Origin of the sequence: Brevundimonas abyssalis TAR-001, assembly GCF_000466985.1 — a bacterium.
Taxonomy (GTDB): Bacteria; Pseudomonadota; Alphaproteobacteria; order Caulobacterales; family Caulobacteraceae; genus Brevundimonas; species Brevundimonas abyssalis.
Map to the genome: position 1 here is coordinate 1 of NZ_BATC01000005.1, position 96202 is coordinate 96202.

Sequence of the window (96202 nt, forward strand, 5' to 3'; positions counted from 1 at the left end):
GGCGCCGTGAAGATTTCATCCAGCCGCCGCTGCGTCGCCGCCGTCACGCCTCGGGCAGGGCGTCGGGCGCGAACCACTCGGCGTTCGAGATCTCCCCATGGGAGGTCCGCGCGCCGACCGCGAAGGCGTCCACCGCGAACACCAGCACATGGTCATTGGGAAAGAACCGGTGGTTGGAATGCACCGACAGCAGGCGCGGCGGTCCTGACGCGATCAGCCCGGTCTCCTCGCGCAGTTCGCGCACCGCCGCGTCCTGCACCGTCTCGCCCCGGTCCACCCCGCCGCCCGGCAGCCACCAGCCCTCCAGATAGGTGTGCCGCACCAGCATGATCCGCCCCGCCTGATCCCGCGCCACCACCCGCACGCCCAGCGTCATCCCGCGCGTCAGCCGCGAGACGGCGAAGAACAGCGGCCGGGTGAAGGGCTCGATGTGAACTCGCCAGTTCATGGATCCGTGTCTGCCTTCAAACGCGCTGCTGAACCGATTGCTCAGCTTCGTGGCGTGAGGAATGCCGCCTCGGCAGCCCCTCGCGCAAGAGCGGACGGTTTTGATGGCGGGTCAGGGCTCAACGTGGCTGTTCGGGCGCCGTTCACGGCATGGGGCGGGATAGTGCGATATTCTCTCGCTGCTGTTCCAGTTCACCTCTGGTCAGAGGCCAGGATTCCCCGTCAGACCGAGGTGTCGGTCGTCGCTTCGGCTCCCTCGACGGCGCCCTGGCGACGCGCCGCCTTGACCTGACGGGTCAACTCGGACAGCAGCCGCGCGCGCACCTCGTCGTCGCTGATCTCCTGCAGCACCTCGTTGAGAAGACCCAGGAAGCCTGCACGCCTGTTGTGCCAGTCCTGACGACCGGCGGCCCCCGGCGGCAAACGGGGTCGGGACGCAGCCTCGGCCTGAATCTCGCGGGCGCCGAGATCATAGGTCTGGTCAAGGATGGGCGTGATGATGCGGTCCGGCGGTATGGACGCCGCCTCGAGCCGACGCGCCAGACCTGCAAGACCATCGGGCTCGCCATGGTTGAGGAAAATCGCGCCCGTGGGCGTCCTGTCCAGAAGCCACTGGACCAGACCGGTCGCGTCCGCGTGACCCGAGTAGGTGTCGATGGAGCGAATATTCGCCCGCACCCGAACATCCTGCCCCTGAATTCGAACCAGGTTCTGACCCTCTACAAGCACTCGGCCCAGGGTGCCGACAGCCTGATATCCGGTCATCAGGACCGTGGTCTCCTTGCGCCAGAGAAGGCGTTTCAGGTGACGCCGGACCCGGCCGCCGTCGCACATCCCGCTGCCGGCGAGGATGACATGCCATCCACGCAGCCGGTCCAGGGTGTCGCTCTCATTGGGACGCAGAAGCTCATGGATCCGTTCGGCGTGCTGTAGCGGCAGATAAGGGTTGGACTGGCTGTCGGAGTTCCACCCGCGCTTCAGGAAAACATCGGTGGCCTCGATGGCCAACGGGGAGTCGAGGAATATCTCACCCGCCAGATCGGGATGAGCGTCCATGATCGTGAGGAGATCCAGGAGCAGTTCCTGCGATCTGCCGATGGCGAAGACGGGCAGCAGGAGCGGACCGCCCGCCGCGCGGGCCCGCCGCAGCTCCTCGGTGAGGATATCGCGCCGCCGTCCTGGCTCCAGCACAGGTCGTTCTCGATCCCCATAGGTGGACTCCAGCACCACATGCTGCGCGCCGGATGGACCGTCTGGCGTCGGCAGCAGGTACTGGCCCAGTGCGCCCACGTCTCCTGAGAACAGGACCCTGACCGGCGAGCCTCCGGATTTGAGACTGAGCTCCACGGAAGCCGCGCCGAGCAGGTGGCCCGCCGGCCAGAAGCCGGCCTCGACACCCGGCGCTGCGACCACGGTCTGGCGCATCTTCACCGTCTGGAACAGCCGCATGGTCGGAGCCACATCGGCGGGGCCATAGATCGGCGTGACCAGGGGCAGGCCGCGGCGCTCGTTGCGCCGGTTGAGATTGTCCACGTCCATGGCCTGCAGCTCCGCCGCGTCGGCGAGCATCACGGCGCAAAGGTCCCGCGTCGCGGCCGTGGCGAAAATCGGTCCGCGGAAGCCTCCGCGGACCAGTTTGGGCAGCAGTCCGGAATGGTCGATGTGGGCGTGGGTCAGAACGACGGCGTCAATCTTCGCCGGATCGAAGGGAAACGGTTCGTAGTTGAGGGCCTTGAGCGTCTTGGGACCCTGGAACATGCCGCAGTCCACCAGCACCTGGGTCGGTCCGCAGGTGACTCGCGTACAGGAACCGGTGACACACTCGGCCGCGCCGAAGAACTGGAGAGCGGGGCCGCTCGATCCCTTCGACGGGGAAGGGGCGGGCGCGGTCAATGCATCAACAGCAGCGACGGGCCGTCCTTCGCCTTCATGAAGCTGCGGGTCGCCCCGCCGAACAGATACTCGGCCAGCTGCGGCCGCCCGAAGGCGCCGGCGATCAGCAGGTCCACGTCATTGGCCCTGGCCGTCCTGATCAGCGCTTCGCCTTCTGGCGATCCTTCGGCAGAGACGCATCGGCCCTCGCCTAGATCATGGGCGCGCAGATAGGCGTTCAGCGTTTCCGGGTTTGCATCTGTGTCCAGCCGCCGGCCCTCCGGCGCCTGAAGAATAAGCAGCGCCTTCGACGCGCCGATCAGGGGCAGGGCCTGACGCACGGCCCGTCCTGCGTGAGCACTCCCATCCCAGGCGATGGCCGCGACGCCGGACAGGCTCTCGGGATCGCCGCGCGCGATCAGCAGCGGAGCGCGCTCGGCGAACAGGATCTGCCCGATGAGATGGCGGTCCGACCCTGTCAGCAGCCCTTGCGCCACCACCACCAGATCAGCCAGGGCCAGATGGCGGGCCACAGCGAAGGTGGGCGGCCGGTCATAGTCGGCCAGGACCAGACGTGGCTCCCCGCCGCCGGGCCCGAAGGTGAGACCGGTCTCCTCGCACACGTCCCGGCAGACCTGTTCGATCTCGGCCTGGGTCGTTTTCATGGCTTCTGACAGCGCTTCAAAGACTTCTTGCGGATAGGCGCCCCCGGCGGAGATCCCGAAGGCCGCCACACTCGCGGCGGCATCCGGATAGGCGGGAACCACCGTGACCCTGGCTCCATGCTCCAGCGCCAGCCAGGCGGAGAACGCCAGCGTTTGGCGGTCGAAGGGCTCCCCTACGGCCAGGGCGACAATGTGCTTGTAGCTCATGGGCTGATCCTCAAGGCCGGCTCGCCCCGCGTCCGTTCAGGCGACCGCGATGCGGTCCGATGGCGGGACCGGGCAAAGGATGCCATGTCGGCGTGGCGCGGACATTGATCCAGATCACGGCGGGGCGGGGGCCGCAGGAGCATGGATGCGGCCCCGAACAGGAGGCTGACATGCCGAAGACCTCTATCCAGAAGCTGAACAAGACCATCCAGGACCTGGTCGCTGAGGTTGCCGACAATCTCAGAGACGCGACCGACAAGACCGGTGAAGAAGCGCAGGAAGCCCTGCAAAACGCCTCGGCCGCCCTCAGCCGGGCGGCGCACCATCTGGCCGAGCAGGCTCGTGAGACCGGCGCCGGCTTGGCGCAACGCACCAGGGAGGAAGTTCAGGAGCATCCTTGGGCGACCGCCGCCCTGATCGCTTCGGCGGCGGCGCTGATCGGCCTGGTCGCCGCCCGGCGTCTGGGAATTCCGCCCGCCGCCGGCGAGTAGGATCTCCACCTTCATCGCCCACGCGATATCCGTCCATGAAAACCGTCGGCGCCGGCTGGCGGCGCTGGAACGACCTTCGACATCAGTCTGAATGTGAGGCGCTGGGCGGCCGGGTGAAGGCTTGATGTGACGGCGCCAGGTGGTCATGGTCGCCTCACAGGCCATCGGCGGCGCTTGAACCATCGCCCGCCGCCCTATATGCGGTGCGCAAGTTTTCAGGAGCTTTTCCATGGTCGTCGTCGCCGCCATTCTGGGTCTCGCCATCGTCCTCGCCGCCTTCAACTGGTTCGAGTTCGGCCGGATTGACTGACACGGGCGCCCCACGCGGCGCGGCGCTGGTCACCGGCGCTGCACGCCGCATCGGCCGGGCCATCGCGCTTGAGCTGGCGCGGGCCGGGTTCGACGTCGCGGTCCACCACAACAACTCCGAGGCGGACGCCGCCGACACGGTGCGCGAGATCGAATCGCTGGGCCGTCGCGCGGTCGCGCTTCAGGCCGATCTGACCGACGAGGCCGCCGCGCGCCGCCTGATCCCCGACGCCGCCGCCGCGCTCGGGCCCCTGACCGTGCTGGTCAACAACGCCTCGGTGTTCGAGGACGACCGGGTGGGCGGGCTGAGCCGCGACAGCTGGGACCGGCACATCGAGACCAATCTGCGCGCGCCCATCGTGCTGGCGGAGGAATTCGCCGCCCAGGCGCCGGACGGGGCGTGCATCGTCAACCTGCTGGACCAGCGGGTGCGAAAGCCGGACCCGCGCTTCTTCTCCTACAGCCTGTCGCGCGCCGGCCTGTGGTGGGCGACCCGCACCCTGGCCCAGGCCCTGGCCCCGCGCATTCGCGTCAACGGCGTCGGTCCCGGCCCGACCCTGCCGTCCATCCACCAGACGCCCGGGGAATTCGCGGCGGAGGCGGAGAACACCTTGCTTCAGCGCGCCGGCGACCCGGCCGAGGTGGCGCGGGCGGTGCTCTATCTCGTTGACGCGTCCCTGGTCACGGGCCAGATGATCGCCGTGGACGGCGGCCAGCACCTGGCCTGGCTGACCCCCGACATCGTGGAGTAGCCGACTTGTCCCTGGCCCCCAGCCCTTTGCCCTTCCAGGCGCCCGAACCGCGGCGCGAGGCCCTGACCGTGTTCGTGCGCGGGCTCGAGGTTCAGGCCGGCATCGGCGTCCACGACCACGAGCAGGGCCGCCTGCAGACCCTGATGATCGATGTGTCGCTCGAACTGGGCGCCGGCGACGTGGACGGTCTGTCGGATACGGTGAACTACGAAACCGTGGCCGAGGCCGCGCGCGCGATCGTCGCGTCGGGCCATGTGGGTCTGGTCGAGACCTTCGCGGACCGGCTGGCGCTGGCCTGCCTGGACAATCCCCGGGTTCTGGCCGCGCGGGTGCGGGTTGAAAAGCCCGGCGCCTGGCCGGGACCATCGCCCCGGGATGCGAAGTGGTCTGGCGGCGTTAGGCCCGGCCGAACCGGCTCAAGCCGGTTGTCATGGGCGGCCGACGCCGCCATTGTCTGGACAAGCGCGCAAAGGCGCATCGAGGAGCGACATGGCCGAACCGGGCGAGCCCAGGACCCCTGAGGACGATTTCGACGATCAGGTCGGCTTCTGCTCGCCCCAATCCGTGGCCGGGCGCCCGGTGGAGCCCGAGCCCGCTCCCGAGCCCGTCGCCCATCCCGCGCCGGAGCCGGAGCCGGAGCCCCGGATGGAGGACGCCGTGCGCGAACCCGAACCGCCGACACCCGAGCCTGAACCTGAGCCCGCGCCGGTGTTCGTCTCGCGCGCCGAGCGTCGCCGGGCGCTGGACGAGGAGCCGAAGGACCGGCTCACCTGGGCCCTGACCATCTACGCCCTGATCCTTTTCGCGGTGCCGACCCTGGGCTTTTCCGCCGTCCTGGGCCTGCTGGCGGTGACGGGGCGCACGGTGAACGCCTCACCGTTCCTGCTCAGCCACTATGTCTATCAGCAGCGCACCCTGTGGACCGCCGCCATCGCCGCGCTGGTGGGGCTGATCCTGATCGTGGTGAACCTGGGCATCTTCGTCCTGTTCCTGCTGGCGGTGTGGACCATCGCGCGCGGCGCGGCGGGCATCTGGCGCCTGAAGAACGCCCAGCCCATATCCAATCCCCGGACATGGTTTTTCTAGGAGACATCTGATGGCCGACGCCGCCCCCGAGCCCCGCTACGGCTCATCCGATCCCGAGGAAGGCCGCGCCGCCGCAGGCGTCGTGTGGCTGCTGTATCTGCTGGCCATTCCCAGCGCCAATCTGCTGGCGGTGGTCGGGGTCGTGGTGGCCTACGCCATGCGCGGCAACGCCACGGGCTGGGTCCGCGCCCATTTTGACGATCAGATCCGCCTGTTCTGGTCGGTCATCGTCTGGTTCATCCTGCTGGGCATCGTGATGTTCGTGTCGGCGGTGCTGTCGGTGATCCTGATCGGGATACCGTTCCTGATCGCTGCGGGCATCGCGATGCTGGTGCTGTTCATCTGGTTCACGGTGAAGAGCGTCCTGGGCCTGATCGGCGTGGTCCAGGGCCGCACGCCTTAAGGCTACGGAGCCCCGGCGCGGCCGGCCATCTCGGCCATCTCCAGCATGTTGAAGCGAATGCCGCCGGGGGCCTCAAGGTCTCCCGGCGCCATGCCCTCTGGACAGGCGCCTGGTGCTCACCCTCGACCACCTGGGCCACGGTGCGGTTCATGTGCGGCACGGCCGCGCCCGTGGTGGTGGAGGTCATCTCGGTGCGATAGGCGCTGTTCAGGTCGCCGGTGGTGACGCCCTCGCTGACCACGCGCCCGCCCGATCCCATGTCGCAGACCGATCGGACGGTCCAGCCCCCGCCGGCCGCGGCGTCACCGTGGATTCCTCGCAGGCGCCGCCCGACATCTGGCTGCCCAGCACGCCCATGCGCGCCTGCACCTCGGCGTCCACGCACATGCGCATGGCCGACCGCATGCCGTCGGTCTCGCTGGCCACAACCCAGAGTCCGTCCCGCAGAACCGGCTGCGCCTGGGGCGCGGCTTCGGCTGTTTCGGGCGCATCGGCGGGCTCGCCGCCCGCGGGTTCGGATACGGCAGGATCCTCGCGTCCGCAGGCCGACAGCCCCAGAACGGCGACGCCCACAACGACGCCCAGCTTCACCTTCATGCCCATGACCGGCCCCTCCACACATGATCGTCAGATGTGGTGGGGAACGTCATCGCCCCGCCACGATTGATCCACTATAGCCTGACCGAGGAGCCGCCCATGACTGATTTTCGAGATGTGCCCGCCGAGAACCGCTTCGAGCAGGGGTTCACGGACGCCGAGGGCGAACTGCGCCGCGTCTGGGCCGACTACGCCAGACAGGGTGACCGGCGGGTCATTTTGCACGTGGAGGCCGAGCCGGAATTGCGCGGCTCCGGGGCGGCGGGAGACTTCATGACGCGCCTGGCCGATCACGCCCGCACCCATGACCTCAAGCTGATCCCGCGCTGCGCCTACGCCGTCGCCTGGTTCCGCCGCCATCCGGACGCGGCGGACGTGGTCAGCGATCTCTGAGCCTTGACCCCGACCCGCTCCCGGCGCTCTGCTGAGCGCAGGGAGGATGGGGCATGATCGAACAGGTGATAGACGCGCTGGGCGGCATGACGACGGCCGTCCAGGGATGGGGGGAGCCTTTCGCCGTCTGGATCGTGCCCGCCTTGCTGGGGCTGGGCCTCGCCGCGTCGACGGGCCTGCGCACTTTCCTGCCGTTGCTGATGCTGGCGCTTGCGGCGCGGTTCGGTTGGTTCGGAATCCAGCTGAACGAGCAGATGCAGTGGTTGCATTCCGACGCCGCCGTGGCGGCGCTGGGGGTGGCGGCGGTGGCGGAGTTCACGGCCGACAAGGTTCCGGTCGTGGACAACGCGCTCAGCGGCGTCGGACTCATTGTGCGGCCCCTCGCGGCGGCGCTGGCCGCCGGGTCGCTGTTCGTCGGCGTGGATCCGCTGCTGGCGGCGGTGGCGGGAATCATCGTCGGGGCGCCGACGGCCCTGGCCTTCAACGCGGCGCAGGGCGGCCTGAGGTTGGCGTCGACCGCCACCACGGGCGGTCTGGGCAATCCGGTGCTGTCGTTGTTCGAGGACGTGCTGGCTTTCTTCACAGCCCTGCTGGCCCTGCTGGCGCCGGTGCTGGTCCCGGTGTTCCTCGTCGTCCTCGCCCTGATCGTGGGACGCGTGGCGCGTCGCGCGCGCCGGAGGCTTGAGCGTCAGTCCGTCTGAACCCAGCCGCCGGCCGATGCCTCGCGCGCCTGTTCATTGACGGGGCGGGCGATCAGGCCCGACTGGGTGATCCAGACCTCGTACTGGGCCCCGTCGGCCATGGGCATGTAGGCGGCTGAGCCATACAGCGTGTCCACGGCGTCCACATAGTCCCGGTAACGCCGCGACACGTCCCAGACATCCAGGGTCCAGCGCCGCTCGGACGCCACGTCGCCGCCGCGCAGGTCGTGCACGCTGCGCACGGCCGTCAGTTCCTGCTGGGTGTCCTGATAGCGGCCAGACAGACGGTCCAGCCGGTATTGCGCGTCCAGGCCCAGAATGTTGGCCCAGGGCTTCCAGCGCAGGACATGGGCCTCGATGCGCCATTCGTCGCCGTGAACCGGATAGACCGCCGTCGAGGCCGGGGTCGCATCCGTTTCAGGCTGGGTCAGGGTCGCTTCGAAGAACTGCGTCTCGATCTGGCTGAGTGTAATGGTGGCGACCGGTCGTTCGTGGGTCAGGCGTGCGTAGCTCTGGACATTGAGGCCCAGAAGGATGGCGGCGACCCCGGCGGCGAGGATCCCGCCGCCGAAAAGCACGCCGCTGAACGCCCCCAGGAACCGGCCCCGAAACAGGGCCCCCAGCCCCGAAAGCAACAACAGCGCGCCGGCCAAGGCAGCCGCGCCGGGAAGAATCCACCACCACCAGACCATTGCACACGCTCCCCCAAAGCTTTGCCACGTTAACCAAGGAAAGGACGCGCGTCACCCTCTGGTTCCGAGGCGGGGTGGACAGGGAGCGCGGGGCCGCTAAACCATGCGTCCCATGGCGCCAGATTTCCGTTCGACAATTCAGGGCCTTCGGCTGTTCCTGAGGACCCCGACCATCAGCCGGACCATCGTGGGCCTGCTGAGCCTGGCGATCCTGCTGCTGCTGGTCATCAACATCGCCACCTTCGTGATGGTGCAGCGCATCTCCGACCATACCGAGGCGTCGGAGCGCAGCCAGCAGATGCAACTGGCCGCCCGGGAATTCATGCTGCTGATGGTGGACGCCGAAACGGGGCAACGCGGCTTTCTGCTGACGGGGCGCGCCGACTATCTGGCCATTCACGACGCGGCGCAGCACCAGCTCCCCGCGGCCGGAGATCGCCTGTCCCGGCTGGCCGAGACGCCCGACGAGACCCTTCGCATCGACACCCTGCGGGAGCTCAAGCGCCAGAGGCTCGAGGTCATGCAGCAGACCATCGTCCTGGCCAGGCAGGGCCGGATCGGCGAGGCGGTTCAGATTCTGCGTGGCGGCGAGGGCAAGGCCCTCATGGACGAGATGCGGGAGCAGGTGGCCGCTCTTGATGCGATCGAGGAAGCGCGTGTCGCCCAACGCGTCCGCGCCGCCCGCAACGCCACCTGGGCGGCGATCGGCGTGAACGGCGTGTCGGCCGTCCTCATCATCGCCCTGGCCATCATCAGCCTGATGTTGATCCGCCGCTATGTGGCCGAGGTCCAGTCCGCCCGCGACAGCCTGGATGCGCTCAACAGGGGGCTGGAGGCCACGGTGGCCGACCGCACCGCTGATCTGACCCGCGCCAACGAGGAGATCCAGCGCTTCGCCTATATCGTCAGCCACGACCTGCGCGCGCCGCTCGTCAACGTCATGGGCTACACCTCCGAGCTGGAGCAGGCGGGCAAGGCCCTGTCCGCCCACATGGAGCGCACACGCTCGGATGATCCCGATCCCATCGAGCAGGACGCGGTTCAGGCCGTGACCGAGGATGTGCCCGAGGCCATCGGCTTCATCCGCGCCTCCACCGCCAAAATGGACCGCCTGATCAACGCCATCCTCAAACTGTCCCGGGAAGGACGCCGCGGGCTTGTCTCCGAGCCCTTGGACATGACCGCCATGGCCCGGCAGATCGCCGACAGCGTGCGCCACCAGACCGAGGAGGCGGACGCCGAAATCGTCGTCCACGACCTGCCAGTGGTGGAGAGCGACCGCCTGTCCATGGAGCAGATCTTCGGCAACCTGATCGACAACGCGGTCAAGTATCTGGACACCGGACGCCCGGGCCGCATTGAGATCCGCGGGCGGGACCTGCTGGGCGGATGGGTCGAATACGAGATCGTGGACAACGGGCGGGGCATCTCTGACCGGGACCACGAACGCATCTTCGAACTGTTCCGTCGATCCGGCCGTCAGGACCGGACGGGCGAAGGGCTGGGGCTGGCCTTTGTGCGCAACAGCGCGCGGCGCCTGGGCGGAACCATCGACATTGAGTCAGAGCTTGGAAAAGGCTCGACATTCCGTTTGAAATTTCCGAAACGTCTGATCGCAGGGGCGGGAGACACAGTATGAGTACAGCCGTAACCATCGTCATGGTCGAGGACGACCATGGCCACGCCAAGTTGATCGAAAAGAACATCCGCCGCGCCAACATCTCTAACGAGATCAAGCATTTCGACGACGGGTCTTCAGCCCTCGATTATCTGTTCAGCGAAGAGGTGAAGGCCAATGGCCCCATGCTGGTGCTGCTGGACCTCAACCTGCCCGATATGCAGGGCACGGACATTCTGGCGAAGATCAAGGCGGACGAACGCCTGAAGCGCGCGCCTGTGGTGGTTCTGACCACCACCGACGACAAGGTCGAGATCCAGCGTTGCTACGACCTGGGCTGCAATGTCTACATCACCAAGCCGGTGGACTATGAAGCCTTTGCCGGAGCGATCCGCCAACTGGGCCTGTTCCTGTCGGTGATGCAGGCGCCGGACATCTGATGAGCGCGGCCGGGAACGGAGTTCGGCTGCTCTATATCGACGACGACCGGGGGCTGTCCCGGCTGGTCGAGAAGGAATTGACCCGACACGGCTATGTCGTCACCTGCGCGCTCGACGGGGACGCGGGGCTGGAGCAACTGCGCGAAGGCGCCTTCGACGTCATCGCCCTGGATCACTACATGCCCACGCGCGACGGGCTGGACGTTCTCCCGGACATCCTGGCGGTGCCCGCTGCGCCGCCTGTTGTCTATGTGACCGGGGCCCAGGACGGACGCATCGCCGTGGCGGCCCTGCGCACCGGCGCGGCCGATTACGTCATCAAGGACGTGTCCGAGGACTTCACCGCGCTGCTGCGCGCCGCCCTTGAGGACGCTCTCGAGCGCCGCCGCCTCAGCCGGGCCAACGAGGAGGCCCAGGAAGAGGTTCGTCTGGCCCGCGACCGGGCCGAGGCCATGCTTCGTGAGGTCAATCACCGCGTCGGCAACAGCCTGCAACTGGTCTCCAGCTTCATCTCCCTGCAACTGCGCCAGATGAAGAACGACGCGGGGCGTCTGGCCCTGCAGGACGCCCAGGTGCGCATCGAGGCGGTGGCCCAGGTCCACCGGCGGCTCTACACCTCGGCCGACATGGCCAGCGTGGCGCTGGATGAATACCTGGAAGGGCTGGTGGACGAACTGGTCCAGTCCCTGTGCCCGGAAGAGGGCGCGCCATGCATCACCCTGAAAGCCGAGCCCCTGCGGGTGGACACGGACCAGGCCGTGTCGCTTGGCGTGGTGGTGACGGAACTGGTCACCAACGCGGTCAAATACGCCTACCTGCCCGGAAATGGCGGCGACATCCGCGTCCTGCTGGAACGCCAGGATGAGACGCGCGCCGTGCTGACGGTGGAGGACGACGGCCCCGGCATGGGCGACGGCAAGCCCAAAGGCACGGGCCTCGGCGGCAAGATCATCTCGGCCATGGCCCATGGCCTGAAGTCTCAGCTCGAGATCGATCCGGAACACACCGGCGTGCGGGCGCGTATGGTCTTTGACCTGTAAGGCGCGCGATGAACCTGCAATTCGGCCAGCCGGAACCCGGCCATAACTATGAAGACCGTCCGACGGCCTTCGGCCTCGTCCTTCGCGACGGCTTGATCGCCTGCGTGCGCGTCGATCGCGGGGAGGGGAGCTATTACGACCTGCCCGGCGGCGCCATCGACGGGGATGAAACCGAAGAAGACGCCCTGGTCCGCGAGTTCGTGGAGGAGACCGGCCTGACCGTGCGGGCGGGTGATCGTCTGGGCGAGGCGGGTCAGTATTTCCTGAAATCGGATGGCCGGGCCGTGAACAATCTGGCCGGCTTCTGGACCGCCGAGGTTGAGCGGGAGGATCCCGACGCGAAGGTCGAGGATGATCACGAATTGCATTGGCTGGACCCGCACCGGGCGCTGGCCGAGCTCCGCCACGACGCCCACGCCTGGGCCGTCGCCATATGGTTGCGTCGGCGCTGATCCCAAAAGCGTGACGGAACAATCGGATGGCCCGCCTGTTTCCTTATTGAAGCGCCGCCGCAAACGGCTGGCGTCAACCGAAGGGATACACCATGGCTGATCATGATCGTGTTGAAGGCTCCGCCAAGCAGGCTGAAGGCAAGATGAAAGAGGGCGTCGGCAAAATGACCGGCGACCAGAAGCTGGAAGCCGAGGGCAAGGCCAAGCATGCCGAGGGCAAGGTTCAGAACGCCGTCGGCGGCATGAAGGACAGCCTGAAGGACTGAGTGTTCTCCAGGAACGTGGATGGGCCCGCCGAAAGGCGGGCCTTTTCAATTTCAGTCGCCATTGAGAAGGCGGTTCAGAGCCTCGGCGCAGGGCCGTCCTGCTCGCCGCAGCGGATGGACCAGGAGGCGGTGTCCCCGTCCTGGCTGCGCTGGGAGGACTGCCGGCAGTTTCGCAGGCGGTCGGCCGGGTTCGTGGCGGGCGCCTGAACCCACTCGCGTTCCTCCGCTTCCGTCCAGTCGGTGGTGCGGTTCATGGCGCCGCCCCGGGCCAGCGATTCCTGAATGACGGCTTCGGTGACCCGCTCCCGGCATGCGGCCTCGGATTCATCCGGACCCCGGGCGTCTTCGGCGCAGGCGATCTCGAAACGCTGGGCGAGGGAAAGCCGGGGGCGCTCCGCATCCAGGTCAAAACCCCGGTCATCAATCTCGTCTGCGGCCGCGGACCGCCGCTCCCTTTCCGCCTCCACCGCCGCACGCAGATGGCCGTATCGCGCGCCGACCTCCGGCCGGCCGGGCGGCTCCTGGCCCGCCAGCGCCGCCGCGATCATCAAAGCCCCCGATATCCACATGGCCGCCTCCGGGATTTCCGGCAGACTGTCCCGAAATCCGCCGTCGGGCGACTGACAGCCCCTGACGTCAGCGCGCCAAGGTCCGCATGGCCCGCTCCAGCCCATCCAGGGTCAGCGGGAACATGCGCTCCTCCATGACCTCGCGGATCAGGCCGACCGACGGCGTATAGCCCCAGAACCGCTCGGGCACGGGGTTCAGCCAGACCGACTTCTCCCACTGCTCTCGCGCCCGCTTCAGCCAGACCGCGCCGGCTTCCTCATTCCAGTGCTCCACCGACCCGCCGGGGACGGTGACCTCATAGGGGCTCATGGTGGCGTCGCCCACGAACACCGCGCGCCAGTCGCCCGGATACTTGTTCAGCAGGTCCCAGGTGGCCGTCTGTTCCGACTGCCGCCGCCGGTTGTCCTTCCAGACACCTTCGTAAAGGCAGTTGTGGAAGTAGAAGAACTCCAGGTTCCGGAACTCGGTCTTCGCGGCCGAGAACAGCTCCTCGCACAGCTTCACGTGCGCATCCATCGAGCCGCCCACGTCCAGGAACAGCAGCACCTTGATGGTGTTGCGCCGCTCGGGCCGCATGTGGATGTCCAGCCACCCCTGGCGCGCCGTGCCATCGATGGTGGCGTCCATGTCCAGCTCGTCCGGCGCGCCCTCGCGGGCGAAGCGGCGCAGGCGGCGCAGGGCGACCTTGATGTTGCGGGTGCCCAGCTCGACCGTGTCGTCCAGGTTTTTGTACTCGCGTTTCTCCCAGACCTTCACCGCCCGCCCCTGGCGGCCCTCGCCGCCGATGCGCACGCCTTCGGGATTGTAGCCGCCGTGGCCGAAGGGGCTGGTCCCGCCCGTGCCGATCCAGCGGTTGCCGCCCTCATGCCTTTCGGTCTGCTCCTCAAGCCGCTGCTTCAGCGTCTCCATCAGCTTGTCGAAGCCGCCGAGAGCCTCGATCTGCGCCTTCTCCTCGTCGGTCAGGTATTTCTCGTTCAGCAGCTTGAGCCAGTCCGCCGGGACATCGGCGGTGATCGCTTCGCCCGCGCCGACGGTCTCCACGCCCTTGAACACCTTGCCGAACACCTGGTCGAAGCGGTCGTAGTGCTTCTCGTCCTTCACCAGCACCGCCCGCGACAGGTGGTAGAAGTCCTCCACCTTCCCGTCGGCCACGCCCGCGTCCATGGCCTGCATCAGATGCAGCCATTCCTTCAGGGACACGGGCACCCGCGCCTCGCGCAGGGCGGTGAAGAAGGGCAGCAGCATCAGGCCGCCTTCGCCGCGTAGGCGTCCACCTCGGCGATGTGGCGGGCCTTGTCCTCATCGGGCAGGAACGAGCCCTCGAAGCTGTTCTTCGCGATCTGCACCAACTGCTCGCGGGTGACGCCCGCATGCTCGGCCATGGCTCATAGTTCCTGTTCACATAGCCGCCGAAATAGGCGGATCGTCCGAGTTCAGGGTCACGTGCAGACCCTGTTTCAGCATCTCGGGCACGGGGTGCTTGGTCAGGTCGTCGATGACGCACAGCTTGTGGTTCGACAGGGGGCAGACCGTCAGGGTCATGCCTTCGGCCGCCAAGCGACGGATCAGGGTCGGGTCCTCCAGCGACCGGTTGCCGTGGTCCATGCGATCGATCTTGAGCAGGTCCAGCGCTTCCCAGACGTATTCCGGCGGGCCTTCCTCGCCCGCGTGGGCGACGCGCTTGAGGCCCAGCGCCCCGGCGGCGGTGAACACCCGCTCGAACTTGGACGGTGGATGGCCCACCTCGGACGAATCGAGCCCCACGCCCTCGATCCGGTCCAGCCAGGGCTCGGCCGCTTTCAGGGTGGCGAAGGCCGCGTTCTCGTCCAGATGGCGCAAGAAGCACAGGATCAGCTTCGAGGTGACGCCCAGCTCCCGCTCCGCCTCATCCATGCCCGCCAGCAGCCCGTCGGCGACGACCTGGAAGGGGATGCCGCGGTCGGTGTGGGTCTGGGGGTCGAAGAAGATCTCCGCGTGCCGCACGCTGTCGGCCGCCGCGCGCCGGAAATAGGCCAGCGCCATCTCGCGGAAGTCATCCTCGGTCCGCAGGACGTCGGCCCCGGCGTAGTAGATGTCGAGGAAGTCCTGCAGGTTCGAGAAATCGTAGGCCGCCTTGATCTCCTCCACCGAGGCGAACGGCAGCGCCACCCGGTTGCGCCGGGCGAATTCGAACATCTGCTCCGGCTCCAGACTTCCCTCGATGTGCAGGTGCAGTTCGGCCTTGGGCAGGCCGGCGATGAAGGGCGTCAGCGACATGATCGATCCTCTGATGACGTCGCGGGGATTGTGCCTACATCCGCTCCGGCGTCGCAATGCCCAGCAGGTCCAGCGCGATCTCCAGCTGTCGCAGGGCGGCCGCCGCCAGGGCCAGGCGCGAGGCGCGGGTCGTCTCGTCCGGCGCGGCCAGCACGGGGCAGGCGGCGTAGAATTTCGAGAACGACTGCGCCAGACGATAGGCGTGCTCGGCGATCAGGTGCGGGCTGCGCTTGTCGTAGGCGTCGGCGGCGGCCTGGTCGAAGGCGTCCAGCGTCAGGACCAGATCCCGCTCGGCCGGCTCGGCTACCGCGATGGCCCCTGCGCTGGCGCCTTGGTCGGCGGCCTTGCGCAGCAGGGATTTGATGCGCACCGCCTGATACAGCAGGTACGGCCCTGTCTTGCCCTCGAAGCTCATGAAGCGGTCGAGGTCGAAGACGTAGCTGGTGGTGCGGTTGTTGGACAGGTCGGCGAATTTCAACGCCGCGACGGCCACCTTGCGGGCGATGTCCTCGAACTCGGCCTCGGGCAGATCAGCGCCCAGTTCGGCCTCCTTCAGGCGCTCGCGCGCCTTGTCGGTGGCCATGGTGATCAGGTCGTGCAGCTTCAGCACCCCGCCCGCCCGGGTCTTGAACGGCTTGCCGTCCGGCCCGTTCATGGTGCCGAAGCCCAGATGCTCCAGCGCGCCCTCGTCGGCGTATCCGGCCAGATAGGCCGCCCGGAACACCTGCTCGAAATGGTCGGCCTGACGCTGGTCCACCACATAGAGGATCAGGTCGAAGCCGGGGTCCTCGCGCCGTCCCACGATGGTCGCCAGGTCGGTGGTGCCGTACATGGCCGAGCCTTCGGACGACACGACCAGCAGCGGCGGCAGGTCGCGCTTGTCGCCCTCCTTCGCCACCCGAACGATGCGCGCGCCCTGATCCGCGATCAGCAGGCCCTGCTTTTCGAGGTCCGCCACCATGCCGGGCACGAAGGCGTCGGCGTCGGACTCGCCCTTCCACAGGTCGAAATCCACGCCCAGGGCCGAGAACTCGCGCTCCAGCGCCGAGCGGCTGACGGTGACAAAGTGGGCCCACAGAGCGCGGTATCCGGCACGGCCGGACTGCAGTTCGGCGGTCGCTTTCCGGGCGCGGTCGCGGAACGCCTCGTCCTCCTTGGCCTTGGCGGCGGCCAGCGGATACAGGCGCTCCAAATCCGCCAGCGACACCGGGCTTTCGGCGGGGAAGGGGCCGTCGCCGTCGGCCATGAAGGCGTCGGCCCCCGGAAGTTTCTGGCCTTCGTCGGCGCAGGCCACGATGAGCAGGCCCATCTGGAAGCCCCAGTCGCCGAAATGGGCGTCGCCCCACACGGTGTCGCCCCGGAAGCGGAACAGCCGCTTCAGGCTCTCGCCGATGATGGACGAGCGCAGGTGCCCCACGTGCATGGGCTTGGCCACGTTGGGCCCGGCGTAGTCGATGATGACCTTGCGGGCCGCCTCCACGCCGCTGGCTCCGGCCCGATCGCTGTCGCCCGCCACCGCCTCGGCCCGCTCGGCCAGGGTGGCGCCCGCCACCTTCAGATTGATGAAGCCCGGCCCGGCCACCTCGACGGACTCTAGCCGGGGGTCGGCGGCCAGCCGTTCGGCCACGCGGCTCGCCAGCTCACGCGGGTTGGCTTTGAGCGCCTTGGCGGCGGCCAGGGCGCCGTTGGACTGGAAGTCGGCCAGGTCGGGCCGGTCCGAGGCCGTCACGCGCGCCAGCGCCGCGTCCACGCCTTCGGCGGCGAAGGCGGCCCCGACCGCTTCGCCCAGAACAGACTTGAGGTCGGTCATTGTTGCGTTTGGGCCGTGCCGGCGTTGATGCGGAAGCGGCTGCCCGTGCGGTTGAATTCGGCCATTTCAGGCGTCACTTCAAAACCGACGAGGATCTCGAAGTTCGACCCGCTGGTGGTCTCTTCAGCGCGGGGAATCACGATGCCGCGAATCTCTTCCTCGACGCTGGTCTCCGACTGCCCCCGGAAATTCACCGGCAGGTCGAAATATTCCTTGGCCAGCACTGCGGTGTTTCGGTCCGTCACCGCGATCCAGTACCGATAGGTCCGGCTGTCGTTGGTCGCCTGCGGACCTCGTCCCAGTTCGAACAGGATGTTCATATTGACGGTGATGGGGTCGTCGCCGCGATACGAGCAGTTCGCCGTCACGCCCTGGATCTCGCCGGTGTAGCCCACATTGGCGGTGCTGGGCTGGTCGAACGGCATCTCCACATAGCGCGCGGCGTCATAGAGGATTTTCACGAAGGGGCAGGGCCCCGCGTTGACCTGCTCGTTCAGGCGCAGCCGAGGCATGTTCCAGGCGTCATTCTGCGGGCGGGTTTCTTCCTGACCGCTGGTCTCGCCCGGACGGGTCTGTCCCGGACGGGTCTGGGCTTCGCCGACGACGGGGGTGACGGCCAGGGCGGTCGTGGCGAGGAGGGGCAGGGCGATACGGCGCATGAAGAAATCCCGGCGAGCAGGTGAAGCCCCGCGCCGGTCGTGGCGCGAACTGAGGCTAAGGCTCATCGCTGATAGCGGCTAAAGCGAGGCGCCGCAACGCGCGCACCCCCCGCTGGCGTCCGACGCCGTGAGCGCCTAGTTAGGCTGCATGACCGCCGCCGCCGTGACCCTTCCCCATCGCCGCTCCCTGACCGTGCGCCTGGCCACGCCGCGGGGTTTCTGCGCGGGCGTTGACCGCGCCATCCAGATCGTGGAGCGGGCCCTCGAGAAATACGGCGCCCCCGTCTATGTGCGGCACGAGATCGTTCACAACCGCCATGTGGTTGAGCGCCTGCGCGACCTGGGCGCCGTGTTCGTCAAGGATCTGGATGAGTGTCCGGACGACCGGCCCGTGGTCTTTTCAGCCCACGGCGTGCCCAAGGCGGTGCCCGAGGCGGCGCGCTCCCGACAGATGTTCTTCCTGGACGCCACCTGTCCGCTGGTCTCCAAGGTGCATGTGGAAGCCGAGCGGCATTACGCGGCCGGCCGCCACATCATCCTGATCGGTCATGAGGGCCACCCCGAGGTGGTCGGCACCATGGGACAGCTGCCCCCGGGCGCCATCACCCTGGTGGAGACCGTCGAGGATGCGCGGGTCTTCTCTCCGCCGGGTGACGCGCCCCTCGCCTATGTGACCCAGACCACCCTGTCGCTGGATGACACGGCCGAGATCGTGCGCACCCTGAAGGAGCGCTTTTCCGGCCTGCCGGATCCGCACAAGGAAGACATCTGCTACGCCACCACCAACCGGCAGGAGGCGGTCAAGCGTCTGGCCGAGGGGTCGGATCTGGTTCTGGTGGTGGGGTCGGCCAATTCCTCCAACTCGGTGCGGCTGGTGGAGGTGGCGTTGCGCGCCGGCGCCCGTGACGCCAGGCTGGTGGACGACGCCTCGCGCATCGACTGGGCCTGGCTCGAGGGTGTCGAAACCGTGGGCGTGACGGCCGGAGCCTCGGCGCCCGAGGAATTGATCCAGGGCCTGATCTCGGCGCTTTCCGCCAACTTCGATGTGACCCTTCGCGAGGATGACGGAGCCCGCGAGACCGTCACCTTCAAGCTGCCCCGGGCCCTGACCGCCTAGAGCGTGTCCAGATAGGGGTTGTTGACCCGCACCCGCTGACCGGGCTGCAGCCCCAGCTCCTCGAAGGTCCAGATCAGCTCGAGGCCGTCTTCCGCATAGGCCTGGCAATAGTCATTGTGCATCCGCCGCAAGGTCACCACCGCCTCGTCGTCGACCAGGGTGATGATCGGCTGAATGTCGTCCCGTTCGGTGCAGCCGCCCGAAGTGACGCGGAAAACGGCATGGTCCGCGATGATCGCCGCGGCGTGGATCGGCTCCAGCACGCCGGGCATGTCTTCGGTGTTCACCACGATCTCACGGTGCGCGGCCGCGTCGGCGCGATCGGGCAGGATCCGGTCCAGCATCGCGCAACCGCCCATGAGGACGCAGAGGGTCAGGGTGGCTGCGATGGTGCGGAGCAAGACGCTCTCCCCCGTAGACATGGCCCATAATCGCCTGATTGGGCCAAATGCGAAAGGCCCCGGATTGCTCCGGGGCCTTGTTGTTCACAACCGGGCGCTCGAAAGCGGCCGATAAAGCCTTAGGACGAGTAGAACTCGACCACCAGGTTCGGCTCCATCTTCACGGCGTAGGGCACGTCGGCCAGCTCGGGGATCCGCACGTAGCGGGCCGAGAAGCCGCGGTCGCCCAGCTCCAGATAGTCCGGCACGTCGCGCTCGGACGACTGCTGGGCTTCCAGCACCAGCGCCATGGAGCGGGACTTTTCCTTGACCTCGACCACATCGCCGGCCTTCACGCGGTAGGAGGCGATGTCGACCTTCTTGCCGTTGACGGTCACGTGGCCGTGGCTGACGAACTGACGGGCGGCCCAGACGGTGGGCACGAACTTGGCGCGGTAGACGATGGCGTCCAGACGCGACTCCAGCAGGCCGATCAGGTTTTCCGAGGTGTTGCCCTTGCGGCGGGCGGCCTCGTCATAGGTCTTGGCGAACTGCTTCTCGGTGATGTTGCCGTAGTAGCCCTTCAGCTTCTGCTTGGCCTTCAGCTGGATGCCGAAGTCAGAAACCTTGTTCTTGCGGCGCTGGCCGTGCTGGCCGGGACCGTAGGAGCGCTTGTTGACCGGAGACTTGGCGCGACCCCACAGGTTTTCACCCATGGCGCGGTCGATCTTGTACTTGGCGCTGTGGCGCTTGGACATATGTCACTCTCTATGCTGATGCGGCCCGGCATCCCCCCGAATGGGAATGCGATCTCAACGGCGGTCCACGCATCGTCCGTCATGGAACACACCCCGGCCTTGCGGGCGGGGCGTGAAGGCGGGGCTTATGACCGCACCGGGCTCAAACGTCAAGGCGCAGAGGACTCCAGAGTGATCACCACCAGCGAATGGGCGGGCAGATCGAGCGCCAGCCGCCCGTTCGAAAGGCGCGCGCCCTCGAACGGGCGAGGCGCGACCCGGTCGGGATCCGCGACGGTGTTGTGGGCGTCCATGGTCCCGGCGGTCAGGATGAGGGCCTGCACGATGCGGGCGGCGCCCTCCATCTCCAGCCCTATGGCCGCCCCGGCGGCGGGGTCCAGATTGATCAGCGCCAGGTGCACGCGTCCGTCCGCGCCGCGCGCCGCCGTCGCGTCCACCATGGGCCTGTCGCCCGCGTCGCCGTCGTCCAGCGTCAGCGGCAGCACGCCGGCGTTCTGGAACGGCTTGTAGAGCATGAAGGCGTGATAGGTGGGCGTCAGCACCATGTCCGGACCGTCGGTCAGGATCAGCGCCTGCAGCACATTCACCATCTGGGCGATATTGCTCATGCGCACCCGCCCGGCGTGACGATGGAAGATGTTGAAATGGGCGGCGGCCACCAGGGCGTCGCGCACGCTGTTCTGCTGCTGCAGGTGTCCATCGGGCGAGCCGGGGGTGGGGTCGTACCAGGCGCCCCATTCGTCCACCGCGATGCCGAGCGCGCCTTCCGCATCGTACTCGTCCATGACCGCCGAATGCCCCGCGATGATGGTCTCGATGCGGTAGGCGTTGTCGAAGGTGGAGACCCATTCCTCGACCGGAAAGCCGATCGCGGCGCCCTTGGCCGACCAGTCTCCCGTGGGCAGGGTGTAGTTGTGCACCGACAGCTGGTCGAAATTGGTCCTGCCGTCCCGCATCAGGGTGCGGGTCCAGTCATAGTCGTCCCCGCTGGGGCCCGCCGCGATGATGACGGACTCCTGTCCGAAGGGGGCGATGAAGCCCGCATAGTGCCTCAGAAGATCCGTGTAGTAGGCGGCGCGCATGCGGCCTCCGCAGCCCCAGGGCTCGTTGCCGACGCCGATGTAATCCAGACGCCAGGGCTGCTCCCGTCCGTTGGCGCGCCGTTCGCGGGCCAGCGAGGACTGGCTGTCCGAGGTGACGTATTCGATCCAGTCCGCCGCCTGCTGCGGCGTGCCCGTGCCCACATTGATGCTGAGATAGGTCTTCGCCCCGATCAGTTCGGCGAAGTCGAAGAATTCGTGGGTTCCGAAGGCGTTGTCCTCCTCCGTGCCGCCCCACCAGCGGTTCAGGGTGACGGGTCGCTCGCCGCGCGGTCCGATCCCGCTACGCCAGTCATAGATGTCGGCGTAGCAGCCGCCCGGCCAGCGCACGACCGGAACCTCCAGCGCCCGCAGGGCCGCGACCACATCATTGCGGAAGCCGCGCGTGTTCGGAATGTCGGAGTCCGGTCCCACCCAGATCCCGCCGGTGATGCCGCTGCCCAGTTGCTCCATGAAGTGGCCGTACACCTCCGGTTGGATCACCGCGCCGGGGCTGTTCAGATCGACCGTTCCGGAGACCGTTCGGGGCTGCGCGAACGCCGCTCCGGCGAACGCGGTCAGGGCGACGGCCAGTGTGGCCAGGGTGCGGCGGGTCATCGTGCGGTCTCCAGTTCCACCAGGATCACGTCATGCACGGCCATGGGCAGGGTCAGGACGGCGCGGCCGCTCGCGTCGGCGCGCACCGTCATCTGTTCGGGCTCATCACGGGTTTCGGCGTGCAGTTCGGACAGCCGGCTTTCGTCCAGGATCTCGGGCGAGCCCATCTCCAGCCAGGCGGTGTAGGCGTCGTTGTGGCGGAAGCCGACCCGGCGGACCGATGCGGCATGGTCGCCGGGCGCCAGACCCTCGAACCTCAACACCAGCGGCGCGGCGGGCGGGGAAGGCCGCACCTGGCGGAAATAGGGCCGGTTGCTGACGTCCTGGTCCCGGGGCGGCTCATAGGCCCAGGCCAGCACCTGAACGCCCGTCGCGCCGCGGGTGATGATGGTCTGGTCATCGCCGCCCTCAAGTTCCTGCTCGCCCAGGGCGTTGAGGTATTTGTAGGCGAACCAGGCGGGCTTGCGCACGCCCTGGGGGTTCATCAGGCCGAACCCGCCCTGGAACGGCAGGGTCTGCGGTCCTGGCTCCTCGAACAGGTCGGAGAAGGCCCAGTAGCTCATGTTCTGGGCCAGGCCCTCGGCCTGACGCGTCTTGGTCAGGATGAAGGACGCGCTGATGTGGCTGTCGTGGACCGGGTCGCGCGGATTGTAGCTGGCGCTCCATTCCGTGAAGTACAGCGGCAGGCCGGGCTGGTGCGACGCCTCGATCTGGGCCCTCACGTTGCGGATGTCGCCGATGACGGAGTCCGGCGACCGGGACAGCATGTTGTCGTCCTGGCCGAACTCATCGAGGAAGCCGCCCTCCACCCCGTAGGTGTGGGTGGTGATGAAATCGACCGGCACCTCGTTGGCCTCGGCGTGGGCGAGGAATTCCGGAACCCAGGCCGCCCCCGCCGTGGACGGCCCGCCGACCCGCAGCGCCGGATCAATGGCCTTTATGGTGCGGGCCGTGCGGGCGTAGTGGTCGAAATAGGCCGCCTGGTCGGCATTCTCCCAGAAGCCGTCCAGATTGGGCTCGTTCCAGAACTCGAAATACCAGGTCCTGACCTCCTCGGCGCCGTAACGGTCGATCAGGTGGCGCACGAAGGCGTCGATGAGCCCTTCCCATTTCCCGGGATCGGGATGGGAGGTGTTGCCCTGCCAGTAGAAGATGGTCTGGTCCGAGGTCCGCATGTCGTGCGGCGTGAAGCCCAGCTCGATGAAGGGCCGGATGCCCATCTCCAGAAACTGGTCGTACAGCCGGTCGATGCGGCTGAAGTCATAGACCGGCCGACCGTCCACCTCGCGATAGACGCCCATGTCGTCGTGGAAGATGGCGTGGAAGCGGATGTAGTCGAAGCCGAGCTCGTCGCGCACGATCCAAAGCTGGCCCAGGGCGTCGTCCCGTCCCGTCACGCCGGGATAGTCCGCCCCGACGGAGTGCAGCGCCATGCGGTCGCGGGGGCGGGCAGGGGCGTTCAGATCAACGGTGACTTCGCGGACGCTTGCGAGGCCCGTATCCTGACCTGCGGCTGCACACGGGGTCTGCGCCAGCATCAAGCCGGCGACGGCCAAAATAGCCAGCGCACCACACCACTTCACGGCATCCTCCCTCGGTCCTTCGGACTCTCAGGAAGACGGTAGCGTTACCATTCCAGATGTGCAAACCAGTTTCACCAGCGCGATGGCGGTCGTGTCAGGGCTCGGGCGTCCAGACGAAACCGCCGTCCCGTTGCTCGATGCGGCCCAGACCCGGATAGGGGAAGTGCACGCCGTAATAACGTTGTCCCTCGCCGGCGCCGCGCTCAAGCAGGCTCCGCCGGGTGGCGATGGCGGTGTCGCTGTCGTTGTCCCAGGCGTTCACGAGCTCCGGACGCCGCACCGATATCACCGCGCTGTGCAGGGCGTCGCCGATGTAGAGCAGGCGCTCGTCGCCCGAGGTGATCGCGAAGCCGGAATGGCCCGGGGTATGGCCGTCCAGCGGCACGGCGGTGAGGAACGGCGTGATGGCGGCGCCGGGTTCGAACGTCTGGACCTGCGGGGTGATGGCGGCCACGAACCCGGCGAGGCCCTGCGCTTCGGCGCCGGCCTGCATGGCGCGCCATTCCGGGGCGCTCATGCGGATCAGGGCGTTGGGGAAGGCCAGGGCGCCCTCGGCGTTCAGCAGGCCGCCGATGTGGTCGCCGTGGGCGTGGGAAATCAGGATGTCGGTCACTTCGGCCGCCTCGACGCCCGCGGCGGAGAGCGCGCCGGGCAGGCCGTTCTGGGTGCCCATCTGGCCGCCGGCGCCGGTGTCGATCAGCACCACCCGGTCGCCCTGGCGCACCAGCAGCGGCTGGACCGACAGGTGCACGGCGTCGCCCTCTTCACCGGCTTCGGCGAGAACGGCGGCCACAACAGCGGGATCGCCCCAGGGGCTCTGGTCCACCGGCAGGCTGATGGTCCCGTCCCTCAGCGCCGCCAGTTGCAGCGCTCCGAGAGTGAAGGGATGCACGTCCGTGCTGGCGGGAATGGCGTCGGCGGCGGCCTCGCTCTCTGCGGGCGCTTCGCCCGGCTGGCTGCAGGCGGCGGCGCCCAGAAGGGCGGCGAGGGTCAGCGCGGCCGAAGCCAGCTTGATGGAAGGTGTCATGGATCGTGTCCCCGAAATGAAAAACGCCCCGCCGATCCGGCGGGGCGCTTTGGTCATCAGCCCTTGGCGGCCGCGAACAGGTCGTTGACCTTGTTCCAGTTCACCACGGTCCAGAAAGCCTTGAGGTAATCGGGACGGCGATTCTGGTACTTCAGGTAGTAGGCGTGCTCCCAGACGTCGGCGCCCAGGACGACCGCGCCGCGCTCGTCGGCCACGTCCATCAGGGGATTGTCCTGGTTGGGGGTGGAGGTGACCTTCAGCTTGCCGTCCTGCCAGATCAGCCAGGCCCAGCCCGAACCGAACTGGCCGGCGCCGGCGGCGTTGAAGGCTTCCTGGAACTTGTCCATGCCGCCCAGGTCCTTGTCGATCTGGGCCTTCAGTTCGGCCGAGGGCTCCCCGGTCTCACCCTGCGGGGCCATCAGCTCCCAGAACAGGCTGTGGTTCCAGTGGCCGCCGCCATTGTTGCGCACGGCCTTGGGGGCCTTGGAGATGCCGGCGAACAGCGCTTCGAGCGACTTGCCCTGCAGGCTGGAGTCCGCGTCCACCGCCTCGTTCAGCTTGTCCACATAGGTCTTGTGGTGCTTGTCGTGGTGGAAGGTCATCGTCTCCTTGTCGACCGCCGGCTCCAGCGCGTCATAGGCGTAGGGCAGGTCGGGGAGGGTGAAGGCCATGGTGTGACTCCTTTTCGTCGGCGATCGTTCTGTCTCAACGCTTCATGTAGGTGAAGCGATGCCGGACCCAAGCCATGCGGGCCGGATTTCTGGGGATTACGGCTCAGCTTCGACGGTGCAGGACGTGGTCGACGCTGGCCTTCAGCATCTCGGCGTCATGGCCGAAGGGCGCCAGGTGGTCCCGCGCCTGCTGGGCCAGGTGGGACACCCGCTCGCGCGCGGCGTCGACGCCCAGCAGGGTGACGAAATTGGTCTTGCCCCTGGCCGCGTCCTTGCCGCCCGCCGCCTTGCCCAACAGATCCTCGTCCCCCTCGGCGTCCAGCAGGTCGTCCACGATCTGATAGGCCAGCCCCAGGTCGTGGGCGAAGGCGAGCAGGGCGTTGCGGTGCTCCTCGCGGGCATGGGCGATGATCAGGGGAATCTCGAAGGCGTAGGTGATCAGGGCCCCGGTCTTGAGCCGCTGCATGCGCGCCACCCCGCCCAGGTCATCGCGCACCCCCATCAGATCGATCATCTGGCCGCCCGCCATGCCCCGCGCACCCGACGCGAAGGACAGGCGCATGGCCAGCTCGCAGCGCACGCCGGGGTCGTCGTGGGTGTCCTCGTCGAGGATGATGTCGAACGCCGCGGTCTGCAGCGCGTCCCCGGCCAGCACGGCTGTGGCCTCATCATAGGCCCGGTGCAGGGTAGGCCGGCCCCGGCGCATGTCGTCGTCATCCATGCACGGCAGGTCATCGTGGATCAGGGAATAGGCGTGCACGCACTCCAGCGCGCATGCCGCGCGCAGCACCGGCCGCTCCTCGATGTCGAACAGCCGGGCCGCCTCCAGGGCGAAGAACGGCCGCAGCCGCTTGCCGGGCCCCAGGGCCGCGTAGCGCATGGCCTCGGTGAGGCGCGCCTCGGGGCCGTCAGCGCGCGGCAGCAGTTCGTCCAGCGCCACTGTGACCAGATCGGCCACCTCCGCCACGCGGTCGGCCATGGCCTGTTCCGGCGAATTGGCGGCGGGGTAGGGATCGGATTGGTTCAAAACAGACGCCCCCCCACCGGAACCTCGCGGTCCACGCACACCAACACCACCTCGCCGTCGGCGTCGGGAAAGCCCAGGGTCAGCACCTCGGACATCATCGGTCCGATCTGGCGGGGCGGGAAGTTGACGACGGCGGCGACCTTGCGGCCGTGCAGCTCGTCCAAAGCATAGTGTTTCGTGATCTGGGCCGAGGAGCGCTTCACCCCGATGTCGGGGCCGAAATCGATGGTCAGGCGATAGGCGGGCTTGCGCGCTTCGGGAAAGGGCTCGGCCTTGAGGACCTGGCCGACGCGAACGTCCACCTTCATGAAGTCGTCGAAGGTGATCTGATCGGCCGCCGGGCCGCTCATCACGAGAACTCGGCGGGCTCGACGCCCCTGGCCTGGCCGTCGGCGCCGACCACGATCTTCTCCACCCGCAGCTGGGCGGCCTTCAGCCTGGCCTCGCAGTGAGCCTTGAGCGCGGCTCCCCGCTCATAGATGGCGATGGACCGCTCCAGCGGGGCCTGGCCCGACTCGAGCTCGGAGACGATCTGCTCAAGTTGAGCCAGGGCGTCCTCGAAGCTGAGATCGGCGGGAATGGTCTTGGGGTCGTCGGCCATGGTGTTTTCGCGCATCCGGAGAGTCGGGCGACCCTAGACCATATCCGCCCCATGCCGGAACGGCCTGAATCCAAAAAATGGTCAGGCGGCCGGCGGCGGTGTCAGGGCGTCGTCCTTCTCGGTGGCGCGGCGCCATGCGTCGCGGTCCATCACCCGGTGGGCGTAGTCGGCGAACTCGGGACGTTTCTCGATGGTGCCGAACTGCAGACCCCAGCCGACCTGGGCCCCCACATAGACGTCCGCCGCGCTGAACCGGTCGCCGGCGATGTAGGGTCCGGCCTTCACCGCCCCCGACAGGGCGTCAAGCACCGCCGCCATGGAGCCGTAGCCCACGAAGCCCTGCTTGTCGGCCGGCACCTGCACCTGCAGCGCCTGATTGGTGACCGCGGCCTCCAGCGGACCGGCGGCGAAGAACATCCAGCGGTAATAGGCCCCGCGCCTGTCCAGCGCGGGCGCCAGGCCCGCCTCGGGAAAGGCGTCGGCCAGATAGGCGCAGATGGCCGCGCACTCGGTGATCACCTGATCGCCGTGGCGAATGGCCGGCACCTTGCCCATGGGATTGATCGCCAGATAGTCGGCGCCCTTCATGGTCGTGCCGTAATCGAGCACCGTCTCGGCGTAGTCGGCGCCCGTCTCCTCCAGCATCCAGCGGACGATGCGGCCCCGCGACATGGGGTTGGTGTAGAACATCAGATTCTGAGCCATCTGCGGTCTCCCTTTACGGTCACGCTCGAACATAAGCAGAACATCAACGCCGCGTCATGTGAAACCTCGGCGACAGAGGCTCGTCGTCAGCGCTTCTCGAAGCGGCGGCTGGACCAGTATTTGAACCCCTGATCCAGGGTGCAGCGCCAGCCCAGCGACTTGAGCCGATGGCCGATCATGGCGTTGAAGAAGCCGTGGGCCAGGACCAGCACCTCCTCGCCCTGTTCGGCGCGGGTGATCAGGATGTTGGCGGCCTTCACCGCCCGGGCGCGGGCCAGGTCGCGGCTTTCCTCGCCCTCGTCATGCAGGTCGAAGGCCCACCACCAGATGCGCGAGACCACGCCCCACCAGCGGGGCGACAGCTTCACCCAGGCTGGAAAGGCGGGCGGGGGCAGGGGGGCTTCGATGAAAACCGGGTCTATGGACAGTTCGCGCTCGCCCGCCACATGGCCCGCCGTCTCGATGGCGCGGGGCCGCGTCGAGACGAAGATGGCGTCGGCGCGGGCGGCGGTTTGCAAAAGGCCCGGCGGCGGCGTCTGCTTCTTGCAAAGGCCGCCCACCTCATAGGTCGCCCACCAGTCGCGGTAGCCCTGGGACGTCAGCAGCACCTTGCGGGACAGGGCCGGTCGGCCGTGGCGAGCAAGCGTGATGGCGCCCGGTGCGCGCACGGCGGCGGGCGCCGCCGGGGGGCGGACGGGAATCGACTCAGCGGGGAGATTCTGGATCGTCATGGCCGGACACGGACGCCTTTGGCATCAAAGGTTTCGCGCGTCTATCCCTCCCCTAGCGCCCGCAGATGGGCGACGGCCGACAGGCCCAGTCCGTTCAGGTCGTAGCCGCCCTCCAGCGACGAGACAACCTTGCCGCCGCAGCGGGCGCGGGCGACTTCGATCACCGCCCGGGTGGCCCAGGCGAAATCCTCGGCCTCCAGAGACTGGTGCGCCAACGGATCGCGGCGGTGGGCGTCGAAGCCCGCCGAGATGATCACAAGGTCGGGATCAAAGGCGTCCAGCGCCGGCATCAGACCGCCGGAGAAGGTGGCCCGCCACGCCTCGCGCGCCGCGTGGGGCGGGACCGGGGCGTTGACGATGTTGCCCACGCCGGTCTCGTCCGCCGCGCCCGTGCCAGGATAGAGCGGCATCTGGTGGATGGAGCCGAGGAACAGGCTGGCGTCGTTCTCGAACGCCGCCTGGGTGCCATTGCCGTGGTGCACGTCGAAGTCGATCACCGCGACCCTCGCCATGCCCAGCGTCTGGGCTTCGCGCGCGGCGACGGCCACATTGGAGAACAGGCAGAACCCCATGGCCTTGTCCGGCTCCGCGTGGTGGCCCGGGGGACGCACGGCGGCGAAGGCGCGATCAGCCTCGCCGCGCGCCACGGCCCGCACCGCCTGGACCGCCGCCCCCGCCGCCAGTCGCCCGGCCCGCACGCTTCCCGGCGACAGCACCGTGTCAGCGTCCAGCGCTACGACGCCGGCGGCGGGCGAGGCGTCCAGAATCCTCTGAACGTGGGCCTCGGGGTGGACGCGGATCAGGGCCTGAATCTCGGCCTCCGTCGCCTCGCGACGGTCCAGCGACAGGCCCGCGTCGTCCACGGCGTCCAGCACGGCCGCCAGCCGGGCCGAGCGCTCGGGGTGCCCCTGGCCGGTGTCGTGGGCGAGCATGTCGGGGTGGGTGATGAACAGGGTCATGAGTCGCAGTCTAGCGAGGCGGCGGGGTTTGCGTCACGCGCCGGGAAAGCTATGCCGCCATCATGACCGCTTTCGCCATCCGCCCCGCCACGCCCGACGACGCCCCCGCCCTGGCGGTGCTCGGCCGCGCCACCTTCATCGAGACCTTCGTCACAGGCTTTGAGATTCCCTATCCGCCGGAGGACCTGGAGCCGTTTCTGGACGAGACCTTCAGCGAGGCGACCACGCGGGCGCGGCTGAGCGATCCGGACCACCATTACTGGGTGGCCGAGCAGGATGGGGAGGTTCTGGCTTCGCCAACACCGGCCGCTGCGGCCTGCCGCATCCTGACGCGCGGGCGAGCCATGCGGAACTGCACCGGCTTTATGTGTCGAAGGCGGCGCAGGGGCTGGGTGTCGGCACGGCCCTGCTGAAAGTGGCGCTGGACTGGATGGAGGCGAATTCGGACGGGCCGCTGTGGATCGGGGTCTGGAGCGGCAATGTGAAGGCGCAGAAGCTTTACGCCGCCTATGGCTTCGACAAGGCGGGGGAGTATCAGTATCCGGTCGGGGCCTGGCGCGACGACGAGTTCATCCTGCGCCGGGGCTGACGTCAGGGATCGTGGATGGACCTTGCGCCGGTCCTCTGCTGATGTTTGGGGCGAAACGGGAGACCGGCCATGATCTGGATGATGCTGCTTGCCGGGCTGGCGGCCCAGGACGACCCGGCGGCCGCGGCGCATGCCGAAGCGGACGCCCTCATCGCCGCCGCCGGCGCCGAGGGCGTATTCGAGAACATCACAACCGACACCGTCCCGACCCTGCGTCACGTGCAGAGCGGCCTGACTTGTCACTTCACCTCCGGCGAGGCGACCAATTCCATATCCGTCTTTCCCGACGCCGGCGGCCTGAGCCGGGGCGACAACGTGGGCTGCAATACCCGCGGCCAGGACATGGACGTGACGGTTTATGCGACGCGCTACGCCCGGGATTTTTCTGCGGCCGCCGTGCTGGATGACGCCGCCGCCGCGATTCGCCATCGCTGGCCTGAAGCGCAGGCTTACGAAGGCGGCTTTCCCCTGTTCACGCCCCCGGACCGGGAAGAGCCCCCGTTGCACGCGGTCTTCAATGTCACCGTCCGGGATGCGCCCCACGTGACCTTCGTGCTCGTTCAGCACCAGGAGGAATGGAGCTACAAGCTTAGGGGAACACGGGAGGGCGACGACGTCATGATCGCCGGCATGACCGGCAGCATGATGTTCATGAACGCCCTCGGCGATATTGGCGGCGAGCCCTAGATCGGAACCTCGCCTTCGGTCCCCGCCGGGTTCTCCCGGGTGGGCATGTCGCGGATCTCGGGAACCACCTTCTCCCGGAACACCTCGTGCAGGCGGCGCAGCTCGGTGAGGGGCTCGAGGTGGTGGTCCACGCGGATATCCCATAGCGGGTAAGCCTCGGTGTCCATCACATAGACGGTGGCCGAGACCTCGCCCTTCACGTCGCCGCCCGCCGCCACGCCCTCGGCCAGGGCCTCCAGCAAACGGTCGGCTAGGGGCTCGTCCGGCATGGCCTCGAACCGGTCGGCGGCGCGCGTCAGCACATGGGGTCCCGCCAGCCGGTTGCCCTGAACGCTGAAGCCGTCCCGCTGCAGCGATCCGCACCAGTCCAGACACGCCTCGCCGGTGAAGACCGCCGTGTGGCCCTCCCGGTCGATCACCGCGAATTGGCGAAAGTGGATGGCAGGGTCCGTGGTCAGCAGCGCCTCATGCACCGCCCCGGCCGACAGGCCCTGCCGCAGCAGGTCCAGCCCGTCGATGCCCAGATAGGGATTCACCCGGGCCTGGGTGGCCACCGCGCCCACGCCCGCCGCGGCGTGGGTCAGCAGCTTGCCCACAGCCGGAACCGCCGTCACCGCGGCGATGCCGAACTGTCCGGTGCGGGCGCAGCGCGCCACCAGGGAGAAGGTCATGGGGCAGGAGGCTCCGGTTGCAAGGGGGTCCGGGCCAAACGACCGACGAGCGTGGCGGTTGCGCGGCGGCGCTTTGCGTATGGCGACGCTGGAACCTTCCGCACCCGGACCGGGTTGGCGTCTGGCGAAAACGGAGACGGACCATGCTGGCAGGGGATTGGGAAAGTGCAGATAACAAATCAGGCGCCGGCGCGATGACGCGCGCAGCCTTTTCCTCGACTCTGCGAAGCCAGGGCGGGGTGGTTCTGCACAAGGTGGCGGAAATCGACCTGGGCGGACGCGAGGTGACGGCCTACTACCGTCTGACCGGCCCGCGCGGCCCCCGCATCCTTCATGATCTGGCCGAGGCGGAGGACGCCTTTGATCGGGAAGCGGAGCGCCTGATTCCGCCGGCCCGCTGGAAACCGGCGGCGCAGGTCGCTTGATTTCGGCTCGTGAGCTTCACACCTAGGCTGTTCCATTCCGCCTCATCCAGGATGACGACCATGCTGAAGCTCTATTACTCCCCCGGCGCCTGCGCCCTGGCTTCGCACATCGCCTTTGAAGAGGCGGGCGCGGACTATGAGTCCGTGAAGATCGACCTGAAGGCGGGCGAGCAGAAGGCTCCGGACTACCTGGCGATCAATCCAGCGGGCGTGACCCCGGCGCTGGTGACGGATGAGGGCGTCCTGACCGAGAACGCCGTCATCATGTCCTGGATCGCGGACCTGCATCCCGACAGGAACCTCGTGCCGGCCGACGCCTTCCAGCGCGCCCGCATGGACGCCTTCAACGGCTGGGCCGCCGCGTCCCTGCACCCGGCCCTGAGCCGCCTGATGTTTTCGCGCCCGCCGCTGGAAGGCGACGCCAGGGACGCCGCCCTGAAAGCCGTGAAAGACAAGCTGGCCCTGGCCGAACAGCACCTGCTGAAAGGCCCGTTCGTCATGGGCGATCAGCACACCGTCGCCGACGGCTACCTGTCCGTCTTCACCCGCTGGTGCCGCCTGGCGGGCATCCTGGACGGGGACGCCTATCCGAAGCTGAACACGCACCTGGATGCGGTCCAGGCCCGCCCCGCCGTGCAGCGCGCGCTGAAGGCCCAGGGAATAGAGCCGGTCGGCGGGTGACCGCCGGTCATCCACCGCAGGCTTGCCACAAGCCCTCGCATGAGGGCTTGTAATCCCTCCCGTTGAGGGGCAAACGGGCCATCAGGTCGGCCGAAGACGATCAGGGTGCGGTGCGTGAAGGGATGCGCGCTCCGCCAGGGCTTCGCTGAAGCGGACCGACCGCAGACACGCCCTTTTCAAGCCGCACAGCCACGGTACCCTAACGCCCATGAGCTTTTCCCTTTTCGGCGCCATCTCCAACGACATCGCCATCGATCTCGGCACTGCCAACACCCTCATCTACCAGAAGGGCAAGGGCATTGTGCTCAACGAGCCCTCGGTGGTGGCGCTGAGAAACGTCGGCGGGCGCAAGATCGTCCACGCCGTGGGCATCGAGGCCAAGCAGATGCTGGGCCGCACCCCCGGCCACATGGAGGCCATCCGCCCCATGCGCGACGGGGTCATCGCCGACTTCGAAGTGGCCGAGGAGATGATCAAGCACTTCATCCGCAAGGTTCACAACCGCAAGGGCTTCGTGAACCCCAAGGTGATCGTGTGCGTGCCGTCGGGCGCCACCGCGGTCGAGCGCCGCGCCATCAATGATTCCTGCCTGAACGCCGGCGCCCGCCGCGTCGGCCTGATCGACGAGCCCATGGCCGCCGCCATCGGCGCCGGCCTGCCCATCCACGAGCCCACCGGCTCCATGGTCGTCGACATCGGCGGCGGCACCACCGAGGTGGCCGTGCTGTCCCTGTCGGGCATCGTCTATTCGCGCTCCGTGCGCGTGGGCGGCGACAAGATGGACGAGGCGCTGATCAGCTACATGCGCCGCAACCACAATCTGCTGATCGGCGAGACCACCGCCGAGCGCATCAAGAAGGACATCGGCACCGCCCGCATCCCGCCGGACGGCGAGGGTCTGGGCATCGAGGTCAAGGGCCGCGATCTGATGCAGGGCGTGCCGCGCGAGGTGCGCATCTCGGAACGCCAGGCCGCCGAGGCCTTGGCCGAGCCGGTCAGCCAGATCATCGAGGCGGTCAAGGTGGCGCTGGAAGCCACCCCGCCGGAACTGGCCGCCGACATCGCCGACAAGGGCATCATGCTGACCGGCGGCGGCGCCCTGCTGCGCGGCCTGGACGCCGAGATCCGCGACCAGACGGGCCTGCCCGTCTCGGTGGCCGATGATCCGCTGTCTTGCGTGGCGGTCGGCTGCGGCCGCGTGCTGGAGCATCCGCGCTGGATGAAGGGCGTGCTGGAAGCCACCCTTTAAGGCGACCGGTGCGGCGCGGGGTCATTCCCGCGTGATCTCTGTTTTCAATCCGAGCGGTTTTTGCCATAGGCTGGCCCATCGGCGCGGGCGTCCCGCCGATTCCATCCCGATGAAGGGCCCGAAAGCCCAGGAAGGCGCGCCGTGGCGTTTCGCGACGGACCGTTTGATAATCTGAAGGCTCCGCTGACCTGGGTGTCAGCAGGGGTTGTCGTCGTCGCCATGATCGTGGCGGTGGTGCTTCTCATCGCCAACGGCCGTGATGTGGAGTCCGGCGAGTACGGCGCCGCGCGCGCCGGCGCCGACGCCGTGGCCGCGCCTGTGGGCGGCGTCCTCGCCGCCCCGGTGCGGTGGGCGGGGCAGGCCAGCGACTATGTGCGCGGCTATTTCTTCGCGGTGTCCGAGAACCGTCGTCTGCGCGCCGAGCTGGCTGAGCTGGAGCCCTGGCGTGACCAGGCCATCGCGCTCAAGAACGTCAACGCTCGCTACGAAGCCATGCTGGGTCTGCGGGTCGAGCCGCCAGTGGAGATGGTCACCGCCCGTTCGGTGTCGGAGTCCCGCGGCCCCTTCGTCAACGCCCGTCTGATCGACGTGGGCCAGGCCGCCGGCGTGCGCGTCGGCAATCCGGTCATCAACGAGCATGGTCTGGTGGGGCGTGTCGTGGGCGCCACCGGCGGGGTCAGCCGGGTCCTGCTCATCACCGACGTGTCCAGCCGGGTGCCGATCCTGGTGGACCGCACCGACGCCCGCGCCATGTTGTCGGGCGACGGCAGCGGCAATCCCCGGCTTGAATATGTGCGCGGCGAGGATTCCCTGCGTGAGGGCGACCGCATCCTGACCTCGGGCGACGGCGGCGGCATTCCGCGCGGTCTGCCCGTGGGCGTGGCCGCGCGCGGCATTGACGGCACCTGGCGGGTCAAGCTGTTCACCGATCGCGGCGCGGTCGACTATGTGCGGGTGCTGCTGTTCCAGGACTTCGCCCAGTTGGCCGATCCCGAGGCGCTCAACGCGCCGCCCCTGGCCGCGGCGGACACGGCGCCGCCGCCCGACGCCCAGACCGCCGCCCGCATCGCTGATCAGGAGGCCCGCCGCCGCGCCCGCGACGAGGAGGAAGTGCGGCGCGTGGCCGAGGCCGAGGCTCAACGCCGCCGCGAAGCCGCCGAGCAGGCGGCCGCCCGGACCGCCGCCGCCGCTCAGCCGGCGCCAGAGGAGGTTCAGGAGTGAGACGGGCGATGGCCGTGCGGGTCGTGGGGCCGATGCAATGGATGGTCTGGCCGGCGCTGATCGCGGTGGCCGGCACGGTGATCCTGGCCACGCCGGCGCATCTGTTCGGCCTCAGCCTGCCCGAGCCGATCCTGCCGCTGGCCCTGGCTTTCGCCTGGCCCCTGATCCGGCCGTCGGTCCTGGCGCCGCTGATGCTGCTGGCTCTGGGCCTGTTCCTCGACGTCTTCTGGTTCGCGCCCCTGGGGCTGTGGCCCCTGTCGCTGCTGGCCGTCTATGGCGTGGTTCTGGCCGGGCGCAGTCTTCTGGCGGGGCAGGACACCCGGATGCTGTTCGCCTGGTACGCGGGGTGCACCATTCTGGCCTTCATTCTGGCCTACATGATCGTCAGCCTGATGGCGGGCAATGCGCCCAGCCTTCTCGCCCTGTTCTGGCAAGTGCTGCCGACCCTGGCCCTGTTCCCCGTCGCGGGCTGGATGATCGAGCGTTTTGACGACGGGGATGTGCGTTTCCGATGAGCAGCGAACCGTCGATCTTCTTTTCCGACGTCAATGAGCGGCAGGGCTCGTTCCTGCGGCGCACCTTCCTGCTGGGCGGAGCCACGGCCCTTGGTCTTCTGGCGCTGGGCGGGCGGCTGGGTCAGCTCCAGGTGGTCCAGGCGGGCGAATACGCGACGCTGGCGGTCAACAACCAGTTCAACTTCCGTCTCATTCCTCCGCCGCGCGGACGCATCCTGGACCGGGACGGCCTGGTCATCGCGGGCAACCGGCCCAGCTTCCGCGTGATGGTGGTGCGGGACGAGACGCGTGATCTGGACCAGACCCTGGATCTTCTGGGCCGGCTGCTGCCGGACACGCTGGAGCGGCGCCGCGCCATCGTGCGCGACGTCAACGCCGCGCCCCGTTTCGTTCCCGTGCCGGTCAAGAGCGACCTGACGTGGGACGAGTTCGCCCGGGTCAACCTCTACGCCAACGAACTTCCGGGCGTCATGGCCGATATGAACGAGGCCCGCTACTACCCGCACGGCGGCGTCTTCTCCCACACGGTCGGCTATGTGGCCAAGGTGTCGGATCGGGACGTGGCCGCGGTCCGCGAGCGGGGCGAGGCGGTCTCGACCCTGATGTATCACCCCGGCTTCCGCATCGGCCGCCAGGGCATCGAACGGACCCTGGACCCGGATCTGCGTGGGACCGAGGGCGGCCAGAGGGTCGAGGTGGACGCTCGTGGCCGCATCGTCGGCGAAGACGTGGAGGGCTCCGTCGCGCCGACGCCCGGCAAGGACGTCGTGCTGACGCTCGACACCGACGTTCAGTCCCGGGCGCTGGAGGTGTTCGGCGAGGAATCCGGCGGCTGCGTCGTCATGGACATCAGGAACGGCGACGTCCTGTGCATGATGTCGGCCCCGGCCTTTGACCCCAACCTGTTCGTCTCTGGCGTGCCCGGCAGCGTCTACCGGGCCTGGGCCGACTATGAGCGCCGGCCTCTGCTGGACAAGACCATCTACGGCACCTTCCCGCCGGGCTCGACCTTCAAGATGACGACCGCCCTGGCGCTTCTGGACGCGGGCGTGGACCCCACCGAGCGGGTGACGTGCACCGGCGGGTATCGGTTCGGCAACCGCACGTTCCGCTGTCACAAGGCCAGCGGCCACGGCCCCCAGACCATGCACGACGCCATCAAGAACTCGTGCAACGTCTATTTCTACAGCATGTGCAATCGCGCCGGCATCGACCGCATCGCGCGCACCGCCGAGGCCCTGGGCTTCCACCGCACCTACGATTTCGGACTGACGGGCCAGCGCGAGGGCACCATGCCCTCCACGGAATGGAAACGGCACGCCTTCCGCAACAATCCCAACCCCGACGCGCGCACCTGGTATCCCGGCGAAACCCTGTCGGTGGCGATCGGGCAGGGCGCGACCGAGGTCAGCGCCCTTCAGCTGGCCGTCATGACGGCCCGCATCGCCAACGGCCGCAAGGCGATCGAGCCTCGTCTCATCAAGTCGGTGGGCGGGGTGGACCGTCCGTCCGGCGCCGCCGTTCCCGACCTGCCGTTCTCGGTTCAGCATCTGGACATCGTCCGCGCCGGCATGGCCGCCGTGGCCAATGACGTGACCGGCACGGCCTACCGGGTCAGCCAGCTGGGCCTCGGCGACATCCAGATGGCGGGCAAGACCGGCACCGCCCAGGCGCGCTCCGGCCTGCGTCGCGGCACCACCGTCGAGTGGGCCAGCCGCGACCACGGCCTGTTCGTCGCCTTCGCGCCTCATGATGCGCCCCGTTACGCCATCGCGGTCGTGGTCCAGCATGGCGGCGGCTCCCGCGTGGCCGCGGAAAAAGCGCGTGAGGTCATGCGCGTGACCCTGCTCAAGGACCCGGACATGCGCACGCGCATCGAACGACCCCCGCCGCCCGAACCGGTCGGGCCGGTGGAGGAGGAGGATCCCGCCGCCATCGCGCCCCCGGCGCCGGCGCCCCCGCAGCCTCGACCAACGTCGGTTCCCACGGGACCCCAGCCCTATCTGCCTGAAGGCGGCGCCCAATGACCGGCACAGCCCTGACGCGTCCCGGCCAGCGCGAACGCCTGCCCGTCAAGCTGGCCGAGATCGACTGGCGCCTTGTGGGCCTGCTGTGCCTCGTCGCCGGGGTCGGGGCCATGATGCTTTATTCCCTGGGCGGAACCTCGTGGGAGCCGTGGGCGGCCAACCACGTGCTCCGCGTCGGGGTTTGTGTCGTGATCATGCTGGTGCTGTCCCTGGTGAACCTCAGGATATGGTTCGCCACAGCCTATCCCATCTATTTTGCGGCTCTGGTGCTGCTCGTGGCCGTGGAGCTGTTCGGCTACACCGTGAACAACGCCAAGAGCTGGCTGGACCTGGGCGTGACCCGCATCCAGCCCTCGGAGCTCATGAAGATCGGCGTCGTCCTGGCCCTGGCGCGCTGGTACCACGGCGCCTCCGCCCAGGACGCGCGTCTGTCGTGGAAGCTGATCATCCCCGCCGCCATCATCGGCGTGCCCGTGCTGCTGGTGGCGGACCAGCCGGACCTCGGCACCGCCATGCTGATCGCCATGACGGGCGGCGCCATGATGTTCATGGCGGGACTCAGCTGGAGACTGGTCGCCGCAGCGGCCGCGGCGGCGGCGGTCGCCATTCCGCTCTTCGTCCAGTTCGTGCTGCACGAGTACCAACGCCAGCGGGTGCTGACCTTCCTGACGCCGGAGGCCGATCCTCCGGGTCGGGCTATCACATCATGCAGTCCAAGATCGCCATGGGCTCGGGCGGTTTTCTGGGCAAGGGGTTCGGCCTGGGCAGCCAGAGCCAGCTGGAGTTCCTGCCCGAAAAGCAGACCGACTTCATCTTCGCCGCCCTGGCCGAGGAGTTCGGCTTCGTCGGGTCGTTCAGCGTGCTGCTGATCTACGCCGCCATCATCGTCATCGCCCTGCGCATCGCCACCCTGTCGCACAGCCATTTCGGGCGAATGGCGGCGGCCGGGGTGACGGCGACCTTCGCCGTGTACATCCTGATCAACGGGGCCATGGTCATGGGGCTGGCGCCGGTGGTGGGGGTGCCCATGCCGCTGCTGTCCTACGGCGGCACGGTGCTGCTGACCGTGATGGTGGGCTTCGGCCTGATCCAGGCCGTACGGGTGCACCGCTATCTGGAGCTGCCCAAGGGTCGCGGACTGTTCTAGAGCCTGATCGGTTGAGGTGGAATCGTTTCGCGATTCCGCCGATGCCGTGAATCAGGCTCCAGATGAAAGCGAGAACATGATTCACGCTTCAGCCGGAACCGCGCTGCGGTTCCGCCCGAAACGATCATGTTCTAGGTTGGGCGAATGTCAAAGCCCGTAAAGGCCGATCCGGCCATGTTCGCCCCGTGCCCGCAGCCGGTCTCGTCTGAAAAGACCCCCGAGGAATCCGCCGCCCTGGCCGAGGGCCTGCACAAGACCGACAATCCCGCCGAATGGGCCTTCGTGCGCCTGTCGCGCCTGATCAAGGAGTTCGAGTCGCGCCTGGACCCTGATGACGAGGTCGGGGTGCGCGGCGTCGGCATGCCCGGCGACGGGGTGCTGATGATCCACGACCTGGGCTTCTGGGGCCCGGACCTGCTGATGTTCTTCGGACGTGACCCCGACGGCCAGCCGGTGACCCTGCTCCAGCACGTCAGCCGCCTGAACGTGGTCCTGTCCGCCAAGCCAAAGCCCGAACCGCAAAAGCCTGCCCGCCGCATCGGCTTCCGCCTCGACGAGATGGTGCGCGAGAAGGAAGGCTGAACGGACCGAAATCCGGGCCCGGTTGGACGGCGTCCAACTGAACCGATTTCAGCCTAGGCCACCTCGACGCGGTAGCTCTCGATCACGGTGTTGGCGAGCAGTGTCTCGCACATGCGCTTCACCTCCGCCTCGGGGTCGGCGACGTCGTCGGCCAGATCGAACTCGATCATCTTGCCGACGCGGGCGTTGGCGACGCCGGGCCAGCCCAGGCTGTGCAGGGCGCCTTCGACGGCCTTGCCCTGAACGTCCAGGACGCCGGGCTTGAGATAGACGTGAACCTTAACCTTGCGGGCCATCAGTGCAGGCCTCCCTGAATCACGGTGGGCATGTCCTTCATGATGCCGAGACGGCGGGCGACCTCGGCATAGCTTTCGATCACATCGCCCAAATCGCGGCGGAAGCGGTCCTTGTCCAGCTTCTCGCCGCTGGTGGTGTCCCACAGGCGGCACGAATCCGGGCTGATCTCGTCGGCCAGGATGACGCGGGCGAAGTCGTTCTCCCACACCCGGCCGAACTCGATCTTGAAGTCCACCAGGGTGATGCCGACGGCGGCGAACATGCCCGACAGATAGTCGTTGATGCGCACGGTCATGGCCAGGATGTCGTCGATCTCCTGGGTTGAGGCCCAGTTGAAGGCGGTGATGTGCTCTTCGGTCACCATCGGATCGCCCAGCTCATCCTTCTTGTAATAGAATTCGATGATCGAGCGGGGCAGGGCGGTGCCTTCCTCCTGACCAAGGCGCTGGGCCAGCGAGCCGGCCACCACATTGCGGCAGACCACCTCGAGCGGAATGATCTCGACCTCGCGGATCAGCTGCTCGCGCAGGTTCAGGCGCTTGATGAAGTGATTGGCGATGCCCATGCCGCCCAGGCGGGTCATGATGAACTCGCTGATCTTGTTGTTCAGCACGCCCTTGCCTTCAAGGATGGCCTTCTTCTGGGCGTTGAAGGCGGTGGCGTCGTCCTTGAAGTACTGGATCAGGGTGCCGGGCTCGGGTCCTTCGTAGAGGATCTTGGCCTTGCCTTCGTAAATCTTCTTGCGGTTCTTCATCACGGTTCCCGTAGGGGGAGGCGGCGGCGCGAGGGCCGAAAAAACGAAAACCGCGCCGCCTCGGACCGATGAGACGGGCCAAAGGGCTGCGCGGGCGGAATCAGGCTGGCGCCACTATAGCGCCCGGCGGTAGACTGCGCGGCGCCTATATCGCATGGGCGTGAAACGCACAAACGCCGCAGCCCGGATGCGTCGGATTCGCAAGTGCGCCGCCTGTCCCCGGTTCCTGTTGCGTTCGCGCCGGGGCGGGCTATAGACGGCGCCGCGACCCGCCCGGGGGCGCGTCAGGAGTTGATGCTGCGAATGACCACCTTTGACGAACGTGAAAAGGGCTTCGAGAACAAGTACGCCCTGGACCAGGAACAGGAATTCAAGGCCGTCGCCCGCCGCAACAAGCTGCTGGGCCTGTGGGCGGCCGAGAAGATGGGCCTGTCGGCTGAAAGCGCCGAAACCTATGCCGCCGCCGTTGTACGCGCCGATTTCGAGCAGCCGGGCGACGACGATGTGGTGCGCAAGGTCGCCGGCGACCTGAAGGGCTCGGGCCTGACGGTCTCGGAAGGCGAACTGCGCTCCAAGATGGATGAGTTGATGTCTCACGCCCGTGAGCAGATCCGGGCCGCTAAGGCCTTCTCCGGAAAGGATAAGGGCCGCACCCGGGGGAAAGTGCGGCCCTTGGAGTTCGAGGCGCCTGGGGGGATAAGGGCGACTCGATCCTTCTTCGCGCTGTCAAAACTGTCCGCGCGAATTCAGTAACGCGGCTATGTCAGTTTGGTTCTGACGAAAATCAGTTCGGCATCACCACAGTGTCGATGGCGTGGATCACGCCGTTGGACGCGGCCACATCGGCCATGGCGATGGTCGAGGTGCCGCCGTTCTCGTCGGTGATGACCCACTGGCCGTTGCTTTCGCGCAGGGTCAGGGTTCCGCCTTCGACGGTTTCCAGTTCGACCGAGCCGTTGTTGGCTTCGGCGCGGCTGGCGATGTCGGCGGCCGTCAGACGGCCCGGCACCACGTGATAGGTCAGGACGCCTTGCAAGGCTTCGCGCTGCTCGGGCTGCAGCAGGGCCTGCAGGTCGGCCTCGGGGATCTTGTCGAAGGCGCATTGGTCGGGGCGAAGACCGTGAAGGGCCCGGCGCCGTTCAGGGTGCCGGCCAGGTCGGCGGCGGTGACGGCTTCGACCAGGGTGCTGAACTCGGGGTTGCCCTGGGCGACCTCGACCACGGTGCCTTCCGCGGCGGGCGTGGCAGGCTGCTCGGCGGTGGTTTCGCCGGTCATCGTGGTGTCAGCGGGTTCTTCGCTGTTGCAGGCGGACAGGGCCAGCAGGGCGGCGGCGGACACGCCGGCGATCATGAAGGTACGCATCAGGTTTCTCTCCCAGCATCACCGCGTCGAATGGCGGCTCACAGGAGTTACTGATCGGGACCCCGAAAGGATGCGCTCGCGATCAAATAAATGTGCGCGGCGCGTGATCAGCGTCCGTCGATGAGGCTGAAAATTTCTTTCGGCCGAGCGCCGGTTTCAGGCGCTTTCACCACGTGCCCTGGACCCGCAAGGTGGTTCGCACGGTCCGTCCTTCGGCAGATGTGCCATCCGCGTGGATCCAGCGAAGATGGGACGCCATGCACTGAAAGACGGCCTCGTGGCGCTGGGCCGCGGGCGTGGGGTTCAGCACCTCGCAGCGCTCTGGCGACCCATCTGCGCCCACGACGCATTCCAGCAGGACCGTCGCGCCATAGAGGCGCAGACTGGCGTCCGCCGTCTGGCCGCTCCGGGAGCAGCGCTGAACCTCACGCTGGTTCATGGTCTGTTGAATAGCCGGCAGCTCCACCTCGGGACCCGCACGGCCGATTGCCCCAGCGCCACGGCGAACATCCACAGCATCAAGGGCATTCAAGGCTCCCTGCTCAGTCGCCGAACACGCGCTGAAACACCGTGTCCACGTGCTTGGTGTGGTAGCCCAGATCAAACAGGGCCTCCAGATCAGCGTCGGCCAGGGTCACGCGCTCGTCGGCCTTGAGGAATTCCAGGAACCGGCCCTCGCCGCGCCAGACCTTCATGGCGTTCTCCTGCACCGCCGCATAGGCGTCCTCGCGGCTGATGCCCGCCTGGGTCAGGGCCAGCATGACGCGCTGCGAGAACACCAGCCCGCCCAGACGGTCCAGGTTCTTCTGCATGTTCTCGGGATAGACGTTCAGCCGCTCGATCACGCCCGCCATCCGGTGCAGGGCGAAGTCCAGATGCACGGTGGCGTCCGGGCCGATGCCCCGCTCCACCGAGGAGTGGCTGATGTCCCGTTCGTGCCACAGCGCAACATTTTCCATTGCGGGGGTCACGGCGGAGCGGACCAGACGGGCCAGGCCGGTCAGGTTCTCGGTCAGGATCGGGTTGCGTTTGTGCGGCATGGCCGACGAGCCCTTCTGGCCCTTGTCGAAGAATTCCTCGGCCTCCAGCACCTCGGTGCGCTGCAGGTGGCGGATTTCGGTGGCCAGACGCTCGATGGACGAGGCCACCACGCCCAGGGCCGCGAAATAGGCGGCGTGGCGGTCGCGCGGGATGACCTGGGTCGAGACCGGCTCCACCGACAGACCCATCTGTTCGGCCACATAGACCTCAACCGCCGGGTCCACATTGGCGAAGGTGCCCACGGCGCCCGAGATGGCGCAGGTGGCGATCTCCTCGCGCGCCGTCACCAGACGGCGGCGCGCCCGCTGGAACTCGGCGTGATAGCCGGCCAGCTTCAGACCGAAGGTCACCGGCTCGGCGTGGATGCCGTGCGACCGACCCACGGTGACGGTGTATTTGTGCTCCTTGGCACGGGTCTCCAGCGCCGCCAGGACCCGGTCCACGCCCGCCAGCAGCAGGTCGGAGGCGCGGGCCAGCTGGACCGCGAAACAGGTGTCCAGCACGTCCGAGGAGGTCATGCCCTGGTGCAGGAAGCGGGCTTCCTCGCCCACCGTCTCCGACACATGGGTCAGGAAGGCGATCACGTCGTGCTTGGTGGTGCGCTCGATCTCGTCGATGCGGTCGGCGTCCCAGACCACGTCCTTGCCCTTGGCCCACAGGGCCTCGGCGGCCGCCTTCGGGATGACGCCCAGCTCGGCCATCTTGGTGGCGGCATGGGCCTCGATCTCGAACCAGATCGAATATTTGGTCTCCTGGGACCAGATGGCGACGGCTTCGGGGCGGGAATAGCGGATGATCATGGGCGCCGTTTCGGTCGCCGGGGCCGGGGAGTCAAGGTTGCGGCGAATCCGGGCCGGGTCCATTCAGGCGCGGACAGCAAGGGAGCCCGTCATGAAGCTGATCCTGGGAGACAAGGCCTATTCCACCTGGTCGCTGCGGCCGTGGCTGGTGCTGAGGCGGTGCGGGGCGGATTTCAACGAGGTCATGGTGCCCCTGAACCGCCCCGACACGGCCGAGGCCATCGCCCGCCACGCCCCGGCGGGCAAGGTGCCCGCGCTTCAGGTGGACGGCGTCACCATCTGGGATTCCTTGGCCATCACCCTGTGGGCCGAGGAGCGGTTTCCCGACGTGGCCCTGTGGCCCGCCGATGCAAAAGCCCGCTGGGTGGCGCGGTCCACGGTGTGCGAGATGCACTCGGCCTTCGGGACCCTGCGGGGCGAGCTGGGCATGGCGCCGGACCATCCCATGTGCGTGGTGCAGGACCAGCCCCACGTCCCGTCCGAGGCCCTGTCCGCCGACATCCGCCGCATGATCGCCATGTGGAAGGACGCGAAGGCCCGCTTCGGCCAGAACGGGCCGTTCCTGTTCGGCGACTGGTCCGTGGCCGACGCCTTCTTCACCCCCGTGGCCGCGCGCTTCCGCCATTTCCGCATCGACCTGAACGCCCACGGCGATGACGGCACGGCGAAGGCCTATATAGACGCCCTGCTGAGCCAGCCGGACTTTCTGGACTGGGAAGCGGCGGGCCGGGCGGAACTGGCCGCCTGATCAACCACCCCCGCGCGGCCGCTCCAGCAGGATCACCTCGGACCCCTTGTACTGGGTCGCGGCGTAAGGGGCGTAGCCGAAGCGGTCGGCCAGCCGCAGGGACGGCTGGTTGTCCGGCGCGATCATGCAGACGGTGCGGGGCGGATCCAGCACCGCCTCCACCCAGTCCAGCGCTGCGCCCACGGCCTCGGACGCCAGACCCTGCCGCTGGGTCCAGGGCGCCATGACCCAGCCGCCCTCGGGCGCGTCCCCGAACGACGGGCTCATCTCGCGCCGGAAATCAGCGAACCCCGCCACGCCCGCATAGGTGCCCGTGGCCTTCATGCGCACGGTCCACAGGCCATAGCCCAGTGTGACCCAGTGGCCGACATCGCGCAGCAGCCGGTTCCAGCAGTCCTCCTCGCTGAACGGCCGCCCGCCGATGTGGCGATAGACGTCCGGCTCGCGCCAGAGAGCCGCCACATCGGGCAGGTCGGTCAGGGAGACCGGCGTCATGACCAGCCGCGCCGTCTCCAGGGTGGTCGAGCGCACCGGCGGTCCCATGGATTCGATCATCACATCAACCCCAGTTGCCGGAAGCTGGAGACGCCTTCGCGGCCCACGATCAGATGATCGTGCACCTCGACGCCGAGGGAGCGGGCGGCTTCGACGATCTGTTTCGTCATCTGAATGTCGGCGCGGCTGGGCGTCGGGTCGCCGGACGGATGGTTGTGCACAAGTAATTCACAATCAACCTTCCCTCTATTTTTGAACGATAAAAGCAAGTTCGACAGCCTGGCGAGGCATGTGTTAAGGTCATGTCCGCAAAGAATGGCCGTGAACCTCATGATTATTCACCGTCTATCATCATAATTCATAGCAAACTGCGACGGGCGGCGAAAGTGGGTTTCAAACATTTTTCTCTGTCTTAATTTTTGCCAACGTGCATCAGAAATGCCGATTAACACGCTTCTGGTATGATGGAGCCGGCGCGAGCCTTCCTTAGCTTCGATCGCACGCCGTCGGGCAGGGGAGGGCGCCCGGAGTTAGGTTTCGCGCTCGGGGGTTCAGGGCTCATCGGACGCGAGGTCGCTAGGCTTTGCGGACGCATATCGACCTTTGCGCTTCCTTCCGAGTGCCGCGATGGCGGTTTGGATATCCCAGCTTCGCAATCTTGGATTTGACCGGCACCTTAGGCGTGAAGCGGCGTGAGACCACCCGCGCCTGCGCGGGTTTTACCTTCCGGGGCTGGGAGGGATAAGGCGTGGCGGGGGGCTACGCCCCGGGACGTCGATGGGAAAAGCGAATGATTGGTCATATCGATTTTGCCGTGCGCGGCCTGGTGAGGCGCAGGTGCACCATCGTAATGATATACTATAAATGACTCGAGGATGATGGAAGTTCTCCCCGGTCTGATGACAGTAATTCTGCGGCGATGAACCCGTAACTTATAACACATTGCACAATGAGGCAGACCGGCCTATCTGACCGCCATGGCCGCGAAGAGATCGTCCTGGTTGTCGCTCTACGCCGTGATCGCACTGTTGGTCGCGGTGTTTGTCGCGCCGACCGTGGATGCGGCCGCCTGCGCGCCGGAAGCGTCCTTCGCCGCAGCGCATATGGTCGATGATCACTCAAGCGACGGCGCCAGCGAGGATGACGCTGGGGAGCGGGGCGGCGACCATGGCCTGTGCTCGCACGGCCATTGCCACCACGGCGGCGCGGCGCGTGTCGATACCGCTTCCGAGGCCGTCAGGATGACGCTGAGCGAGGAACGGCCGCCGTTCGTCGACGATTCCGCGCCGTCCGGCGCTATCGAAGGACTGAAGCGCCCTCCAAGGGCCTGACCGCGAGACCGCGCCGTCGCGGGCGCACTTGCTGTCAGACCTTTGGATAATGACCCATGCCTGCATTCCATCGCCGGCGGCCGCCCATCGCGGCCAGCTGCGCCCTCGTCGCCCTTGTGACGGCGATCTCCAGCCCTGCCTGGGCTGATCCCGCTCCGTCCTACGCCCAGCTCCTGGCTCGGCTCGATCAAACCCCGGCCGCCACAGAGGCCTTGGCCCTGGAAGACGCCGCCGAGGCGCGTGTCCGTCAGGCGCGGGTGCGGCCCAATCCCACTGTCTCGCTCGAAGCGGAGAATGTCCTCGGCTCGGGCCCCTTCTCGGGGTTCGGCGGCGCCGACACCACCCTGTCGGTCAGCCAGGACCTCGAACTGTTCGGCCGGCGCGGCGCACGCATCGACGCCGCCCGCGCCGACGCGAGGACCGCTACCCTGCGGCGCGACCTTGCCGTGGTGGATGCGGCAGGCCGTCTGGCCTTGGCCTATGCCGAGGCCGAAGCGGCGGAACGCCGCGCCGCGCTCGCCGACGAGACCCTGACCCTCACCTTGGCCGATGCGCGTGCCGCGCTGGTTTTGGTCGAGGAAGGCCGTGAGCCGCTGTTGCGGGGCATCCAGGGCGAAAGCGAAGCCGCCGCCGCCCGCGCGACCGCCGACGAGGCCGCCGCCGAGCGCGACGCCGCCTTCGCCCGGCTCACCGCCGTCGCCCAGCTTGCCGCGCCGGTGACCTCCATCCCAGCCACGCTGCTGGATCAGACGCCCGCCTCGGCCGCTGCGGCGGCGGAAGGCCCGCCGACCGTGCGGGTCGCCGAAGCCGAGCGGCAAGCAGCCGAGCGGCGGATCGCGGTCGAACGCACCCGGGCCCGCCCCGACATCTCCGCCAGCGTCGGGGTCCGCCGCTTCGAGGCCGAGGACGCCAACGCCTTCGTCTTCGGCCTCAGCGTGCCGTTGCCGCTGTTCGACCGCAATCGGGGCAATATCGACGCGGCCAGGGCGGAGTTTCGCGCCGCCGACGCCCGGCTCGCAAGCGCCCGGCAAGACGCCCAGGCCGACCGGGCGGCGGCCGAGGCCCGCCTCGCCGCATCGGTCAGCCGGGTGCGCGCGGCCGACGCCGGGGTGACCTCGGCCGAGGAGGCCTATCGGCTATCGCGCATCGGCTTTGAGGCCGGGCGCATCTCCCAGCTCGAGCTGCGCGCCACCCGAACCGCGCTCGTCAGCGCCAGAACCGCCGCCGTCGACGCTCGCCTCGCGCGCGTCAGGGCGGAGATTGACCTCGCGCGCCAGGACGGCCGCGCTCCCTTCGAAGGACCTCAATGATGCGCAAGCGCATGACCGACAAACCCGTACTGATCGGCGGCGCAGCCGCTCTCGCCCTCGTCGTCGCCGTCGGCGGCTATTTCGTCTTGACCCCGGACGATCGTGAGACCGCCCAGGTCGAGGCCGCCCACAGCGAAGGGGACGGCGATACCCACGAAGGCGAAGCCGGACATGAAGGCGAAGAGGCCCGCGAGGGGTTCGTCGCCCTCGACGCCGAACAGATCCAGGCCTCCAACATAACCGTCGTCGCCCTGGGACGCGGCGGTGGCACGGAGACCCAGCTCTCCGGCCGCGTCGAGCCCATGGTCGATTCCCGCGCGGCGGTCGCCGCCGCGGTCGGCGGGCGCGTCGAACGGGTTCTTGTCGCGCCGGGCCAGTCAGTCCGTGCCGGCCAGGCCCTGGCCAGCCTGGTCAGCGGCGACGCCGCGACTTTCCGCGCGGACGCCGATTCAGCCGCAGCCGGTGCCGAAGCCGCGCGCCTCGCCTATCAGCGCAATCGCAATCTCGCCGACCAGGGTATCGTCGCGCGTCAGGAGGTAGAGGCGTCCCGGGCGCAGATGTTGAGCGCCGAGGCCGCGACCCGCGCCGCGCGCGCCCGATCCGCCGCCGCCGGCTCGCCCAACGCCTCCGGGCGGCTCAGCGTCTCCAGCCCGATCTCCGGAGTGGTGACTTCGGTCCAGGTGGGTCCCGGCGGCTTCGTCCCCCAGGGCGGCGTCGTTGCCGAGGTGACCAACCCGGCGCGAGTCGAGTTGGTGTTCAATGCGCCGCCTGCCCTTGCAGCCCAGGCGCGCGTCGGCTCGCCGCTCCGGGTCACCGGACCGACCGGCGAGTTCGACGCCGTCGTCAGCGGCGTCGCCGCCGGCGCGGGTGGAGATAGCGGAGCCACGCTCATCCGCGCGCGTCCGACCGGCGGGGGCCTGCCCCCAACGGGCTCCGCCGTCACCGGCGCCATCGTCACCGGCGACGCCGCAGGCGCGCTGACCGTGCCGAGCGACGCCGTGCAGACGGTCGAGGGGCAGACCGTGGTGTTCGTGCACGTCGCGGGCGGCTTCCAGGCCACGCCGGTCCTCGCCGGACGGCAGGCGGGCGGGCGCACCGAAATCCTGCGTGGTCTCGACGGCGACGAGCGTATCGCCGGAACCGGCGCCTTCTTGCTCAAGGCCGAACTGGCCAAGGGCGAAGCCGAGCACGGTCACTGAGGGAGGGCGGGATCATGTTCAAACTTATCATCGAGACGTCCGTTCGCTTCCGCTGGGCCGTCGTCCTCATCACTGCTTTGGTCGCCGCCGTCGGCATCTACAACCTGACCCGATTGCCGATCGACGCCGTGCCCGACATCACCAACCGGCAGGTGCAGATCACGACGGTCGCTCCGGCGCTCGCGCCCGAGCAGATCGAGCGGCAGGTCACCTATCCGATCGAGACCGCCATGGCCGGGATACCCGGCCTGACCTCGACCCGCTCGCTGAGCCGTAACGGCTTCAGTCAGGTGACAGTGATCTTCACCGATCGCACCGACATCTACTTCGCGCGCCAGCAGGTCGCCGAGCGGCTCGCCGCTGCCCGCGAAACCATGCCCGAAGACGTGGAGCCGGCCATGGCTCCGATCACCACCGGCCTGGGTGAGGTGCTGATGTGGACGGTCGACTACGTCCCCTTCAACAGCGACAACCTGGCTGAGCCGGGCCAGCCCGGCTGGCAAGCCGGCGGCGCCTATCTCACGCCGGAGGGCGAGCTTCTGACCACACCGCAAGCGCGCGCCACCTATCTGCGCACGGTTCAGGATTGGATCATTGCCCCGCAGATGCGCACGGCCGAGGGTCTGGCGGGGGTCGACGTCAACGGCGGCTACGTCAAGGAATACGCCGTTCGCCCCGATCCGGCGCGGCTTTCGGCCTATGGCCTGAGTTTGAATGACCTGACCCAGGCGTTGGAGCGGGCCAACACTCAGGCGGGAGCCGGCTATATCCGGCGCGCCGGCGAGGGGCTGACCGTGCGCACCGACGCCCTTGCCACAACCGTCGAAGACCTGGCCCAGGCGCCCGTGGTCAATCGGGGCGGGCTGGTGGTGCGTGTCGCCGATGTGGCGACGGTCGAGATCGGCCAGGCCCCGCGCCTGGGCGGCGCGACGCGCGACGGGCACGAGGCGGTCCTGGGCACGGCCCTGATGATCGCGGGCGGAAACAGCCGAACTGTGGCGCAGGCGGCCGGTGAAAGGCTGGAGCAGATCCGGTCGACGCTGCCGCCGGGCGTCGAGGCGGTGACCGTGCTGGACCGCAGCGCCTTGGTGAACGCCACCATCGGCACGGTGGCAAAGAACCTGACCGAAGGCGCGCTACTGGTCATCGCTGTGCTGTTTCTGCTGCTGGGCAACTTCCGCGCTGCGGCGATCACCGCCCTGATGATCCCCATCAGCTTCCTGTTCGCGGTCATCGGCATGAACCGCTTCGGCATCAGCGGCAACCTGATGAGCCTGGGCGCGCTCGACTTCGGCCTGCTGGTCGATGGCGCGGTTATCGTCGTGGAAAGCACTCTGCTTATGCTATCGCAGAAGCGCATCGAGCTTGGCCGGGCGCTCTCGCGCATCGAACGCTTGCAGGTGGCTGCCGCGGCGGCGCGGAAGATGGTGCGGCCAGCCGCCTTCGGCCAGCTCATCATTCTGCTGGTGTTCACGCCGCTGCTTCTGCTCGAAGGGGTCGAGGGCAAGACTTTCATCCCGATGGCGGCCACGGTGATGCTGGCGCTGGCGGGCGCTTTCCTCTTCTCCTTCACCTTCGTGCCCGCCATGGTGGCGCTGCTGGTGCGCGAACCCAGGACGATCCATGTGGACGCCGAAGGGCGCGCCGAGGAGCATGAGACGCGCATCATCCGCTGGGTGCGCTTGCGGGTCGAACCCGTCATCCGCCGCGCTGTCGCCCGGCCACGCACGGTGATGATATCGGCTGTCGCCGCCTTCGCCATCGGCCTGCTTGCCTTCTCCACCCTGGGCCGGGAGTTCGTGCCCACGCTGGACGAAGGCGACATCGCCATGCAGGCGCTGCGTGTCCCTTCGGCCTCGCTGGAGCAGTCACTGGCGATGCAGATGGCGCTGGAACGGGCGATCACCGCCCAGCCGGAAGTGGAGACCGTGTTCTCGCGCACCGGCACTGCGGAGGCGGCGGTCGATCCGATGCCGCCGAACATCTCCGACGCTGTCATCGTCCTGAAGGACCGGTCCGACTGGCCCGATCCGAGCCTTTCCAAGGAGGCGCTGATCGAACGTATTGAAGGGCTGGCCTCGCGCCAGGTCGGCAATGCCTTCGAGTTCAGCCAGCCGATCGAGCTACGCTTCAACGAGCTGATCTCAGGTGTGCGCACGGACCTTGCCGTCATGGTCTACGGCGAGGACTTCGAGCAATTGAACCGGGTCGCCGACCAGGTGGCGAACGCGCTGCGCCAGACCGAGGGCGCCGCCGACGTACGGGTCGAGCAGACAACGGGCCTGCCGACGCTGACCGTCAGCGTCGATCGCTTCGCGGCCGCCAATTACGGCCTTGCGGCCGCCGACGTCTCCGAAGCGGTCTCGGCCGCCATCGGCGGGGCCGAGGCCGGGCAGGTGTTCGAGGGCGACCGCCGCTTCGATGTGGTGGTGCGCCTGCCCGACGCCCTGCGTAACGACCCGGCCGCGCTCGCGGCCTTGCCCATCGTCTCAGCTACGGGGGTCACCGTGCCGCTTTCCTCGGTGGCGCGGATCAATGTCTCGGAAGGGCCCAACCAGATCAGCCGGAACGACGGCAGCCGCCGCGTGGTGGTGCAGTCCAACGTGCGTGGTCGGGACCTGGGCGGCTTCGTCGCCGAGGCGCAGGACCGCGTGGCGGAAATCGAGCTGCGACCGGTGTTCGGCTCGACTGGGGCGGCCAGTTCGAGAACCTTCAGAGGGCCGAGCAGCGTCTGGCGCTCGTGGTGCCCATGGTCTTCCTGATGATCGGCGCTTTGCTGTTCATGGCGCTCGGCTCCTTCAGGGAAGCCGGGCTGGTGTTCGCCTGCGTGCCGCTTGCTTTGGTCGGCGGGGCGCTGTCGCTGGTCCTGAGGGGCATGCCCTTCTCGGTATCGGCGGCGGTTGGTTTCATCGCCGTCTCCGGCGTCGCGACCTTGAACGGCCTGGTCCTGATGCAGGCGATCCGCGAACGGATCGAAGGCGGGCTGCCGCCGCATGAGGCGGCGATCCAGGGCGCGGCGAGCCGCCTGCGCGCAGTGCTGACCACCGCGCTGGTGGCCATCGTCGGCTTCATCCCCATGGCGTTGGCACACGGGGCCGGCGCAGAGGTGCAGAAGCCGCTCGCCACAGTGGTCATCGGAGGACTGATGACGGCCACGGCTCTCACTCTGCTGGTGGTGCCGACCTTTGCCGCCAGAGTCATGCGGCCGAGGACAGAGGTGGCGGAGGCATGAGCGGTTCGCACGGTTCCGCGCGGATCCAGAAGCGAACGCTTCTGATCGTCCTGGCCCTCAACGCAGGCCTGTTCGTCCTGCTCGGAATCGGCGGCCTCGCCGCCGATTCCAGCGCGCTGATCGCCAATGCGCTCGACAACGCCTCGGATGCGCTGGTCTATCTCGTAAGCTTTCTCGCCATCGGCCGAGCGATGATCTGGAAGCAGCGGGCCGCCCAGCTGTCGGGCGTCCTGCTGCTGATCTTCGCCGCCGCCGTCCTAATCGACGCCGGTCGGCGCTGGTGGTTCGGCACCGAGCCGATCGGCCCGACGATGATGGTCCTCGCGGTAATCGCGGCGGCGGTGAACCTGATCTGCCTCATGCTGATCCGACGCCAGCACAGCGAGGACGTCAACATGAGGGCGGCGGAGACCTTCAGCTTCAACGACTTCGCGGCCAATGGTGGCATCCTCGTCGCCGGCGGCCTGGTGATGTGGCTGGAACAGGCTTGGCCCGACCTCGTGGTCGGCGTCCTTGTCGCCGCCATCGCGCTCAAAGGCGGAATCGATATCCTGCGCAACGCCGCTCATCCGGAGCCGGCCGCGGACGAACCGACATGAGGCCGGGAGCCTCGCGGCGCACCCAAGGGGCGCGGGATCGCGCCTCGATGGCTATGATGTCAGGAGGAGATTGCGCGATGACCGAAGTCCCTTCCCGCCGACCGGAGCCCCGGTCATGAAGCGGAACCGGCTGGCGACCGTGATCGCGGGAATGATCTTCGTCCTCGCCCTCCTGCTCGGCATAGCGGCGCGGGCGCTGTGGATAGAGTGGGACCATCACAAGAGCGCGCACGCCCCGCCAACGGCGTCCGAGCGACCGCCGCCCTGAACCAGCCGCGCCTCCGACCCGATACCTCCTTCGCCGGGAGCCCCGACATGTCCGACACGATGAAACTCGACCTTCCGATCCTCCTGCCCGGCGCGCCGGACGCCTCGGACGCCTGCGTCGGGCGGCTCATCTCCCTGCTCCGCGACGAACCGGGGGTTTCGGAGGCCCATGTGGTCGAGGAGGACGCCGCGCCGCGCCTGTGCATCCATTACGATCCCGGCCAGCTCACCCTGGCGGAGGTCCGCCGGCGGGCACGTCTCGCCGCGCCGAGATCACGGGGCGCTACGGCCACCTCGTCGGGTGGCTCGACGGCGTGCGCCATGCCCGGCACGCCCGGACGATCGAAGCCGCATTGGCCGCGCATCCGGGCGTGCTGGAGGCCGCAGTCGACCCTTCGGGCGCCGTGCGCCTGGAGTTCGAGCGCGACCGTCTGGACCGCGCTGGAATCGACCGCCTGCTCGCCGACCACAAGCTAGGCTTCTCCGACACGCCGCTTGCGCGGACGGCGGCGGCGCCTAAGCGCAAGGAGGCCGACGATCATGCACACGGGGTTGGAGAGGACCACGACCACGCCCACGGTCCCGATGACGGGCACGGCCATGCCCATGGCGGCTTCCTCGGGCCTAACACCGAGCTGATCTTCGCACTCGCCAGCGGCGCGGCGCTGGCCCTCGGTTTCCTCCTCGAATGGCTCGCGCCCGATCTGCCCGGCTGGCTGCCGCTTGCCTTCTATCTCACGGCCTATGGATTCGGCGGCTTCTTCACCGTCGGCGAGGCGATCGAGAATCTGCGGCGCAAACGGTTCGAGATCGACACCTTGATGCTCGTCGCCGCCGCCGGCGCGGCCGCCCTCGGGGCCTGGGCGGAAGGCGCGCTGCTGCTGTTCCTGTTCAGCCTCGGCCATGCGCTGGAGCATTACGCCATGGGCCGCGCGAAGCGCGCCATCGAGGCGCTGGCCGAACTCGCGCCGCGCACCGCCCATGTCCGCCGCGACGGCCAAGTGGTCGAGCTTGCGGTCGAGGACCTGGTGGTCGGCGACATCGTGATCGTCAGGCCCAACGAGCGCCTGCCCGCCGACGGCTTCGTGTTCGCCGGGTCCACCAGCATCAACCAGGCGCCGGTCACCGGCGAAAGCATGCCGGTCGACAAGCAGCCGGTCGCCGATCCGGAGGAGGCGCGCGCCCGGCCCGCCTCGGTCGGCGCGGCGTCGCTCGTCTTCGCCGGCACCATCAACGGCTCCGGCGCGATCGAGATCGAGACCACCCGGAGATCCAGCGACACCACCCTGGCCAAGGTCGTGCGCATGGTCAGCGAAGCCGAGACCCAGAAGTCGCCGACCCAGCGGTTCACCGAGCGATTCGAGCGTATCTTCGTGCCGCTCGTGCTGGCGCTTGCGGTCGTCCTCCTGTTCGCCTGGGTGGTGGTGGACGAGCCGTTCCGCGACAGCTTCTATCGCGCCATGGCGGTGCTGGTCGCCGCCAGCCCCTGCGCCCTCGCCATCGCCACGCCGAGCGCGGTCCTGTCCGGCGTCGCGCGGGCGGCGCGGGCGGGCGTGCTCATCAAGGGCGGCGCGCCGCTGGAGAACCTGGGCTCGCTCGACGCCATCGCCTTCGACAAGACCGGCACCCTGACCGAAGGCCGACCGCGCATCACCGATGTTGCGCCCGTGGACCGCATTGAGGAGGCCGAGCTGCTGACGGTGGCCGTGGCCGTGGAGCGGCTGAGCGACCACCCGCTGGCCGAGGCCATCGCTCGTGACGGCGCCGAACGGTTGGGCGGAAAGACGCAAGCGAGCGCGTCCGGGCTGCGCAGCCTCACGGGCAGGGGCGTGACGGCACAGTTCGGCGGCGAGACGGTCTGGATCGGCAAGCCCGAGATGTTCGGCGCGGACGGCCTCGATCCGCTCGGCGAAGATGCTTCCGCCGCGGTGGAGCGCCTGCGCGAGCAGGGCCGCACCCTGATGGCGGTGCGCAAGGGGGACCGGGACCTCGGCGTCATCGGCCTGCTCGACACCCCGCGCGCTGCGGCCGGGCCCGCGCTCGACGCACTGCGCCGTCTCGGCGTGCAGCGCATGCTGATGATCTCCGGCGACCACCAGAAGGCGGCCGAGGCGATCGCCGGCCAGGTCGGTCTCACCGAGGCGTGGGGAGATCTGATGCCCGAAGACAAGGTCGAGGCGATCAGGAAACTGCGCGCCCAGGCGAAGGTCGCCATGGTCGGCGACGGGGTTAATGACGCGCCCGCGATGGCGACCGCAACCGTCGGCGTCGCCATGGGCGCCGCCGGCTCCGATGTGGCGCTGGAAACGGCGGACGTGGCGCTGATGGGCGACGACCTGTCGCAGTTGCCCTTCACCGTCGGGCTCAGCCGCCAGACCCGGCGCATTATCTTGCAGAACCTGGTCGTCAGCCTGGGCATCGTCGCCTTCCTCGTCCCTGCCACCATTCTCGGACTTGGGATCGGCCCCGCCGTCGCTCTGCACGAAGGTTCCACGCTGCTGGTGGTGTTCAACGCATTGCGCCTGCTCGGCTATCGCGATCCCTCGTCATCGCGGTAATCCGAAATCCAGTCGCTTTCGCACGACGAGGCGGTGGTGAGAGGTCGAGACGGTTCTTCTCAGCTTCTCGAACCGGAGAGGGTGATGAGCGACCGTCAGTTGGCGTCCCGCGACGCCCTGCGGAGAGCCAGTTCATCAAGATAGGCGTCCATGAGGTCTCGGCCTTTGTGTGTGAGGCGAGTGAGCTTTCGCCGCCCGTCGCTAGGATCGGGTGACCGTTCCACCAGCTTTTCCGCCTCCAAAGCGACAAGGTGCCGAAGCGCAGTCGACGCAGGTGTGGCTGAGCCAATGCATGTCGAGGAGACAGATGGACTCCGCACTGCATCGGACTGGATGCGCAGGTCGAGCAACATATCCCAGGCGGGTTCTCCGAAAAGCGAACCATCAAAGTAGCGCGCCCGGCGCCGCCGTTCTTCGTAGAGGGCGCGCGCCATCTCGCCAAATTCCGTTGACCAGGAGGGAGCGATGAAGGTCATAGGATAGCTTTCGAGGCGGCCGATCCCGCCGCGTGCTAACTCAAGGTCCTGCCTCGGCCTCGGCTTGTGTTTCACCGGCGCCAATGGTCATTCCGGCGCGATATGACGGCGGCAGTTGGCGAGGCCATGCCGGATCTGATCCGAAGCGCCGCAGGCGGAACTGATGGCGCCAGGTCGCCGATGCCAAGATGGCGACAAGCACCCAGGCCCATAGCGCGACGGCGTTGCCATAGGCCCATGAGATGACGTCGGGCCTCAGTCCCGCCAGATGGGAGATCGCAACGACGCCCTGTATCGCGGCCATCCAGATCGGCCAGAACCGTGTGGAAGAGATCGACAGGGCATAGAGCGCCAGGAAAGCAACTCCATCGACGCAAAACATCGCCCATTCGACATCCGCATAGCGACTCTCCAGCGGCGCGATCAGCCAGTGGCTGAACTGGAAGTTGGCGATGAGGATCACCGCGCCGATACGCTCGGGGGCTCCGCCTCTGAGTAATGCGTAGCTGCAACTCAGAATGTAGAGCAGGTTGAAGATGACCACGCGGAGCATCAAGGGCGGTGATCGACATGCCGGTGGTTCCCGTCAAGGAAGTGCATTGACGGGGTCCGCCTGCGCCGAGCCGGACGTCCCACGAACCGGTCCTGGGATGATGTCCTTGTCGCCGCCCGCGCTGACGTCGATCCGGAAATGCTGGCGCGTCTTGTCGAGGCTGTGATGCCCATCGACCGCGCTTTCCATCGCCTTCGAGATGAGGCCCAGTGAAATGACGAAGTGACCGATAGCGTCCTGGCCGACCGTCGCGGACAGGTCGGCGTCGGTCCGCGCGCCCGGCAGGAATCCGACGAGCCGCGAACCGCTTTCCAGGGCGCGGCCGAGGTCGCATTCGAAAGTCGTCAAGTGTGCCACGATCTCGTCGGCGATTTCGTGGCGACGATTATGGCTACGGCGCAACTGGGCAACAGACATGGCAATCCCTCTCCAAAATTTGGAAACGCAAGGTCGCCGAAGTCACTCCGAGAACGAGAGGGCGAGCTGGGACAAGGCAGCGATGCCGCCGACCAGTATGCCTACTCCCATGGCGAGGAACCCCATGAGTAGGAGCGGCCAGAGTATGCGCCAGCCCAGGCTCATGTCGTTCCACGGCCTGCCCCTCACGGGGAAGGGCAGGTTGTCCGCCCATCCATTCGAGCGTTCGGCGGGCTCCTGATGTCGCGCTTTCCCGCCGTCGCTCCATCCCGATTCCGTGGTCCCTACGCTTTCGGGGGGTCCTGTTTCATGCTCGCGAAGCATCATCGCTGCGGTCATGCTGTCGCCGACGCCGAGCTTGCGGCGCGCGGATTTGAGGTGGTCGTGCACGGTGTAAACCGATAGGTCGAGCGTGCGCGCGATCTCCTTCGCACGCATCGGGCGGGCGAGCAGGCGCAGGCATTCCCGCTCCCTTTCGCTCAGCAAATCGACTCTCATGGTGCGAGGTTACAAACCAGCCGGGTAGCGGAAAAGCTGAAACCGAATCAATCCCAGCCAGTACCTTTGCCGAAAAAGAGAAACGGTTTCTGACTTGGTCTTATGCGTTAACTGTAAAGTCGAGCTGGAATCGTCCTGATCAACTCCGCAGATTTCACATCGGGCACAAGCGGCGACCGGCGCTGTTGCCGGTCGGGCGACGGTCCTCTGATAGCGGTCGCCTGAGTTAGGCGACGATCACGCGGGGGGTTTGCTGATCGCGCGATGCGCTGCATCATCTAATCTGAATCGGGAGCGCGCATGACAGACGCCATCGGGACATTCGAGGATATTGTTGCTCTCGCGCCAGAGCACGGAGCGATCTTGCACGCCCTGCGCGCCCTGGCGGCCGAGGTTAATCCCGAGCATGTGGAAGTGGCCCGTCCGGGCGATCGGGCCGTGAGCTGGGGTTGGGGGCCGAAGAAGATGAGCGAGGCCTATGCCTATGCGCTTCCTTACAAGAGCCATGTGAATCTTGGTTTCTATCGGGGCGCCGACCTCCCCGATCCCCGTGGCAGGCTGAAGGGCACCGGCAAGGCGATGCGGCATCTCTCTATCCAGCACGCCGATGAAATCTCTGACGCTGCCGTGAGGGATTTGCTCGTCGCCGCACGAGACGAGCGGCGTAGGGCCTTGGGCCTGGCGGACTGACTCTCTCTGATCAGCTCCGCGACGCGGAGTGCGTCCGCAGCTCCGAGCCATGCCGCCAATCGCTTCGGAACTGGGACGGCGGCGTGCCCATGTCCCGCTTGAAGTAGGTCGATAAATGGCTGTGGCTTGGAAACCCGAGGCCGTGAGCGATGTCGGAAATCGTGCGATCGGTCGTCGCGAGCGCGTCTCTCGCCCTCTCCAGCCGGCGGCGGTTCACAAACTTGATCGGCGGCAGCCCGGTCATCGCCTTGAACGCCCCGCTGAAATGGTGCGAGCTGAGTCCGGCGACGGCGGCAAGCCGATCCAGCGTGATCTTCTCCGACAGGTGCGCGTCGATATAGTCGAGAACGCGGGCGAGTTTGGCAGCCTCCAGCCCGCCCTTTACAGGAAGCGTCCCGCTCCGATCGTGCGTGTAGATCCTGAACAGGCGCACGAGCAGCGCCTTGGCGAAGGATTCGGCCAGGACGCGACCCGCTGACTCTCCCGTCACCAGTTCGCGCCGCAGCCTGGCGGCGATCGCCTCCACTTCCGCGTCCCGAGCGCCGATGTAGGTGCCGATGTCCGCGTCGGTCTTGCCGCCGAACGACGCCCCGACCTGTTCGACAAGCCCCCGGTCGAACGCGATGGCCATGATGCGCTGGTGGCCCTCCCATCGTTGATAGAACGGGTGATCGCCGGGGTTCACATGGACTGATCCCGGTCGGATCATTGCCTGTTGGATGCGCCCGGTCGAAGGTTCGCGCCACTCCATCTCGAACGCCTCGCCCTCATGGACGACGACGACGAGCTGTCGCGCCCCGATCCGTGCGCCTGGATTTGGCGACAAAGCGCCTCGGGTGATGTGTATGCCGCCGTGGCTCAGGCCATGGGTTTGCGTGAAGATCGGGGATTCGCCGGCGTCGGAGAAGTCGATGAGCCGATGCGGCTGGCGGAGGGGAAGCCGCATCTCAAGTTCCCGCTGACAGCACAGGCGGCGCCTGCGCACGCCCGACCGGACTGGGCGCGTCCCGCGCTCCCGCGCTCGGGACAGTAGCGGTCAGATGGCGGCCACGGGCCGCCACGCCGTTTCGCGTCATGAGATCGTGCATGAGTACCTTCCCGGTTGTTTGCCTCCCTACCTCGGCCTCGATCCGGCCGCGTCGGCCATGCCGAGGGCGCCAGACACAATTCTCTCCCGCCGGAATCCGGCCCTGCTCGCCGCATGGCGGCTGTCGCTTGTGATTGTCGCGGCCACTCGGCGCCGCTGGTTGGCGAGATCGCCTCATATTATGTTACTATATCTCTCACCAGTTGCAATTGGCGTGGGCCGCGCAGCTGAGGAGATGTCACCGGAATGGTGGCAATTTCCCTGAAACGATGGGGCTTGGGACGCAGCGACGGCGGCGGGAGGGAATGGACGAAATCGCCAAGGCGTGGCGCTGGACCCGATCCGCGATACACTCGGTGCAATCCGAGCCTTCGACCTCGGCCCTAGGGAGGGGCTGTCCATGACCGGCACGGTCGCACCCAGGCTTGATCCGCTGGCCACACTTCTCGACCAGCGGTTCCGCAAGCCGCTCATGAGCTATTTCCTTCGCCGCGTCGGTTCGCGTGCGGAAGCCGAGGACCTGACTCAAGACGTGTTCGTGCGGCTGCTTGACGCTTCCGAGCGCCGACCGATCGAAGATGTCGAAGCGCTCGTATTCGTCACCGCCGCCAATCTGCTTAAGGATCGCGCGCGCAGGAGCCAGCGGCGCAGTCAGCATGGCGCGGCGCCGACGGACGCGGCTGACGTTTCCGCCGTCACGCACGAATTCGTTGAGGATCGGGACCCCGAGCGCGTCTTGCTGGGGAGAGAGTCGATCTCTGCAATGCTGGCCGCGCTCGATGAGCTGGGAGAGCGGACGCGGGACATCTACATCCTGTTCCGCCTGGAAAACATGAAGCAAGCCGAGATCGCAGCCCTGTTCAATGTCAGCCGCAGCACGGTGGAGAAGGAAGTGGTGAAGGCCACGCTTCATCTGGCGCTTCGGCGCGGCCGCGAGGGCGCATGACGTCGATCGACCAGAGATCGGCCGATGAGCTGCGCCGCCTTCAGGAGGCCGCAGTCTGGCGCGTGCGCCTCACGGAGGACGGCGTCGGGAGCAGTGAAGCCTTTGAAACCTGGCGCGCAGACGCCGGTAACGCCGCGGCCTTTGACGAAATAGACGAGCCCTGGCGGCGCATGGGCGAGGAGGGCGCGTCGCCGGAGGCGATATCGGCGCGTGTGGGCGCGCTCCAAAGGGCGCGTCGCAGCGGCCGGAGACGGTGGCGCGCACGAAGCGGCATCTGGAAAGCCGTCGCCGCGATCGGTGTCATCGGCCTCCTCCTTGGCGCCTTCGTGGGCTGGCGGTGGACCGATGCGCGCCCCCTTGTCTATGAAACCGGCATGGGCGAACGCCGCGTCGTCCAGCTCGCCGATGGGTCCACGGTGTCCCTGGATTCCTCTAGTGAGGTTCGGGTCCGGTACTCCGCCGACGCGCGGCAGCTCAGCCTTGAGCGCGGACAGGCGCGGTTCGAGGTGGCGCACGATACTGGGCGTCCATTCACGGTCCGGGCCGGTGATCAGATCGTGGTCGCGACCGGGACAGCATTCAATATCGACATGCTGGGCCCCGAGGTTCTGGTGACCCTGCTGGATGGCCGGATCACCGTCATGAACGTCCCTGTCGATACGGCGGAAAGCGCGCCCAGGAGCGGTCGCGCCAGCGGCTCGGCCATCCCGGCCGAGCAGCCTTCGTCCGCGTCGGTTAATCTCACGCCGGGCCAACAGATCGTCATCCGACCTGCGACGATCGCGGAGGTGAAGCCGGTCAGCGCCAGCCGGGCGACGGCTTGGGAAACTGGGCAGCTCGTGTTCGAGGATGAACCGCTTTCCGCCGCAGCGGCGCGGGTCAGCCGCTACAGCGGTCGTCGGATCGCCGTCGAAGGGCCCGCCGCCGACCTGCGCATCTCGGGGGTCTTCAAGGCCGGGGACGCCGGGGGCTTCGTGGACATCGTCAGCCGCTACCTGCCGGTGTCGGCCCGCTCGGAATCGTCCGGCGAAATCACCCTCCGCACCACCCCTGACGGTGTGTGAATTATTTTTTGAGGAATTGCGTCGGCGCCGCGTCTTCCCCTCCCGAGCCCGAATACGGGCCGTTCCAAATCGGGGGCCTTCCATGACTGCTGCCAGAAAATTCACCGCCTCGGCGCGGCGCGCGCTTCTGTGTTCCACCGCCCTCGCGCTCGGCCTCGCCTTCGGGATACCGGCCCCCGCGGCAGCCGCGAGTCAGGAGCGCACGGCGAGCTACGACATTCAGAACCAGTCGCTGGGGGTGGCGCTGAGAGAGTTCGGTCGGCTTTCGGGCGTGCAGATCATCTTTTCGGAAGATCTCGTGCGAGGACGCACTGCGCCCGCCCTGCGAGGTGACTTCGCCGCGTCCGAGGCGCTTGATCGTCTTCTGGCCGGCTCGGGCCTGGTGGCCCAACGCACACCGACGGGCGCGGTGATGATCGTTCGGGCGGGTGACCGGCTCCAGGTCGAAGGGGCCACCTTCCTCCCCGATCAGGCGACCACCGTGGACGAGATACTTGTGACCGGCAGCCGGATCAGGGGAGCGCCACCGTCAGCACCGGTCATTAGGCTGACGCAAGATGAGATGCGCAACGCGGGCAATGCCAATCTCGGAGACGCTATCCGCGATCTCCCGCAAAACTTCAGTGGAGGGCAAAATCCTGCGGTCGGCCCGGGGTCCGGTTCGGAAAGCGGAAACGCCAATTCTACGTCGCAGGTCAATCTTCGCGGTCTAGGACCCGACGCGACGCTGACTCTCTTAAACGGCCGTCGACTAAGCTATAGCGGAGTTCGCCAAGGGGTCGACATAACTGCGATACCACTTGCCGCAGTGGAGCGGGTTGAGATCGTCGCGGACGGCTCATCCGCCTTGTACGGTTCCGACGCTGTTGGAGGTGTCGTCAACGTTATTCTTCGCAGGGATTTCGACGGCGTGAGCGCCAGCGCGAGATTTGGCGCGTCGACGGATGGCGGAAACGTCCAAGAGCAATATACACTCGCGGCAGGACGTATTTGGGACGGTGGTGGGCTTATCGCCACCGTCAACTATGAAGACGCAACTGCTATCACTGCCCGGCAGCGATCCTACACCGACAGGCTTCAGGAATCACAGATCATCTACCCCCCGATTGAGGCGTGGGGAGGGATACTGAGCGGGCACCAGCGTCTCGGATCATTCGCGGACTTTCGCGTCGACGCGCTGTACAATCGGCGAGACAGCTTCGCTGGCACGCCGTTAGGGCCGACAGAGGACTACGACTACTTCGGCTCGACTGTCGACATGAGCCTGACGTCCTACCTCCTTTCGCCCAGTGTCGCATTCGACTTGCCCTCCGGCTGGCGTGGCGAACTGAGCATCGTTCACGGGCGAGATACGACCGACCAGACTGCCGCCGTGTATATTGGCGGCGCACTGGCTCAGGGCATTGAGGGACGGTTTGACAACGCCACTCGAGTCTACGAGGCCACAGCCGAGGGGCCGATTTTCTCTGCACCCGGCGGCAACGTGCGACTGGCTGTCGGGGCCGGCTATCGCGAGATCGAGTTTGAATCCTTTTCGTCCTCTAATCCGGTCATCCAGGCCAACCAAAACGCGCGGTTCGCGTACGGTGAAATCCATTTCCCTATCGTTAGGCAGTTAGCACTCACTACCGCCGTTCGATATGAGGATTACGAGGACTTGGGCGACGTCGTCGTCCCTAAGATCGGGCTGACCTTCGCTCCCAACCCCGACTGGGATTTCAAGGCATCCTGGGGGGAATCGTTCAAGACACCCACACTCAATCGCCAGTACATGAATGAGGGCGCTACGCTTGTCCGGGCGTCCGCAGCCGGAGGACAGGGCTACGATCCAGACAATCTGGTTCTGGTGCGAAGCGGGGGAAATCCCGACCTAGACCCTGAACGCGCGACGACCTGGTCGGTAACAGCTGTGTGGCATCCACAGAGGCTTCCTGGCCTGGATATCGGAGTCAGCTACTTCGACGTCGAGTACAAAGATCGTGTCGTCGTTGCCGTCACCTCGACGCCCGGTGCTCTAAGCAATCCATTGTACGCCAGCTTTATCACGCTGAATCCGTCGGAAGCGCAGCTCCAAGAGATCATCGCAGGTCTTACGGGAACATTCACCAACAACACCGGTGTTCCCTATACTCCCGAAAACGTCGTCGCTGTTCTCGATCGTCGCTTTCAGAACGTCGCTGAACAGCGAGTTCAAGGTGTCGACGCGTCATTTGCGTACACCTTCGACGCCGGTCGATACGGTAGCGTAGCGACAGTTGCAGGTGGAACGTACCTTACCTCCGACCAGATCATCCTTCCCGGCCAACCCTCGGTCGATCTCAGCGGCACAGTTTTCAATCCCCCTCGCTTTCGTGGGAGAATTGGGTTGGCTTGGAGCAACGGAGACTTCGTCCTTTCGCCACAACTCAACTATTCGGGCCGCTTGACGGACCGGAGGTTTGCGACCCCGGAGAAACTCTCCTCACAAGTTACGTACGATCTGACTGCACGATATAGACTCCGCACGCTTCTGCCAGGTGATGGGGACTTGGAGATCGCTGCTTCCGTTCTCAACATTACCAATGAAGCGCCTGAACCTATTCGGACGACGCTGGCCAATGATGTGCCCTATGAATCGACGAATTACAGCCCCAGAGGGCGCTACGTGGGAATTACGCTGACAGGACGTTGGTGATGAGTTTCCCATACTTCGCCAGAATTGTGCTTCTGGCATTCGTCACTGTTTTCGCTTCGGCGGCTCAGGCTCAGGCTCAGGCTCAGGAGCCGGAATGCGCGGATTTGCATCCAGACTGGTCCATCGAGGGGGAGACACCAACAACGGTTTCCGCCAAGGATCTCGTGCTGCTACGAGACTTCGGCGCCGTTTATCCACTGGCAGCTCAGAGTCCATTCGGCGTGTCCCCGGATGGGCAACGCATTGCGATCCAACTGCGGCAGGCAAGGCCGTCTTCAAATACCTATTGCCTCGGACTGTTTGTCATTGATCGTCACGCTGACGAACCGCCCGCGCTTATCGATGACGGCGGCGATCTTGTGTTCCCAAGGCCGAATCATCAGGGGTTGGGGAGCTTTCCGGTAGGCCACCAGCAGGTCATTGTCCCGCGCTGGTCGCCAAACGGTCAGTCGGTCGCTTACCTGAAGCGAGAGGACGGCTCCACCCAAGTTTATGTCGTCTCGGGCGACGGTAGTGGCGGCCGTTTTGTGACCAGCTCCGAAACGGATGTTGAGGAATTCGTTTGGTCGCCTGATGGACAGGAAGTGATTTACGCTACCCCGGCTGAGCTAGTCGCGGCGGAAGCTGCGATCCTGGAAGAAGGGCGTCGAGGCTGGCGCTATGATGGTAGATTCCATCCACTGACCCAAAGCAGGCCATACCCCGCCCCGATAGCCAGTGAGTATCGCGCTGCCCATCTCAGGACCGGAGCAGAGCGTCCCGCTACCGAGGAAGAGGCTCGACGTCTGAATGCCGAAACACGATCCGGTCGGGTCGTGAACAGCAGAGAGAACCCAGTCGTGTGGAATCATGGAATCGCATGGGGCGGACGACTGGATCAGGAGGTTCGTCTCTCTCCGTACAGGTTGCAGTTCCGGAGTGGTTCTGGCGAAGACATCATTTGCGAGTTCGAGGCGTGCCGCAGCGGTGCGGTGGGCCTCTGGCCTTCGGAAGATGGGAGGGAGCTATACTATCTCCGACGCGAAGGGCCCGCGAGCAGCCGATTTGCCCTCTACCGCTTCTTGTCACCCCATGACGAACCTCAGAAGATATTCGAGACGGAGGACGCGCTATCGGGATGTCAGATGGTCGCCGCAGATCTGATTTGCGGCCGAGAAACGTCGCTCTCTCCGAGATCGCTCGTGGCGATCGAGCCCAACAGCGGCCGGTCGACGGTATTATTCGATCCAAATCCTGAATTCCGGCAACGACGCCTTAGCCGCCCGACGCGGCTGTACTGGACGAATGATGCGGGGGAGGACGCGTTTGGCGATCTGATCCTTCCGCCGGACCACAGAGAGGGGGACCGACATCCGCTGGTCGTCGTCGGATATTCATCCATTGGATTTCTGCGAGGAGGAACCGGAGACGAGTATCCGATCCAGGCGCTAGTATCTCGCGGGTTTGCCGTTCTAAGTTACAATCGCCCAGTTACCACTGCGCCCCCGACGAGGTCGGGCCCGGATCTAAATCGACAGGTGCTTACAAATTGGCGCGACAGGCGCAGTGACTATTCCGCTCTCATGGCTGGCCTCGATTTGGTGATAGCTCAGGGCGTCATCGATCCCGATCGAATAGGGCTTACCGGCTTCAGCGATGGGGTCTCGGCCGCCCAGTTCGCCCTGCTCGCGAGCGACCGCTTTGCCGCTGCGGCGTTGAGTGGATGCTGCGATGATCCGGTCACCAGCCTCACTACAGCAGGACCACGGTGGGCCAATGAGACGCTGATCTATGCTGGGTATCCGCCGCTATCTGCGATGAATACGGATCACTGGCGGCCGATGAGCTTGTACCAGAATGCCGACAGAGTGCGGACACCTCTCTTAATCAACGCGGCCGATTCCGAATATCTTAGGGCGTTGAACACGTTTCAGGCATTGGTCGAACTAAATAAACCAGTCGACCTCTTTGTTTTCCCTGATGAGCATCATGTTAAATGGCAGCCCGCCCATCGCCTGGCTATTTATGAGCGCAACTTGGCTTGGTTCGATTTCTGGCTTCGCGACGTCTCTAGCGACCTGCCGCACATGATCGACGATGTGTCGAGGTGGGGCGCGATGCGGCGCGGTGAGCAGCGCACTTTCTGACTTCACCTGTGCGGATGGCTAAGATTGCGTTGCAGCTTTCTGCGCCCCTCATCATCAATTCTATTGCCATCCTCTGGCCCACGCTTCGGCATCCGCGAGCTGCAACACTCTCGCGTAATCTGTGCCAATGAGGCCTTTCCTATTGTCGAGGACAGAGGCAACAGCGTCCGCTTCGACAATGCCATGTTCGACAAGGGCGCCACCGCAGAGCATTTCCCTTAGAACCGACTTGTTTCGCTCAAACACTGTTGCGACCGCTCCTCCGGGCGTACCCTTCGAACGTCGATGGACCACGGAGACAGGGAGCAAATCGGCATATGCTTCTCGGGCGACGGCTCGATTGATACCGCTTGCGCACCACTCCCAGGTAGGTATGCGGAGGCAGTATTCCACGACCGGCTGCGAAAGAAGCGGCGATACGACCTCGATACCCTCGACAGGCCAAGCATCCAGGCCGATGTGGTTTCTGAGGATCGCAAGAATATGCTGGATCTTACCGGGCACGGCACCATCGGGCGGTACGAGCCATGGATGAGGAATCTGGCTATTCGGCAGCAGTTTCGCAGAGTCGGTTAGCAGACGTCCATCTAGCGGTTCGTGGTAGATGCGAACTCCGGAAACCGCCTTCCGGAATGCCCGAATCCCAGCCTCCCAGATGCTACAGTCAGCGACACGGCAGATATCCAGCAAGGATTTCAGCGCCCCTTGACCTAGGCCCTCCCGCATCACGCGATCAGCAACGACCGATGCTGACTTGAGATAACAGAACACGCCATCGCCTCCGACGCCGCTGAAGTAGCCATACCGGCCCGGCTCGGATGTCATGGCCTTCAAGAGCCGGATGCTTTCCTGCGCCAACGTGTGTCCGCAAGGACGCGCCATGCCAACGGAATTTGTTTGGCGTACATCAACGCGATCCGGCTCGAACTGAAGTTCTGCCAGTCCAAGTCCCAGATGATTGGCCAGAGCCTTGGCATAGGGACGCTCGTCGCCAGCTGCGTCGTCAGTGTAGCGCGTGAAGAGTTTGACACCGTCGGCGTGGACTGTCGCGGCCGCGGCGATGATGGAGGAATCCACTCCGCCGGACACACCGATGAGGACGTTTGAGAACCGCGAGCTCCATGCGCCTACGCATCCGTCAACGATCTCTCGCAATCCCGCAGCCAATTGGCCCCGTGCGATCGGATCGCCCTCGGTGCCTGACGCAAATGTCCAGGGTGACCAACGGGCCGCAACTGCTAGCCCTTCCCGCCGGTCGCTCGCTTGATGGCCGGGCAGCAACTCCCACACGCCACGAAGCGCAGTCCGATGTGTCGTTAAATATGGCGTGTTCAGAATTCCCGCAAGCTCGTTCCAATCGATCTCAGGCCGTCTTCCACTGACGTCAAATATTGAACGAACGTCTGATCCGAAGATCGCCGCTTGCGGTAAGTCAGCTACGTAGCATGGCATCGCGGCCGAGGGATCTCGGAGGACACTGACTGTTCCACCCGTTGCCTCTATCGCCACAGCCACGTAGGCTCCCCACGCGACCGACAGAAGATTGAATGCTGCGCTCGCCGAAAACTCCCGCGACATGTTTTCTGATAGTTGGCGAATTGGTCGTGGGCTTCCTCCGGCGCTGAAGAGTGGACCGATAACCACTCCCATGCTGGGTTCAACAACAAGTCGTTCGGCTTCGGGAGCTACGAGAACGATAGCCCTTTCCGAAAAGCGAATTCGACGTAAGCGATATTTCCTTTCCGCGTATGATGCGGCTCGCTCGGTCCATACTGGATCACGGATGCTAAAGATCAAATATCTCGGCGGCATCACACCACCATTATCGGCGTGTATTCGCTGACATTATCCACCGTGTCGTTCAGCACTGTCTCGCCCGCCTGCACCCAACAATGCGCGCCGAAAGGAACAAGTTTGATGCCAAACACCAAGCGCGGATAGGATTGTTTCCTCGCCAAGGATTCCATCAATGCGAGCGACGTGACGAGACACTGGTTCTTTGCGACCGTAAGGCGACGAGCGATCTCACACGCTTTCGCGGCATCCTGTTGGACACGGAATTCGGAGTGGTCCCGGCCAATCGTCGCGGCCGGTCTTCGGCTTCGAATTCTCTCTAGCATTCGCGCGAGGCGTGCCAATCGCAATGACATCCGAACTATCGTTTGCATCGCGATGGCATCGGCAACTGTCGCGAGTGATGCTTGGCCAAGGCCATATGCACTTGCAGTCGCCGGTTCGAGATCAGGTGGACGGACGGGGACCCCGAAATCATTCGTGAAGAGAACGTCTTCATCGACGAGGGTTTGAAGTTCAATGCAATCGCTTGCGGTCAGCGGCGTTCCGCTCTGCAACCTATTAAACGCCGCAAACGCACCTTCTGATATGGTGAAGTAGCGCGCCTTCTCCACGTGAATAAAGACTATCTGGCCACGCGAGATGCAGAACGACGCGGAAGGATTCATTGTCAGCGGCATGCCGGCGCCCAGGTGAGGGGCGCGCGAAAAATCTAATCGCGCGCCACGCTCATCAATCGATGGAAAGGCCGGCCTCAGGGCGCTGGAGGAAGTTGTCCTGGTCTTGGATATCGTCAACCGTCGTGCCCTTGGTTTCGGCAATGACGTCGCCGAGATCGATAACCTTGTCGCTTATGGTTCCTTTGCGTTGCATTCTTCGTCTCCTTGCTGAATCTGCGGCATGAAGCCGGCAGCAAGGCGAATTCTAACAGCGGCACGGAGAACAGTCGGCTTGTAAAGGCATCGTGCAACCTGTGCGCACCAGATGTACATGGGCGTTTTCAAGTGCTTGTTGAAATGCCACCATATCGGTGAAGATTGGCCCAGTTCGCAGGCGGCCGGAGAAGGCGCTGTTGAAGGTTTCCAGCCGTTCGAGTCGCGCCAATACGGCGGTGGCGATGCGCCAGATTTTCCGCCATCGTTTGTCTTACAACGCGAGAGGGTGAACACACACGGAGAAGACGACACCCGGTAGATGGTCGATGACGAGGTCCTTGACGCCTGGTTCTGCCGAGAGGTGCTTCCTCTCGAACGGGCGCTTACGGCCTTCATCCGCCGCAACTGGAGGGTCGAGGCCGAAATCATGGACTTGCGTCAGGACGTCTATGAGCGCGCGCTGAGCGGTGCTGCCTCTGGCCTCCCGGCCAGGGCGTCGGCCTACGTCTATACGATTGCCCGCAACCACCTGATCACCGTGGCGCGCCGCCAGCAGATCGTTCCCATCGACCTTGTGGCGGACATCGAGAGCCTGCCGATCGACGCCGACCCCTTGAGCCCGGAGCGCCACGCCAGCGGCCGCGAGGAGCTGCGTCGCGTGCAGGCCGGGTTGGATCGGCTCCCGCCCCGGTGCCGGGAGATCCTGGCGCTGCGCAAGATCGAGGGCCTATCCTCCAAGGAGGTCGCCAAACGGCTGGGCGTCGGTGTCGACGCCGTAGATCACCAGACGAGCAAGGGGATGCGCGCATTGGCGGACTTCATGCTGGGCGGCGAAGGCCGGATCGCCCGCCGCGCGCCGCGGCGTCAGCGTGAGCGGAGCGAGGAAGCATGAGCCGGGCGGCCGAGATCGAGAAGCGCGCGACGCTATACCTGATGCGGCGCGACGAGCCCGACTGGTCGCCGGACGATCAGGCGGCCCTGGACGGCTGGCTGTCTGAATCGATGGCGCACAGGGCCGCATTTCTTCGGCTCCAGCATGTTTGGGACCGGGCGGACAGGATTGCAGCATTGGGCGACCAGTCCACGCGGGCGAAGCTCCGGCGCGGACCTGGCACAAGCCTCAAGATCATTGCGCTTGCGGCGACCCTCTGCGGCCTGGCCTACTTGGGCGTCTTCCTTATCCGCAGCAGCGACATAACCGACAGGTTCCTGCAACGGTTCGAAATGCTGGCGCAGTCGGAATACGAAACTCCCGTGGGCGGTCAGCGGACCGTGGCGATGGCCGACGGCAGCACGGCCGAACTGAACACCGCCACCCGGCTTCGCACCGCCGTCGGCGAGGACCGGCGTGAAGTCTGGCTCGATTACGGCGAAGCCTTCTTCGAGGTGACGCCCGATCCCTCCGTCCCATTCGTCGTCCACGCCGGCGATCGCACGATTACCGTCCTCGGGACCAGCTTTTCCGTCCGTGTGGACGGCGAGGAGGTCTCAGTGTCTGTGCTTGAAGGCCGGGTCCGCCTGGACGCCGCAGAGCTGCCGGCTGGACCGTCGCCGCGCAGCGCGCCTACATTGTCGGGCGGCGAGCTAGCCGTCGCGCGCGGCGCGGAAACCTTGATTGCGACCGACGCCGTTGACCGGGTTGATCGCGCCCTGGCCTGGCGGCACGGCATGGTGAGCTTCCAACAGGCGACGCTTGCCGAGGTGGCGGAAGAGTTCAACCGCTACAACACCCGTCAGATCGTGGTGGATGATCCGGCGGTGGCGGCCATGCGGATCGGGGGCAACTTCCGACCAACGAATTCCGACGCATTCCTGCGCCTGCTGCAACGCGCCTATGGCCTGCAAGTCATGATCGAGGACGAGCGGGTCATTATCTCGCAGTGACAGGCTACAGATTTGTGGCGGTCAGGAGTCCTTGAAGTTACGGCGCTTGGACGCGCCGGATTGCTTCAGGGGGCAAGCGCGATGACGAGACGACTCGAATGGATGATGTTTGGCGCGTGCGCCGTCGCAGTGGCGGCGCCCGCCTATGCGCAAGACGTTTCATACGACATTCCAGCGGGCGATCTCGCCTCTTCACTGGATACATACGGCCGCCAGGCCGGGCGTGAGGTCCTCTATCGGGTCGAGGATGTGCGGGGGGCGCGCAGTTCTGGGGTGCGCGGCCGGATGTCGCCGGACGCGGCGCTTCGGGCCCTGCTCATGGGGACGGGCTTCACGTTTGATCGCGACGGATCGGGGGCCGTCGCGATCATTCCTATTCGGGGAACCAGCAGCACAGCCGCCGCTGACGACGGCTCGGGAGCGCCGATCGTTGTGACGGGATCGCGCATTCGCGGCGCTCCGGTCGCCGCGCCGGTCATTTCCATCGATCAGACGGAGATGCGCAATGCTGGTCAGACGGACCTTGGTCAGGTCATCCGTAGCATCCCGCAGAACCACGTCGGCGGCCAGAACCCGGGCATCGGTTCCGGAGGAGAACAGTTGGGTACTGGTGATTTCAATGGAACCTCGCAAATCAATTTGCGGGGCCTCGGCCCCGCCGCGACACTCACCCTGCTCAATGGCCGACGCCTGTCCTACGGCGGGGCAAGCCAGGGCGTCGACATCAGCGCCATTCCATTGGCCGCGGTCGAGCGTATTCAGATCGTCGCGGATGGTTCATCGGCGCTCTACGGCTCAGATGCCGTCGCGGGCGTGGCCAATGTCATTCTGAAACGCGACCTGGACGAACTGGTCGTCACCGCCCGTGCCGGCGGCGCGACAGACGGCGGGCATCGACGGTATCAGGCGAGTGCAACCTTAGGCGAGACGTGGAGCAGCGGCGGCCTCATGATTGCCGGTGATTTTGATCATTGGTCGAAGATCACTGCGGAGCAACGCTCCTACACCAGCGGGATGAACCCGTCCGCGACGATCTATCCGAACTCCAAACGTTGGGGAGGACTCGCGAGTCTCCACCAGCGGGTAGGTGATGCGGCCACCGTCGGGATCGACGGCCTCTACAGCAATCGCACCTCAACTATCACCGTGCCGTACCTGTCCGAAGGCGATTTCACGATCGCGGGCGCGCAGACTGATCGGCGTGCGGAATCATTCCTTGTTTCGCCAAACGTGGAGTTGGACCTCGGCGGTTCGTGGACGGTCTCGCTCGGCGGCTCCTACGGAGAGGACAAGGCGCTCAGCGATGCAACGGCGTTTGATTCAGGGACGGCGTACTACTGGAATACGATCCGCTACGACAACGACACAAGCGTTGTTGAGGCCGGCGCGGAAGGTCCAGTCTATTCGCTGCCCGCCGGAAGCGTGAGGCTCGCCATTGGAGCAGGTTACCGCTCCATTGGTCTCACACGCTCCATTCTGACAAACGGTGCTGAGACGGGCGCGGGCTCGTGGTCGCGGGGCAGTTACTATGGATACGGCGAAGTCTTTTTCCCCCTTGTTTCGCCCGGCCTCGAAATCAGCGGTGTCGACCGGCTTTCGCTCAACCTGGCGGTTCGGTACGAGGACGTCGAAAGCGCCGGGACTGTAGCCACACCGAAAGTCGGGCTGATCTACGCGCCGATTCCCGACATAACGCTCGCGGCGACATGGGGGCGCTCGTTCAAGGCGCCAACGTTGTTTGACCAATTCCAAGGCTACTACACGACCGTTCGCAGTACGGCGTTCTTCGGCGGGCAGAACATTCCGGAAGGTGCAACTGCTCTTTTCGTCGGCGGTGGCAATGAGAACCTCAAGCCTGAGCGATCAACGAACAGGGTCTTGGCGCTCACTCTCGAACCTCAATTCTGGGAGGGGGCTCGGTTCGAGATCAGTCATTTCGACATCGACTACACCGATAGAATCGCGGCGCCCCTCACCGACTTAAGTTCGGCTCTCACGAATTTCGCGGATGCGTCTTTCATCGTGTGGAATCCATCTGGGCAGGAAATTTCCCAGTACATCGATGGCGGATATCTCTTCGACAACGCCGTGCCAGGGCCGTTCGACCCGTCCAACATAGTCGTCGTCGTGGACAATCGTTTTCAGAACGTCGCGCGCCAGCGCGTCAATGGAATCGACATTGCGGCCGGCTACGGTCTGGACATCGGTCCCAATGACGTCATTGCCGCGTCCGTCAGCGCAAGCGCCGTTCGCTTGCGCCGTCAGCTCAATCCCAACGATCCGTTCACCACCCTTTCGGGAACCTTGTTCAATCCACCGAAATGGCGGGGACGCGCGGGCGTCACCTATACCGGGGAGAGGCTGACTGTAAGCACCTACGCCAACTATACCGGGCCGCTGGAAGACGTGCGGCCGGCTTCCACAATCGATGGGCTCGATTCGCAGTTGACCTTTGATCTGACCGCGCAATTCCGTCCTGGGCTTCCGCTTGGACTGGAATTCGAAGTGGCGGCGATCAACATTCTGAGCGCCAAACCGCAGAATATCTACGTCAGCCACTATACCGCGACGCCGTTTGACTCAGCAAACTATCCGGCGATCGGGCGCTTCATTACCTTCGCGGTGACGTCGCGATGGTGAGGCGGCCTGTAAGCCTGATCTGTCTTGCATCGGCTACGTTTCTGATCGCGGTCCACGCGGGTCCAGCCTCAGCTGGTCCCGCAAACTGCGCAGAACTCCTCTCCGCGGACGCGGTGGGCGAACAGGCCAAGACCATCGAAGCTCTTGACCTGGCGCGCCTCCGAGACTTCGGTGAATATGCTCGACCACAGGCCGCTCAGCCTTTCAGCCTATCACCCGACGGCAAGCGGATCGCTTTACTGCTCCGTCGCGCCGATCCCGAGTCAAACAGCAATTGCCTCGGCGTCGTGATCGTTCCGACGTCGGGTGACACGCCACCCATTCTCGCAGATTTTCACAGAGAGGGCGGAGCTAAGGCGTTCGGCCGCGAATACAGCGAGCGGATCAGAGCCCGTCATCCTGGAGGACTCGCCCTCAGCATCGTGCCGAAATGGTCGCCCGATGGAAAGGGGCTCGCCTTCCTCAAACGGCTGGACGGGGTGACTCGGATTTGGCGCGTCGACGCCGACGGCCGCCACGCCGGGCCATTGACGCCGGAAGGCGTCGACGTCGAGGACTTCGCATGGAACTCGGACGGGGGTTCAATTTCATACAGCACCGCCCATCGCGCCCTTGTCGCCGCGCGACTGGCGCGAGAGGAAGAGGGTCTTGGCGGGTTTCACTATGATGATCGGTTCATGCCCTTCAGGAGCAACCGGCCGCTGATCGCGGATGCGTTGCCGGCCGACTTCTTTTCGGTGGATCTCGCGACAGGAGCCGTAGGTACGACGACCGGAGACCACGGCCTCACGCACTACTTTGCGGACGAACGGGACGCCGAGACTTCCCACCGCAACGCTCGCGGTGACGATGTGCGGGTGGTCCTCTCGGACCCTGACGTTTGGTTCTCCGCTCCGCGTCTAACCGTTCAGATGGCCGACGGCGCCAAGCTCTCATGCGACGCCCTGGCATGCTCGGATGTGGTGAACGCATGGTGGTCGAGTTCGGGGAACGAAGTCATCTTCCTGCGGCAGGAGGGTTGGGGAAACAGCCAACTCGGCATGTATCGCTGGCAGCTCGGGGCTGACGAGGCGATACGAGCATTCGCGACGGATGACCTCCTCTTCGGCTGCCAGGCGCAGGCGCGCTACCTCATCTGCGCGCACGAAGCCTCGACCCAGCCGCGCCGGATCGTCCGACTTGACCCGAACACCGGCGTTATGACGCCGATCTACGATCCCAATCCCGAGGTCGGGAGATGGCGCTTCGGCACCGTGGAAAGGCTGGAATGGAAAAGCGAACTTGGCACCGAAACGTTCGGCGACTTGGTGTTGCCGCCGGACCATCGGCCAGGAGAGCGATATCCGCTCATCATCTCGACCTACTCATCAAAGGGGTTTCTTCGCGGCGGCACTGGCGATGAGTATCCGGTCCAGGCGTTTGCCAGCAGAGGCTACGCTGTCCTCAGCTTTAATCGTCCGAGGACAGTCGGATTCACTCCATCTGCTCGCACGTCCGTTGACGTGAACCGCAATGCCCTGACGGGCTGGAGCGATCGGAAGAACGTCCACTCCGCGCTGGAGGAAGGGATAAGGCTGCTCGTCTCGCGCGGGATCGTGGATGAGAGTCGCATCGGCGTTACAGGACTGAGCGAGGGAAGCGCCATCGCACTCTGGGCGACGTTCTACAGCGACCTGATCGCAGCTACGGCAATCAGCAGTTGTTGCACGAGTGAAGTTGGCAACATGGCTTTGCAGGGGCCTCTCTATGCGCGCCAATTCAGGGGACACGGGTATCCCGGTTTGTTGGAGCGGGACACCGAATTCTGGAAGCAAATTGCCCCTGAACATCACGTCGGCCGACTGACGACGCCAGTCCTCATGCAGCTTGCCGATGACGAATTCTACTTGGCCGCGTCGACCATAGCCGCCGCCCAAGAGGCTGAAAGCCCCGTCGATCTCTTCGTCTTTCCCGACGAAGGACATATCAAGTGGCAGCCGGCCCATCGCCTCGCGGTGTATCAGAGAAATCTCGACTGGTTCGATTTCTGGCTCAAGGGCGCCCAGCATTGCGGGGCATCAAGGGCTGCGGAGTACGACCGATGGCGGCAGTGGCGCGAAGATCAAAGCGTTGAAGTCATCCCGACGTGTGAACCCGCAGACCAGCCGCGCGCCCAGACCTCCGCATCCGTCAGCGACATGATAAGGAGATAGCCCGTGTCGCGGCGTGGCCCCTCCATCTCTAGGTACGCCGAGATCGCATTCCTATCGATTAGATCCTGCTGCGCCAGCAGGCCGCCTATCAGCAACTCACGGATCTGGTGCCTGGATCGCTCAAACACCTGAGCTGAGAAATCGTGTGCGCCGCCTTTCCACGTCCGGTTTGCGATGATCGGTGGCAGTTCGTTCGCGAAGGCCATTCGCGCTATCGCGCGATCGCGGCCCTGGACACACCAATTCCACGTTGGGATACGAAGACACTCTTCGATCACAGGCTGAGAAAGCAACGGGGACACCACCGGCGGGGTACCTGGGCCGCCTATTCCACCCTCGGCGAAATTGTGCATGTGGGAAATCGACGCGACGTGCGCGATCTTGCCGGGCGCCGCATCGGGAATGTCATCCAGCCAAGGGTGCCCACCGGCAGACCGTTCCATTTCGACCGCTCGCGCGCCCAGGAACGTCAGTTCGCCGCGCCATATATAGGGTCGTCGGCGTCGCCTCAGGGTGCGCGCCGCTCTCCTCGCCGTGTCGATGTAGGTGGAGGAGTGCAATTCACAAACGTCGTTAAAGGTCCGCCATACACCGGGGCCGATGCCCTCACGAAGAATCCGGTCCACGATCGGCGCGGCGGAGCTGACGGTGCAGAACACGCTGTCTCCCCCACCGCCCATGAAGACCGCACGCGCCGTTCCCCGACCCAGGATCGCCTCAGCTAGCCGCTCAAACTCTTGCGCCAGAGCGCGCCCGTTCGGTCTGGGAAGATGGGCCGTGTTTGACCGCCCAAGGTCAATGTTGCCATGTTCGTAGTGACCTTCGACAAGCCGAAGCTGGACTCTGTCGGCCATCGCCTGGGCGTATCGCCGCTCATCGCTAACGAGTGCAGGCGTGACCAGAGTCAGGCACGTAACATTCGAAGGGGCATCTGAGAGGCAGGCTGCGAGGATCGATGAGTCGAGGCCGCCTGAGAGGCTCAGTACGATCTGATCGTACTCGCTAGCCAACGATCGGACGCACCGTTGGGTGGTCTCGCGAAGTCGAACCGCCGCGGTTTCAGGACTGGCGGCCGTCGTATCCATTGCATATGGCCAAGGTGACCAACGCTGTTCGACTTTGACGGAGCCGTTGGCGACCGTAAGCATACTGCCGCGCGGCAATTCGCGTACTCCGCGGAGGCAAGTTGACTCCGCCCAGTAGCCAGGCGCCCTTAGATGCCACGCGAGATTCTCCCAATCGACCTCAGCCGTTCGACCACTACCGGTCAGTACGGTCGCGACATCCGAGCCGAGTAAAGTGGCGTCCTGCGTCTCGGCGTAGTAGCAAGGCATCGCCGCAGATGGGTCCCGCAGTGTGACCATTTCACCGGCTTGATCCTTGAAGAACGCTACATAGCCTCCCCAAAAATCCGTCAGGAGGGTTGAGCCTCGGGAAGCAACCAGCCGACGCTTATCCGCTCCGCTGATCTGACCGATCCGTCCATTCCGGCCGTCCTTGGAAAACAGCGTGCCGACAATTATCCCGCGACCTTCAGGAAGAACGGTAATCGGTGTTCGGGCGCCGGCAAGGACAGTGAGTTCGTCTTCATCAAAAGCGGTCACCAGGCCGGAATGAGCAAAAGCCGATTTCAGCTTTGACGAGCCAACCGGGTCGGACCTTTTCCGGAGGATTGCGACGAACTCGTCCGGCCTCATATCGTCAGGATCGGACTGTATGGCCGAACCCTTCCAAACGGGTCACTGAGAATACTCCGGTCAGTTTGCACCCAGCAATGCGAACCGAAAGGGTCGAGGCGCACGCCAATGACCATGGTTGCCGAACACCCTCGCCGGGCTAGTTGCATCATCATTCCGATCGATCGCGGCAAGCAGCGGTCTCGGACGGTCCGGACGCGATCCGCCCGCCTGAACGCGGCGGCAACCTCCTTTACGCGATCGTCGTAGAGTTCATCTTTGGCTCTCGTGAGGACGCGACGTTTGCTGCGGCGAACATGCCGGATCACGTCGCTGAGCGTCTGAACCCGCACCAGTGCGTCGGCAAGCGACTGGTAACCTACCGCCTGAACGCAAGCGGACACTGAAGGCGCCGAATGTGCCTCCTCGAATAGGCTTTGTTCCGGCACTAGGATTTCGGTGCCGAGAACATCAAAGTTTGGACGGTCCGTCCTGATCAGCACGCCTGCTGCGATAAGAGGTTGCAGTCGACCAAGCTCCTTCGCGTCCACGGTTCGCCGCGCGGTCGACGTGGCCAAGGCGACATGCACCTCCTCCGAGACAGCGAAAAAGCGGTCTCGCCTGGCGTCAAGGAAGACCGTTCGGTCATCAATGCGGCAAAACGAGACGTCCTTGCGAAGCGATAGTCCCACGTACAATTTCCCGCGATTGCATTGAAGGTAAGGCGCGCGGACATAGCCGCGCGCCCCGCACTTCAGTCGTCCGAGAGGCCGACCGCTTCGAAGTACCCGCCGGCCAGCGGCGAGTCCTCATTCCGTTGGACGATCTGCCCTTTGATCTGCTCGCTCGCGGCGCCCAGGTCGATCAGGTCGTCTTCGATATGATGGTCACGCATCGGAAGTCTCCTTTCAGGGGTTGTGCGACGCGGCCTTCCGCGCCGCTGCCGCAGTATCCGCGTGCGGCGAATGGAAGTAAAATTGAGTCATGAATTGCCCGAATCTCCGCATATGCTGGATTCATTGATGTAAAGATCGTGCGCACGAATGCTCACGCAGAAGTGAATGACCGCTCTATACGGTAAACGGTATTGATACTGCCGATATCGAGATGTGCGAATACGGCGCGGCGGCGAGCCGCGCTGAATGCCTGTCGTCAGCTCCAGGGCCGACCGCTCTCCAGGGGGCGTCGTCGGCCGCCCCGGTGATGGGTCAATTGAGGCGAACAGGATGCCACTCTCGCGCGGGTCTGGCTTTACGATTCTTCCGGTGCGGCGATCACCGGGCGCTCCGCCGGCGGCCGCATGAGCAGACGCATCAGGTCCGGCACCACCGCCAGCCGCCGGTCGCGATAGGCTTCCAGCGCCGAGACGAGCCGATCGGGTTCATTTGCTGCGGCATAGAGCGACGCCAGCTCGGCCTCCCGCCCGGCGATCACATAGCCTTCGAGCCGTCGAACGGCCCGCAGCCGGTCGTTGGCGTGGGCCATGGCTTCGCCACATTCGGCGATCTCCGGCAGGGCGGCGATGGCGTCGAACAGGGCTTCGGTGCGGGCCACGATGTCGGCGGCCGGGTCGGGTTCCGTCATCTTGCGATTGGCCGATGCGCCGGCAATCACGGGCGCGGCGTTGCGAATGGCGAGGATCGCCAGGGCGCACGACCAGCGAAAAACGCCCCGCAACTGCGCCTCGTTGACGGCCGGGGCGTGGAAGCCCTCATGCGGCCCGGTGTCCACCAGCCGCTCGATCGCGAGGCGCCGCAGCACGTTGTAGATCGTCGTCAGGCTTGTGTTCGCATCCTCCTTCAGGCGCGGCGGATGCAGCCGTTCCCCCGGCGCAAACCGGCCGCTGGTCACCCAGTCCTTCACGAGCTGATAGACGCGCTCGCCGATCGATTCGTCTTCGGCCATGCCTAAATCTCCAGCGGTGCGGCGAGGGCGGGGCCATGCGGCCCGACGGGTTTGCGGACGCTAGGGACGGCCGTGTGCCGAGGCTTCCAGATTCGTCTGGACTTGCGCGGCGGTGTTTCGACCCACGCGACCGTCATGCCCGCGCCTCGTCGCCCATGGCGCAGAACGCGCGGTAGGTGACGTCCCCGGCCATCAGATCCGCGTGGCTCCCGGCCGCCAGATGCCCTTCATGCACGAACAGCACCTGATCGGCCTCGCCGGCGAGCCCCAGCCGGTGCGTGATCAGGATCAGGGTCGTGCGGTCCCGGTGCCGCTCGCGCAGCGCCCGCACGGCCTTGCGTTCGGCCGGGGCGTCCAGCGACGAGGTGGTCTCGTCGAGGATGATGGCCGGCGAACGCACGCCCATCAGCCGCGCCAGCTCCAGCTTCTGCACCTGGCCGCCCGACAGCCGCTCGCCCTGTTCGCCCACCGCCAGCCCGAAATCCACCGGCCGCCCGTCGGCGTAGAAGCGCCACTCCTCAAGCAGCGCGCGCAGGTCGGATTCGCCCTGCCGCGTCGGCGGATACAGCGCGTTCTCGCCCAGGCTGCGGTTGAACAGGCCGATGAACTGCGGAACGTAGAGCACCCGGCGGTGGCGCTCCGGCTCCGCGATCGCCGCCATGTCCGCGCCGTCGATGCGGATGACGCCCTCGGCCGGTTCGAGCAGTCCCGCGATCAGCCGCGCCAGCGTCGATTTGCCCGCGCCGTTGGGGCCGACCAGCAGCACGAAGGAACCCGCGGCAATCCGGGCGGCCACGTCGCGCAGCACCCGTTCGGACCCATAGCGATAGCCGACGCCGTCCAGCTCGATCGCGGCCGCCGCTTCCGGCGGCGAGGGCGGCGCGACCGGGGCCGTCGCTCCGAGGGCGGGGCCGCCGAGCGCCAGCACGTCCTTGATGTTGGCGAAGGCCACGCTCGCCTGGCGGAAGATGAAGCCGAGGCCGCCCAGCGGCACCGCCAGCCGGAACGCATAGGCCTGGAGCAGCACGAAGTCCCCGACGGAGATTTGCCCGCGCGCCGCGTCGAGCCCGCCCAGGCCCAGCAGCAGGATCAACCCGCCGCCCACCACCAGATATTGCGCCGCCGCCGTCGCCACGAGCAGCCACGCCAGCCGCACCGACGCGGCCTGCCGTTCGTGGGCGATGTGCGACACCGCCTGGACTTCGGCCGCGAGGTTGCCGTTGAAGACGACCCGGCGTGCATTGCGCAGGATGTCGCCCAGCGTGCCCGACACCGCCGCCATCGCCTGGTTCGCCGCCTGCGCCTGCGCCTGGAACGGCCGCGCGCTCAGCCGCGTGGCGACGAAATAACCGCCCAAGACCGCCGCCATCAGGGCAACATAGATCAGCGGCACCAGCGTCGCGATCACCACCAGCGAGATCACCACCTGGATCAGCATCGGCGCGGCCCGGCCGAGGATGCCGTCCACGATGAGCTGAAGATTGTACGGCACGCGCTCCAGCATCCCCAGCAGCTGGCCGCTGTCCGCTTCGCGCTCGCGCGCCACGACCGGAAGATGGCTGGCGATCGCTCTCTCGGTCAGGCGGCGGGCCAGGGTGTTGATGATCCGCGTGGTGAAGACGTATTTGACCGCGGACGTCAGGTTGGTGCCTGACCAGGCCAGCACGAACGCGGCGATCAGCAGCACGAAGGGCAGGGGATCGATCGTCCCGGCCGCGAGGCGATCCACCACCAGCTTGAGCAGGTAGGGGCCGAGCACGCCCAGGCCGATGCCCACGGCCTCGACCGCTGTGCTTCCCGCCACGTCGCCCCGCAGGCGCAGCCCGCGCGACAGCATCAGGCCGAGCAGGGTGCGCAGGACGGCGAAAGTGGACATGGCGGCTCCTCGCCGGCCGGGCGTCGCGGGCGACAGCGAGTCGGCGCGGCGCAACCTAGACGCCGTCCCTGGCGGCGGCTTTACGGATATTCCGGTTCGGGCCTGTCCGGCCGCTCAGACCGCGAAGCCGAAGCGCCGCCGTCGCCGGACCTCGTAGAGCCCGAAGACGATGGTTCCGAGGAACAGGAAGTAGAACACCCATAGCGACGTGACGTAGCCGCGCGGCAGCAGGTTCGGATCGAGCAGCCGGCCGAGATGGGCCAGCGCCGTGGCCAGCTCGACCCCCGCCGCCAGCGGCAGCCAAAGGCGCGGTCGGGTCAGGGTCAGATGGACCAGCAGCGAGAACAGCGCCACGTCGATCACCGCCACGCCCCACAACGCGCCCTGCGGCCCGAGCGGGCCTTGCAGGAGCTGCGCCGCCGGGGACAGCAAGTAGGCGGCGAGTGACGCGAGCGCCACGATGCGTTCGGGCCATCCGCCGAACCTCAGGGCGGCCGCCGTCACCAGGACGGTGAGCAGCGCGCCCGCGATCTGGACCGGCGTGTCGAACATCGGCGTGCCTCCGCGCAGCGCCGACGAGGGACGCGCTTGCGCGCGGCGCTGTCAAGCGGCGTCAACCGTCCGGAGAGCGGGGGCCTCGCCCGTCGTGATCGGGCGGTTGGTCTCCGGTTTGCCGACCCCGGTCCCATGCAGCGTCGCCGGACGCACCCCGATGCCGGGCGCGGCGGCCGCGAGCGCGGCGTGCGCCGTCATCATGTGCGTGCGGCTCTGGCCCAGCGTGTCCACCGAGCGGGCGACGGCGGCGACGCCGTCATGCCCGAGCAGGGCGGAGAAATCATGGTCGCGCCGCAGCGCGGAGGTTCGGGCGATCAGCAGCGCGGCCTTCTCCAGCGCCATGTCCACGGCCTCCTCGGCCTCGAACAGGGCGTCGGCGACCGATTGGGCGATTTCGCGTCTTTGCATGGGGTATCGCTCCCGCCTTGCGGCAGGCTCCTCTGATGGCGTGGATGTCGTGAGGTCGTCGGGCTGACTTGTCAGTTGGCCGCGAGCCAGGCGTCCAGCGCATCGGACAGGTGCCCCACCTGTATCGCCATCGCCAGCGCGCCGACCGCAAGGAAGCCGGCGGCCACCGCCGCGATCAGGATCAGCATCAGCCGCTGGGCCGGAGACCGGAGAGCCGCTGGATCGGCCGCGAGGGCAGGCGGTCGCTTTCGCGCGTCAGCACGAACGCGATGCAGATAATCTCGCGAGTCAGATCGAGCGGCGTGAGATGGGGACTGAGCAGCCGGGTCGCCGTCAGCAGATGGGCCACCGTCTCCTTCTCCTCCCGCGTAATCGCCAGGTCGTCGTAAACGGCTTCCAGATCGTCCCAGGTGATCGTCGGGATCGCGGTCGCCGAAGGCGTCATGGATTCCTCCTTTCGAGGCCCCATCGGGCGACGGCGCGGTCTCGAAAGGAAGGGGTATTGGGCGCCCCTGATACTCAATAGGCATACCGCTCGCGTGGAGGTGGCGCACCAGCATCATCGCCGCATGGCCGCGTGAGCGCGCCCCGAGCTTCCGCAGCGCGCTGGCGAAATGCTTGTCGATCGTGCCCTTTTGCAGGTCGAAGTCGTTCGCGATGTCCTTGGACGATTTGAACTGGGCCGCGCCCAAGAGGCAGTCCCGCTCGCGCGGCGTCAGCTTGTCGAAGCGGTCCATGCGGCTGGGTTCCCCGGTTCCGTCTCTCCGGCCTCCAGGCAAAGCGTCTCGATGTACCGAAGCAATTGCTGGCGCGAGCGTCCGGGCGGCAGGCGGTTCCACGCCTCCGTCAGGCGGGCCAACTCGCTGCGCGGCGCGGCCGCCGCCTCCTGATCGCGGATGCCGATCAGGTCAGGAACGCTGGTCCCGAGAACCTGGGAGATCGCATAGAGCCGCGAGGCGAGCAGGCGCGTATTGCCGTTCTCGTATTTCTGCACCTGCTGGAGCGACACGCCGAGTTGTTGGCCGAGCGCCTTCTGGCTTATGCCCAGCTCGCGCCGCCGCCGCCGGATACGCGCGCCGACCTTCAGGTCGAACTCGCTCAGCTCCCGCGTCAGCCTCTCCTTTGCGATCGTCATGGCGTCAGTATGCCGCCAATTGCGCAGGGACGCACCTCCCGGCGGGGTCGGGCGGCGCGACCGGCCGATGAATCCCCAATCGACCGGAATTTCACGATAGGGCCGGTCGATCCGTGAAGATCGCTCGTGACCCCGCCGCTAGGGTCGCCGGTCGGACGGAGCGGAAGGCCCGCTCCGGGCTATCGGGAAAGGAGCCGCGCGATCGGAAACGCGCATGGGAATGGATCGAGAGCAGGCGACCGGCTGGCGCCGTCGCGAGATCTACGACCGTCTGGTGTCGATCGATCATGCCGGTTGGGCGTGGGAATCCGCCCGGCGGCATCCCGATGCGCGCCAGCTCCTCAAGTCATACCGGCGCGGCCGGCTGTTGCGTCGCTCGCCGCCCGTCCGACTCCTCGCGCCAGGGAAAGGAGACGAGCCGGCCGCATGGGGCTGGCTTCGTCGGGCGCACAGGGCGTCGAAAGCGTAGGCGCCGCCGTCTTCTGGCGGTCAGAGCTGCACCCGCCCGTCCTGGCGGTGCGGGCCGAGGCGTGCCCGGCGGATCATCCGGACGCTGTCGACCTGTTGCTCCTACCGTGCGCCGCGACGCTGCGCCTGACCCGCGACGGCCGCGAGGAGGTCCTGGTGGCGGATGGGCCACGCTGTATCCGCATCGAGGTCACCGGCGGCACGCTCCTAGGCGGCCCGGTGCGCCTGCACTATCGGCTGTCCGGGTTCGTTGACATCGAGTCCAAGGTGCTGACCCTGCGCCGCCTGGTCGCGCTGCGCCGTCTCGGCCGCCTGCCGCACACGCTGTTTCCGCCGGAGCGCCGCGCGCGGCGCTGGGCACAGGCGTTCCAGGCGCATGACGGCGCGCAGGCCGGCGCCAGCCACCGCGAAATCGCCATCGCCATGTTCGGCGAGGATCGCGTCGCCGAGGACTGGCGCGACGGCGACCATCTGCGGATGCGCATCCATCGCCTGATCCGGACCGCCGACAGGCTGATCGACGGCGGCTATCGCGAGTTGCTGAGATGACCCGTCTCCATCGCCTAGTTCGCGGGCGGGATCAGAAGGGGATTCTCGGCTTCCCGCGCGCCCTCCGACCGCGGCTGGAACTTTATATGTTGCGAAATATGTTCGCTCTTAATGGACAACTTTCGCGATGTATAAAGTTGAGCTGGATATCCCTTTAAGGGTTTGCCATTATGTCCGCCATGGATGCACTGCGCGGACAAAAGCTGAAGCACGTATTGGACTCGGCGCCGCCGGGGTTCCTGGTGGACTCCCGCTGGCTGAAAGACAACGGCGTGGGCCGCAGCTCTGCCTCCGCTTATGCCCAGGCCGGGTGGCTGGAGCGCGTGAGACCGGGTCTCTATCGGCGGCCGTTCGGCGCGGTCGAGCCGATCGAAGCCGCCGACTGGCGCATCGCCGTCCTTTCGGCCCAGCGGATCATGGGCTATGACTTCCACGTGGGCGGCATGACCGCGCTCGCCCTGGACGGCCGCAGCCACTACCTCCCCTTGGGAAGCGAGGCCGCCGTCTATCTGTATGGCGAACCGCGACCTGGCTGTCCCGGCTCGATCTCGACGCGGCCGTCATCGTGCGCAGCCGGCGGCTGTTCGCGGACCCGGCCCTTGGCGTGGACGCCGTCGATTTCGAGCCTTTCGGCGCAGGCGGCCGCACGCCCTGGCGCTGGCCGCTGACCGCCTCCTCGCCCGAACGCGCGATCCTCGAAGCACTGGACGAGCTGCCCGGCCGGGAAAGCTTCCACACCCTCGACATGCTGTTCGAGGGGCTGGACGGCCTGCGCCCGGGCCGAGTGAGCGAGCTTCTCGACCAATGCCGGAGCGTGAAGGCGAAGCGGCTCTTCTTTCTGTTCGCCGAGCGCCACGATCACGCCTGGCTCAAGCATGTCGATCGCGACGCGGTCGACCTGGGCAGCGGACCGCGCGCCATCGTCGAGGGCGGCAAGCTCCATTCCGGACTCCAGCTCGTCGTGCCCGCCGAATACGCCGTTCGGGAGACGGCCGCCGATGGCGCGTGAACGCTACGTCGCCCAAATGCGCCTGCTGGTGGACGCCCTGCCGTTGATCGCCGTCGAGCCTGCCTTCGCCCTCAAAGGCGGCACCGCGATCAACCTGTTCTACCGCGACCTGCCGCGCCTGTCGGTCGACATAGATCTGACCTATCTGCCGCTGGACGACCGGCCCGCCGCGCTCGCCGCCATCGATGCGGCGTTCGATCGAATCGTCCTCGCCGCCGGGAAGCGCGGCATCGCCGGGCGCCGAGGCGCGGGCGGGGGCGGGGGCCGCACCCGGCTCCTGTTCCGCCGCGCCGGGGCCGAGGTGAAGGTCGAGGTGTCGCCAGTCGCGCGCGGCGTCGTTCATCCGCCCCGGCCGATGCGCGTCAGCGCGGCGGTGGAAGACGCATTCGGCTTCGCGGAGATGCCGGTCGTCGCCTTCGAGGACCTGTTCGCGGGGAAGATCTGCGCGGCGCTCGATCGCCAGCACCCGCGCGACCTCTACGATGTGAAGCTGCTCTATGACCACGAAGGCGTGACCGACGCGCTGTTCCGCACCTTCCTGATCTATGCCGCCGCCTCCAACCGCCCGCTCCACGAGTTGGTGTCACCCAACCTTCTCGCCATCGACAACGCCTTCGCCCGCGAGTTCGAGGGCATGACGGTCGATCCGGTCCAGCTTCCCGATCTCCTCGACGCCCGGGCGCGCCTGATCGCCGATATTCACGCCCGACTGCCGGGCGACGCCGCCCGTTTCCTCCTCGCCGTTCACGATGCGAATCCCGACTTCGGGTTGATCGGCCTGCCGCAAGCGGCCGATCTTCCGGCCGTGCGCTGGAAGCGCGTCAATCTTGAACGGCTGATGCGCGAGCAACCCGGCAAACACGCCGAGCAGAGAACCTTGCTGGCGGCGGCCCTGGAGGGACGGGACGACGACATCCCCCGGTGAGGTCCTGTCGGTGATGTCGCCAATCCTGCACCGGCGTCCCGAGGAGATCGACTATCTGCGATCGCTGCGCGATACCGCCTGATCGCGCGGCGGTCCTCAGCCAACCAGGCTCTGATGCGTCCAGCCGCTGTCGGTCAGGATCAGCGTCTCGGTCGCCTCTCCTTCGGGTTCGTCAAGCGCCGACGCGATAGCCGGAAAGGCTTCGCGGATCGCCGGGGCGTTCGCCCAGGGGGCGATGTCGTCGAGCCGCCAGCGGTAGGTGACGCGCGTCATGTGCACGCCGGCCATTTCGCCCGGCTCGGTGTTGCCGCGCACTTCCGCCACCTGCCGCCGCGCGAAGCACAGGTCGGTGCCGCCAAGGAAGGTGTTGGGTGATGGCCGGATCGCCTCGGCGGCGGCGGGCGTCGCCTCATAGTGGATATGCGGAACCGGTTGGTCGCCGCCGGTGAAGCCGGCGGGGACGCGGGTGGTCGCCGTCGCCGTCAGCAGACCCGCGTCGACGAGCGCGTCTATCGCCGCCTTGGCCGTCTCATCCCCCTCGGCGCGGATCTCGACGGGCGGAGCCGGCCGCATCGAGACTCAGACCGGCCGCGCCTCATGCCAGGTCTCCAGCGAGACGGCGAAATTGGCGTGGTCCGGTGCTTGCGGGTCCGAGCCGCAGGCGGCGGCCGTCAAGGCAAGCGCCGTGATCGACAGGCGTGAGAGCGACTTCATCCGATACTCCCTTCGCCAATCATGCCAGAATCCGGCGCGGCGGACCAATCCGGAAGCGGCGGGACGTGCCCGCCGCCCGATCGTTTCGTTCCCCACCGCCCGATGGTGGGGTTTCGCTCCGCCGCGCTCTCTCCGGGCCGGTCCTGGCGTCAGAACCGCTCGCCCACCAGCGTCTCGCTCAGCACCCACAGGGCCTGGGCGCGGGCGTCGTCGAGCGCATAGGACCGCACGCCATCGCGCATGCCTTCGCTGTCGACGATCTCCGCGACGTGGCAGTCCTCGCAATAGCGCCCGCCGACCGCATCGGCATCGGCGACGACCGCCGCCCACACCGAGGTCGCGGCGCCCTGGGGGATGGACTTGAAGGTGAAGGGCGGCAGCCCGGCGGCGGCGTTGGCCGCTTCGAGCGAGGCGACCAGCGCATCCATCTCTTCGTCGCTCATGTGCCGGCCCAGTTCCGTGTGGATGCCGCCGGGATGGACCGCCGCAGCACGCACCCGGCGTTCGCGGTGGCGCCGGTCGAATTCGACCGCGAACAGCACATTGGCGGTCTTGGACCGGCCATAGGCGATCCACGGATCATACTCGGTCCGCTCGAAACCGGGATCGTCCAGGTCGACGTCGGAGAAGCGGTGCCCGGCCGAAGCCAGGTTCACCAGCCGCCCGCCGTCGCGGATCAGGCCCGCGATGCGGTTGACGAACAGGAAATGGCCGAGATGGTTGGTGCCGAACTGCGTCTCGAAGCCGTCCGTCGTATGGCCGAAGGGCGTGGCCATCACCCCGGCGTTGGCGATCACAATGTCGAAGGGGCGGCCGTCTTCGTTCAGCCGGTCGGCGCTGGCGCGCACGCTGGCGAGCGAGGCGAGGTCGAGTTCGATAAGCGTGAAGCTGCCGCCAGCCGCCTCCGCCGCCGCGCGCACCTCGCCGGTCGCGCGCTCGGCCTTGGCGAGATCGCGAGCCGCGCCCACGACATCGGCGCCATGCGCCGCCAATGCGCGCGCCGTCTCCACGCCCAGGCCGGCCGAAGCGCCGGTCACGAGTATGCGCTTGCCCGAAAGGTTCACGCCGGCGAGCACGTCGTCGGTGGTCGATGTCGCTCCGAAATTGCTGGTCATATCCATGTCCTTCCATGTTCCGGCGGCGCTGATGCCGTCGGCTGCCGACGGAAATGGGATTGTGGAGGGTGCGGGCCGCGCCCGATCGGATCGATTGCTTGCCCGATCCTCTCATTCGCACTTGCGCAGAAACGAAGGCGCGCCGATCTTCCCGGTCATGCAGGACCTTCTCGACAGGATGAGCCGGTGCGTCCGGCGCCATACCGATGGCATAGCCTGGGAGACCCCCTTGCCGCGTGTCGGCCTCGGTACGGTGGCGTGCCAGTCCGAGTCGGTCGCCACGGTGTACAAGCCGATGGCGTGCCTCGTGCTGCAAGGCGCCAAGCAGGTGCTGATCGGCGACCGCGTGCTGCGCTACGACGCGGCGAGCTGCTTCGTCGCCTCGCTGGAGCTTCCGGCGACCGGGTGCATCGTCGAGGCGACGCCGGGCGAACCCTATGTCGTCGCCAGCCTCGCGCTGGACCGCGGCGCGCTCGCCGATCTGCTCGCGGAGCTGCCGCCCGCGCCGGAGAGTCCCCCGCGCGGCGCCCTGGCCGGTTTCGGCGTGGCGGCGGTCACGCCCGAATTGCTGGCGGCGTGGGACCGGCTGCTCGAATTGCTCGATACGCCGGGCGACATTTCCTTCCTCGCCCCGGTGCGCGAGCGCGAGGTGCTCTATCGCCTGTTGCAGGGCGGGCATGGGCCGATGCTGCGCCAGATCGTGGCCGAGGACAGCCGGTTGTCGCAGATACGCCGCGCGATCGACTTCATCCGCCGCAATTACAACAGTCCGCTGCCCACGCGGACGCTGGCGGATATCGCGGGCATGAGCGTACCGACCTTCCATCGCCAGTTCAGGGCGGCCACCGCGATGAGTCCGCTCCAGTTCCAGAAGGCGTTGCGGTTGCAGGCCGCGCGCCGTCTGCTGGCGACCAACGCCGATGCCGCGCGCGCTGCCCATGCGGTGGGCTATGAAAGCGCCTCCCAGTTCAGCCGCGAATACGCCCGCGCTTTCGGCGCGCCGCCCTCGCGCGACGCCCAGCGGCTGAGGGGCGAGCTTGTGGCCGCAATCTGACCGCCGTCGGCGCACGGGTCAGTAGAATGCCGCCATCGCCCGCTATTCCTTCGCCCTCCTCAAATAACGGCGATTGCAGATCAAGTGATTTGATGAGACGATTACATCGATAGCGCCATGGGGGCATCGCGCAATCTCAGCACGGAGGGGGGCGGCCGTGAGCGTGCAAGAAATTCAGGGCTTTCCGGGTCCGAAAGGACGCTGGCGGCGAGTCGAGGCCGCCCGGCTCTCCGACCCGCCGTATGCGCAAATCTGCGAGATTCGCGCTCGGGATGAGAACCGGATTGTCGGCAGGGGCACGGGTTGGCTCGGTCCCGACGGCGTTATCGTCACAGCCGCGCACTTGTTCTGGAAGGACAGCCTCCGCGCGACCTACTGCGAGGTTCGTTGGGCCAATTCCTCCGACTGGCAGACAACCAGTCAATTCACCCCTCATGCCAGCTACTTGCCGGGGAACGGTCAGCCGCGTGCGGGCTCTGCCGAGGACCTGGCGAAAGTTCTCGGGATCGCAGACGTGCCTTCGAGCAGATTGGCCCCCAGCAGCCGAACGCCACAGGAGGTCGCGGCGGTTGGCTTCAATTTCGGCGTTCTAGTTGAGCACAGTGGACCGACCAGGCTCGCCTCTCCGTTTCTAGGCCACGACGCCGATACCGATCATGGGCACAGCGGGTGGCCGACGGCGACGTCGTCGGAACGCACCTGGGGTTCGCCAGCCATTCCCAGCGATACTTGTCTAACAAGAGCGCGCCCATTGGCTCCCTCAATTGCGCGGTGCACATGGCGGGTCCGGCGCTCGAATTTCTGTTGCCGTAGAGAATCCGGAGGTAGCGAGATGCGACGTTTGGCGATCTTGGCGGCGAGCATGGTAGTGCTGGCCGGGTGTTCCCATACGGCGGGCACCTCGGGGCCTCCGTTCACACCGGACAGGAGTCGCCTTGTTTACGGGACGCAGACAAGCTTCGGCCCATGCCGGGACGGGGTCGAATCCGCGTTGGGCGCCGCGGTCGCCTCGGCCGTGATCGCCCAGGGCGTCGATCGAATTGGCTCGGCAATCCGGGCTGCGGGAACTGCGGAGACGACGCAGCGTTGGCTCGCCGAAAATTCGCTGCGAACAATTCGATAGCGTTCGGTCCTTGCATCTACGTCGCCCGAGGCTGGTTCCATGTGATGCGACCGACGCTCGGGGCGGACGGCCCGGACAGCAGATTCGAACCCGACCCGAATTCCAGATTTCCCCACAACTCCCCGGCCGAGATCGGGCTCCTTTGGCGAATGGGACTGTACCTCGCAGCGACGCCGGACTTCTTCTTCGAGGGCGTCGTGCGGTCCACGGAAGACGGAAGCTTCCACGCAATCGCTCCTGTCCGCGTCACGCTTGATGCGCCGCTTCGTTCCAATCCCCTACGGAGCAATCGGCGAAGCGTGCTGGTGTCTTTCGCAGTCGGTCAAGCCGGGAGCGCGCTCGACATCCAAAAGACCGGTGCGACGGTCGTTCTCGGGGAGATCGCGCCGGGCGAGCTTGTGGAATTCGATCAGGATGGCTGCGTCGCAGAGCTATGGTGGCGGATAGATGGCGAACAGCGGACGCAAATCGCCGATGATTGCACCCGCAGCGCACTCTCCGAGAGCAGACCAAGGCCGGAAACGCTTTACGCGACCCATCGGAGCCACTTCGAGAGCGAATGGTTCAGCGCGCCGCTCAGCGCCGAGATGCGGCCCATGACCCTCATGGCGCTGGTGTCCGAAACGCGCAGGCCCTCGGCATTCCTGACATACGTCGCCGACGTATTTGGCGCGGTCGAGTCGGGCCTGACGACCGAACTGCAACGCGCCCTCATCCCCCGCGTTGGATTGGCGGCGAGTGAAGCTGAAGCGAACGCATACGACACAGCCTATGGCGCGGCGGGCGCGGCGTTGCGCGAGTGCGTCGCGACTCCCGAAGATCCGGCCAAGCGAGCTGCCGCCAGGAACAGGCTGCGCGACTTTCTGAGAACGGCGCGGCAGGGCGGACAGGCCGCGACCGACATGTCTGCGCATGTTAATAGCATCACGCTGAACGGCACAACGGCGGCGCCCTGCGAGGACGCGCTCACCGCCTTGCGCGAGATTTCCTGAAGGCTCGCGCGTCGACAGTCGTGCTTGTGGCGATCATCCGTTGAATATCGGCAGGCGGACGTGAATTGACGCTGTGACGGCGAGGAAAATGAAGAATGGAACGAGCGACAGCGTGGTCGCGATGATCGCGATTTTGACGGCGACGTACTTCGCGCAAAGGATCTGCGAATTGCGCCACACTTGGCCGACCAGGTCCTTTCTGAACTGATCGTCGCTACAGGCCTCCAGTTCGGACTGGTAGTTCGGCTCGGTCCTGTTCTGGATCTCGGCGAAATAGATCAGACTGCCTTGCCCGCCTTTCACATCCGGGAAATTGGCCCGGTAGAGAAAGATATAAGAAATCAGCAGGCCGGCCAACGCAAAGGCGCCTGGAACGCTCACGTACCACAGCTTCAGGTCAGGGGCCGCGACGTTTAAGGCCCCCACGGCGAGGATCACGGTGTTGACGCCAAACAGCGCATTGATCCGCGTCTCGACGCGCGGAAAGAACCCCAGAACCCGGTCCAGTTGACGTTCGATCGTCTGCATATCCTTCATGACTGTCCCCCTTCCGCAGAATTCGCTCTCAATTGGTCTTCGTGCGCACCCAAAGGACATGACCGCATGGAGCGGCAGCAGCGCGTTCCCTCGTTGAATACGTGGTTCCAGTAGTCTGCCAGCGCCTTTCGTCGCAAATGCTCGGTGTAGGCCAGATCGACGAAGAGACTACGCTTCGAGCAATCCTTGCGCAGCACCCGCGCTTGGCGTCCGCGCGCTCGACGAAGGCAGCCTCGTGGACAGAGGGCCCGGCCATTAATGGGGTGTCCCTTCTTCCCGAACAGATGCAAGCGTTCGTCGGTCAGCCAGCTCGGCTCGTCCATCCGCGCCGCCGCGTACTCTTCTTCCAGCTCTGCTTCGGCGGCGAGAGCCAGGGCGCGTTCATGGTGCCGGCCGGCGTCCCCGTGATCGAGCGCATGGCTAGGCGGCCAGATGCGCGTGCGTTCAGCGACGCCCTGGCAGACGAGATACTGCCGCAACTGCTCCCACCACCGCGCGGCGTCGTTCATAGAGCGCACATCGATGTAGCTAAGACCAAGACAAAACGTCTGGTCCCCTTGGATATGGCGTTCGGGGCAGCGGGCAGGGAGGTCGACGCCCGGCGTTTCCTCGCGCACCTTCGGTGTGCGGTCTCCGAAGGCGCGCAGGTGAAGACCCTTTGCGGTCCACGGCGTCTTGGGAATCCGCGCGCGCCCGATCAGAGCGTCCTTGTCGAGCGTATCGATCGTGAACCAGCCCGGCGCAGCGTCAGCCAGGTAATGCGTCGCGGACTTCACCGTTGGTCATGGGCTCGCATGGGAGGGGCGGCGTCCGGCTCATGAGCGCGCATGGGATCAGTCTGGCCACTACCGACCACATAGGGCGACGGCATCGTGCCGAACAACACCTCCGCTGTGTCCACATCCATGTTGGCGACCTTGCGATCGATCAAGAACGCCTCGCGGATGATGGCCGGCGACTCCCCGTAAGCCCGTTCACCCAAGGCCGTTTCTGTTCCGTCGCATCGCCTCTGCTCAGTCTCGGAAAGGCAGGTTGCCCGGCTCGCGGCCGCGCGAACGCTTGCTGCGCCGCGCAGCCCGAGGCGGCAGATGGGCGTGGTTCCGTAATCAATTCCGATAGCAAGACCCAGGCCTTCCGTTCCAGGCAGCATTTCGCGGCACAGGTCGAAGGAGGACCGCAAGCCGGCCGCTGTGCTGACAGCTTTCTTCATGGTCGCCGTCGCGTTCGTTTCGTGCCTGTCCCCCTCGGCCAGCAGACCATGAATGCAGTCGCCGATATAGCGGACCTTCCGGCCTCCGAAGTCGTCCCGCAGGACCGCCCCCATTTCCGCGCGAATGACGTGAAGATTGGCGACTGCTTCGGCGATCCGACCGGTGGCGATGGCGTTGTCGATGTAAGGGGTGAAGTTATCGACATCGGCGAAGATCGAGGCGAGGTCCATCCGCACCGCATTGCTCGGCGGGTGCTCCGCATAGACCAGATCCTTGAGCGGTGGTTCCTTGTGGTGGAACCGGAACACCGGTTCACCCGAATCCGCCGTCCGTTGAGCCTGGAGACTTTCGACGACGGAGGCGTAGGCTTTTTCGAGACGTTCGCCGCCGCTGCGCTGCATCGTCGCGGTGATGATCTCCTCGTCGAGGCGCCTCCGCTCTGTGTCCTCGGTGAGCAGCACACTCTTGGTGAGCGGATCAGGCGTGCGGCCCAGGAGCATGCCGGCGCGAGGGCTGAGATTGAGGCCTTCATTATCGCCCGCTGCCAGCTTGGCCGCGTGATTGGCGGGGCTGCCGACGAAGAGGGGTTCCCGTTCGTCGCTACGGCCTGAGTCGATCGCCACAGCAGGACCGGTGTCGACGCCGATGCAGACGCGCGTCTTGAACTGCGGATAATCATCGCCGAGGCGTTCGACCATCTCCCGAAAGGCTGCGGCGAATGCGACGGCGATGCGGACGCGCTCGCCTTCGTTTTCCTCGCCAAGGGGTGTGAGCACCACCGCATGCAGCCTGGATCCGTGAAAATCGACCCGCTGCATCTCAAACTCGTCGATGAGTTCGTCGCAACCGCGATAATGCGCATGCAGAAACTCCAGCGCGCGCCGATGGCTCGCCTCTGTTTCCCGTCCGGCCTCGATCAGCACGTCATTGAAGTCGATGAGGTTGGCGTAGACATGCACCGCATCCGTCGTGATCGCGCGATTGCGGGGAATGTCGACCAGCGCCGCGCGAACTGAGGCGTCAGCAACGGCGCCTTTCTGCATCCGGGCCTCGGTGAGGAAGGTCTGAAAATCCTCTACCCGAATATCGCCTTCAGGCACGCTGCCAATGAAATCCCGTATTCTCGCCCGGGCGCGATCCTCATTCCATGCCATCCTGCGCAGTCTCCCAGCTGATCGCGAATCACCGAACGGACGCGATCGATTGGAAAGAACGTTAGCAGAACATCGTTCGCGCAAACAGGCTTGGGTGATAACGGCGCCGAAGACTTGTGGATTACCGCGTGAAGATGGCTCCTAGCCGTTGAAAGGCCCCCATTCGTTGATGTGGTCCCGAAGAATGTTGCAGGCGGGAGCCATTCGCGCTTGCGCGTCCTTGCCCGGCTCGTAGCTGTAGGGGATCGTGGTGATCCCGCTGAGGTCGCTCGGCAGCTTCACCTTGTCCTCACGAGGCTCCATCAGGATCGCGCGTTTTCGGCCGAGGCGGCCCATGAACAGTCCGAGCTCGAACACGACGTTGTCGCGCGGCGCCGGCCACTCCTCCCCGCGGAAGAGCGTGAGGTCGTCGCTGTGCGCCACCGCGATCGCGAAATCGGATTCATCGACCGCAGTCTCAAGCGACTCCAGCGCGTAGCTGGTGGCGCGGAACACGCCGTCGGTCCACAGAGTGACGAGGAAGGAATCGTGAGCCAGCGCACTCTGGATCACTCTCGCAACGGGCAGCGCCTCCGCCGAGGATATGAGAAAGACGCGGATGGTCTCTCGATGCTGCCCGACCAGCTTGTTGCGTTCGAGCAGACGCCGGGCGAGCGTCCTGGCCAGGGCGCGATAGATTTCAGGGTGCTGCCTGGCCAACTCGCTGACGACCTGGTGTGAGAGCTTGCCGACAAGCGCATCCTCAGTTGCGATGACGCTCGCCGAGCGGCGTTGCGTCGGTTCGATCAGCGCCATCTCCCCGACGTGATCGCCTCTGCCGCGCATCGCCACATCGCGACCATTGACCTCGATCCTGAACGCGCCGGCGACGATCAGGAACAGATCGTTGTCGTCGGCGCCCTGTGTGATGAGCGCCTCGCCCTCGGCGATCTCCAGCAGCTCAAGACGGTCAGCGATCTCCGCGGCGAGGTCTCGATTGCCACCGACAAGGGCCTGCTGCATCAATGCATCCAGGAGATTGTCGCGGCCGGCGTCGCCCCTGAACCTGTCGCCAATCGCAGTCACTTGATCTCTCTCCAGTAAGTCGTTGAATATATCTCATCTTGGTTGTGCTGGGACCACTGCCATTTTCTCCAGATGTTCTCGCCCTGCGGCCCCAGCTTCTGCTTGTCCTTGAGATAATCGTAGACGCGTTTCGTGATCCAAGTGGGTTTGTCGGCGCTCAGTGACGTCAGTTTGGCCGCCAGATTCGGCGCGTTTCCGATCCACACCAGATCATTGTCACCGCGAACCCCCGTTCGCGCGGCGCGAACGGTCGAAGTGTCGATGCCGACGACATGACGGATTTTGAAATCTGTCTTCCATTTTTTCTCAAGCTCGGTCTGCACGATATTCTTGACCGCATAGTTGATCTCCAGAGCACAAGCGACAGCATCATTTCTTTGAGTTTTGGAGATAAACACGCCCATGACGCGATCACCGTCATAGGACACGATTGATCCGCTGTGATTGCGGATGAGACGGGATGCGGCGTACAGGAACGTCTTGTAGACTTGGCCCGCGAACTCCCACTTCTTGCTCTCGACAAGGCCCGTGGACGCGTCGAGGTCCGCGTACAGGACCGTCGCGGTCTCAAATCGCACAGCGTCATTGCTCAGCTTCAAGTCTGAAGCGGCGGGGACCACCTGCCCGTCGCGCACCGTCCAAGCCGTTCCGAACGTGTCCTTGGAATTGCTTCGGATATCGTCGGCGACGCTCATAGTCTGTCCGTCGCCGCTGATTGGTCGTGAGACCGTCGCACTCTGCGGACCCCGACGCGGGCGCGATCTCGCTTGGTGCCATCGGACAAGCCGGCGGTCCTTGCGGGCGCGCGCATCTCTGGGATCGAAAAGCTCATGGATAGTCCCCCTGATTGCACCTGTAGCACAACCGCAGATGCTGCGAAGCTGCGAGAGGTTTGGCGTGCGAGAGCGGGAGGCCAGAAGCGAACCATCCCTTGGACGCCCCGCGACGGGCGCCGGCGGTATAACACGAGTGGGCTTGGTCAGTGCCCGAGGATTGTTTGCATCCGTGCCTGAAGCGCCTGTGTCAGCGCCGCCAGGCCCTCATTGTTGTTGAGGTATCGGATGTAGCGAAGGTGTCGCAGATCGAACGGAACGTCATGCTCGCTCTGGGTGATGATAATGACCTCGCGACCGAGCGTGTGAGCGATCCCGGCCTCGTAGAAGACGTTCGGGTTCCTTCCGGTGAGATCGCAGATGACGACGCGGGCCCGATCAATCAGGCTCACGATGTCCTGAATGATGCCTGGCGCCTCCCAAATTTCATCGGCGCGCCGCGCCACGAGGTTGCAGGCGGCGCAGGCCTGCTGGATTGCGGCGTAAACCGGGGCGAAACCGGCATCGAACGGCATCATGACCGACGCCAGTTGCGGCTCGATCGCCTCGTGCTCGGGGATCGTGAAAACCGATGGCCTTTGGCGGCGAGGGTTCACGCTGCGAAGCAGGAAGCGGTACAGGTCCACGTCCTTTACGGCCCAATGATTGCGGCTCCAGTCGAAGTTATGTCGGTGCCGGTCCATGTCGAGCTGGGCCTTGTGGGCAAACAGGAAGGCGTTCCGCAATGGCGGCACGTCGGGATCGAGCGCATATTCGAACCGCACCTCGCCATTGGCGATCCGCGCTGCGGTCACCGTTCCCACCCGGCAAACTTCGTCGTGAATGCCCTCCGGCATGAACAGGCAGGGAAGGCGTCTAAGGCCGTCCACGTCAGGGAGATCACCGTCCCTGAATTGCGCGGCCAGAGCGGGATCGGTGAACTCAAACATCCGATCAAGGGCGATCGACGCGGTTGGGTCGTTCCAATCATAGTGCCGCATAATCACGTTGAACATTTCAGGCAGTCTCCTTGCCTTTGCTTTCATGCTCCGCGAGTAGGGGTTTGTCACCGATTGCCGTCATAACCGCGGATGCCCGGCGGCGTAGCCCTGGTTGCATCATCGCACCTCGGCAAGCCCGGCGGACAAGGCTGTCTTGAGCGGAAAATTCCCTTCGAGATTGACGTGCTTGGTCGTCGGATCAGGTTCTTGTCAGGAGGGGAAGGCCTTCCCCT

Annotated in this window: 99 protein-coding genes and 7 pseudogenes; 48 read left to right on the forward strand and 58 right to left on the reverse strand. The window is 66.2% G+C overall.

The genetic code is table 11. From position 1 onward, the window contains the following. Positions 1–43: 43 nt before the first annotated feature. The 3 genes from MBEBAB_RS02225 to MBEBAB_RS14910 all read right to left on the reverse strand — a co-directional run bounded on the left by MBEBAB_RS02225 (position 44) and on the right by MBEBAB_RS14910 (position 3191). Positions 44–448, reverse strand: coding sequence for an NUDIX domain-containing protein (locus tag MBEBAB_RS02225; protein WP_021696293.1), 405 nt, complete (start codon positions 446–448; stop codon positions 44–46). 221 nt (positions 449–669) lie between these two features. Then, positions 670–2223 (reverse strand): MBL fold/beta-CASP domain-containing RNA metallo-hydrolase, encoded by a 1554-nt coding sequence (locus MBEBAB_RS02230; RefSeq protein WP_021696294.1) that lies wholly within the window; start codon positions 2221–2223, stop codon positions 670–672. 113 nt (positions 2224–2336) lie between these two features. Next, positions 2337–3191: a universal stress protein gene (locus tag MBEBAB_RS14910; RefSeq protein WP_052516707.1), complete on the reverse strand. Its 855-nt coding sequence runs from the start codon at positions 3189–3191 to the stop codon at positions 2337–2339. 92 nt (positions 3192–3283) lie between these two features. On the opposite strand from MBEBAB_RS14910, the gene MBEBAB_RS02240 reads away from it, so the two are divergent. Then, on the forward strand, positions 3284–3682 hold the full coding sequence (locus tag MBEBAB_RS02240; protein ID WP_158332107.1) for an ElaB/YgaM/YqjD family protein: 399 nt from the start codon (positions 3284–3286) through the stop codon (positions 3680–3682). Positions 3683–3836: 154 nt separating this feature from the next. On the opposite strand, the gene MBEBAB_RS16405 is transcribed toward MBEBAB_RS02240, so the two are convergent. Further along, on the reverse strand, positions 3837–3995 hold the full coding sequence (locus MBEBAB_RS16405) for a hypothetical protein (RefSeq protein ID WP_021696297.1): 159 nt from the start codon (positions 3993–3995) through the stop codon (positions 3837–3839). Here MBEBAB_RS16405 and MBEBAB_RS02245 point away from each other — a divergent pair. The 4 genes from MBEBAB_RS02245 to MBEBAB_RS02260 are packed head-to-tail and all read left to right on the forward strand — an operon-like array spanning position 3985 to position 6232. Continuing rightward, positions 3985–4743 carry an SDR family oxidoreductase gene (locus MBEBAB_RS02245; RefSeq protein WP_021696298.1) on the forward strand — a complete coding sequence of 253 codons (759 nt, stop codon included), beginning with the start codon at positions 3985–3987 and terminating at the stop codon, positions 4741–4743. The two genes, MBEBAB_RS16405 and MBEBAB_RS02245, sit on opposite strands and share 11 nt — an antisense overlap. Positions 4744–4748: 5 nt before the next feature. Further along, complete coding sequence (gene folB / locus MBEBAB_RS02250; protein ID WP_021696299.1) at positions 4749–5264, forward strand: dihydroneopterin aldolase; 516 nt, start codon at positions 4749–4751, stop codon at positions 5262–5264. Next, on the forward strand, positions 5233–5829 hold the full coding sequence (locus MBEBAB_RS02255; RefSeq protein WP_021696300.1) for a DUF4870 family protein: 597 nt from the start codon (positions 5233–5235) through the stop codon (positions 5827–5829). The genes folB and MBEBAB_RS02255 overlap by 32 nt, the downstream gene beginning before the upstream one ends. Before the next feature lie 10 nt (positions 5830–5839). Then, positions 5840–6232 carry a hypothetical protein gene (locus MBEBAB_RS02260; RefSeq protein ID WP_021696301.1) on the forward strand — a complete coding sequence of 131 codons (393 nt, stop codon included), beginning with the start codon at positions 5840–5842 and terminating at the stop codon, positions 6230–6232. A 207-nt stretch (positions 6233–6439) separates the two neighbouring features. Here MBEBAB_RS02260 and MBEBAB_RS02265 read toward each other — a convergent pair whose 3' ends face one another. Next, on the reverse strand, positions 6440–6835 hold the full coding sequence (locus MBEBAB_RS02265) for a hypothetical protein (RefSeq protein ID WP_045318698.1): 396 nt from the start codon (positions 6833–6835) through the stop codon (positions 6440–6442). Between the two features lie 93 nt (positions 6836–6928). Between MBEBAB_RS02265 and MBEBAB_RS02270 the strand changes: the two genes are divergently transcribed. Then, the gene (locus MBEBAB_RS02270) at positions 6929–7222 is read left to right on the forward strand and encodes a GNAT family N-acetyltransferase (RefSeq protein ID WP_021696303.1); all 294 of its coding nucleotides are present in this window, start codon (positions 6929–6931) and stop codon (positions 7220–7222) included. 53 nt (positions 7223–7275) lie between these two features. Further along, positions 7276–7923 carry a DUF4126 domain-containing protein gene (locus MBEBAB_RS02275; protein ID WP_021696304.1) on the forward strand — a complete coding sequence of 216 codons (648 nt, stop codon included), beginning with the start codon at positions 7276–7278 and terminating at the stop codon, positions 7921–7923. On the opposite strand, the gene MBEBAB_RS02280 is transcribed toward MBEBAB_RS02275, so the two are convergent. Next, positions 7911–8576 carry a hypothetical protein gene (locus tag MBEBAB_RS02280; protein WP_231378958.1) on the reverse strand — a complete coding sequence of 222 codons (666 nt, stop codon included), beginning with the start codon at positions 8574–8576 and terminating at the stop codon, positions 7911–7913. The two genes, MBEBAB_RS02275 and MBEBAB_RS02280, sit on opposite strands and share 13 nt — an antisense overlap. A gap of 151 nt (positions 8577–8727) precedes the next feature. Between MBEBAB_RS02280 and MBEBAB_RS02285 the strand changes: the two genes are divergently transcribed. The 5 genes from MBEBAB_RS02285 to MBEBAB_RS02305 all read left to right on the forward strand — a co-directional run bounded on the left by MBEBAB_RS02285 (position 8728) and on the right by MBEBAB_RS02305 (position 12431). Continuing rightward, positions 8728–10254, forward strand: coding sequence for a sensor histidine kinase (locus MBEBAB_RS02285; RefSeq protein ID WP_148291408.1), 1527 nt, complete (start codon positions 8728–8730; stop codon positions 10252–10254). Further along, positions 10251–10673 carry a response regulator gene (locus tag MBEBAB_RS02290; protein WP_021696307.1) on the forward strand — a complete coding sequence of 141 codons (423 nt, stop codon included), beginning with the start codon at positions 10251–10253 and terminating at the stop codon, positions 10671–10673. The genes MBEBAB_RS02285 and MBEBAB_RS02290 overlap by 4 nt, the downstream gene beginning before the upstream one ends. Beyond that, positions 10673–11713 (forward strand): sensor histidine kinase, encoded by a 1041-nt coding sequence (locus MBEBAB_RS02295; protein ID WP_021696308.1) that lies wholly within the window; start codon positions 10673–10675, stop codon positions 11711–11713. The genes MBEBAB_RS02290 and MBEBAB_RS02295 overlap by 1 nt, the downstream gene beginning before the upstream one ends. Positions 11714–11721: 8 nt before the next feature. Beyond that, entirely contained in the window at positions 11722–12165 is a 444-nt protein-coding gene (locus MBEBAB_RS02300; RefSeq protein WP_021696309.1) for an NUDIX domain-containing protein, read from the forward strand. Between the two features lie 92 nt (positions 12166–12257). Beyond that, the gene (locus tag MBEBAB_RS02305) at positions 12258–12431 is read left to right on the forward strand and encodes a CsbD family protein (RefSeq protein ID WP_021696310.1); all 174 of its coding nucleotides are present in this window, start codon (positions 12258–12260) and stop codon (positions 12429–12431) included. A gap of 74 nt (positions 12432–12505) precedes the next feature. On the opposite strand, the gene MBEBAB_RS02310 is transcribed toward MBEBAB_RS02305, so the two are convergent. The 5 genes and pseudogenes from MBEBAB_RS02310 to MBEBAB_RS02330 form a co-directional block, all read right to left on the reverse strand. Further along, positions 12506–13000 (reverse strand): hypothetical protein, encoded by a 495-nt coding sequence (locus tag MBEBAB_RS02310; protein ID WP_148291409.1) that lies wholly within the window; start codon positions 12998–13000, stop codon positions 12506–12508. 67 nt (positions 13001–13067) lie between these two features. After that, the gene (locus MBEBAB_RS02315; RefSeq protein WP_021696312.1) at positions 13068–14246 is read right to left on the reverse strand and encodes a vWA domain-containing protein; all 1179 of its coding nucleotides are present in this window, start codon (positions 14244–14246) and stop codon (positions 13068–13070) included. Further along, positions 14246–15257: pseudogene (locus tag MBEBAB_RS02320) on the reverse strand (adenosine deaminase). Before MBEBAB_RS02320 ends, MBEBAB_RS02315 begins: the two are co-directional and overlap by 1 nt. Before the next feature lie 34 nt (positions 15258–15291). Further along, positions 15292–17067 (reverse strand): arginine--tRNA ligase, encoded by a 1776-nt coding sequence (gene argS / locus MBEBAB_RS02325; RefSeq protein WP_021696314.1) that lies wholly within the window; start codon positions 17065–17067, stop codon positions 15292–15294. Beyond that, on the reverse strand, positions 17064–17726 hold the full coding sequence (locus MBEBAB_RS02330) for a hypothetical protein (RefSeq protein WP_021696315.1): 663 nt from the start codon (positions 17724–17726) through the stop codon (positions 17064–17066). Before MBEBAB_RS02330 ends, argS begins: the two co-directional genes overlap by 4 nt. Before the next feature lie 148 nt (positions 17727–17874). Between MBEBAB_RS02330 and ispH the strand changes: the two genes are divergently transcribed. After that, a complete protein-coding gene (gene ispH / locus MBEBAB_RS02335; protein WP_021696316.1) occupies positions 17875–18843 on the forward strand; it encodes a 4-hydroxy-3-methylbut-2-enyl diphosphate reductase in 969 nt (322 codons plus the stop codon). Here the strand turns inward: ispH and MBEBAB_RS02340 are convergent. The 12 genes from MBEBAB_RS02340 to MBEBAB_RS02395 all read right to left on the reverse strand — a co-directional run bounded on the left by MBEBAB_RS02340 (position 18840) and on the right by MBEBAB_RS02395 (position 28982). Next, a complete protein-coding gene (locus MBEBAB_RS02340) occupies positions 18840–19244 on the reverse strand; it encodes a hypothetical protein (protein ID WP_052516708.1) in 405 nt (134 codons plus the stop codon). The two genes, ispH and MBEBAB_RS02340, sit on opposite strands and share 4 nt — an antisense overlap. A gap of 119 nt (positions 19245–19363) precedes the next feature. Then, complete coding sequence (gene rpsD / locus MBEBAB_RS02345; RefSeq protein WP_021696318.1) at positions 19364–19981, reverse strand: 30S ribosomal protein S4; 618 nt, start codon at positions 19979–19981, stop codon at positions 19364–19366. Between the two features lie 149 nt (positions 19982–20130). Continuing rightward, the gene (locus MBEBAB_RS02350) at positions 20131–21678 is read right to left on the reverse strand and encodes an alpha-N-arabinofuranosidase (RefSeq protein WP_021696319.1); all 1548 of its coding nucleotides are present in this window, start codon (positions 21676–21678) and stop codon (positions 20131–20133) included. Continuing rightward, on the reverse strand, positions 21675–23216 hold the full coding sequence (locus tag MBEBAB_RS02355) for a GH39 family glycosyl hydrolase (RefSeq protein WP_045318699.1): 1542 nt from the start codon (positions 23214–23216) through the stop codon (positions 21675–21677). The genes MBEBAB_RS02350 and MBEBAB_RS02355 overlap by 4 nt, the downstream gene beginning before the upstream one ends. A gap of 139 nt (positions 23217–23355) precedes the next feature. After that, a complete protein-coding gene (locus MBEBAB_RS02360) occupies positions 23356–24288 on the reverse strand; it encodes an MBL fold metallo-hydrolase (RefSeq protein ID WP_021696321.1) in 933 nt (310 codons plus the stop codon). A 56-nt stretch (positions 24289–24344) separates the two neighbouring features. Further along, positions 24345–24959, reverse strand: a complete 615-nt coding sequence (locus MBEBAB_RS02365; protein ID WP_021696322.1) for a superoxide dismutase — start codon at positions 24957–24959, stop codon at positions 24345–24347. 103 nt (positions 24960–25062) lie between these two features. Then, entirely contained in the window at positions 25063–25938 is an 876-nt protein-coding gene (locus MBEBAB_RS02370) for a polyprenyl synthetase family protein (RefSeq protein ID WP_045318715.1), read from the reverse strand. Positions 25939–25982: 44 nt separating this feature from the next. Further along, positions 25983–26336, reverse strand: a complete 354-nt coding sequence (locus MBEBAB_RS02375; protein WP_045318700.1) for a tRNA-binding protein — start codon at positions 26334–26336, stop codon at positions 25983–25985. Continuing rightward, on the reverse strand, positions 26336–26602 hold the full coding sequence (locus tag MBEBAB_RS02380; protein ID WP_021696325.1) for an exodeoxyribonuclease VII small subunit: 267 nt from the start codon (positions 26600–26602) through the stop codon (positions 26336–26338). The genes MBEBAB_RS02375 and MBEBAB_RS02380 overlap by 1 nt, the downstream gene beginning before the upstream one ends. A gap of 66 nt (positions 26603–26668) precedes the next feature. Further along, positions 26669–27292, reverse strand: a complete 624-nt coding sequence (locus MBEBAB_RS02385; RefSeq protein WP_021696326.1) for a glutathione S-transferase family protein — start codon at positions 27290–27292, stop codon at positions 26669–26671. Between the two features lie 86 nt (positions 27293–27378). Continuing rightward, positions 27379–28023, reverse strand: a complete 645-nt coding sequence (locus MBEBAB_RS02390; protein ID WP_045318701.1) for a histidine phosphatase family protein — start codon at positions 28021–28023, stop codon at positions 27379–27381. 41 nt (positions 28024–28064) lie between these two features. Further along, on the reverse strand, positions 28065–28982 hold the full coding sequence (locus MBEBAB_RS02395; RefSeq protein ID WP_021696328.1) for a histone deacetylase family protein: 918 nt from the start codon (positions 28980–28982) through the stop codon (positions 28065–28067). A gap of 62 nt (positions 28983–29044) precedes the next feature. On the opposite strand from MBEBAB_RS02395, the gene MBEBAB_RS02400 reads away from it, so the two are divergent. The 3 genes from MBEBAB_RS02400 to MBEBAB_RS02405 all read left to right on the forward strand — a co-directional run bounded on the left by MBEBAB_RS02400 (position 29045) and on the right by MBEBAB_RS02405 (position 30258). Beyond that, on the forward strand, positions 29045–29395 hold the full coding sequence (locus MBEBAB_RS02400) for a GNAT family N-acetyltransferase (protein ID WP_373852813.1): 351 nt from the start codon (positions 29045–29047) through the stop codon (positions 29393–29395). Then, positions 29350–29571 carry a GNAT family N-acetyltransferase gene (locus tag MBEBAB_RS18525; protein WP_373852815.1) on the forward strand — a complete coding sequence of 74 codons (222 nt, stop codon included), beginning with the start codon at positions 29350–29352 and terminating at the stop codon, positions 29569–29571. Before MBEBAB_RS02400 ends, MBEBAB_RS18525 begins: the two co-directional genes overlap by 46 nt. A 69-nt stretch (positions 29572–29640) precedes the next feature. After that, on the forward strand, positions 29641–30258 hold the full coding sequence (locus tag MBEBAB_RS02405; protein WP_021696330.1) for a hypothetical protein: 618 nt from the start codon (positions 29641–29643) through the stop codon (positions 30256–30258). Here MBEBAB_RS02405 and MBEBAB_RS02410 read toward each other — a convergent pair. Beyond that, positions 30255–30929 (reverse strand): DUF1028 domain-containing protein, encoded by a 675-nt coding sequence (locus MBEBAB_RS02410; RefSeq protein ID WP_021696331.1) that lies wholly within the window; start codon positions 30927–30929, stop codon positions 30255–30257. The genes MBEBAB_RS02405 and MBEBAB_RS02410 overlap by 4 nt on opposite strands. A 194-nt stretch (positions 30930–31123) precedes the next feature. On the opposite strand from MBEBAB_RS02410, the gene MBEBAB_RS02415 reads away from it, so the two are divergent. From MBEBAB_RS02415 to MBEBAB_RS02450, 8 genes and pseudogenes are all read left to right on the forward strand, one after another. Continuing rightward, entirely contained in the window at positions 31124–31354 is a 231-nt protein-coding gene (locus MBEBAB_RS02415; RefSeq protein WP_045318702.1) for a hypothetical protein, read from the forward strand. Between the two features lie 60 nt (positions 31355–31414). After that, entirely contained in the window at positions 31415–32035 is a 621-nt protein-coding gene (locus tag MBEBAB_RS02420; RefSeq protein ID WP_021696333.1) for a glutathione S-transferase family protein, read from the forward strand. A gap of 208 nt (positions 32036–32243) precedes the next feature. Further along, positions 32244–33284: a rod shape-determining protein gene (locus MBEBAB_RS02425; protein ID WP_021696334.1), complete on the forward strand. Its 1041-nt coding sequence runs from the start codon at positions 32244–32246 to the stop codon at positions 33282–33284. A 141-nt stretch (positions 33285–33425) separates the two neighbouring features. Further along, on the forward strand, positions 33426–34505 hold the full coding sequence (gene mreC, locus MBEBAB_RS02430) for a rod shape-determining protein MreC (protein WP_021696335.1): 1080 nt from the start codon (positions 33426–33428) through the stop codon (positions 34503–34505). Then, positions 34502–35020, forward strand: a complete 519-nt coding sequence (locus MBEBAB_RS02435) for a hypothetical protein (RefSeq protein ID WP_306301977.1) — start codon at positions 34502–34504, stop codon at positions 35018–35020. Before mreC ends, MBEBAB_RS02435 begins: the two co-directional genes overlap by 4 nt. Then, on the forward strand, positions 35017–37047 hold the full coding sequence (gene mrdA / locus MBEBAB_RS02440) for a penicillin-binding protein 2 (RefSeq protein WP_021696337.1): 2031 nt from the start codon (positions 35017–35019) through the stop codon (positions 37045–37047). The genes MBEBAB_RS02435 and mrdA overlap by 4 nt, the downstream gene beginning before the upstream one ends. Continuing rightward, positions 37044–38194: pseudogene (gene rodA, locus MBEBAB_RS02445) on the forward strand (rod shape-determining protein RodA). The gene mrdA and the pseudogene rodA overlap by 4 nt, the downstream one beginning before the upstream one ends. Before the next feature lie 144 nt (positions 38195–38338). Next, positions 38339–38776 (forward strand): DUF6173 family protein, encoded by a 438-nt coding sequence (locus MBEBAB_RS02450; RefSeq protein WP_021696339.1) that lies wholly within the window; start codon positions 38339–38341, stop codon positions 38774–38776. Between the two features lie 53 nt (positions 38777–38829). Here the strand turns inward: MBEBAB_RS02450 and purS are convergent, their stop codons facing one another. Then, positions 38830–39072, reverse strand: coding sequence for a phosphoribosylformylglycinamidine synthase subunit PurS (gene purS / locus MBEBAB_RS02455; RefSeq protein ID WP_021696340.1), 243 nt, complete (start codon positions 39070–39072; stop codon positions 38830–38832). Beyond that, positions 39072–39830 carry a phosphoribosylaminoimidazolesuccinocarboxamide synthase gene (gene purC, locus MBEBAB_RS02460; protein ID WP_148291410.1) on the reverse strand — a complete coding sequence of 253 codons (759 nt, stop codon included), beginning with the start codon at positions 39828–39830 and terminating at the stop codon, positions 39072–39074. The genes purS and purC overlap by 1 nt, the downstream gene beginning before the upstream one ends. A gap of 300 nt (positions 39831–40130) precedes the next feature. On the opposite strand from purC, the pseudogene MBEBAB_RS02465 reads away from it, so the two are divergent. Next, positions 40131–40451 (forward strand): annotated as a pseudogene (locus MBEBAB_RS02465) (DUF1476 domain-containing protein); the annotation flags it as partial. A gap of 160 nt (positions 40452–40611) precedes the next feature. On the opposite strand, the pseudogene MBEBAB_RS18530 reads toward MBEBAB_RS02465, so the two are convergent. The 3 genes and pseudogenes from MBEBAB_RS18530 to purB all read right to left on the reverse strand — a co-directional run bounded on the left by MBEBAB_RS18530 (position 40612) and on the right by purB (position 43030). Continuing rightward, positions 40612–41189: pseudogene (locus MBEBAB_RS18530) on the reverse strand (fasciclin domain-containing protein). A gap of 166 nt (positions 41190–41355) precedes the next feature. After that, complete coding sequence (locus tag MBEBAB_RS02475; protein ID WP_021696345.1) at positions 41356–41628, reverse strand: hypothetical protein; 273 nt, start codon at positions 41626–41628, stop codon at positions 41356–41358. Between the two features lie 103 nt (positions 41629–41731). Further along, entirely contained in the window at positions 41732–43030 is a 1299-nt protein-coding gene (gene purB, locus MBEBAB_RS02480; protein ID WP_021696346.1) for an adenylosuccinate lyase, read from the reverse strand. A gap of 91 nt (positions 43031–43121) precedes the next feature. On the opposite strand from purB, the gene MBEBAB_RS02485 reads away from it, so the two are divergent. Then, positions 43122–43778 (forward strand): glutathione S-transferase family protein, encoded by a 657-nt coding sequence (locus tag MBEBAB_RS02485; protein WP_021696347.1) that lies wholly within the window; start codon positions 43122–43124, stop codon positions 43776–43778. Here the strand turns inward: MBEBAB_RS02485 and MBEBAB_RS02490 are convergent, their stop codons facing one another. Both MBEBAB_RS02490 and MBEBAB_RS18535 read right to left on the reverse strand, forming a co-directional pair. After that, entirely contained in the window at positions 43779–44333 is a 555-nt protein-coding gene (locus MBEBAB_RS02490) for a GNAT family N-acetyltransferase (RefSeq protein ID WP_231378957.1), read from the reverse strand. Then, a pseudogene (locus tag MBEBAB_RS18535) lies at positions 44333–44500 on the reverse strand (JAB domain-containing protein); the annotation flags it as partial. The gene MBEBAB_RS02490 and the pseudogene MBEBAB_RS18535, both read right to left, overlap by 1 nt. Positions 44501–45274: 774 nt before the next feature. On the opposite strand from MBEBAB_RS18535, the gene MBEBAB_RS02495 reads away from it, so the two are divergent. The 7 genes and pseudogenes from MBEBAB_RS02495 (at position 45275) to MBEBAB_RS02520 (ending at position 54769) form a co-directional block, all read left to right on the forward strand. After that, positions 45275–45604, forward strand: a complete 330-nt coding sequence (locus MBEBAB_RS02495; RefSeq protein WP_021696350.1) for a hypothetical protein — start codon at positions 45275–45277, stop codon at positions 45602–45604. A 56-nt stretch (positions 45605–45660) separates the two neighbouring features. Continuing rightward, on the forward strand, positions 45661–46914 hold the full coding sequence (locus tag MBEBAB_RS02500; protein WP_021696351.1) for a TolC family protein: 1254 nt from the start codon (positions 45661–45663) through the stop codon (positions 46912–46914). Continuing rightward, positions 46914–48113 (forward strand): efflux RND transporter periplasmic adaptor subunit, encoded by a 1200-nt coding sequence (locus tag MBEBAB_RS02505; protein WP_045318704.1) that lies wholly within the window; start codon positions 46914–46916, stop codon positions 48111–48113. Before MBEBAB_RS02500 ends, MBEBAB_RS02505 begins: the two co-directional genes overlap by 1 nt. Before the next feature lie 14 nt (positions 48114–48127). Continuing rightward, positions 48128–51345 (forward strand): annotated as a pseudogene (locus tag MBEBAB_RS02510) (efflux RND transporter permease subunit). Then, a complete protein-coding gene (locus MBEBAB_RS02515; protein WP_021696354.1) occupies positions 51342–51944 on the forward strand; it encodes a cation efflux transmembrane domain-containing protein in 603 nt (200 codons plus the stop codon). Before MBEBAB_RS02510 ends, MBEBAB_RS02515 begins: the two are co-directional and overlap by 4 nt. Before the next feature lie 315 nt (positions 51945–52259). After that, positions 52260–52688 (forward strand): hypothetical protein, encoded by a 429-nt coding sequence (locus MBEBAB_RS18765; RefSeq protein ID WP_200865091.1) that lies wholly within the window; start codon positions 52260–52262, stop codon positions 52686–52688. Next, the gene (locus MBEBAB_RS02520; RefSeq protein WP_242397030.1) at positions 52616–54769 is read left to right on the forward strand and encodes a heavy metal translocating P-type ATPase; all 2154 of its coding nucleotides are present in this window, start codon (positions 52616–52618) and stop codon (positions 54767–54769) included. Before MBEBAB_RS18765 ends, MBEBAB_RS02520 begins: the two co-directional genes overlap by 73 nt. Positions 54770–54864: 95 nt before the next feature. Here MBEBAB_RS02520 and MBEBAB_RS15995 read toward each other — a convergent pair whose 3' ends face one another. The 4 genes from MBEBAB_RS15995 to MBEBAB_RS02535 are packed head-to-tail and all read right to left on the reverse strand — an operon-like array spanning position 54865 to position 56713. Continuing rightward, positions 54865–55245 (reverse strand): winged helix DNA-binding protein, encoded by a 381-nt coding sequence (locus MBEBAB_RS15995; RefSeq protein WP_148291411.1) that lies wholly within the window; start codon positions 55243–55245, stop codon positions 54865–54867. A 40-nt stretch (positions 55246–55285) separates the two neighbouring features. After that, positions 55286–55789 carry a hypothetical protein gene (locus MBEBAB_RS02525; RefSeq protein WP_148291412.1) on the reverse strand — a complete coding sequence of 168 codons (504 nt, stop codon included), beginning with the start codon at positions 55787–55789 and terminating at the stop codon, positions 55286–55288. Positions 55790–55831: 42 nt separating this feature from the next. After that, a complete protein-coding gene (locus MBEBAB_RS02530; RefSeq protein ID WP_021696358.1) occupies positions 55832–56215 on the reverse strand; it encodes a hypothetical protein in 384 nt (127 codons plus the stop codon). A 42-nt stretch (positions 56216–56257) separates the two neighbouring features. Further along, positions 56258–56713, reverse strand: a complete 456-nt coding sequence (locus MBEBAB_RS02535; RefSeq protein WP_045318705.1) for a response regulator transcription factor — start codon at positions 56711–56713, stop codon at positions 56258–56260. A gap of 300 nt (positions 56714–57013) precedes the next feature. On the opposite strand from MBEBAB_RS02535, the gene MBEBAB_RS14915 reads away from it, so the two are divergent. After that, positions 57014–57403, forward strand: a complete 390-nt coding sequence (locus MBEBAB_RS14915) for a DUF1801 domain-containing protein (RefSeq protein ID WP_052516710.1) — start codon at positions 57014–57016, stop codon at positions 57401–57403. A 10-nt stretch (positions 57404–57413) separates the two neighbouring features. Here MBEBAB_RS14915 and MBEBAB_RS02545 read toward each other — a convergent pair whose 3' ends face one another. Next, on the reverse strand, positions 57414–58349 hold the full coding sequence (locus MBEBAB_RS02545) for a helix-turn-helix domain-containing protein (protein ID WP_045318706.1): 936 nt from the start codon (positions 58347–58349) through the stop codon (positions 57414–57416). 541 nt (positions 58350–58890) lie between these two features. On the opposite strand from MBEBAB_RS02545, the gene MBEBAB_RS02550 reads away from it, so the two are divergent. From MBEBAB_RS02550 to MBEBAB_RS15475, 4 genes are all read left to right on the forward strand, one after another. Then, positions 58891–59436, forward strand: coding sequence for an RNA polymerase sigma factor (locus MBEBAB_RS02550; protein ID WP_021696361.1), 546 nt, complete (start codon positions 58891–58893; stop codon positions 59434–59436). Positions 59437–59606: 170 nt separating this feature from the next. Next, positions 59607–60500, forward strand: a complete 894-nt coding sequence (locus tag MBEBAB_RS02555) for a FecR family protein (RefSeq protein ID WP_158332108.1) — start codon at positions 59607–59609, stop codon at positions 60498–60500. 82 nt (positions 60501–60582) lie between these two features. Beyond that, positions 60583–63174 (forward strand): TonB-dependent receptor, encoded by a 2592-nt coding sequence (locus MBEBAB_RS02560; RefSeq protein ID WP_052516712.1) that lies wholly within the window; start codon positions 60583–60585, stop codon positions 63172–63174. Next, positions 63174–65300 (forward strand): Atxe2 family lasso peptide isopeptidase, encoded by a 2127-nt coding sequence (locus MBEBAB_RS15475; RefSeq protein WP_021696364.1) that lies wholly within the window; start codon positions 63174–63176, stop codon positions 65298–65300. Before MBEBAB_RS02560 ends, MBEBAB_RS15475 begins: the two co-directional genes overlap by 1 nt. A gap of 60 nt (positions 65301–65360) precedes the next feature. Here the strand turns inward: MBEBAB_RS15475 and MBEBAB_RS16410 are convergent, their stop codons facing one another. From MBEBAB_RS16410 to MBEBAB_RS16415, 3 genes are read right to left on the reverse strand one after another with little or no spacing between them, the layout of a single operon-like run. Next, positions 65361–67112: an asparagine synthase-related protein gene (locus tag MBEBAB_RS16410; RefSeq protein WP_021696365.1), complete on the reverse strand. Its 1752-nt coding sequence runs from the start codon at positions 67110–67112 to the stop codon at positions 65361–65363. Then, entirely contained in the window at positions 67112–67774 is a 663-nt protein-coding gene (locus MBEBAB_RS15485; protein ID WP_081703385.1) for a lasso peptide biosynthesis B2 protein, read from the reverse strand. The genes MBEBAB_RS16410 and MBEBAB_RS15485 overlap by 1 nt, the downstream gene beginning before the upstream one ends. Before the next feature lie 52 nt (positions 67775–67826). Beyond that, positions 67827–67967, reverse strand: a complete 141-nt coding sequence (locus MBEBAB_RS16415) for a hypothetical protein (RefSeq protein ID WP_021696367.1) — start codon at positions 67965–67967, stop codon at positions 67827–67829. 321 nt (positions 67968–68288) lie between these two features. Between MBEBAB_RS16415 and MBEBAB_RS02585 the strand changes: the two genes are divergently transcribed. The 4 genes from MBEBAB_RS02585 to MBEBAB_RS02600 all read left to right on the forward strand — a co-directional run bounded on the left by MBEBAB_RS02585 (position 68289) and on the right by MBEBAB_RS02600 (position 74685). Beyond that, the gene (locus MBEBAB_RS02585) at positions 68289–68861 is read left to right on the forward strand and encodes an RNA polymerase sigma factor (protein WP_021696368.1); all 573 of its coding nucleotides are present in this window, start codon (positions 68289–68291) and stop codon (positions 68859–68861) included. Continuing rightward, complete coding sequence (locus MBEBAB_RS02590; RefSeq protein ID WP_021696369.1) at positions 68858–69853, forward strand: FecR family protein; 996 nt, start codon at positions 68858–68860, stop codon at positions 69851–69853. The genes MBEBAB_RS02585 and MBEBAB_RS02590 overlap by 4 nt, the downstream gene beginning before the upstream one ends. Positions 69854–69934: 81 nt before the next feature. Beyond that, positions 69935–72493 (forward strand): TonB-dependent receptor, encoded by a 2559-nt coding sequence (locus tag MBEBAB_RS02595; RefSeq protein WP_045318709.1) that lies wholly within the window; start codon positions 69935–69937, stop codon positions 72491–72493. Positions 72494–72606: 113 nt separating this feature from the next. Next, complete coding sequence (locus MBEBAB_RS02600) at positions 72607–74685, forward strand: Atxe2 family lasso peptide isopeptidase (RefSeq protein ID WP_158332110.1); 2079 nt, start codon at positions 72607–72609, stop codon at positions 74683–74685. Here the strand turns inward: MBEBAB_RS02600 and MBEBAB_RS15490 are convergent. The 10 genes and pseudogenes from MBEBAB_RS15490 to MBEBAB_RS02635 form a co-directional block, all read right to left on the reverse strand. Further along, a complete protein-coding gene (locus tag MBEBAB_RS15490; protein ID WP_081703387.1) occupies positions 74595–76382 on the reverse strand; it encodes an asparagine synthase-related protein in 1788 nt (595 codons plus the stop codon). The genes MBEBAB_RS02600 and MBEBAB_RS15490 overlap by 91 nt on opposite strands. Further along, complete coding sequence (locus tag MBEBAB_RS18540; protein ID WP_373852818.1) at positions 76379–77053, reverse strand: lasso peptide biosynthesis B2 protein; 675 nt, start codon at positions 77051–77053, stop codon at positions 76379–76381. The genes MBEBAB_RS15490 and MBEBAB_RS18540 overlap by 4 nt, the downstream gene beginning before the upstream one ends. Positions 77054–77115: 62 nt before the next feature. Then, positions 77116–77256 (reverse strand): benenodin family lasso peptide, encoded by a 141-nt coding sequence (locus tag MBEBAB_RS16000; protein ID WP_021696372.1) that lies wholly within the window; start codon positions 77254–77256, stop codon positions 77116–77118. 356 nt (positions 77257–77612) lie between these two features. Further along, positions 77613–78266, reverse strand: coding sequence for a GntR family transcriptional regulator (locus MBEBAB_RS02610; protein ID WP_021696373.1), 654 nt, complete (start codon positions 78264–78266; stop codon positions 77613–77615). Positions 78267–78399: 133 nt separating this feature from the next. After that, positions 78400–80142, reverse strand: coding sequence for an ATP-binding cassette domain-containing protein (locus MBEBAB_RS02615; RefSeq protein WP_021696374.1), 1743 nt, complete (start codon positions 80140–80142; stop codon positions 78400–78402). 114 nt (positions 80143–80256) lie between these two features. After that, positions 80257–80694 (reverse strand): hypothetical protein, encoded by a 438-nt coding sequence (locus tag MBEBAB_RS02620; protein ID WP_021696375.1) that lies wholly within the window; start codon positions 80692–80694, stop codon positions 80257–80259. 51 nt (positions 80695–80745) lie between these two features. After that, a complete protein-coding gene (locus tag MBEBAB_RS02625; protein WP_021696376.1) occupies positions 80746–81105 on the reverse strand; it encodes a hypothetical protein in 360 nt (119 codons plus the stop codon). 187 nt (positions 81106–81292) lie between these two features. Next, positions 81293–81550, reverse strand: coding sequence for a hypothetical protein (locus MBEBAB_RS16420; protein WP_021696378.1), 258 nt, complete (start codon positions 81548–81550; stop codon positions 81293–81295). 172 nt (positions 81551–81722) lie between these two features. After that, positions 81723–81842: pseudogene (locus tag MBEBAB_RS18545) on the reverse strand (LuxR C-terminal-related transcriptional regulator); the annotation flags it as partial. Next, on the reverse strand, positions 81821–82240 hold the full coding sequence (locus MBEBAB_RS02635) for a helix-turn-helix domain-containing protein (protein WP_021696379.1): 420 nt from the start codon (positions 82238–82240) through the stop codon (positions 81821–81823). The gene MBEBAB_RS02635 and the pseudogene MBEBAB_RS18545, both read right to left, overlap by 22 nt. 426 nt (positions 82241–82666) lie before the next feature. Here MBEBAB_RS02635 and MBEBAB_RS02640 point away from each other — a divergent pair, with 426 nt between their 5' ends. The 4 genes from MBEBAB_RS02640 to MBEBAB_RS02650 all read left to right on the forward strand — a co-directional run bounded on the left by MBEBAB_RS02640 (position 82667) and on the right by MBEBAB_RS02650 (position 85191). Further along, a complete protein-coding gene (locus MBEBAB_RS02640; RefSeq protein WP_021696380.1) occupies positions 82667–83257 on the forward strand; it encodes a DUF2285 domain-containing protein in 591 nt (196 codons plus the stop codon). 179 nt (positions 83258–83436) lie between these two features. Continuing rightward, positions 83437–83925 carry an AbiEi antitoxin N-terminal domain-containing protein gene (locus MBEBAB_RS16775; RefSeq protein ID WP_200865092.1) on the forward strand — a complete coding sequence of 163 codons (489 nt, stop codon included), beginning with the start codon at positions 83437–83439 and terminating at the stop codon, positions 83923–83925. Then, a complete protein-coding gene (locus tag MBEBAB_RS16780; RefSeq protein WP_021696381.1) occupies positions 83823–84266 on the forward strand; it encodes a type IV toxin-antitoxin system AbiEi family antitoxin domain-containing protein in 444 nt (147 codons plus the stop codon). Before MBEBAB_RS16775 ends, MBEBAB_RS16780 begins: the two co-directional genes overlap by 103 nt. Next, a complete protein-coding gene (locus MBEBAB_RS02650; RefSeq protein WP_021696382.1) occupies positions 84256–85191 on the forward strand; it encodes a nucleotidyl transferase AbiEii/AbiGii toxin family protein in 936 nt (311 codons plus the stop codon). Before MBEBAB_RS16780 ends, MBEBAB_RS02650 begins: the two co-directional genes overlap by 11 nt. A gap of 96 nt (positions 85192–85287) precedes the next feature. Here MBEBAB_RS02650 and MBEBAB_RS02655 read toward each other — a convergent pair whose 3' ends face one another. The 3 genes from MBEBAB_RS02655 to MBEBAB_RS02660 form a co-directional block, all read right to left on the reverse strand. Continuing rightward, positions 85288–85764 (reverse strand): SEN1982 family lipoprotein, encoded by a 477-nt coding sequence (locus MBEBAB_RS02655; protein ID WP_021696383.1) that lies wholly within the window; start codon positions 85762–85764, stop codon positions 85288–85290. Positions 85765–85770: 6 nt separating this feature from the next. Continuing rightward, positions 85771–85905, reverse strand: a complete 135-nt coding sequence (locus MBEBAB_RS17900; RefSeq protein ID WP_021696384.1) for a hypothetical protein — start codon at positions 85903–85905, stop codon at positions 85771–85773. Between the two features lie 149 nt (positions 85906–86054). Continuing rightward, on the reverse strand, positions 86055–87020 hold the full coding sequence (locus MBEBAB_RS02660; protein ID WP_021696385.1) for an SDR family NAD(P)-dependent oxidoreductase: 966 nt from the start codon (positions 87018–87020) through the stop codon (positions 86055–86057). Between MBEBAB_RS02660 and MBEBAB_RS02665 the strand changes: the two genes are divergently transcribed. Next, positions 86989–88074 carry an AraC family transcriptional regulator gene (locus tag MBEBAB_RS02665; RefSeq protein WP_242397032.1) on the forward strand — a complete coding sequence of 362 codons (1086 nt, stop codon included), beginning with the start codon at positions 86989–86991 and terminating at the stop codon, positions 88072–88074. The genes MBEBAB_RS02660 and MBEBAB_RS02665 overlap by 32 nt on opposite strands. Before the next feature lie 1272 nt (positions 88075–89346). Further along, positions 89347–90189 carry a hypothetical protein gene (locus tag MBEBAB_RS02670; protein WP_148291414.1) on the forward strand — a complete coding sequence of 281 codons (843 nt, stop codon included), beginning with the start codon at positions 89347–89349 and terminating at the stop codon, positions 90187–90189. Positions 90190–90222: 33 nt separating this feature from the next. Here MBEBAB_RS02670 and MBEBAB_RS02675 read toward each other — a convergent pair whose 3' ends face one another. The 6 genes from MBEBAB_RS02675 to MBEBAB_RS02700 form a co-directional block, all read right to left on the reverse strand. After that, positions 90223–90726: a Pycsar system effector family protein gene (locus tag MBEBAB_RS02675; RefSeq protein ID WP_021696388.1), complete on the reverse strand. Its 504-nt coding sequence runs from the start codon at positions 90724–90726 to the stop codon at positions 90223–90225. Beyond that, positions 90723–91502, reverse strand: coding sequence for an E2 domain-containing protein (locus tag MBEBAB_RS02680; RefSeq protein WP_052516717.1), 780 nt, complete (start codon positions 91500–91502; stop codon positions 90723–90725). Before MBEBAB_RS02680 ends, MBEBAB_RS02675 begins: the two co-directional genes overlap by 4 nt. Further along, entirely contained in the window at positions 91499–93037 is a 1539-nt protein-coding gene (locus tag MBEBAB_RS02685; RefSeq protein ID WP_158332112.1) for a nucleotidyl cyclase domain-containing protein, read from the reverse strand. The genes MBEBAB_RS02680 and MBEBAB_RS02685 overlap by 4 nt, the downstream gene beginning before the upstream one ends. A 195-nt stretch (positions 93038–93232) precedes the next feature. Beyond that, entirely contained in the window at positions 93233–94156 is a 924-nt protein-coding gene (locus MBEBAB_RS02690; protein WP_021696390.1) for a TIR domain-containing protein, read from the reverse strand. After that, positions 94153–94851: an adenylate/guanylate cyclase domain-containing protein gene (locus MBEBAB_RS02695; RefSeq protein WP_021696391.1), complete on the reverse strand. Its 699-nt coding sequence runs from the start codon at positions 94849–94851 to the stop codon at positions 94153–94155. Before MBEBAB_RS02695 ends, MBEBAB_RS02690 begins: the two co-directional genes overlap by 4 nt. A 284-nt stretch (positions 94852–95135) precedes the next feature. Next, positions 95136–95984, reverse strand: coding sequence for a hypothetical protein (locus MBEBAB_RS02700; RefSeq protein ID WP_021696392.1), 849 nt, complete (start codon positions 95982–95984; stop codon positions 95136–95138). Positions 95985–96202: the final 218 nt, after the last annotated feature.

Excerpts from the sequence above, each read along its gene's own strand:
- MBEBAB_RS02225 (WP_021696293.1), bottom strand. The coding sequence starts at position 448 with ATGAACTGGCGAGTTCACATCGAGCCCTTCACCCGGCCGCTGTTCTTC.
- MBEBAB_RS14910 (WP_052516707.1), bottom strand. The coding sequence starts at position 3,191 with ATGAGCTACAAGCACATTGTCGCCCTGGCCGTAGGGGAGCCCTTCGAC.
- MBEBAB_RS02255 (WP_021696300.1), top strand. The coding sequence starts at position 5,233 with ATGGCCGAACCGGGCGAGCCCAGGACCCCTGAGGACGATTTCGACGAT.
- MBEBAB_RS02260 (WP_021696301.1), top strand. The coding sequence starts at position 5,840 with ATGGCCGACGCCGCCCCCGAGCCCCGCTACGGCTCATCCGATCCCGAG.
- MBEBAB_RS02265 (WP_045318698.1), bottom strand. The coding sequence starts at position 6,835 with ATGGGCATGAAGGTGAAGCTGGGCGTCGTTGTGGGCGTCGCCGTTCTG.
- MBEBAB_RS02270 (WP_021696303.1), top strand. The coding sequence starts at position 6,929 with ATGACTGATTTTCGAGATGTGCCCGCCGAGAACCGCTTCGAGCAGGGG.
- MBEBAB_RS02275 (WP_021696304.1), top strand. The coding sequence starts at position 7,276 with ATGATCGAACAGGTGATAGACGCGCTGGGCGGCATGACGACGGCCGTC.
- MBEBAB_RS02285 (WP_148291408.1), top strand. The coding sequence starts at position 8,728 with ATGGCGCCAGATTTCCGTTCGACAATTCAGGGCCTTCGGCTGTTCCTG.
- MBEBAB_RS02290 (WP_021696307.1), top strand. The coding sequence starts at position 10,251 with ATGAGTACAGCCGTAACCATCGTCATGGTCGAGGACGACCATGGCCAC.
- MBEBAB_RS02295 (WP_021696308.1), top strand. The coding sequence starts at position 10,673 with ATGAGCGCGGCCGGGAACGGAGTTCGGCTGCTCTATATCGACGACGAC.
- MBEBAB_RS02300 (WP_021696309.1), top strand. The coding sequence starts at position 11,722 with ATGAACCTGCAATTCGGCCAGCCGGAACCCGGCCATAACTATGAAGAC.
- MBEBAB_RS02305 (WP_021696310.1), top strand. The coding sequence starts at position 12,258 with ATGGCTGATCATGATCGTGTTGAAGGCTCCGCCAAGCAGGCTGAAGGC.
- MBEBAB_RS02310 (WP_148291409.1), bottom strand. The coding sequence starts at position 13,000 with ATGTGGATATCGGGGGCTTTGATGATCGCGGCGGCGCTGGCGGGCCAG.
- MBEBAB_RS02315 (WP_021696312.1), bottom strand. The coding sequence starts at position 14,246 with ATGCTGCTGCCCTTCTTCACCGCCCTGCGCGAGGCGCGGGTGCCCGTG.
- argS (WP_021696314.1), bottom strand. The coding sequence starts at position 17,067 with ATGACCGACCTCAAGTCTGTTCTGGGCGAAGCGGTCGGGGCCGCCTTC.
- MBEBAB_RS02330 (WP_021696315.1), bottom strand. The coding sequence starts at position 17,726 with ATGCGCCGTATCGCCCTGCCCCTCCTCGCCACGACCGCCCTGGCCGTC.
- ispH (WP_021696316.1), top strand. The coding sequence starts at position 17,875 with ATGACCGCCGCCGCCGTGACCCTTCCCCATCGCCGCTCCCTGACCGTG.
- rpsD (WP_021696318.1), bottom strand. The coding sequence starts at position 19,981 with ATGTCCAAGCGCCACAGCGCCAAGTACAAGATCGACCGCGCCATGGGT.
- MBEBAB_RS02350 (WP_021696319.1), bottom strand. The coding sequence starts at position 21,678 with ATGACCCGCCGCACCCTGGCCACACTGGCCGTCGCCCTGACCGCGTTC.
- MBEBAB_RS02355 (WP_045318699.1), bottom strand. The coding sequence starts at position 23,216 with ATGCTGGCGCAGACCCCGTGTGCAGCCGCAGGTCAGGATACGGGCCTC.
- MBEBAB_RS02360 (WP_021696321.1), bottom strand. The coding sequence starts at position 24,288 with ATGACACCTTCCATCAAGCTGGCTTCGGCCGCGCTGACCCTCGCCGCC.
- MBEBAB_RS02365 (WP_021696322.1), bottom strand. The coding sequence starts at position 24,959 with ATGGCCTTCACCCTCCCCGACCTGCCCTACGCCTATGACGCGCTGGAG.
- MBEBAB_RS02370 (WP_045318715.1), bottom strand. The coding sequence starts at position 25,938 with ATGGCCGACCGCGTGGCGGAGGTGGCCGATCTGGTCACAGTGGCGCTG.
- MBEBAB_RS02375 (WP_045318700.1), bottom strand. The coding sequence starts at position 26,336 with ATGAGCGGCCCGGCGGCCGATCAGATCACCTTCGACGACTTCATGAAG.
- MBEBAB_RS02380 (WP_021696325.1), bottom strand. The coding sequence starts at position 26,602 with ATGCGCGAAAACACCATGGCCGACGACCCCAAGACCATTCCCGCCGAT.
- MBEBAB_RS02385 (WP_021696326.1), bottom strand. The coding sequence starts at position 27,292 with ATGGCTCAGAATCTGATGTTCTACACCAACCCCATGTCGCGGGGCCGC.
- MBEBAB_RS02390 (WP_045318701.1), bottom strand. The coding sequence starts at position 28,023 with ATGACGATCCAGAATCTCCCCGCTGAGTCGATTCCCGTCCGCCCCCCG.
- MBEBAB_RS02395 (WP_021696328.1), bottom strand. The coding sequence starts at position 28,982 with ATGACCCTGTTCATCACCCACCCCGACATGCTCGCCCACGACACCGGC.
- MBEBAB_RS02400 (WP_373852813.1), top strand. The coding sequence starts at position 29,045 with ATGACCGCTTTCGCCATCCGCCCCGCCACGCCCGACGACGCCCCCGCC.
- MBEBAB_RS02405 (WP_021696330.1), top strand. The coding sequence starts at position 29,641 with ATGATCTGGATGATGCTGCTTGCCGGGCTGGCGGCCCAGGACGACCCG.
- MBEBAB_RS02410 (WP_021696331.1), bottom strand. The coding sequence starts at position 30,929 with ATGACCTTCTCCCTGGTGGCGCGCTGCGCCCGCACCGGACAGTTCGGC.
- MBEBAB_RS02415 (WP_045318702.1), top strand. The coding sequence starts at position 31,124 with ATGACGCGCGCAGCCTTTTCCTCGACTCTGCGAAGCCAGGGCGGGGTG.
- MBEBAB_RS02420 (WP_021696333.1), top strand. The coding sequence starts at position 31,415 with ATGCTGAAGCTCTATTACTCCCCCGGCGCCTGCGCCCTGGCTTCGCAC.
- MBEBAB_RS02425 (WP_021696334.1), top strand. The coding sequence starts at position 32,244 with ATGAGCTTTTCCCTTTTCGGCGCCATCTCCAACGACATCGCCATCGAT.
- mrdA (WP_021696337.1), top strand. The coding sequence starts at position 35,017 with ATGAGCAGCGAACCGTCGATCTTCTTTTCCGACGTCAATGAGCGGCAG.
- MBEBAB_RS02450 (WP_021696339.1), top strand. The coding sequence starts at position 38,339 with ATGTCAAAGCCCGTAAAGGCCGATCCGGCCATGTTCGCCCCGTGCCCG.
- purS (WP_021696340.1), bottom strand. The coding sequence starts at position 39,072 with ATGGCCCGCAAGGTTAAGGTTCACGTCTATCTCAAGCCCGGCGTCCTG.
- MBEBAB_RS02475 (WP_021696345.1), bottom strand. The coding sequence starts at position 41,628 with ATGAACCAGCGTGAGGTTCAGCGCTGCTCCCGGAGCGGCCAGACGGCG.
- purB (WP_021696346.1), bottom strand. The coding sequence starts at position 43,030 with ATGATCATCCGCTATTCCCGCCCCGAAGCCGTCGCCATCTGGTCCCAG.
- MBEBAB_RS02485 (WP_021696347.1), top strand. The coding sequence starts at position 43,122 with ATGAAGCTGATCCTGGGAGACAAGGCCTATTCCACCTGGTCGCTGCGG.
- MBEBAB_RS02490 (WP_231378957.1), bottom strand. The coding sequence starts at position 44,333 with ATGATCGAATCCATGGGACCGCCGGTGCGCTCGACCACCCTGGAGACG.
- MBEBAB_RS02500 (WP_021696351.1), top strand. The coding sequence starts at position 45,661 with ATGCCTGCATTCCATCGCCGGCGGCCGCCCATCGCGGCCAGCTGCGCC.
- MBEBAB_RS02505 (WP_045318704.1), top strand. The coding sequence starts at position 46,914 with ATGCGCAAGCGCATGACCGACAAACCCGTACTGATCGGCGGCGCAGCC.
- MBEBAB_RS02515 (WP_021696354.1), top strand. The coding sequence starts at position 51,342 with ATGAGCGGTTCGCACGGTTCCGCGCGGATCCAGAAGCGAACGCTTCTG.
- MBEBAB_RS18765 (WP_200865091.1), top strand. The coding sequence starts at position 52,260 with ATGTCCGACACGATGAAACTCGACCTTCCGATCCTCCTGCCCGGCGCG.
- MBEBAB_RS15995 (WP_148291411.1), bottom strand. The coding sequence starts at position 55,245 with ATGACCTTCATCGCTCCCTCCTGGTCAACGGAATTTGGCGAGATGGCG.
- MBEBAB_RS02530 (WP_021696358.1), bottom strand. The coding sequence starts at position 56,215 with ATGTCTGTTGCCCAGTTGCGCCGTAGCCATAATCGTCGCCACGAAATC.
- MBEBAB_RS02535 (WP_045318705.1), bottom strand. The coding sequence starts at position 56,713 with ATGAGAGTCGATTTGCTGAGCGAAAGGGAGCGGGAATGCCTGCGCCTG.
- MBEBAB_RS14915 (WP_052516710.1), top strand. The coding sequence starts at position 57,014 with ATGACAGACGCCATCGGGACATTCGAGGATATTGTTGCTCTCGCGCCA.
- MBEBAB_RS02545 (WP_045318706.1), bottom strand. The coding sequence starts at position 58,349 with ATGCGGCTTCCCCTCCGCCAGCCGCATCGGCTCATCGACTTCTCCGAC.
- MBEBAB_RS02550 (WP_021696361.1), top strand. The coding sequence starts at position 58,891 with ATGACCGGCACGGTCGCACCCAGGCTTGATCCGCTGGCCACACTTCTC.
- MBEBAB_RS02555 (WP_158332108.1), top strand. The coding sequence starts at position 59,607 with ATGGGCGAGGAGGGCGCGTCGCCGGAGGCGATATCGGCGCGTGTGGGC.
- MBEBAB_RS02560 (WP_052516712.1), top strand. The coding sequence starts at position 60,583 with ATGACTGCTGCCAGAAAATTCACCGCCTCGGCGCGGCGCGCGCTTCTG.
- MBEBAB_RS15475 (WP_021696364.1), top strand. The coding sequence starts at position 63,174 with ATGAGTTTCCCATACTTCGCCAGAATTGTGCTTCTGGCATTCGTCACT.
- MBEBAB_RS16410 (WP_021696365.1), bottom strand. The coding sequence starts at position 67,112 with ATGCCGCCGAGATATTTGATCTTTAGCATCCGTGATCCAGTATGGACC.
- MBEBAB_RS15485 (WP_081703385.1), bottom strand. The coding sequence starts at position 67,774 with ATGCCGCTGACAATGAATCCTTCCGCGTCGTTCTGCATCTCGCGTGGC.
- MBEBAB_RS16415 (WP_021696367.1), bottom strand. The coding sequence starts at position 67,967 with ATGCAACGCAAAGGAACCATAAGCGACAAGGTTATCGATCTCGGCGAC.
- MBEBAB_RS02585 (WP_021696368.1), top strand. The coding sequence starts at position 68,289 with ATGGTCGATGACGAGGTCCTTGACGCCTGGTTCTGCCGAGAGGTGCTT.
- MBEBAB_RS02590 (WP_021696369.1), top strand. The coding sequence starts at position 68,858 with ATGAGCCGGGCGGCCGAGATCGAGAAGCGCGCGACGCTATACCTGATG.
- MBEBAB_RS02595 (WP_045318709.1), top strand. The coding sequence starts at position 69,935 with ATGACGAGACGACTCGAATGGATGATGTTTGGCGCGTGCGCCGTCGCA.
- MBEBAB_RS15490 (WP_081703387.1), bottom strand. The coding sequence starts at position 76,382 with ATGAGGCCGGACGAGTTCGTCGCAATCCTCCGGAAAAGGTCCGACCCG.
- MBEBAB_RS16000 (WP_021696372.1), bottom strand. The coding sequence starts at position 77,256 with ATGCGTGACCATCATATCGAAGACGACCTGATCGACCTGGGCGCCGCG.
- MBEBAB_RS02610 (WP_021696373.1), bottom strand. The coding sequence starts at position 78,266 with ATGGCCGAAGACGAATCGATCGGCGAGCGCGTCTATCAGCTCGTGAAG.
- MBEBAB_RS02615 (WP_021696374.1), bottom strand. The coding sequence starts at position 80,142 with ATGTCCACTTTCGCCGTCCTGCGCACCCTGCTCGGCCTGATGCTGTCG.
- MBEBAB_RS02620 (WP_021696375.1), bottom strand. The coding sequence starts at position 80,694 with ATGTTCGACACGCCGGTCCAGATCGCGGGCGCGCTGCTCACCGTCCTG.
- MBEBAB_RS02625 (WP_021696376.1), bottom strand. The coding sequence starts at position 81,105 with ATGCAAAGACGCGAAATCGCCCAATCGGTCGCCGACGCCCTGTTCGAG.
- MBEBAB_RS16420 (WP_021696378.1), bottom strand. The coding sequence starts at position 81,550 with ATGACGCCTTCGGCGACCGCGATCCCGACGATCACCTGGGACGATCTG.
- MBEBAB_RS02635 (WP_021696379.1), bottom strand. The coding sequence starts at position 82,240 with ATGACGATCGCAAAGGAGAGGCTGACGCGGGAGCTGAGCGAGTTCGAC.
- MBEBAB_RS02640 (WP_021696380.1), top strand. The coding sequence starts at position 82,667 with ATGGGGCTGGCTTCGTCGGGCGCACAGGGCGTCGAAAGCGTAGGCGCC.
- MBEBAB_RS16775 (WP_200865092.1), top strand. The coding sequence starts at position 83,437 with ATGGATGCACTGCGCGGACAAAAGCTGAAGCACGTATTGGACTCGGCG.
- MBEBAB_RS02650 (WP_021696382.1), top strand. The coding sequence starts at position 84,256 with ATGGCGCGTGAACGCTACGTCGCCCAAATGCGCCTGCTGGTGGACGCC.
- MBEBAB_RS02655 (WP_021696383.1), bottom strand. The coding sequence starts at position 85,764 with ATGCGGCCGGCTCCGCCCGTCGAGATCCGCGCCGAGGGGGATGAGACG.
- MBEBAB_RS17900 (WP_021696384.1), bottom strand. The coding sequence starts at position 85,905 with ATGAAGTCGCTCTCACGCCTGTCGATCACGGCGCTTGCCTTGACGGCC.
- MBEBAB_RS02660 (WP_021696385.1), bottom strand. The coding sequence starts at position 87,020 with ATGACCAGCAATTTCGGAGCGACATCGACCACCGACGACGTGCTCGCC.
- MBEBAB_RS02670 (WP_148291414.1), top strand. The coding sequence starts at position 89,347 with ATGGGACTGTACCTCGCAGCGACGCCGGACTTCTTCTTCGAGGGCGTC.
- MBEBAB_RS02675 (WP_021696388.1), bottom strand. The coding sequence starts at position 90,726 with ATGAAGGATATGCAGACGATCGAACGTCAACTGGACCGGGTTCTGGGG.
- MBEBAB_RS02695 (WP_021696391.1), bottom strand. The coding sequence starts at position 94,851 with ATGAGCGTCGCCGACGATATCCGAAGCAATTCCAAGGACACGTTCGGA.
- MBEBAB_RS02700 (WP_021696392.1), bottom strand. The coding sequence starts at position 95,984 with ATGTTCAACGTGATTATGCGGCACTATGATTGGAACGACCCAACCGCG.